This window comes from Halorubrum sp. CSM-61, assembly GCF_003781945.1.
Taxonomy (GTDB): domain Archaea; phylum Halobacteriota; class Halobacteria; order Halobacteriales; family Haloferacaceae; genus Halorubrum.
The window spans coordinates 57,139-169,459 of sequence record NZ_RJJW01000005.1 but is presented as its reverse complement, the minus strand read 5'-3'; the positions used below and the strand labels follow the sequence as shown (position 1 = coordinate 169,459).

105 protein-coding genes and 4 tRNA genes (1 of these 109 cut by a window edge) are annotated in these 112,321 nt (G+C 69.3%); 63 read left to right on the top strand and 46 right to left on the bottom strand.

What is annotated here, in order from left to right; all coding sequences use genetic code 11:
* Positions 1–20: 20 nt before the first annotated feature.
* Positions 21–2,273: an NADP-dependent malic enzyme gene (locus EDM04_RS10485; RefSeq protein WP_123621836.1), complete on the bottom strand. Its 2,253-nt coding sequence runs from the start codon at positions 2,271–2,273 to the stop codon at positions 21–23.
* A gap of 97 nt (positions 2,274–2,370) precedes the next feature.
* Positions 2,371–3,510 carry a hypothetical protein gene (locus EDM04_RS10480; RefSeq protein WP_123621834.1) on the bottom strand — a complete coding sequence of 380 codons (1,140 nt, stop codon included), beginning with the start codon at positions 3,508–3,510 and terminating at the stop codon, positions 2,371–2,373.
* Positions 3,511–3,652: 142 nt separating this feature from the next.
* On the opposite strand from EDM04_RS10480, the gene EDM04_RS10475 reads away from it, so the two are divergent.
* Positions 3,653–4,456: a hypothetical protein gene (locus EDM04_RS10475; RefSeq protein ID WP_123621832.1), complete on the top strand. Its 804-nt coding sequence runs from the start codon at positions 3,653–3,655 to the stop codon at positions 4,454–4,456.
* Between the two features lie 55 nt (positions 4,457–4,511).
* Complete coding sequence (locus EDM04_RS10470; RefSeq protein ID WP_123621830.1) at positions 4,512–4,739, top strand: flagella cluster protein; 228 nt, start codon at positions 4,512–4,514, stop codon at positions 4,737–4,739.
* 31 nt (positions 4,740–4,770) lie between these two features.
* Here the strand turns inward: EDM04_RS10470 and EDM04_RS10465 are convergent, their stop codons facing one another.
* The 3 genes from EDM04_RS10465 to fdhF all read right to left on the bottom strand — a co-directional run bounded on the left by EDM04_RS10465 (position 4,771) and on the right by fdhF (position 9,953).
* Positions 4,771–6,387 carry an MATE family efflux transporter gene (locus EDM04_RS10465; RefSeq protein WP_123622157.1) on the bottom strand — a complete coding sequence of 539 codons (1,617 nt, stop codon included), beginning with the start codon at positions 6,385–6,387 and terminating at the stop codon, positions 4,771–4,773.
* A 227-nt stretch (positions 6,388–6,614) separates the two neighbouring features.
* Complete coding sequence (locus EDM04_RS10460) at positions 6,615–7,715, bottom strand: mechanosensitive ion channel family protein (protein ID WP_394338980.1); 1,101 nt, start codon at positions 7,713–7,715, stop codon at positions 6,615–6,617.
* Between the two features lie 99 nt (positions 7,716–7,814).
* Positions 7,815–9,953: a formate dehydrogenase subunit alpha gene (gene fdhF / locus EDM04_RS10455; protein WP_123621826.1), complete on the bottom strand. Its 2,139-nt coding sequence runs from the start codon at positions 9,951–9,953 to the stop codon at positions 7,815–7,817.
* Between the two features lie 205 nt (positions 9,954–10,158).
* On the opposite strand from fdhF, the gene EDM04_RS10450 reads away from it, so the two are divergent.
* Entirely contained in the window at positions 10,159–11,328 is a 1,170-nt protein-coding gene (locus EDM04_RS10450; protein WP_123621824.1) for a glutathione-independent formaldehyde dehydrogenase, read from the top strand.
* Positions 11,329–11,385: 57 nt separating this feature from the next.
* Here EDM04_RS10450 and EDM04_RS18535 read toward each other — a convergent pair whose 3' ends face one another.
* Entirely contained in the window at positions 11,386–11,553 is a 168-nt protein-coding gene (locus EDM04_RS18535; protein ID WP_164471119.1) for a hypothetical protein, read from the bottom strand.
* A gap of 162 nt (positions 11,554–11,715) precedes the next feature.
* Between EDM04_RS18535 and EDM04_RS18530 the strand changes: the two genes are divergently transcribed.
* Positions 11,716–11,868, top strand: a complete 153-nt coding sequence (locus EDM04_RS18530) for a hypothetical protein (RefSeq protein WP_164471118.1) — start codon at positions 11,716–11,718, stop codon at positions 11,866–11,868.
* A 10-nt stretch (positions 11,869–11,878) separates the two neighbouring features.
* Here EDM04_RS18530 and EDM04_RS10445 read toward each other — a convergent pair whose 3' ends face one another.
* Positions 11,879–13,000, bottom strand: a complete 1,122-nt coding sequence (locus EDM04_RS10445) for a GTP-binding protein (protein WP_123621822.1) — start codon at positions 12,998–13,000, stop codon at positions 11,879–11,881.
* 90 nt (positions 13,001–13,090) lie between these two features.
* Between EDM04_RS10445 and EDM04_RS10440 the strand changes: the two genes are divergently transcribed.
* Positions 13,091–13,720 (top strand): hypothetical protein, encoded by a 630-nt coding sequence (locus EDM04_RS10440; protein WP_123621820.1) that lies wholly within the window; start codon positions 13,091–13,093, stop codon positions 13,718–13,720.
* On the opposite strand, the gene yqeC is transcribed toward EDM04_RS10440, so the two are convergent.
* Positions 13,717–14,448 (bottom strand): selenium cofactor biosynthesis protein YqeC, encoded by a 732-nt coding sequence (gene yqeC / locus EDM04_RS10435; protein WP_123621818.1) that lies wholly within the window; start codon positions 14,446–14,448, stop codon positions 13,717–13,719. The two genes, EDM04_RS10440 and yqeC, sit on opposite strands and share 4 nt — an antisense overlap.
* 105 nt (positions 14,449–14,553) lie before the next feature.
* Between yqeC and EDM04_RS10430 the strand changes: the two genes are divergently transcribed.
* From EDM04_RS10430 to EDM04_RS10405, 6 genes are all read left to right on the top strand, one after another.
* Complete coding sequence (locus EDM04_RS10430) at positions 14,554–16,470, top strand: aldehyde ferredoxin oxidoreductase family protein (RefSeq protein WP_123621816.1); 1,917 nt, start codon at positions 14,554–14,556, stop codon at positions 16,468–16,470.
* A 108-nt stretch (positions 16,471–16,578) separates the two neighbouring features.
* Positions 16,579–17,319, top strand: coding sequence for a proteasome assembly chaperone family protein (locus EDM04_RS10425; protein WP_123621814.1), 741 nt, complete (start codon positions 16,579–16,581; stop codon positions 17,317–17,319).
* Positions 17,320–17,392: 73 nt separating this feature from the next.
* Positions 17,393–18,445 carry an HTH-type sugar sensing transcriptional regulator TrmB gene (trmB, locus tag EDM04_RS10420; RefSeq protein ID WP_123621811.1) on the top strand — a complete coding sequence of 351 codons (1,053 nt, stop codon included), beginning with the start codon at positions 17,393–17,395 and terminating at the stop codon, positions 18,443–18,445.
* A gap of 53 nt (positions 18,446–18,498) precedes the next feature.
* A complete protein-coding gene (locus EDM04_RS10415) occupies positions 18,499–19,467 on the top strand; it encodes an aldo/keto reductase (RefSeq protein WP_123621809.1) in 969 nt (322 codons plus the stop codon).
* 105 nt (positions 19,468–19,572) lie between these two features.
* Positions 19,573–20,295 (top strand): hypothetical protein, encoded by a 723-nt coding sequence (locus EDM04_RS10410; protein ID WP_123621807.1) that lies wholly within the window; start codon positions 19,573–19,575, stop codon positions 20,293–20,295.
* 575 nt (positions 20,296–20,870) lie between these two features.
* The gene (locus EDM04_RS10405) at positions 20,871–22,778 is read left to right on the top strand and encodes a DEAD/DEAH box helicase (protein ID WP_123621805.1); all 1,908 of its coding nucleotides are present in this window, start codon (positions 20,871–20,873) and stop codon (positions 22,776–22,778) included.
* Positions 22,779–22,796: 18 nt separating this feature from the next.
* On the opposite strand, the gene EDM04_RS10400 is transcribed toward EDM04_RS10405, so the two are convergent.
* Complete coding sequence (locus EDM04_RS10400) at positions 22,797–23,537, bottom strand: sugar phosphate isomerase/epimerase (protein WP_123621803.1); 741 nt, start codon at positions 23,535–23,537, stop codon at positions 22,797–22,799.
* A 132-nt stretch (positions 23,538–23,669) separates the two neighbouring features.
* On the opposite strand from EDM04_RS10400, the gene EDM04_RS10395 reads away from it, so the two are divergent.
* The 4 genes from EDM04_RS10395 (at position 23,670) to EDM04_RS10380 (ending at position 28,413) form a co-directional block, all read left to right on the top strand.
* Positions 23,670–25,427 carry a thiamine pyrophosphate-binding protein gene (locus EDM04_RS10395; protein WP_123621801.1) on the top strand — a complete coding sequence of 586 codons (1,758 nt, stop codon included), beginning with the start codon at positions 23,670–23,672 and terminating at the stop codon, positions 25,425–25,427.
* A gap of 87 nt (positions 25,428–25,514) precedes the next feature.
* Complete coding sequence (locus EDM04_RS10390; RefSeq protein ID WP_123621799.1) at positions 25,515–25,955, top strand: hypothetical protein; 441 nt, start codon at positions 25,515–25,517, stop codon at positions 25,953–25,955.
* A gap of 85 nt (positions 25,956–26,040) precedes the next feature.
* Entirely contained in the window at positions 26,041–27,111 is a 1,071-nt protein-coding gene (locus EDM04_RS10385) for a Gfo/Idh/MocA family protein (protein ID WP_123621797.1), read from the top strand.
* Positions 27,112–27,192: 81 nt separating this feature from the next.
* A complete protein-coding gene (locus EDM04_RS10380) occupies positions 27,193–28,413 on the top strand; it encodes a DUF418 domain-containing protein (RefSeq protein WP_123621795.1) in 1,221 nt (406 codons plus the stop codon).
* Between the two features lie 445 nt (positions 28,414–28,858).
* Here the strand turns inward: EDM04_RS10380 and EDM04_RS10375 are convergent, their stop codons facing one another.
* From EDM04_RS10375 to EDM04_RS10350, 6 genes are all read right to left on the bottom strand, one after another.
* Positions 28,859–29,578, bottom strand: coding sequence for a fumarylacetoacetate hydrolase family protein (locus EDM04_RS10375; RefSeq protein ID WP_123621793.1), 720 nt, complete (start codon positions 29,576–29,578; stop codon positions 28,859–28,861).
* A gap of 54 nt (positions 29,579–29,632) precedes the next feature.
* Positions 29,633–30,061 carry a hypothetical protein gene (locus tag EDM04_RS10370; RefSeq protein WP_123621791.1) on the bottom strand — a complete coding sequence of 143 codons (429 nt, stop codon included), beginning with the start codon at positions 30,059–30,061 and terminating at the stop codon, positions 29,633–29,635.
* Positions 30,061–30,372, bottom strand: a complete 312-nt coding sequence (locus tag EDM04_RS10365; RefSeq protein WP_123621789.1) for a hypothetical protein — start codon at positions 30,370–30,372, stop codon at positions 30,061–30,063. Before EDM04_RS10365 ends, EDM04_RS10370 begins: the two co-directional genes overlap by 1 nt.
* Positions 30,369–30,656, bottom strand: coding sequence for a ubiquitin-like small modifier protein 1 (locus EDM04_RS10360; RefSeq protein ID WP_123621787.1), 288 nt, complete (start codon positions 30,654–30,656; stop codon positions 30,369–30,371). Before EDM04_RS10360 ends, EDM04_RS10365 begins: the two co-directional genes overlap by 4 nt.
* 85 nt (positions 30,657–30,741) lie before the next feature.
* On the bottom strand, positions 30,742–31,125 hold the full coding sequence (locus EDM04_RS10355) for a hypothetical protein (RefSeq protein ID WP_123621785.1): 384 nt from the start codon (positions 31,123–31,125) through the stop codon (positions 30,742–30,744).
* An 84-nt stretch (positions 31,126–31,209) separates the two neighbouring features.
* Positions 31,210–32,208, bottom strand: a complete 999-nt coding sequence (locus tag EDM04_RS10350; RefSeq protein WP_123621783.1) for a phosphate uptake regulator PhoU — start codon at positions 32,206–32,208, stop codon at positions 31,210–31,212.
* Positions 32,209–32,637: 429 nt separating this feature from the next.
* Here EDM04_RS10350 and EDM04_RS10345 point away from each other — a divergent pair.
* The 3 genes from EDM04_RS10345 (at position 32,638) to EDM04_RS10335 (ending at position 35,126) form a co-directional block, all read left to right on the top strand.
* Positions 32,638–32,748 (top strand) — tRNA-Glu (locus tag EDM04_RS10345).
* A 117-nt stretch (positions 32,749–32,865) separates the two neighbouring features.
* The gene (locus EDM04_RS10340) at positions 32,866–34,092 is read left to right on the top strand and encodes a cystathionine gamma-synthase (RefSeq protein ID WP_123621781.1); all 1,227 of its coding nucleotides are present in this window, start codon (positions 32,866–32,868) and stop codon (positions 34,090–34,092) included.
* 86 nt (positions 34,093–34,178) lie between these two features.
* Complete coding sequence (locus EDM04_RS10335) at positions 34,179–35,126, top strand: D-2-hydroxyacid dehydrogenase (protein ID WP_123621779.1); 948 nt, start codon at positions 34,179–34,181, stop codon at positions 35,124–35,126.
* A gap of 482 nt (positions 35,127–35,608) precedes the next feature.
* Here EDM04_RS10335 and EDM04_RS10325 read toward each other — a convergent pair whose 3' ends face one another.
* Positions 35,609–36,175, bottom strand: a complete 567-nt coding sequence (locus EDM04_RS10325) for a peptidylprolyl isomerase (RefSeq protein WP_123621777.1) — start codon at positions 36,173–36,175, stop codon at positions 35,609–35,611.
* A gap of 133 nt (positions 36,176–36,308) precedes the next feature.
* On the opposite strand from EDM04_RS10325, the gene EDM04_RS10320 reads away from it, so the two are divergent.
* From EDM04_RS10320 to truA, 3 genes are all read left to right on the top strand, one after another.
* Entirely contained in the window at positions 36,309–36,509 is a 201-nt protein-coding gene (locus tag EDM04_RS10320) for a XapX domain-containing protein (RefSeq protein WP_123621775.1), read from the top strand.
* A gap of 77 nt (positions 36,510–36,586) precedes the next feature.
* Positions 36,587–37,084, top strand: a complete 498-nt coding sequence (locus EDM04_RS10315) for a universal stress protein (RefSeq protein ID WP_123621773.1) — start codon at positions 36,587–36,589, stop codon at positions 37,082–37,084.
* On the top strand, positions 37,081–37,971 hold the full coding sequence (gene truA / locus EDM04_RS10310) for a tRNA pseudouridine(38-40) synthase TruA (protein WP_123621771.1): 891 nt from the start codon (positions 37,081–37,083) through the stop codon (positions 37,969–37,971). Before EDM04_RS10315 ends, truA begins: the two co-directional genes overlap by 4 nt.
* 14 nt (positions 37,972–37,985) lie before the next feature.
* Here truA and EDM04_RS10305 read toward each other — a convergent pair whose 3' ends face one another.
* Positions 37,986–38,519 (bottom strand): Rrf2 family transcriptional regulator, encoded by a 534-nt coding sequence (locus EDM04_RS10305; RefSeq protein ID WP_123621769.1) that lies wholly within the window; start codon positions 38,517–38,519, stop codon positions 37,986–37,988.
* A gap of 444 nt (positions 38,520–38,963) precedes the next feature.
* Between EDM04_RS10305 and EDM04_RS10300 the strand changes: the two genes are divergently transcribed.
* Positions 38,964–39,878 (top strand): NAD+ synthase, encoded by a 915-nt coding sequence (locus EDM04_RS10300; protein ID WP_123621767.1) that lies wholly within the window; start codon positions 38,964–38,966, stop codon positions 39,876–39,878.
* A 1-nt stretch (position 39,879) separates the two neighbouring features.
* On the opposite strand, the gene EDM04_RS10295 is transcribed toward EDM04_RS10300, so the two are convergent.
* Positions 39,880–41,328 carry a M28 family metallopeptidase gene (locus tag EDM04_RS10295; protein ID WP_123621765.1) on the bottom strand — a complete coding sequence of 483 codons (1,449 nt, stop codon included), beginning with the start codon at positions 41,326–41,328 and terminating at the stop codon, positions 39,880–39,882.
* Positions 41,329–41,419: 91 nt separating this feature from the next.
* Here EDM04_RS10295 and EDM04_RS10290 point away from each other — a divergent pair.
* Positions 41,420–41,490, top strand: a tRNA-Gly gene (locus EDM04_RS10290).
* Between the two features lie 179 nt (positions 41,491–41,669).
* Here the strand turns inward: EDM04_RS10290 and EDM04_RS10285 are convergent.
* Both EDM04_RS10285 and EDM04_RS10280 read right to left on the bottom strand, forming a co-directional pair.
* Positions 41,670–45,551, bottom strand: coding sequence for an Eco57I restriction-modification methylase domain-containing protein (locus EDM04_RS10285; RefSeq protein WP_123621763.1), 3,882 nt, complete (start codon positions 45,549–45,551; stop codon positions 41,670–41,672).
* Positions 45,552–45,639: 88 nt separating this feature from the next.
* On the bottom strand, positions 45,640–47,025 hold the full coding sequence (locus tag EDM04_RS10280; RefSeq protein ID WP_123621761.1) for a KaiC domain-containing protein: 1,386 nt from the start codon (positions 47,023–47,025) through the stop codon (positions 45,640–45,642).
* A gap of 121 nt (positions 47,026–47,146) precedes the next feature.
* Between EDM04_RS10280 and EDM04_RS10275 the strand changes: the two genes are divergently transcribed.
* The 3 genes from EDM04_RS10275 (at position 47,147) to EDM04_RS10265 (ending at position 49,325) form a co-directional block, all read left to right on the top strand.
* The gene (locus tag EDM04_RS10275; protein ID WP_123621759.1) at positions 47,147–47,974 is read left to right on the top strand and encodes an NAD(+)/NADH kinase; all 828 of its coding nucleotides are present in this window, start codon (positions 47,147–47,149) and stop codon (positions 47,972–47,974) included.
* 84 nt (positions 47,975–48,058) lie between these two features.
* On the top strand, positions 48,059–48,586 hold the full coding sequence (locus EDM04_RS10270; protein WP_123621757.1) for a hypothetical protein: 528 nt from the start codon (positions 48,059–48,061) through the stop codon (positions 48,584–48,586).
* A 61-nt stretch (positions 48,587–48,647) separates the two neighbouring features.
* The gene (locus EDM04_RS10265) at positions 48,648–49,325 is read left to right on the top strand and encodes a TVP38/TMEM64 family protein (protein ID WP_123621755.1); all 678 of its coding nucleotides are present in this window, start codon (positions 48,648–48,650) and stop codon (positions 49,323–49,325) included.
* A gap of 302 nt (positions 49,326–49,627) precedes the next feature.
* Here the strand turns inward: EDM04_RS10265 and EDM04_RS10260 are convergent, their stop codons facing one another.
* The 3 genes from EDM04_RS10260 to aspS all read right to left on the bottom strand — a co-directional run bounded on the left by EDM04_RS10260 (position 49,628) and on the right by aspS (position 52,138).
* The gene (locus EDM04_RS10260) at positions 49,628–50,362 is read right to left on the bottom strand and encodes a DUF4382 domain-containing protein (protein WP_123621753.1); all 735 of its coding nucleotides are present in this window, start codon (positions 50,360–50,362) and stop codon (positions 49,628–49,630) included.
* Between the two features lies 1 nt (position 50,363).
* Positions 50,364–50,633, bottom strand: a complete 270-nt coding sequence (locus EDM04_RS10255; RefSeq protein WP_123621751.1) for a hypothetical protein — start codon at positions 50,631–50,633, stop codon at positions 50,364–50,366.
* Between the two features lie 200 nt (positions 50,634–50,833).
* Complete coding sequence (gene aspS / locus EDM04_RS10250; protein ID WP_123621749.1) at positions 50,834–52,138, bottom strand: aspartate--tRNA(Asn) ligase; 1,305 nt, start codon at positions 52,136–52,138, stop codon at positions 50,834–50,836.
* A gap of 551 nt (positions 52,139–52,689) precedes the next feature.
* Between aspS and EDM04_RS10245 the strand changes: the two genes are divergently transcribed.
* Positions 52,690–53,001 carry a hypothetical protein gene (locus EDM04_RS10245; protein WP_123621746.1) on the top strand — a complete coding sequence of 104 codons (312 nt, stop codon included), beginning with the start codon at positions 52,690–52,692 and terminating at the stop codon, positions 52,999–53,001.
* A gap of 24 nt (positions 53,002–53,025) precedes the next feature.
* Here the strand turns inward: EDM04_RS10245 and larC are convergent, their stop codons facing one another.
* Positions 53,026–54,447, bottom strand: coding sequence for a nickel pincer cofactor biosynthesis protein LarC (larC, locus tag EDM04_RS10240; RefSeq protein WP_123621744.1), 1,422 nt, complete (start codon positions 54,445–54,447; stop codon positions 53,026–53,028).
* A 169-nt stretch (positions 54,448–54,616) separates the two neighbouring features.
* Between larC and EDM04_RS10235 the strand changes: the two genes are divergently transcribed.
* Positions 54,617–55,783: an inorganic phosphate transporter gene (locus EDM04_RS10235; protein ID WP_123621742.1), complete on the top strand. Its 1,167-nt coding sequence runs from the start codon at positions 54,617–54,619 to the stop codon at positions 55,781–55,783.
* A gap of 28 nt (positions 55,784–55,811) precedes the next feature.
* Here EDM04_RS10235 and EDM04_RS10230 read toward each other — a convergent pair whose 3' ends face one another.
* Positions 55,812–56,492, bottom strand: coding sequence for an undecaprenyl diphosphate synthase family protein (locus EDM04_RS10230; protein WP_123621740.1), 681 nt, complete (start codon positions 56,490–56,492; stop codon positions 55,812–55,814).
* 158 nt (positions 56,493–56,650) lie between these two features.
* Between EDM04_RS10230 and EDM04_RS10225 the strand changes: the two genes are divergently transcribed.
* From EDM04_RS10225 to EDM04_RS10205, 5 genes are all read left to right on the top strand, one after another.
* On the top strand, positions 56,651–57,184 hold the full coding sequence (locus EDM04_RS10225) for a hypothetical protein (RefSeq protein ID WP_123621738.1): 534 nt from the start codon (positions 56,651–56,653) through the stop codon (positions 57,182–57,184).
* A 26-nt stretch (positions 57,185–57,210) separates the two neighbouring features.
* Positions 57,211–57,294, top strand: a tRNA-Ser gene (locus EDM04_RS10220).
* A 318-nt stretch (positions 57,295–57,612) separates the two neighbouring features.
* Positions 57,613–58,212, top strand: a complete 600-nt coding sequence (sod, locus tag EDM04_RS10215; RefSeq protein WP_123621736.1) for a superoxide dismutase — start codon at positions 57,613–57,615, stop codon at positions 58,210–58,212.
* Positions 58,213–58,370: 158 nt separating this feature from the next.
* Positions 58,371–58,718 (top strand): DUF5827 family protein, encoded by a 348-nt coding sequence (locus EDM04_RS10210; protein WP_123621734.1) that lies wholly within the window; start codon positions 58,371–58,373, stop codon positions 58,716–58,718.
* Positions 58,715–59,647 carry an ATPase gene (locus tag EDM04_RS10205; RefSeq protein WP_123621733.1) on the top strand — a complete coding sequence of 311 codons (933 nt, stop codon included), beginning with the start codon at positions 58,715–58,717 and terminating at the stop codon, positions 59,645–59,647. The genes EDM04_RS10210 and EDM04_RS10205 overlap by 4 nt, the downstream gene beginning before the upstream one ends.
* A gap of 40 nt (positions 59,648–59,687) precedes the next feature.
* Here the strand turns inward: EDM04_RS10205 and EDM04_RS10200 are convergent, their stop codons facing one another.
* The 3 genes from EDM04_RS10200 to EDM04_RS10190 all read right to left on the bottom strand — a co-directional run bounded on the left by EDM04_RS10200 (position 59,688) and on the right by EDM04_RS10190 (position 60,807).
* The gene (locus EDM04_RS10200) at positions 59,688–60,170 is read right to left on the bottom strand and encodes a hypothetical protein (protein ID WP_123621731.1); all 483 of its coding nucleotides are present in this window, start codon (positions 60,168–60,170) and stop codon (positions 59,688–59,690) included.
* A gap of 97 nt (positions 60,171–60,267) precedes the next feature.
* Positions 60,268–60,615: a 4a-hydroxytetrahydrobiopterin dehydratase gene (locus EDM04_RS10195; protein ID WP_123621729.1), complete on the bottom strand. Its 348-nt coding sequence runs from the start codon at positions 60,613–60,615 to the stop codon at positions 60,268–60,270.
* Positions 60,616–60,732: 117 nt separating this feature from the next.
* Positions 60,733–60,807 (bottom strand) — tRNA-Val (locus EDM04_RS10190).
* Between the two features lie 171 nt (positions 60,808–60,978).
* On the opposite strand from EDM04_RS10190, the gene EDM04_RS10185 reads away from it, so the two are divergent.
* Both EDM04_RS10185 and EDM04_RS10180 read left to right on the top strand, forming a co-directional pair.
* Positions 60,979–62,394, top strand: coding sequence for a short-chain fatty acid transporter (locus tag EDM04_RS10185; protein WP_123621727.1), 1,416 nt, complete (start codon positions 60,979–60,981; stop codon positions 62,392–62,394).
* 106 nt (positions 62,395–62,500) lie between these two features.
* Positions 62,501–63,622, top strand: coding sequence for a Xaa-Pro peptidase family protein (locus EDM04_RS10180; protein ID WP_123621725.1), 1,122 nt, complete (start codon positions 62,501–62,503; stop codon positions 63,620–63,622).
* A 42-nt stretch (positions 63,623–63,664) separates the two neighbouring features.
* Here the strand turns inward: EDM04_RS10180 and EDM04_RS10175 are convergent, their stop codons facing one another.
* Entirely contained in the window at positions 63,665–65,053 is a 1,389-nt protein-coding gene (locus EDM04_RS10175; protein ID WP_123621723.1) for an NAD(P)/FAD-dependent oxidoreductase, read from the bottom strand.
* A gap of 192 nt (positions 65,054–65,245) precedes the next feature.
* Here EDM04_RS10175 and EDM04_RS10170 point away from each other — a divergent pair, with 192 nt between their 5' ends.
* Positions 65,246–66,601 (top strand): sodium-dependent transporter, encoded by a 1,356-nt coding sequence (locus tag EDM04_RS10170; RefSeq protein WP_123621721.1) that lies wholly within the window; start codon positions 65,246–65,248, stop codon positions 66,599–66,601.
* 577 nt (positions 66,602–67,178) lie between these two features.
* Here the strand turns inward: EDM04_RS10170 and EDM04_RS10165 are convergent.
* From EDM04_RS10165 to EDM04_RS10150, 4 genes are all read right to left on the bottom strand, one after another.
* Entirely contained in the window at positions 67,179–68,018 is an 840-nt protein-coding gene (locus EDM04_RS10165; RefSeq protein ID WP_123621719.1) for a glycerophosphodiester phosphodiesterase, read from the bottom strand.
* 83 nt (positions 68,019–68,101) lie between these two features.
* On the bottom strand, positions 68,102–68,767 hold the full coding sequence (locus tag EDM04_RS10160) for a cytochrome c biogenesis protein CcdA (protein ID WP_123621717.1): 666 nt from the start codon (positions 68,765–68,767) through the stop codon (positions 68,102–68,104).
* Positions 68,768–68,855: 88 nt separating this feature from the next.
* On the bottom strand, positions 68,856–69,401 hold the full coding sequence (locus EDM04_RS10155) for a TlpA disulfide reductase family protein (RefSeq protein ID WP_123621715.1): 546 nt from the start codon (positions 69,399–69,401) through the stop codon (positions 68,856–68,858).
* Entirely contained in the window at positions 69,398–70,090 is a 693-nt protein-coding gene (locus EDM04_RS10150; protein ID WP_123621713.1) for an SCO family protein, read from the bottom strand. The genes EDM04_RS10155 and EDM04_RS10150 overlap by 4 nt, the downstream gene beginning before the upstream one ends.
* 198 nt (positions 70,091–70,288) lie before the next feature.
* Here EDM04_RS10150 and EDM04_RS10145 point away from each other — a divergent pair, with 198 nt between their 5' ends.
* The 3 genes from EDM04_RS10145 to EDM04_RS10135 all read left to right on the top strand — a co-directional run bounded on the left by EDM04_RS10145 (position 70,289) and on the right by EDM04_RS10135 (position 75,179).
* A complete protein-coding gene (locus tag EDM04_RS10145; RefSeq protein WP_004046191.1) occupies positions 70,289–70,495 on the top strand; it encodes a cold-shock protein in 207 nt (68 codons plus the stop codon).
* 219 nt (positions 70,496–70,714) lie between these two features.
* Positions 70,715–71,422: a DNA repair and recombination protein RadB gene (gene radB / locus EDM04_RS10140; RefSeq protein ID WP_123621711.1), complete on the top strand. Its 708-nt coding sequence runs from the start codon at positions 70,715–70,717 to the stop codon at positions 71,420–71,422.
* A gap of 79 nt (positions 71,423–71,501) precedes the next feature.
* Positions 71,502–75,179 (top strand): S8 family serine peptidase, encoded by a 3,678-nt coding sequence (locus EDM04_RS10135; RefSeq protein ID WP_123621709.1) that lies wholly within the window; start codon positions 71,502–71,504, stop codon positions 75,177–75,179.
* Positions 75,180–75,284: 105 nt separating this feature from the next.
* Here EDM04_RS10135 and EDM04_RS10130 read toward each other — a convergent pair whose 3' ends face one another.
* On the bottom strand, positions 75,285–76,424 hold the full coding sequence (locus EDM04_RS10130; RefSeq protein ID WP_123621707.1) for a CBS domain-containing protein: 1,140 nt from the start codon (positions 76,422–76,424) through the stop codon (positions 75,285–75,287).
* Between the two features lie 193 nt (positions 76,425–76,617).
* Between EDM04_RS10130 and EDM04_RS10125 the strand changes: the two genes are divergently transcribed.
* Both EDM04_RS10125 and EDM04_RS10120 read left to right on the top strand, forming a co-directional pair.
* The gene (locus tag EDM04_RS10125; protein ID WP_123621705.1) at positions 76,618–78,555 is read left to right on the top strand and encodes an ABC transporter ATP-binding protein; all 1,938 of its coding nucleotides are present in this window, start codon (positions 76,618–76,620) and stop codon (positions 78,553–78,555) included.
* A 95-nt stretch (positions 78,556–78,650) separates the two neighbouring features.
* A complete protein-coding gene (locus EDM04_RS10120; RefSeq protein ID WP_123621703.1) occupies positions 78,651–79,334 on the top strand; it encodes an HAD family hydrolase in 684 nt (227 codons plus the stop codon).
* 21 nt (positions 79,335–79,355) lie between these two features.
* On the opposite strand, the gene EDM04_RS10115 is transcribed toward EDM04_RS10120, so the two are convergent.
* Positions 79,356–80,162: a hypothetical protein gene (locus EDM04_RS10115; RefSeq protein WP_123621701.1), complete on the bottom strand. Its 807-nt coding sequence runs from the start codon at positions 80,160–80,162 to the stop codon at positions 79,356–79,358.
* Positions 80,163–80,249: 87 nt separating this feature from the next.
* Between EDM04_RS10115 and EDM04_RS10110 the strand changes: the two genes are divergently transcribed.
* A complete protein-coding gene (locus tag EDM04_RS10110; protein ID WP_123621699.1) occupies positions 80,250–81,017 on the top strand; it encodes a hypothetical protein in 768 nt (255 codons plus the stop codon).
* Position 81,018: 1 nt separating this feature from the next.
* Here the strand turns inward: EDM04_RS10110 and EDM04_RS18525 are convergent, their stop codons facing one another.
* Entirely contained in the window at positions 81,019–81,615 is a 597-nt protein-coding gene (locus EDM04_RS18525) for a hypothetical protein (RefSeq protein ID WP_164471117.1), read from the bottom strand.
* Positions 81,616–81,802: 187 nt separating this feature from the next.
* On the opposite strand from EDM04_RS18525, the gene EDM04_RS10100 reads away from it, so the two are divergent.
* Both EDM04_RS10100 and EDM04_RS10095 read left to right on the top strand, forming a co-directional pair.
* Complete coding sequence (locus EDM04_RS10100; RefSeq protein WP_123621697.1) at positions 81,803–82,579, top strand: aldo/keto reductase; 777 nt, start codon at positions 81,803–81,805, stop codon at positions 82,577–82,579.
* Between the two features lie 107 nt (positions 82,580–82,686).
* Complete coding sequence (locus EDM04_RS10095; RefSeq protein ID WP_123621695.1) at positions 82,687–83,580, top strand: bifunctional methylenetetrahydrofolate dehydrogenase/methenyltetrahydrofolate cyclohydrolase; 894 nt, start codon at positions 82,687–82,689, stop codon at positions 83,578–83,580.
* A 110-nt stretch (positions 83,581–83,690) separates the two neighbouring features.
* Here the strand turns inward: EDM04_RS10095 and EDM04_RS10090 are convergent, their stop codons facing one another.
* A complete protein-coding gene (locus EDM04_RS10090) occupies positions 83,691–84,857 on the bottom strand; it encodes a hypothetical protein (RefSeq protein ID WP_123621693.1) in 1,167 nt (388 codons plus the stop codon).
* 726 nt (positions 84,858–85,583) lie between these two features.
* On the opposite strand from EDM04_RS10090, the gene EDM04_RS10085 reads away from it, so the two are divergent.
* The 3 genes from EDM04_RS10085 (at position 85,584) to EDM04_RS10075 (ending at position 88,266) form a co-directional block, all read left to right on the top strand.
* A complete protein-coding gene (locus EDM04_RS10085) occupies positions 85,584–85,991 on the top strand; it encodes a hypothetical protein (protein ID WP_206424448.1) in 408 nt (135 codons plus the stop codon).
* Between the two features lie 140 nt (positions 85,992–86,131).
* Positions 86,132–87,223, top strand: coding sequence for a DUF1611 domain-containing protein (locus tag EDM04_RS10080; protein ID WP_123621691.1), 1,092 nt, complete (start codon positions 86,132–86,134; stop codon positions 87,221–87,223).
* A complete protein-coding gene (locus EDM04_RS10075) occupies positions 87,220–88,266 on the top strand; it encodes a dipeptide epimerase (RefSeq protein WP_123621689.1) in 1,047 nt (348 codons plus the stop codon). The genes EDM04_RS10080 and EDM04_RS10075 overlap by 4 nt, the downstream gene beginning before the upstream one ends.
* Before the next feature lie 69 nt (positions 88,267–88,335).
* Here the strand turns inward: EDM04_RS10075 and EDM04_RS10070 are convergent, their stop codons facing one another.
* Positions 88,336–89,220, bottom strand: coding sequence for a PspA/IM30 family protein (locus EDM04_RS10070; RefSeq protein ID WP_123621688.1), 885 nt, complete (start codon positions 89,218–89,220; stop codon positions 88,336–88,338).
* 192 nt (positions 89,221–89,412) lie between these two features.
* Here EDM04_RS10070 and EDM04_RS10065 point away from each other — a divergent pair, with 192 nt between their 5' ends.
* Complete coding sequence (locus EDM04_RS10065; protein WP_123621686.1) at positions 89,413–90,384, top strand: sugar phosphate isomerase/epimerase; 972 nt, start codon at positions 89,413–89,415, stop codon at positions 90,382–90,384.
* On the opposite strand, the gene EDM04_RS10060 is transcribed toward EDM04_RS10065, so the two are convergent.
* The gene (locus EDM04_RS10060) at positions 90,369–90,818 is read right to left on the bottom strand and encodes an NUDIX domain-containing protein (protein WP_241154888.1); all 450 of its coding nucleotides are present in this window, start codon (positions 90,816–90,818) and stop codon (positions 90,369–90,371) included. The two genes, EDM04_RS10065 and EDM04_RS10060, sit on opposite strands and share 16 nt — an antisense overlap.
* 91 nt (positions 90,819–90,909) lie before the next feature.
* On the opposite strand from EDM04_RS10060, the gene EDM04_RS10055 reads away from it, so the two are divergent.
* Entirely contained in the window at positions 90,910–92,034 is a 1,125-nt protein-coding gene (locus EDM04_RS10055) for a Gfo/Idh/MocA family protein (protein ID WP_123621681.1), read from the top strand.
* Between the two features lie 65 nt (positions 92,035–92,099).
* Here EDM04_RS10055 and EDM04_RS10050 read toward each other — a convergent pair whose 3' ends face one another.
* Positions 92,100–92,555, bottom strand: a complete 456-nt coding sequence (locus EDM04_RS10050) for a type IV pilin (RefSeq protein WP_123621680.1) — start codon at positions 92,553–92,555, stop codon at positions 92,100–92,102.
* A 149-nt stretch (positions 92,556–92,704) separates the two neighbouring features.
* Here EDM04_RS10050 and EDM04_RS10045 point away from each other — a divergent pair, with 149 nt between their 5' ends.
* Complete coding sequence (locus EDM04_RS10045; RefSeq protein WP_123621678.1) at positions 92,705–93,319, top strand: YIP1 family protein; 615 nt, start codon at positions 92,705–92,707, stop codon at positions 93,317–93,319.
* A gap of 96 nt (positions 93,320–93,415) precedes the next feature.
* Entirely contained in the window at positions 93,416–95,554 is a 2,139-nt protein-coding gene (locus EDM04_RS10040) for a DHH family phosphoesterase (protein ID WP_123621676.1), read from the top strand.
* A 39-nt stretch (positions 95,555–95,593) separates the two neighbouring features.
* Here EDM04_RS10040 and fer read toward each other — a convergent pair whose 3' ends face one another.
* Positions 95,594–96,250 carry a ferredoxin Fer gene (fer, locus tag EDM04_RS10035; RefSeq protein WP_123621674.1) on the bottom strand — a complete coding sequence of 219 codons (657 nt, stop codon included), beginning with the start codon at positions 96,248–96,250 and terminating at the stop codon, positions 95,594–95,596.
* 98 nt (positions 96,251–96,348) lie between these two features.
* On the opposite strand from fer, the gene fen reads away from it, so the two are divergent.
* The 4 genes from fen to gcvPB all read left to right on the top strand — a co-directional run bounded on the left by fen (position 96,349) and on the right by gcvPB (position 100,757).
* The gene (fen, locus tag EDM04_RS10030) at positions 96,349–97,326 is read left to right on the top strand and encodes a flap endonuclease-1 (protein WP_123621672.1); all 978 of its coding nucleotides are present in this window, start codon (positions 96,349–96,351) and stop codon (positions 97,324–97,326) included.
* 151 nt (positions 97,327–97,477) lie between these two features.
* Complete coding sequence (gene gcvH / locus EDM04_RS10025) at positions 97,478–97,861, top strand: glycine cleavage system protein GcvH (RefSeq protein WP_123621670.1); 384 nt, start codon at positions 97,478–97,480, stop codon at positions 97,859–97,861.
* Positions 97,862–97,997: 136 nt separating this feature from the next.
* Positions 97,998–99,326, top strand: a complete 1,329-nt coding sequence (gcvPA, locus tag EDM04_RS10020; RefSeq protein ID WP_123621668.1) for an aminomethyl-transferring glycine dehydrogenase subunit GcvPA — start codon at positions 97,998–98,000, stop codon at positions 99,324–99,326.
* Positions 99,327–100,757 (top strand): aminomethyl-transferring glycine dehydrogenase subunit GcvPB, encoded by a 1,431-nt coding sequence (gene gcvPB / locus EDM04_RS10015; RefSeq protein WP_123621666.1) that lies wholly within the window; start codon positions 99,327–99,329, stop codon positions 100,755–100,757. It begins immediately after the preceding gene.
* Positions 100,758–100,760: 3 nt separating this feature from the next.
* Here gcvPB and EDM04_RS10010 read toward each other — a convergent pair whose 3' ends face one another.
* Positions 100,761–101,540, bottom strand: a complete 780-nt coding sequence (locus tag EDM04_RS10010; protein WP_123621664.1) for a helix-turn-helix domain-containing protein — start codon at positions 101,538–101,540, stop codon at positions 100,761–100,763.
* A 121-nt stretch (positions 101,541–101,661) separates the two neighbouring features.
* On the opposite strand from EDM04_RS10010, the gene gnd reads away from it, so the two are divergent.
* From gnd to EDM04_RS09990, 4 genes are all read left to right on the top strand, one after another.
* Positions 101,662–102,576, top strand: coding sequence for a phosphogluconate dehydrogenase (NAD(+)-dependent, decarboxylating) (gene gnd, locus EDM04_RS10005; RefSeq protein ID WP_123621662.1), 915 nt, complete (start codon positions 101,662–101,664; stop codon positions 102,574–102,576).
* A 128-nt stretch (positions 102,577–102,704) separates the two neighbouring features.
* Positions 102,705–103,049, top strand: coding sequence for a DUF5802 family protein (locus tag EDM04_RS10000; RefSeq protein WP_123621660.1), 345 nt, complete (start codon positions 102,705–102,707; stop codon positions 103,047–103,049).
* Between the two features lie 576 nt (positions 103,050–103,625).
* Entirely contained in the window at positions 103,626–104,549 is a 924-nt protein-coding gene (locus EDM04_RS09995) for a Vms1/Ankzf1 family peptidyl-tRNA hydrolase (protein ID WP_123621658.1), read from the top strand.
* Between the two features lie 233 nt (positions 104,550–104,782).
* On the top strand, positions 104,783–106,924 hold the full coding sequence (locus EDM04_RS09990; protein WP_123621656.1) for a hypothetical protein: 2,142 nt from the start codon (positions 104,783–104,785) through the stop codon (positions 106,922–106,924).
* Between the two features lie 19 nt (positions 106,925–106,943).
* Here the strand turns inward: EDM04_RS09990 and EDM04_RS09985 are convergent, their stop codons facing one another.
* The 3 genes from EDM04_RS09985 to EDM04_RS09975 all read right to left on the bottom strand — a co-directional run bounded on the left by EDM04_RS09985 (position 106,944) and on the right by EDM04_RS09975 (position 108,726).
* Complete coding sequence (locus tag EDM04_RS09985; protein ID WP_123621654.1) at positions 106,944–107,342, bottom strand: rhodanese-like domain-containing protein; 399 nt, start codon at positions 107,340–107,342, stop codon at positions 106,944–106,946.
* Complete coding sequence (locus EDM04_RS09980; RefSeq protein WP_123621652.1) at positions 107,342–107,668, bottom strand: cupin domain-containing protein; 327 nt, start codon at positions 107,666–107,668, stop codon at positions 107,342–107,344. Before EDM04_RS09980 ends, EDM04_RS09985 begins: the two co-directional genes overlap by 1 nt.
* A gap of 77 nt (positions 107,669–107,745) precedes the next feature.
* Entirely contained in the window at positions 107,746–108,726 is a 981-nt protein-coding gene (locus tag EDM04_RS09975; RefSeq protein WP_123621650.1) for an alpha/beta fold hydrolase, read from the bottom strand.
* 117 nt (positions 108,727–108,843) lie between these two features.
* Between EDM04_RS09975 and EDM04_RS19145 the strand changes: the two genes are divergently transcribed.
* The 3 genes from EDM04_RS19145 to EDM04_RS09960 are packed head-to-tail and all read left to right on the top strand — an operon-like array spanning position 108,844 to position 110,994.
* The gene (locus tag EDM04_RS19145) at positions 108,844–109,044 is read left to right on the top strand and encodes a pentapeptide repeat-containing protein (RefSeq protein ID WP_123621647.1); all 201 of its coding nucleotides are present in this window, start codon (positions 108,844–108,846) and stop codon (positions 109,042–109,044) included.
* A 25-nt stretch (positions 109,045–109,069) separates the two neighbouring features.
* Positions 109,070–110,572, top strand: a complete 1,503-nt coding sequence (locus tag EDM04_RS09965; RefSeq protein ID WP_123621645.1) for a sulfatase — start codon at positions 109,070–109,072, stop codon at positions 110,570–110,572.
* Entirely contained in the window at positions 110,572–110,994 is a 423-nt protein-coding gene (locus tag EDM04_RS09960; protein WP_123621643.1) for a GtrA family protein, read from the top strand. The genes EDM04_RS09965 and EDM04_RS09960 overlap by 1 nt, the downstream gene beginning before the upstream one ends.
* A gap of 27 nt (positions 110,995–111,021) precedes the next feature.
* Here EDM04_RS09960 and EDM04_RS09955 read toward each other — a convergent pair whose 3' ends face one another.
* Positions 111,022–111,723 (bottom strand): TVP38/TMEM64 family protein, encoded by a 702-nt coding sequence (locus EDM04_RS09955; RefSeq protein ID WP_123621641.1) that lies wholly within the window; start codon positions 111,721–111,723, stop codon positions 111,022–111,024.
* A gap of 119 nt (positions 111,724–111,842) precedes the next feature.
* Here EDM04_RS09955 and EDM04_RS09950 point away from each other — a divergent pair, with 119 nt between their 5' ends.
* On the top strand, positions 111,843–112,321 hold the 5' portion of the coding sequence (locus EDM04_RS09950; protein ID WP_123621639.1) for a phosphoribosyltransferase family protein. The gene runs 514 nt beyond the window's last position; 479 of the gene's 993 nt are visible here — the first part of the coding sequence; its start codon is at positions 111,843–111,845; its stop codon lies off the right edge, out of view.

Below are 112,321 nucleotides of genomic sequence, written 5' to 3'. Positions count from 1 at the left end.
CCGGACCGAAGTCCGGTTCGTTACTCCTGTGCGTCGACGACGGCCACGCTGGCCAGATTAACGATGTCTTTGACCTCGTCGCCTCGCTGAAGGACGTGGACCGGCTCGTCCATTCCGACCAGCATCGGGCCGATCGCTTCTGCGCCGCCGAGTCGCTGGAGCAGCTTGTAGCCGATGTTCCCGGCTTCGAGGTTCGGGAACACGAGGACGTTCGCGGCCTCGTCGAGCTGGGAGAACTCGTAGGTGTCGTTGAGGATGTCGTCGACGACCGCGGTGTCGGCCTGCATCTCACCGTCGACGGGGAAGTCGACGTTCTCGTCTTCGTGGAGTATCTCCACTGCTTCCCGGGGTTTCTGCGTCCCCTCGTTGTCCACGCTGCCGAAGTTGGAGTACGAGAGCATCGCGGCGCGCGGCTCGACGTTGAACCGACGGGCGAGGTCGGCGGTGTGACGCGTGATCTCCGCGAGCGTCTCCGCGTCCGGGTCCTGGTTCACCGTGGTGTCGGCACAGAAGATGACCCGATTTTTGAACGTGAGCATGTATACACCGGCGACGGTGTCGGTGTCGGCCGCGGAGCCGACGACCTGGAGCGGCGGTCGGAGCGCCGACGGGTAGTGATGCGTGAGTCCCGTGAGCATCGCGTCGACGTCTCCGGACTTCACCATGACGCTCGCGAGGTAGTTAGTGTCCCGCCGGACCAGCTCGGTCGCTTCGCGGCTCGTAATACCCTTCCGCTTGCGGAGTTGGTAGAGCTGATCCCCGTACGCGGACACGTCGCGGTCCTCGGGATCGACGATATCCGGGCGGAAGGAGAGCCCGAGCCGGTCGGCGGTCTGGGCGATCTCGTCGGCGTCACCGAGCAGCACGGGCTCGGCGATCCCCTGCTCGGAGAGCTGATAAGCCGCGCGGATCATCTTCTCGTCGGTCCCTTCCGCGAGCGCGATGCGCTTCGGATCGCTTTTCGCCTTATTCAACACGACGCGCATCATCTCGCGCGACTTCCCGAGCCGCGCCTCCAGCCGTTCCCGGTACTGTTCGAGGTCGATCTCGGTGCGCGCGGACCCCGACTCCATCGCCGCCTCCGCGACGCTTGGCGCGACCTCGAAGAGCACGCGCGGGTCGAGGGGCTTCGGAATCACGTAGTCAGGCCCGAACTGGAGCGGGTTGTCGCCGTACGCCTTCACGACCGCGTCCGGCACGTCCTTGCGGGCCAACTCCGCGAGCGCCTCCGCGGCGGCCCGCTTCATCTCTTCGTTGATCTCCGTCGCGCGCACGTCGAGCGCGCCGCGGAACAGGAACGGGAACCCGAGCACGTTGTTCACCATGTTCGGGTAGTCGGACCGCCCAGTCGCCATGATCACCGTGTCATCGCGCGCGTCCTTCGCGTCCTCATAGGTGATCTCCGGATCGGGGTTCGCCATCGCGAAGATGATCGGGTCCGACGCCATCGACCGGACCATCTCCTGTGAGACGATCCCGCCGACGGAGAGCCCGACGAACACGTCCGCGTCCTCCATCGCGTCGGCAAGGTCGCCGCCCGACCCCTCGCTGGCGAACTGGCTCTTGTACTCGTTGACGTCGCCGTCTCCGACGCGCTCCTCGGTGATGATACCGGAGGAGTCGCACATCGTGATGTTCTCCTTCTTCGCACCGAGCTCGACGTAGAAGCGAGCGGTCGCGATCGCGGACGCGCCCGCGCCCGAGAACACGATCTCGATCTCGGAGAGGTCCTTCCCGGAGATCTCCGTCGCGTTCATCAGCGCCGCTCCGGAGATGATCGCGGTCCCGTGCTGGTCGTCGTGGAACACGGGCACGTCCATCTCCTCGCGGAGGCGCTCTTCGATCTTGAAGCACTCGGGCGCTTTGATGTCCTCGAGATTTACCCCACCGAACGTGGGTTCCATCGCCTTCACCGCCTCGCAGAACGGGTCGACCTCGTCGATGTCGAGCTCGATGTCGAACACGTCGATGTCGGCGAAGCGTTTGAACAGCACGCCCTTCCCCTCCATGACGGGCTTCGACGCCGACGCCCCGATGTCGCCCAGCCCGAGCACGGCGGACCCGTTCGAGACGACCGCGACGAGGTTCCCCTTCGCCGTGTACTCGAACACCGACTCGGGGTCCGCGGCGATGTCGCGACACGGCGCCGCGACCCCCGGCGAGTACGCGAGCGAGAGGTCTCGCTGCGTGTTCGTCGGCTTCGTGGTCTCGATCGCGATCTTCCCCGGCGGCTCTTCTCGGTGATACTCCCTCGCGTCGTCGTCCAGTCCCATGTCTCCTCCAATTGGGTAACGGAGTAAAAAGGTACGTGAACCCGTCGAATACTGATTCGACATTCGACGATCCGCTGTGGCGACCCTCGGAAGCGACTCAGTCGCGATCGTTCGACACCTGATCGCGGTCAATCGACGTTAGATCGCGATCGTTCGAAGTCGGATCGATATCGGGATGAAGCAGCCGCAGATCCGAGTCGATCCCGCCGAGCGTGGCTACCTCGTACGCGATCAGATACGAACGGGTCACGACGCTGACGGGGAGCGTCACCGCCACCAGCGCCGCCACGGCGACGATCACGACGACCGCGACGGTCGCGATGCCGGCGGTCGTGCTCGCCAATGCCCCGAGTCCACCGAGGGGAACCGCCGCGAGCAGGAGCGTGCTCCCGGCGACGGCGACGACCGCCGAACCGGCGAGGACGAGCGCGATCCCCTCGACGACCGCGATTCCGATACCGACGAAGAAGTGGACCCCGAGGTAGACGAGGAGTTCCGCCCACTCCCCGCTCACCGTGCGCCAGACTCGGCGCCACCCGGCAGTCACACCGGTATCTTCGACCACCATCGCGGGAACGACGAACTCGTAGGTGAGCCGGAGCGCGAGCGTCGCGAGCAGGACGACCGCGATTCCGACAAGCACCAAGAAGACCGCCGGACCGATCGACAGCGACCCCACCGCCGCCGCGAACGAGTCGATCGGTCCCCACCCGATCGGCGCCTCTGCGGCGGCGGCCAGGAGCACCGCCAGCGCGATCGGCCCGGCGGCGAGCGACCAGAGGACCACGGAGGCGACGAACAGCCCGACCGCCTGCCGGAGTCGCCCGAGGAACGGCCGCCACAGGCTGACCTCGTTCGTCCGGAGCGCGTCGTAAAAGACCAGCCGAAGCGACAGCGAGGCCACCGAGAACGCGACCACACAGACGACCGCGACGATCGCGACGGCGGCGATCAGCCAATCGCCCGGCAGACCGCCGAGGAGGTCCGAGACGACGGTCTCGAACTCCACGACGCCGGATTCCGTCCCCGTCTCGGCCCATCCGACTCCAGGAACTCGCGAAACCCCTCCGATTCGGGCGTCGGGAGCCGCGGGAACGGACACGCCGGCGTTCGCTCCGCCGCCCATCAGGAGGACGAGGAGAGCGAGCTTCGCCCAGCGAACGAGGCTGAACGGGAACAGGAACCGACGAGTGGCCTCGACGGCGTCGTCAACGGCTTCGACGGCTTGCCAACCCATGCTTCCCGGTTCACCGGGACCGCATATATAATGTGACGGACGGAAGGCAGGTCCTCTGCCCATCCTCTTCCCTTCTGCTCCGCCGAATCGTCCCCAGCTACGACCCACAGCCCTTTACGCGGAACGCGACGAAGTGGCTCGCATGAAGGTCCGCGGCGAACGGGAGTGTCAGGAGTGCGGCGCGCGGTGGTCGTACTACGAGACGGGGTCCGTCGAGTGTCCCGACTGCGGCGCCCTCAGGAGCGTCGGCGTCGACGACAGGACCGCCCACACCGACGCGCCCGCGACCCTCGATCTGACCCCCCACCGCGCCCGGTTCGGGGACGCCCGCGGGACGCTCCCCGAGGAGGGCGTCGACGACCTCAAGGCCGACCTCCGCGAGTACGCCCGCAAGCGGGGGTTCATCCGCGGCGGCGAACTGCTCCCGCTCGACGACGCGTACCTCGCCGCCCGCGAGCTGCTGGAGGCGGTCGACCTCTACGATCGGCTGCGCGATCCCACCGACCGCGACCGCGAGTACCTCCTCGCGCTGCTCGCCGGCGCCGCCGACGGCGACCGGCCCGCGACCGAGGCGGTGCCCGACTCCCTCCGCGAGGCGCGGGGGATGGCCGCGGTCCGCGCAGTCGACGAGTACCGGAGCGACCTCCTCGCGTTCTTGGACGAACTCTCCGAGGCCGAAAGCGGTGAGCAGGGCGACGCCGACGCGTCCGCCCCCACGGTCTCCGTCGCAGGCGACGACCCGCACGCCCGGATCGACCCCACCAGAGAGCTTCTCGAACGCCTCCGCGACCGGGTGAAGCGCGTCGAGGCGCTCACGGGTGACGTACCGCCGGCCGACGCGGACGCCCTCGCCGACGCCGCGGGCGAGCTGGGTGAGTACGTCAGAACCGGCGACGAGACCGCTCTCGACCGCGCTCGCGACCTGCTCTCCGACTCCGAATCGTAATCACCGCTGATACTCGCGGGGTCACGTTCAACTTGCGGCCCGCGGACGTCCACCCATGCCGCGTTTCGACGTGCACGACCACCGCCACGCGCTGAAACAGCTCAAGGACACGGGTGCGACGAGCCTCTGGGAGAACCGAAAGGACGTGGCCTGTCCGGTGTGTGACGCCCCCTTCAACCGGTTGTTCACCACCCGAAAAACGGGCACGACCTTCCCGGAGAACGACGGCGCGCGGTTCTGTCTCCTCCGCGACGAGGACGCGATCCACCTGTTCCGACACTGATTCCCCCGCCGTCCACCCTCCGATCCCGATCTCAGTCGTCGCCGACGGGATCCACGTCGGGCGCCGGGTCGTCGATGTACCGCTCCGTCCACGTTCCGCGCGCGAACCACGCGACGCCGACCAAGGCACCGAGGACGTTCCCGAGCGCCATTCCGACCCAGATCCCCGTCTCGCCCCAGCCGGCGACGAAGACGAGGTAGGCCACGCTGGCGACCCGCCCGACCCACAGAGTGAGGATCGAGATCACCATCGCGGTCTTCGTGTTTCCGGCCCCGCGGAACGCGCCGAGGATCACCTGCGAGACGCCGATGAAGGCGAACTCGACCGACCGGATCTGCACGTACTCGACCGCGTACGCCACGGTCGCGGGCGCGTCGGGCACGTCGCCGAGGAAGGCGCCGACGATCGGCTCCGTGAACGTCACGGCGACGAGCGCGACGAGGAACATCACCCCGGCCCCGGTCGACGCCGCGAGCTTGACCGAGCGCGCCGCGCGGTCCGCCCGGTTCGCGCCGAGGTTCTGCCCGACCATCGTGTCGATCGCGCGCCCGAGCCCCATCGCCGGGAGGAACACCAGCGAGATGAGCCGGTTGCCCAGCCCGTAGGCCGCCACCACCGGCGGCGAGAACGTGACCACCATCGCCGTGAGGGTGATCATCGCGAGCGCGCTGGTCGTCTGCTCGACGCTGGAGGGGAGCCCGAGCCGGAAGATGTCCTCGATGAACCCGAGGTCCGGCCGGAGGTGACTCACGGAGACCGCGGGACCGAGCCCCGTGGCGAACAGCAGCCAGAGCCCGATCGCGGTGGCGACTCCGCGCGAGAAGATCGTCGCCATCGCGGCCCCCTCGATCCCGTAGCCGGTGAACCCGGTGGCCGCGAACAGGGACTCCTGGATCCCGACCGGATCGAGCGCCGCGACGAGCGGCACCGCCGCCAGCCACTCGAACAGCGGGTTCGCCGAGAACCCGAAGATGAGGAACGGGTCGAGGAGGACGTTCAGGAACACAGAGACGACCATCACCGCCATCGGCGTCCGGGTGTCGCCGTACCCGCGCATCAGCGCGGAGAACACGAAGAACCCGAACATCAGCGGGATGCCGAGGAAGATGATCTCCATGTAGTCGGCCGCGAGCGGGATCACCGTCGCCGCCGTGTCGGGGTCGCTCGGCAGGATCTCGAGCGCCGGACGCGTGTAGAAGTACCCCGCGACGCCGATGAGCACCGACAGCACGGAGACGCTGAAGATGGTCTGCCCCGCGACGAGCCCCGCGGACCGGTCCCCGTCCGCGCCCGTGTACTGCGCGACGAGGATCGCCCCCGCGGTCGTGAAGCCGCCGGCGACTGCGATGAGCAGGAAGATCAGGGGAAACGCGAGGCTGATCGCGCCGACCGCCTCGGCCGACAGCCGCCCGAGGTACAGCGTGTCGACGACGTTGTACATCACCTGCAGCAGCTGGATGACCACGATCGGCCACGCCAGGTGGAACAGCGGCCGGATCAGGCTCCCTTCGGTGATCGATTCCTCGGACACTCGATCCTCGGACGGGTCGTCGGGGCCGCCGTCGCCGGAGGCACCGCCGGCGGAGCCGCCGTCGGTCGCTCTTTCGGACGCGTCGTCGGCCGCGTCGCTACCGTTCGTCTCGTCGATCGGATCGCCGTCGTCACCGGTGTCTTCGGTGGGACCGGGGCCGGAATCGGAATCGGATTCGGTATGGGTATCGGATCCGGTATCCGAACCGGTACCGCCGACCTCCGAAGGCGACTCCGGTGAGTCCTTGGAGGGCTCGTCGCTCACTGATTTATAAGCGGGGGCCTCGGTCTATCAGCGTTCCGGTTCCGTGGGAGCGCGCCACAGGGCGTGTCGGACGGGAACAGTTATCGATCGCCGCCCGAGTCGGTGTCGCCGTCCGGGTCGATGCCCCCGCCCGAGTCGACGCCACCTGACGAGTCAGCCCCGCCGGCGGAGTCGACACTACGAGCGGGGTCCTCGGCGTTGCCCGCGCCTCGGGCTTCCGGATCGGGCTTGTCGCCGGCGCGCTCGCCCGCCGGCCGACCGTCCTCCGGACCGCCGACCCGCGCGATTCCGGAGGTGTCGTCGAAGACGAGGTGCCGGTGCGGGTACGCCATCTCCACGTCGGCGTCTCTGAGCCGCTCGCGGATCCGGGTGTTCACGTCGGACTGGACCTTCGCGAGCTTGTACGGCTTCTTCACCCAGTACCGGAGCCGGAGGAGCACGCCGTCGTCCCCGAACTCGTGGAGGCGGCAGTCCGGGCTCGCGGTGTAGCGCGCGACGCCGACCCGGATGTCGGGGCCGCCGTCGATCACCGCGTCGCAGTCCCGTGCCGCGCGCTCGATGAGGCGCCGGGCCTCCGAGACGTCGCTCTCGTAGGTGACGAGCACCTCGATCGTCCGCCGGGTGCGCTCGTCCTCGGCGGAGTAGTTGGTGACGTCGCGCTCGCGCATCGCCCCGTTCGGCACGACGAGGAACGTGTTGTCGAGCGTGAATATCTTGGTGTACCGGATCGTGATGTCCTCGACGAACCCGGTCGTGCCGTTCTCTAACTCGATCATGTCGCCGATCTCGAACGGCTGGTCCGCGAGGATGAACACGCCGTTGATGAAGTTCCCGACGAGCGGCGCGAGGATGATCCCGATCACGGCGGAGAAGACGGCGGTCCCCACGAGCAGATCGGTGAAGCGGAACCCGCCGGCCCAGAGCCCGACGAGCAGCGAGACCGTGATGGTCCCGACGCGGACCCCCCTGACGATCGTCTGCGCGACGCTCTGTCTCGACACGCGACGCGCGACGGGCCGCCCGATGAGGCGCACGAGGAACTTCGAGACGAGGACGCCGAGCGCGACCGACAGGATCACGAGTAACAGGCGCCCGCCCGCCGATCCGAAGACGCCGCGGAGCACGTCAGCGAACTGGGTGATCCAGTTCGCGACCGACGCGATCCCCCCGGACTGTGCCATAGCGAACCCGCCGTCGCCCACCCGAAAAAGCGTTTCTCCCGACGCCCGCTCGGCCAACCGCTACCGCCGGTCTACTTCTGAGTCGACTGGGCGCCTCGCTCAGTCGTCGGCGGACGCCGTGTCCTCGTTTTCGGGATCGATCCCGACCTCGATTTCGGCCGCAGCGGCCTTGTACTCCGGTATCTTTGCCCGGTCGTCCAGCACGTCGTTCGTGAGTCGGTTCGCGGAGGCGGCCGCGAAGTGCGGCGTCGTCCAGACGACGCCCTCCTTGATGTCCTCGGTCACCTGCGCTTTCACCTCTATCTCGCCGCGCCGCGACCGGAGCGTCACCGTCTCTCCGTCCTCGATCCCGTACTCCGCGGCGTCGTTCGGGTGGACGTCGACGAAGTTCTCGGGGTGCTGTCGCGAGAGCGTCGGCGAGCGTCGGCTCATCGTCCCGGTGTTGTAGTGCTCCTCGAGCCGGGCGGTGGTGAGGATCAGCGGGTACTCCTCGTCGGGAACCTCCTTCGGCGGCTGGTGGCGGACGCCCTCGATCTGACCGAGCCCGCTCTCCGTGTCGAACGAGTCCTCGTAGAGGAACTGATCGCCCTCGTCGCCCTCCTCGTAGCAGGGCCAGTGGAGCCCCCCCTCGCCGAGCCCGTCGTAGGTCATCCCGTGGTAGATCGGGCACACCTCCCGGAGCTCCTCGAAGACGGCCTCCACGTCGTCGAACCGGAATTCGTCCTCGCTGAACAGGCGACTGCCGACCTCCATCAGGATGTCGAGGTCGTGTTTGGTGTCCCCGTGGACCTTCTCGACCCCGCGCATCCGCTGGACGCGGCGGTCGGTGTTGGTGACGGTGCCGCCGCGTTCGGCCCACGTCGTCGCCGGAAGGACGACGTCCGCGAACTCGGCGGTCTCCGTCATGAAGATGTCCTGCGCGACCATGAACTCCAACGACTTCAGGCGCTCTTCGACCTCGTTGCCGTCGGGCTCGCTCATCACGGGGTTCTCGCCCATCACGTAGAGTCCCTTCACCGAGTGACCCGCCTCGTGGGAGATCTCGACGTTGGTGAGTCCGGGCTCCGCGGGGATATCGAAGCCCCACACCTCCTCGACCGACTCGCGGACCTCGTCGTCGTCGACGAGTTGGTAGCCCGGAAGCACGTTCGGCATCGCGCCCACGTCGCTGGTCCCCTGGACGTTGTTCTGCCCGCGGAGGGGGTTGACGCCGGTGCCGGGCTCCCCGAGATTCCCCGTGATCAGCGCGAGGTTGATCTCGTTTTGCACGTTGTCGACGCCGCAGGTGTGCTGGCTCATCCCCATCCCGGTGAAGATGGCGGCGTTGTTCGCCATCGCGTACTTCTCCGCGGCGAGCTCGATGTCCTCGAGGGGCACGCCGGCCTCCTCGGCGGCCGCCGCCTTGTCGAAGTCCGCGAGGGTCTCCTTCAGGTGTTCGAACCCCTCCGTGCGCTCGTCGATGAACGCCTCGTCGATCCAGCCCGCGTCCGGCTCCTCCTCGTGGCGTTCGAGGATCGTCTTCAGGACGACGTTGAGGAGGGGGATGTCGGCGCCGGGGTTGAGCTGGAGGTGCATGTGCCGGTCCGTCTCCTCGATCTCGAACGACCGGGTGGTCTTGTTGGCGTGGGGGTCGACCTGGATAACTGTGGCGCCTTCGAGGACCGCCTGCCGGAAGTACTGGCTGTTGGCGATCGGGTGCTGTTCGCCGGGGTTCGCCCCCTGGATCCAGAAGACGTCGGCCGCCTCCTCTAAGTCCGCCATGCTGTTCGTCATCGCGCCCGCGCCGAGGCTGGTCCGGAGCGCCCACACCGTCGAGGCGTGGCACATCCGCGTGCAGTTGTCGACGTTGTTGGTGCCGTACCGGCGCGCGAGCTTCTGGAGGAGGTAGTTCTCCTCGTTCATCGTCTTCGAGGAGCCGAAGAATCCCATCGCGTCGGGGCCGTAGTCGTCGCGGATCCGCTCCATCTCCGAGACGATCCGCGAGTAGGCCTCCTCCCACGTCGCCTCGCGGAACTCACCGTCTTCCTTTATCAGCGGTTCCGTGAGTCGCTCCTCGTGGTCGACGACCTGGGTCGCCGCGCCGCCCTTGATGCAGACGCGTCCCTCGTTGACGGGCGCCTCGCCCCACGGCATGAAGTTCACGTCGCCGGGGTCGTTCCCCTGCCGTACCTTGATCCCGCACCCGACGCCGCAGTACGGACAGATCGTTTTCACCGCGTCGTCCGCCTCACCGGACATCGGTCGCACCACCCCCGTATGAGCACATATCACACGATCTATCGTCCGCGTCAATGAGTGTACCGGTGGTCCCCCGACCGATCGGGAACGGTTCGACCCCCCGTGCACGTTCCTTGCTAACAATATAACAAGAAGAGTTGTTAAATATAAGATATAATGAAAAATGCTTACTACGGATTATTATAATAATATAGTTGCAATTACCATGAGAGCGGTTGTATACCAAGGCCCGTACGACGTGGCCGTCGAAGACGTAGACGAACCGGAGATCGAACACCCGAACGACGTCGTGGTCGACATCACGACCTCGTGTATCTGCGGCTCCGACCTGCACATGTACGAGGGACGGACCGCCGCCGAGGAGGGGATCGTGTTCGGTCACGAGAACATGGGAGTCGTCTCGGAGGTCGGCGAGGCCGTCTCGACGCTGGAGGAGGGCGACCGCGTCGTGATGCCCTTCAACGTCTCTTGCGGGTTCTGTCAGAACTGCGAGGAGGGGTACACCGGCTTCTGTACCAACGTCAACCCCGGCTTCGCGGGCGGGGCGTACGGCTACGTCGCGATGGGACCGTACCCGGGTGGACAGGCCGAGAAGCTGCGGGTCCCGTACGCGGACCACAACGCGCTGAAACTGCCCGAGGGGCGCGAACACGAGGACGCGTTCTCGCTGCTCGCGGACATCTTCCCGACCGGCTGGCACGGCACCGAACTGGCGAACCTGGAGTCCGGCGAGTCCGTCGCCATCTTCGGCGCCGGACCGGTGGGACTGATGGCCGCCTACAGCGCGAAAATCAAGGGCGCCGCCGAGATCTACGTCGTGGATCAGGTCCCGAGCCGGCTGGAGCTGGCCGAGGAGCACTGCGACGCCCATCCGATCGACTTCTCCGAGGGCGACCCGGTCGACCAGATCATCGAGGAACACGGCGGGATGGTCGACAAGGGCGTCGACGCGGTCGGGTATCAGGCGACCGACCCGGACGACGTCGACACCGAGACGGAGGACTACTCCTACCAGCCGGCCAAGGAGAACCCGGCGGTCGTGATCAACAACCTGATCCGCGTGGTCCGACCGACCGGCGAGCTCGGCATCCCCGGCCTCTACGTGCCGGAGGACCCGGGCGCGCCCGACGACATGGCCGCGCAGGGGCGGCTCGGAATCGACTTCGGGAAGTTCTTCGAGAAGGGGCTCAAGTGCGGCACGGGACAGTGTAACGTGAAGGAGTACAACCGGTACCTCCGCGACATGATCATCGAGGGGCGCGCCGACCCGAGCTGGGTCGTCTCCCACCGCGTCAACCTCGACGAGGCGCCGGAGATGTACGAGGCGTTCGACGCCCGCGAGGAGGGCGTCACGAAGGTCCTGCTCGAGCCCTGAACCGCCGAGGCGACGCCTCGCAGTCCCGCGTTCCAAATTTTTAACCCACGGCGACTCTCAGGCCCGGAGCCACGCCTTCGGGTGCTCGTCCCGGAGGTGCGACTGGTACCGCCCGACGAGTTCCGGGTAGCCGTCGGCGACGCAGTGCCAGCCGCAGTGCTCGCAGGTGCGTTCGACCGCGTCGTCACCGCTCTGTACGTGTCCGCCGCGCCTGTACGTGACCATGAGTGTCTCGTCGCGGTCCGTCCGCGCCGATAGGTACCGTACGTCACGAGCGGGGTTCACTCTGTCGGGGGTCACGGAACTCGTTCCCGTCGGTGGTGTCGGGACTACTCCCGCGCCCGGACCGCCGAAACCGGTATGTCGGTCCCGCGCGTTTCGGCGCGTATGTGTAAGTACTGCAACTGGGCGTTCCACGACGGCTGGGGGGAGCTGTTGAAGTACGACGACGTCTACCAGCAAGCAGTCGGCGCCGAGACCGAGTCCACCCACGGGTTCCACGAGGACTGGGACGACCTGCAGGCGGAGCTGGGGATCTGACCCGACGACCCTAGAGCGGGAAGGCGTTTGCTGCCGCCGACGCCGAGGAGTCGGTGTCGGTCGCCGCCAACTCGTCGAGCTCCCCCCGGATCCGGGCTTCGTCCATCTCGCTGCCGATGAACACGAGCCGCGTGCGTCGGTCGTCGTCGGGTCCCCACTCGCCGATCGGTCCCGCCTGCACCGAGGGGCCGGCCTGACTGACGCCGATGACCTCGTCGGTGCCCGCGACGTTGGCGACGCCCTTCGCCCGCACGACGGCGCCGTCCCAGTCGGCGAGCCAGTCGGCGAACGACTCGGGATCGAGGGCGTCAGTGGACCGGTAGACGAACGAGTCGACGCCGTGGGCCGCCGCGGCGCCCTCGGCGTGGTCGTGGCCCCGATGATCGCCGTGGCGCTCGTCCTCGCCTCCGTTCTCCGCGATCGCGCGCTTCCATCCCGGCGACCGCTTGGCCGTCTCGAAGTCGAACCGCCCCGTGTCGAGCACCTCGCCGGGATCGACTTCGGAGTAGCTCGTCCGGATCCGCCTCGCCCGCGGGCCGAGCCGCTCGGCGACCGACTCGATCTCGTCGAGCACGTCGTCGGGGACCACGTCCGTCTTGTTCAACACGAGCACGTCGCAGAACTCGATCCCCTCGACGAGCACGTCCGCGAGGGGGCGGTCCGCGGCGGGCTCCCCGTCCCCGGGGAGGCCCTCCCCCGCGTCGAACTCCTTCCAGAACCCGTAGGTGTCGAGGACGGTCACCATCGTGTCGAGCCGGAAGCGCTCGGTGGGGTCGATCGCCGACTCGTCGGTCCCCTCCGTGAACGCCCGCGCGATCGGGATCGGCTCGGAGATGCCCGACGACTCGACGAGGAGGTAGTCGAACTCGCGGGACGCCGCGAGCGCCGCGGCCTCGCTCAGCAGGTCGTCCTGCAGCCGACAGCAGATGCAGCCGTTCGAGAGGTCGACGATCCCCTCCTCGTCGTTCTCGCGGGCGACCAGCTCCGCGTCGACGTTCACCTCGCCCATGTCGTTCAGGATGACGGCGATCCGTCGGTCGCCGGGGTTCGCGAGCAGGTGGTTCACCAATGTCGTCTTCCCGGCGCCGAGGTAGCCGCTGAGGACGGTGACCGGGATCCGGTCGTCTGTCATACGTGTGATCAACACCCACGACATTGTGAAACGATCGATCGGGACGATAGGGACGAACGTTCATCCCTCTCACCACCCTACCGACGGGCGATGGATCTGAGCGAGTCGAGGATCAGGGACAGCGCCCGGGCGTACGCGGAGGCGGAACCGCTGTACGACGTGGAGCGCCAGCACGTCGAGACGGTTCCTAAGACGTTCGCCGGCGACGAGTACGGGCGACGCGACGCCCAGTGGATCGTCAGGTGGTACTTCCGGCGGTACCTCGGCGACTACCCGGACCGCGAGCGACGCGAGCGGGAGGAGGCGTTCCGCGACAACGACTTCGACGACGTGGTCGACGCCATCGGAACCGCGGCCGACGCGGTCGGCGCGGGGACCGACGAGAGTGAGGAACCGGACCGAGATCCGCCGGACGTCGACGCCGCCGTCGACGCCCTCACCGCGCTCGACGGGGTCGACGTCGCGGTCGCGTCCGGCTTCCTCCAGTTCCTCGCGCCGACGCGATTCGTCGCGATCGACCGCCGGACGTGGGCGGTGCTGGTCGCGGCCGGGGAGCTCGACGGCGAGTACCCGGACCCGCCGTCCGTCGCCGACTACCGGCGGTTCGACGAGGCCTGCCGGGTCGTGACGGAACGCGCGGGCGTCGACGCGTGGACGCTGTACCGGGCGCTGTGGCGGTCGTTTTCGGAGATCGGAGACGCGCCTCCGGAATCGGCCTAGTCGACGACCTCGACGACCGGGTCGTCCGCGGTCATACGCGTGAGGAGGACGCGCGGCACGTTCGCGCGGAGGCGGATCTCCCCCGCGATCTTCCGGGCCGCGGCCGCGTCCGCCTCGTCGTCGACCTTGTTCACGACCGGGATCGCGGTCGCGTCGCTCGGGACGCCTTTCAGCCCGCCCGCCGGGCTCGCGAGCACCGTCGCGACGTCCGCGGGGCGGATCTCCGACCCGATCTCGCGGCCGGTGATCGCGGCGACCTCCTCCGGCCGGTGGACGAGCTCCTCGGTGAGGGGTTCGCCGACGACGTGCGCGCTCGCGATCGGGACGACGACGTCCGCGTTCGACGGGATCTGCGGTTCGCGGTCGCCCGGCGCTTTGAACTCGCGGAGGCGCGCGCCGTCCGCCTTCACGAGCGTCGCGCCCGGCGCGGCGTCGGCGAGATCGGCGACGGTGTCCGCGTCGTACCCGAGGTACCGGTCGGATCGCTCCCGCTCGGGGACCAGCCCGAGCGGCCACTCCTCGGGTCCCGCCTCGGCGAGCGCGGCCGCCGGGTCCTCCGTCACGCGCACCGCGGCGACCCGGTCGTCGAAGATCGGTATCCGGACGCTCGCGGTCACTACCGCTCGGTCGAGCCGGTCGGCCAGCGCGAACAGCACCGATTTCTTACCGCCGGCGCCGACGACGCAGACGGTGGCGTCGCGGGCGTCGAGCGCGGTCGTCAGGTCCATACGCGGCGTTCGATCCCCGGCCGTCTCAGTCTGGCGGTCGGTGAGACCGGCGATCGGGTTCCGTGGCGAACAGATTGATACGTCTCCGCCGCGCAGAGCGTCTGAATGAGCCGGAGCCGCACCCACGTCCTCCGGGTCGACCTCTCGACGGGCGAGACCGCCCGCGAGCGCGTCCCGCGAGAGTGGCGACGCGACTACGTCGGCGGGAAGGGGCTCGGAGCGCGCTACCTCTACGAGGAGCTGTCGCCGGGAGCGGACCCGACGGGACCGGAGAATCTCCTCGCGTTTCTCGGCGGACCGCTCTCGGGGTTCCTCCCGGGCGAGACGCGGTACGCCGTAGTGACGAAGTCGCCGCTCACCGGCGGCTTTCTCGACTCCTACGCCGGCGGCGCGTTCGCCGACCGGCTCGCCGGATCGCTCGACGACTGCCTGGGGCTGCTCGTGACCGGCGCCGCCGACCGACCGGTTCGCGTCGAGATCGAGGGGGGTCGCGCGCGGATCGCGGCGAGCGACGCGTGGGGAGACGACGCCGCCGAGACGGCCGAGCGGTTCCCGGACGCGGGGGTCGCCTGCGTCGGCCCGGCCGGCGAGCGCGAGGCGGTGTACGCGACGGTCGCGAGCGACGGCGGCGATCACCACGCGGGCCGCGGCGGTGCCGGGGCCGTGATGGGTGCGAAGCGGCTGAAGGCGGTCGTCGCTCGCGATCCCCCACCGACGGTTCCGGACGACCTCGCCGCGCTTCGGGACCGCGACGCGGCGGCCTACGAACGGGACGCGACGGGCGAGTGGCAGGCGGCCGGCGAGACCATCGAAACGGTCGACTACGCGAACGAGGTCGGCCTCCTCGCGGCGGAGGGGTGGACGGAGACCGGGTTCGCCGGTACCGACGACATCGGCGTCGAGGCCGCGCTCGAACGCGCGACGGGTCGCGAGGGGACGGACGACGATGCCCGGGACACGGACCCGGCCGTCCCCGGCGGCTTCCGGATCGAAACGTCCGAGGGCGAGGTGGTCCCCCGCGGCGCGGCGCCGATCACGCTCGGAGCCGGTCTCGGCATCGGCGACTTCGATCGGGTCGTCGAACTCTGCGGGATCTGCGACCGGCTCGGTCTCGACGTGATCGGGGCGGGCAACGCGGTCGCGTGGGCGATCCGCGCCGGCGAGGCGGGGATCGTCGACTGTCCCGTCGGCTTCGGCGACGCGGACGGTGCCGAGCGCCTGCTGGAGGCGATCGCGGCTCGAGAGGCCGCGGACGACCTCGACGCGGACCCGGAACTCCCGGACGCGCTCGCCGACGGCATCGACGCCGCCGCGGCTCGGTTCGGAGGCCAGGCGCTCGTGCCCACCGTGAAGTCGATGGCCCTGCCGGGCTTCGACCCGCGAGCGGCGGTCGGCGTCGCGCTCGCCTACGCGACGAGCGATCGCGGGGCGTGCCACCGTCGCGCGCGACCGCAGGACACCGAACCCGTCGATCGGCCCGACCGAACCCCGGCCGATCGGGTCCGCGACGTGGTCGGCGAACAGAACGCCCGGTCCGTGTTGTGGAGCCTCGTCGTCGACGACTTCGTCGGCGAGACCGTCGGGACCGATCTCGGCGCGGAGTGGCTCTCGGCGATCGATCACCCGACCGTCGCCGACGCCGATCGCGACGGTACGGACCGCGGCGACCCGGCCCGTAGAGCCGATCCCGAGGCGCGGACCGACCCGGTCGCGACGCTCGCGACGACCGGCGAACGGATCTGGACGCTCACGCGGCTGTTCAACGCCCGTGAGGGGTTCGACCGCGCGGACGACCGCCTCCCCGACCCGCTCCGCTCGGCGGCGGAGGACGGAACCCCGGGCGTCGACGGCGACGCGTTCGACCGTCTGCTGGACAGGTATTACGTGCTGCGCGGCTGGGGCGAGCGCGGACTTCCGACGCCGGAAACGGTCGAGCGGCTCGGGCTCGCTGCCGTCGTCGACGGCGCGACACCGCTGGACGACGGTTCGATAGATCCCCCCGCGGCGACCCCGGAAGACTGAATCGCGTCGAAGTCGACCGCCGGACGTCGGGATGGTACAGGTCCGACGCGCGGTAGAGAACCGCGGAGAGCTACTCACTATTAACCCGCCGCCCGGAGAAGCGGGCGTATGCCGAACTCGCCACGCGACGGCCCGTCCTTCAGCGTCACACACGAATCAGCGCCGAGCGACGTGCTCGTCGCCGGATTCGCGTCGTTCGGACTCGCCGAACTGACTGCCGTTGACTACCTCATCAAGAACCTCGAGCTCGAACAGACGGGATTCGTCCGAGCCGAAGGGCTCCCGTCGATCACGCCCTTCGAGAAGGGGCGTCCGCGGCACCCGCTCCGACTGTACTCCGACGACGACCTCGACGTCACCGTGCTCGTGGCCGAGCAGTTCGTTCCGCCCGTGCTCGGCGAGCGGCTCGCGGCGGCCGTCCTCGACTGGACGGAGTCCGCGGGCGTCTCGGAGATCGCGGTGCTCTCCGGCGTTCCGATCCCGCACGGTCCGGACGCCCACCGCACCTTCTACGTCGCGACGGACGACTACCGCGAACGGCGTCTCGACGACGACCGGGTCCCGCCGATGGAGTCGGGGTTCCTCGACGGGACGAACGCGTCCCTGCTCGAACGGGGAATCGACTCCCCGCTCGGCGTCGGCGTGTTCATCACGCCGGTCCACGCGCAGGCGCCGGACGCCGACGCCGCGGTGCGGCTCGTGGACACGATCGACGAGACGTACGATCTGGGCGTCGACTCGGGGCCGCTGGCGTCGTTCGCGGCCGACGTGCGCCGCCACTACGAGGACCTGGCCGAGCGGATCGAGGAGCGCGAGCCCGACGGGACCTACGATCGAATGTACATGTAGGACGCGGCTCTGAAAACGCGTGCTACTCGGCTCATAGTAAAAAGCTATACCGGAGGACCGTCTCGACACCTCTATGACCGACGATCTCCGCGGCACGCTCGACCGCGTCGGGGACCGATTCAACCTCGGCGAGTACGAGATCGACGCGTACCTCGCCGTGTTAGAACACGGCGAGCTGACCGCGAGCGACATCGCCGACCGGACCGACATCCCGCAGCCGCGCGTGTACGACACGGTCCGAAGCCTCTCGGACCGGGGGCTCGTGGAGCTCCGCGAGTCCCGCCCGATGAAGATCGTCGCCGTCGACCCGGAGGACGCGTTCGGGGAGCTCCGGTCGTCGTTCGCCGAGATGGTCGACGAGCTGGAGGCCCGCTACACCGCGCCGACCCGCGAGACCGAGGCGGTGTCGCTGGTGAAGTCGCGATCGACGATCCTCCGATACCTCGAAGAGGTGATCGCCGGCGCCGAGTACGAGCTCGCGTTATCGCTCACGCCGGGGCTGCTCCGCCGCTTCCGCGACGAGCTCGCGGCGAAGGTCCAGGCGGGCGTCAGCGTCGAACTGCTCGTCACGCCCGCCTCGCGCGCGCCGGACCCCGACGAGTTCGACTACCTGGAGGTCGCGACCATCGCCCGCGCCCGCCGCGGGATCACCACCCCGATCCTGGCCGTGGGCGACGGCGAGTACTCGGTGTACGCCACGCAGGACGCGCTCCGCGACGACCGCGAGCGCTACGGCGTCATCTTCAACCGCTCCGCGCTCGGGTTCCTCGTCTCCGGCTTCTTCGGCACCGTGCTGTGGACGACCGCCGAGACGCTCGCCGCCGACGGGGCCGCCCGCCCGTTCCCGCGCCGCTACGCCTCGATCCGCCGCGCGGTCAAGGACGTCCGCGAGTTCGAGGGCGAGGAGTTCTACGCGACCGTGGAGGGGCGCGACATCGAGACGGGCGACTCGGTGACCGTCCGGGGGCGCGTCGTCGACCTCGCGTTCGAGGACACCGAGGAAGTCGCGTCGCTCACCGTCGAGACCGAGACCGGCCGGGTCGCCATCGGCGGTCGCGTCGCCGCCCTCGAGGACGTCGAGGGACAGGAGATCGTCATCGGACGCGGCGAGCCGCCCGCGCTGTGATCGGGGCGTCGCTCGCGCTGTGATTTTTTAAGTCCCGGGCCCGCTCGATCCGTATGGAGTACACGACGCTGGGCGACACCGGCGCGAGCGTCAGCCGGCTCGCGCTCGGCTGTATGAGCTTCGGGAGCGAGCACGAGTGGATGCTCGACGAGGAGGAGGGACGGGAGCTGATCGAGCGCGCGATCGACCTCGGTATCACCTTTTTCGACACGGCCAACGTCTACTCGAACGGCGAGAGCGAGGAGGTCCTCGGCGACGTGCTCGCCGAGTACGACCGCGACCGGTTCACCGTCGCCACCAAGGTGTACGGCGAGATGGACGAGTCGAACCCCAACTCGGGCGGGCTCTCGCGGAAGGCGATCGAACAGGAGCTTGAGAACAGCCTCGACCGGCTGGGAATGGACACGGTCGACCTCTATCAGATCCACCGGTGGGACTACGACACGCCGATCGAGGAGACGCTGTCGACGCTCGACGACGCCGTGCGACGCGGGAAGGTGCGGTATATCGGCGCCTCCTCGATGTGGGCTCACCAGTTCGCCGAGGCGTTGCACACCAGCGACCGGGAGGGGTACGAGCGGTTCGTTACGATGCAGAACCTCTACAACCTCGCGTACCGCGAGGAGGAGCGCGAGATGGTCCCGCTCTGCGAGAAGGAGGGGATCGGAATGATCCCGTGGAGTCCCGTCGGCGCCGGCTACCTCGCGCGCCCGTACGAGCAGGACGACGCGACGACCCGCGGGGGACACGAGACGGCGCTCGGACGCCCGTACCGCGAGGGCGGCGGCGAGGAGATCAACCGTCGGGTCGAGGAGCTGGCCGACGAGAAGGGCGTGCGGATGGCCCAGATCGCGCTCCGCTGGGTCGCCGGGCAGGAGGTCGTCGACGCCCCCATCGTCGGCACATCCAGTGTCGAGCACCTCGAGGACGCCGTCGAGGCGCTCGACGTCGACCTCTCCGAGTCGGACGTGGAGTGGTTAGAGGAGCCGTACGAGCCGGTCCGCGTCTCCGGCCACGAGTAGCGCGCGACCGCCGTGCGGAGACTTCCGGGATCTCGGAACCGATCCGCAGACCGCACCCCTGTGCCGCCGTAACACACTTAAGAGCACACTCTGTACCAACACTCAGTGGCATCCCGACAGGGCGGGCCGGGAGACGCCGAGTCATCCCGTCCCGGATCGACGGAGCGTCGGACCGCGTCCTCGACCGCGCCGGCGGGGTCTCGCCGGCGAACGACGACGAGATCCGGTACCCTCCCGCACGGGCCGGACGCGGACGCCCCCCGCTCTCGGCGACCGAGAGCGGGCAAGCGTCACTCCGCGGGCAGAACGCCCGAGGACCCGCCCGTCCGCGACCCCGGGCGCTACGCCCTCACCGATCACTTCCGCGAGCGGCTGGAACAGCCCGGCCGATACGTCTCGACCCGGACCGTCAGCGACGCGATCCGGGACGGTCAGCTCCGCTGGAACCGGACCGACGGCTGGCGGTTCGCCCTCGTCGACGGCGGGATCCGGTTCGTCGTCGTCGTGAGCGACACGGAGACGAACTCCCCGGTCGTCGTCACCGGCTGGACCGAGGTGGCCGACCGCGAGGCGGCCCTCGACGCCCCCCGCTGGGATCCCGTCGACGTCGACACCATCGCCGTGCGGGCGGCGTTGAGCGAGTCCGCCGCCACGCCGATCCCCGACCGGATCCGACCCCGGACGGTGACGCGCCCCTTCGTCGTCGGCGAGCACCGGCTCGAAACGGAGCCCGGCGAGCCGTTCGTCCGCTGTACCGCCTGCGGGTGCCGGTTCCGGTCGAAGGACGCGATCACCGGCCGCGGCTGTCACGGTCCATCCGGTCGATAGCGGGAGTACGTCTCGCACGTTAGTTGATCGAGGTTTTATACGTGATCGGGTGACGTTGCTAGCGGCTGTTTATAAGTGATCGACGGTATTGCGGTGAACACCTCCAAAGCCCCAGTCGCTGTGGGCGGCGCACGCTCGCTGCGCTCCTCGCTCGCGGTGCTCGCTGCGGTGCTTACGTCGCCTGCGCCGCCCACAGCGACTGCCCCTTTGAATCCCACCCGCACAGCACCGCAACCGCGCCTCACGCCTCCCCAGCCTCGTCGCTGGCGGCGATAGCCGCCAGCGACTCCCTCGCACCGTCGGTTCGCGGCCCTACGGGCCGCTCACCGGGGCGCGCCACCGCGTTGTTCTTTATAAGCGATCGTCGCCATCGCTCACGGATCCTTTAAGTACTGATTCGCCACCACCGATCTGCAATACTTACTCCCGCAATCAATCAGGAAGCACCCCTCAGCGACCGGTCGTTTCGGGTGAGCATATCTCCGAACGGTAGGGTTTTAGCGGAGCCCCTTCGCCCCACTCCGCCCCCGGCCGCGGACGCTATCCATTTCCCCCTCGCGACCGAACCGGGGGCAATGACCGACGACTCCGGCGACTCCGAGCCCACCGCCGGTGACGCCGACGATTCCGACGACACCGCAGAGGAGCTCTCGCTCGATCGTTTCCACGAGGCGTTAGAGGCCGAGGAGCGACCGGTCGCGACCGCGAGCGAGGTCGCGAGACGGCTCGGCACCTCGCAGGCGGCCGCGCGCGACGCCCTCGCCGCGCTCGTCGACCGCGGCGACGTGGACCGGCTCGACGTCGAGAGCGACCCCGTCGTCTTCTACCCGACCGACTGGGGCCGGCTGGCGACCCGCGAGCGCGTCGTCGCGTTCCCCGACCGCCGGGAGATCGTGGTCGACCGCCCGACGCAGTTCACCCGCGCGCGGCTCTCGCAGTTCGCGCACCTCGTCGACACCACCGGCACCGAGCCCGACACGCGCGGGTACCTCTACCGCATCCGGCAGGAGGACGTGTGGGCCGCGCCGTTCGAGGACGCCGACGGCCTCATCGCGGGCCTCCGGTCGGTGCTCCCGCGCCGGTTCGACCACCTCGAAGACTGGATACGCGACCAGTGGCGCCGCGCGCACCGCTTTCGACTGTATACCCACGAGGACGGCTACGTCGTCCTCCAGGCCGCAAGCGAGAGCCTGATGGGGAACGTCGCGGACCAGCACCTCGACGCCGATCACCTCCGCGCGCCCATCTCCGAGACGGAGGCGTGGGTGAACGAGGACGCCGTCGCCGCGGTCAAACGCGCCCTCTACGACGCCGGCTACCCGGTCGAAGACGACCGCGACCTCGACGTGGGCGACCCCGTCGACATCGACCTGACGACCGACCTCCGCGACTACCAGGAGACGTGGGTCGAGACGTTCCTCGACGCGCGCTCCGGGGTGTACGTCGGCCCGCCGGGCTCCGGCAAGACCGTCGCCGCCATCGCGACCATCGCGGCGGTCGGCGGCGAGACGCTCATTCTGGTCCCCTCCCGCGAGCTCGCCGGGCAGTGGCGCGAGGAACTGCTCGACCACTCCACGATCGATCCCGCCGACATCGGACTGTACCACGGCGGTCAAAAGGAGATCCGGCCGGTCACGATCGCGACCTACCAGATCGCCGGGATGGACCGCCACCGGGCCCTGTTCGACTCCCGGAAGTGGGGGCTGATCTGTTTCGACGAGGCGCATCACATCACAGCCCCTATATTTTCACGGTCTGCAGAGTTGCAAGCAAAACACCGCCTCGGCCTCTCGGCCACGCCCGTTCGCGAGACCGGCAGCGAGGAGGAGATCTACACCCTGATCGGGCGACCGATCGGCGCCGACTGGGACGAGCTGTTCGAGGCCGGCTTCGTCCAGGAGCCGGAAGTGGAGATCCGGTACGTCCCGTGGCGCGACGAGATGGCGCGCAACGAGTACGCCAGCGCCGACGGCCGAGAGCGACGCCGGCTCGCGGCCGAGAACCCCGCGAAGATCGAGGAGATTCGGTACCTGCTGGCCGCCCACCGCGACAAGAAGGCGCTCGTGTTCATCGAGTACCTCGATCAGGGCGAGGCGATCGCCGACGCGCTCGGCGTCCCCTTCGTCAGCGGCGAGACGCCCCACTACGAGCGCGCGGAGCTGTTCCGGCGGTTCCGGAAGGAGGACGAGGGGAGAGACGGCGACGACCGCGACCGCGACGAGGTCGACGCCCTCGTGGTCTCCCGCGTCGGCGACGAGGGGATCGACCTCCCGAACGCCGAGCTCGCGGTCGTCGCCAGCGGTCTCGGCGGCTCGCGGCGACAGGGGTCACAGCGCGCAGGCCGGACCATGCGGCCGACCGGCTCCGCGCTCGTGTACGTGCTCGCGACCCGCGGGTCGAGCGAGGAGGAGTTCGCCCAGCGACAGATGCGGCACCTCGCGCGCAAGGGGATCCGGGTGCGGGAGACGAACGTCGCCGAGTAGGCGGCGAGACGCGCCGGACTACTCCAGCGCGTCCCGCAGGACCCGCGCGCCCTGTTCGACCGACGCGATCGCGTCGGTGGGGTCGTCGTCCTCGTAGACGAGCCACTCGCAGTCGGCGTTTCGCGCGCTCGCGACGACCGCGTCGAGGTCCACGTCGCCGTCGCCGAGCGCGACCGGCTCGCCGCCGTCGACGTCGACGTCGGTGGCGTGAACGTGCGTGATCCGGTCGGCGTGTCGGTCGATGAAGGCGGCGGGGTCCGCCCCGCCGACGAGCGCCCAGCCCACGTCGATCTCGAAGCCGACGAGGTCGTCGGTCCGGTCGATTAGCCGCTCGATCGCGGGCTCGCCGTCCACGGTCGCGAACTCCTCGTGGTGGTTGTGGTACGCGAACCGGACGCCCACCGCCTCGAGGGCGTCCGCGATGTCGTCGAGCCGCGCCGCGACCTCGTCGACGGCGGCCGCGTCCTCGAACTCCTCCCCGTCGATCCCCGGGACGACGAAGGTGTCGACGCCGAGCCGGTCGTACAGGTCGACGGTCTCGTCGAACTCGTCTTCCAGCGCCTCGATCTGCACGTGCGCGGACGCGGCGGCGAGTCCGTTCCGGTCGAGCGCCGCCAGCACGTCCTCGACCGGCGACTCGCGGACCCGGTAGGCGAACTCCACCCCGTCGTAGCCGGCCGCTCCCACCCGATCGAGCAGTTCCGGGAGCGACGCGTCGAGCGAGCGTAACGTGTACAACTGGACCGCGATGTCTACCATACCGCCACTCTCTCGGCCAGCGACGTAGCCGTTCGGGTGGTTCTCGGCCGCGGGGCCGGCGACGCTCCGGCGGCGCCCGCCGGAATCCTCGGCCGTCGAAGGTTTCAACACCCGGTCCGTCGACCTCGCGGTATGGACACGGACGAGTCCCCGAGCGGTACGAACCCCGACGATCCTCGGACCGGCACGGGTCCGAACGCGGGCGACGCTCCGACGGTCGCCGAGGCGGTCGTCGACTGCATGCTCGGTCGCGGGATCGACGTCGCGTTCGGGATCCCCGGCAAGCAGACCCTCCCGCTGAACCGAGCGCTCGGCGAGCGCGACGCCCGGTTCGTCGTCGCGCGCCACGAGACGGCGGTGACCCATCAGGCGTGGGGGTACGCGGAGACGAGCGAGCCCGGAGCGATGGCGGCGTCGATCGTCGTCCCGGGCCCCGGCGACATGAACGCGATGAACGGGCTGAAGAACGCCCTGAACGACTGCGTCCCCCTCCTCCACCTCGCGGTCGAGACCGAACGCGAGGTCCGCGGGGGCGACGGCATCCACGAGACGCCGCCCGAGACGTACGACGCGGTGGTCAAGGAGAACGTCCTCGTGGACTCGCCCGCCGGCGCGGTCCCGGCCGTCGCCGAGGCGATCCGGGTCGCCCGCGAGCACCCCCAAGGTCCCGTCCGCGTCGGGATCCCGAAGGACGTGCTCGCGAGCCGGACGCCCCAGCCGGCGGTCGGAGAGCGCGAGCCGGCCGCGCCTCCCGCCCCGCCCGCGGACGCCGTCGATCGGGCCGCCGACCTGCTCGCCGGGGCCGACGCGCCGGTGCTCCTCGCGGGCGGCGGCGTCAGGCGCGCCGGCGCGAGCGACTCCCTCCGCGCCGTCGCCGAGCGCCTCGACGCCCCGGTCGTCACGACCTACAAGGGGAAGGGGACGCTCCCCGAGACGCACCGCCTCTCCGCGGGCGTGCTCTGTGGCGGGTCGAGCGTCGAACTCCGCGAGCTCCTCGCCGACGCCGACCGCGGGCTCGTCGTCGGCTCCGACCTCGACGCGGTCGCGACCGCCTCGTGGTCGGTGTCGCTGCCCGAGTCGCTGGTCCACGTCACGCTCGACGGCGACGACATCGGGTTCGGCTACGACGCCGACCTCGGCGTCGTCGCGGACGCCGACCGGTTCCTGCGAGCGCTGGCGGCTCGGCTGGACGGGCGGTCCGCCGACGAGCCGGCCGGCTCGTCGGGGTCGCCGACCGGCGCCGCGCGGGCCGAGGCGGTTCGCTCCGCGGACCGAGAGCGGTTCGACGCGGTCGCCGACGAGCGCGCCCCCGACAACCCCCTCAGCTCGGTCGAGGCCCTCCGCGAGGTCCGCGAGGCGCTCCCGTCGGAGGCCGCGGTCACCGCGGACGCGGGCGGGTCCCGGCTGTGGACGCTCGTCTCGTTCCCCGCGGCCGGCCCCTCGCGGTACGTGAACCCGGGATCGTGGGCGACGATGGGGACCGCGCTTCCGTCGGCGATCGGGGCGAAGCTCGCGGGCCCCGACCGCGACGCGGTTGCGCTCGTCGGCGACGGCGGTCTCATGATGTGCGTTCACGAGCTGCACACGCTGGCCGCGGAGGGACTCGACGTGACCGTCGTCGCGTTCAACAACGACGACTACGCGATCATCAGCGAGGAGGCGTCGCGGTCGTACGACCTTCCGCCGGGCGCGTACGGCTGGGCCGAGGCGGGGCTGGACCTCGTCGCCGTCGCCGAGGGGATGGGCGTCGGCGCCGAGCGAGTGACCGATCGGGACGGGGTCGGCGAGGCGGTCGCCTCCGCGCTGGACCGGGACGGGCCCGCGCTGATCGAGGTCGTCACCGACCCGGACGAGCCGCAGGCGAGCGAGTGGATGACGCGGGAGCGGTGAGCCGGTCGCGTTTCCCCCGTTCCCTTCACCGCTCGCGTTTCGGGTATCTGAAGCGAGGTATATGCCGGTGGAGACGCGAGGCCGACCATGCGCAATCCCTGGGTCCACGACGACGTGCCGGCGGACGCCGGCTCCGGGTACGACGGCCACGTGCGACTCTTCGCGACGGTCGTTTGGGGCGTGCTCGCCGTCGCCGTCGGCGGGTTCGTCCTCCTCTCGGGGACGGGGACCGTCGATCCCGGACTCGGCGAGTCGGCGGCGTCGATCGTCACCCTCGTCGTCGGCGCGCTGGCCGCGGTACTGCTGTGTCCGCTCCTCCTGCGGCTCCTCCTCGTCTCGCGGCTCTTGGCGACGCTCGCGTTCCTCGGGAGCGGCTGGCTCCTCGCGCGGTTCGTGTGGGCCCGGGAGTCGGAACGGATCGAGGAGTTCCTGACAGGCGGCGAGCGCCTCGGCGCCGGCGCGGAGTCGATCGATCGGCTGATCGAACTGCTCGACGTGCTTTTCGCCGCGTTCGCGGTGGTCTCGTAACTCTCCTCGGCATCCGGCGTCTCGACGGGTCCTCCACTGCTGCCCGGAGCGTGAGCCTTAACAACATCCGTTGTGAATTCGGCGTATGACTCACGCGAACGACGTGGCCGTCGGGATCGTCGGCCTCGGCGGGATCGGGAACCACCACGCGACGAGGCTCGTGGAGCGCGGCGCGAACCTCGTCGGCGGGATGGACATCGACGCGGACGCGCGCCGGCGGTTCCACGAGGAGTTCGACGTTCACGCCTACGAGGACGACACGGACCTCTACGAGGAGTGCGACGCCGTCCTCGTCACGACGCCGAACCGGTTCCACGAGCAGTACGCGGTCTCGGCGCTCGAAGCCGGCCTCGACGTGCTCTTAGAGAAGCCGCTGGCCCACAACATCGAGAGCGCGGAGCGCATCGCCGAGGCCGCCCGCGAGGCCGAGGGGTTCTGTATGGTCGGGTTCAACAACCGCTTCGCGGAGCCGGTGCAGGTGCTGAAGGAGTACCAAAAGGAGGGGCGGTTCGGCGAGACGACCCACGTCGAGGCCAACTACGTCCGCCGACGCGGCGTCCCCGGCCGCGGCTCGTGGTTCACGTCCAACGAGATCGCCGGCGGCGGCGCGCTCATCGACATCGGCGTCCACGCGATCGATCTGTCGCTCTACTTCCTCGATCACCCCGAGGTCGTCGAGGTCTCCGGCGAGACGCGCTCGGAGTTCGGGGCCCGCGACGACTACGCGTACGTCAACATGTGGGGCGGCGACGACGGCCCCGAGGGGTTCGACGTCGACGACTCCGCGTCGGCGTTCATCCGCGACGCCCACGGCAACACCGTCTCGCTGGAGGTCGCGTGGGCGACGAACCGCCCGACGAACGACGAGTTCGTGATCCGGGGCACGGAGGCGGGCGCGACGTTCGACCGCGGAAGCAACGAGCTCACGATCCACGAGGCGACCGCGTTCGACGGCGAGAACCACCACTTCTCCGACGCCGAGATCGAGACGCGGGAGGGCGACAGCCACGCCGCCGAGCAGGCGGCGTTCCTCGAGGCGGTCGCCGCGGGCGAGGCGCCCGACATCAACACGGTCGAGGAGGCGCTGTCCGTTCAGCGCGTCATCGACGCGATCTACCGGTCCTCGGAGCGCGGCGAGGCGATCAGGCTGGACTGACCGGGGCATCCGGCCGAACTACCGCTCTCTACCCGCTATCCGAACCTATTCGGTCCTGCGTTCCCTTTTGCGAGCCAACTCGTGACCCGCGATTCCGGCCCGACGCCGCCCTCTGACCGAATCGTTTCCCTCGACGCGCTCAGGGGGCTCGCCCTGCTCGGCATCCTCCTGATCAACGTCTGGTCGTTCTCGATGCCCGAGCAGACGCTGTTGAACCCCACCGTCTACGCCGACGGGGCCGTGTACGGTGACTTCACCGGCGCGAACTACTGGGCGTGGGCGTTCAGCCACGTGTTCGCCCAGAACAAGTTCATCACGCTGTTCTCGGCGCTGTTCGGCGCGGGGATCCTGCTGTTCGTCGACAGCAAGAACGCGAAGGGGCAGGACGCGGTGCGGCTCCATTACCGGCGGACCGCTATCCTCATCGCCATCGGGCTCGTGCACGCGTACCTGCTGTGGTACGGCGACATCCTCGTCGCGTACGGGGTGACCGCGCTGGTGGTCGTCGCGTTCCGGAACCTCGACGCGCGACAGCTCGCGGGACTCAGCGCCGTCTTCCTGCTTTTCATCCCCGTGACGGAGCTGCTCGCGGCGATCAGCCTCGGCGGCGACGCGGTCGCGGCCCAGTGGGCGCCGTCCGAGGCCGCGATCCGACAGCAGGTCGCGGCGTACCGCGGCGGGTGGCTCGAACAGCTCGACCACCGCGTCGCCTCCTCGTTCGACCGACAGACGACCGGCTATATCGGCGGGAGCTTCTGGCAGGTCGGCGGCACCATGCTCCTCGGGATGGCGCTGTACCGCTGGGACGTGCTGACCGGCGAGCGGTCGGCGGCCTTCTACCGCCGCCTCGTCGCGCTCGGCGTCGTCGGCCTCGCGATCACCGTCGCCGGCGTCGCCTACATCGAGGCCAACGACTGGAGCGCCGACGCCGCGCTGTACTGGCGACAGTTCGTCTACGTCGGCAGCTTCCCCCTCGCCGGCGGCTACCTCGGGCTCGTAATGTTGTACGCCCGGCGTCGCCCGGACGGCCCCGTGACCCGCGGGCTCGCCGCGGTCGGCCGGACCGCGTTCACGAACTACCTGCTCCAGACGGTGATCGCCACCTCCGTCTTCTACGGCCACGGGCTCGGCCTGTTCGGCTCCGTCAGCCGCGTCGAACAGCTCGGGTTCGTCGCCGCCGTCTGGGCGGTGCAGATCGTGTTGTCGGTGGTGTGGCTGCGGCGCTTCCGGTTTGGTCCAGTAGAGTGGGTGTGGCGGACGCTGACGTACGGGGAGCGGCAGCCGATGCGAAATCCGGACTGAGTGGAGATCGGGCGCGGTGGAGGGCTCGACGGGAACCGTGTCGGGATTCGTTTCTGCGCTCCGATCAGTCGTTTATCAGTGTTTGACAGCTGCACGACGGTGAACACCGCCAAAACCCCAGCCGCTCGCTTATACGTCGTTGACGCCGGAGAGTCAGTGAACACCGCCAAAGCCCCAGCCGCGAGGACTCGATGCGCTCGCTGCGGTCCTCGTCGTTCACTGCGTTCACTCCTGCGGTCCTTGCATCACGCGTCTTCGTCCTCGCGACTGCCCCTTTGAGTCCCACCCCGCACCGCGACCGCCCCCCACCTCACACCTCCCCAGCCTCGTCAGTCGCCGTCGCTTCGCTCCGGCGACTGACTCCCTCGCGCGCGCTGACTCGCGGCCGCCAAGGGCGGCCGCTCGCAGGCGCACGCCACCGCACACCCTTTAAAAGCGTTCTCGGTCACTCCCCCTCGACGACGGGGTTCGACAGCGTCCCGACGCCCTCGTAGGTGATCTCCACGCGCTCGCCAGGCTCGACGAGCCCCGGGTTCGCCGGGCTCCCGAAGGCGACGCAGTCGCCGGGCTCGAAGGTGAACCGCTTCGAGAGGTACGAGACGATCTCGCGGGGACCGAACAACATTAGCTCGGTGTTGGCGTCCTGCCGCTGTTCCCCGCCGACCGTCGTCGAGATGTCGAGGTTCGTCGGGTCCACGTCGGTCTCGATCCACGGCCCGAGCGGCGCGGAGCCGTCGAACGCCTTGCGCGCGGTCCGGCCCTGCTGGTCCAACGCGTCCACGTCGTTCATGACGGTGTACCCGCGGACGACATCGGGCACGTCCTCGGGGTCGACGTCGCGGCACCGCTCGTCGATGACGGCGACCAGCTCGCCGGCGTAGGTCAGCTCGTCGGTCCACTCGGGATACCGGATCGACTCGCCGTGCGCGAGCAGGCTCGCGGGCGGCTTGATGAAGAAGTCCGGCTCCTCCGGTCGTTCGTACTCCATCTGGTCGAGCGTCTCCGCGTAGTTCCGGCCGACGCAGTAGAGCGCGCTCGGGTCGCAGGGCGGGAGGAGCCGCCCGTCGCGGCCGACCTCGTACCGGCCGTCCTCGGCGACGATGACCCCGTCCTCGTAGCGCCCCGAAACCGGTCCCTCCGGCGTGAGCAGGCGAGCGAGTCGCATGTCGGCACGTCTGCGCGGGGCGCCGAAAAGGCGTCGGTGGCCGCAATCCGGCCGTCACTCCCCGTCGCGGTCGCCGGCCTCACCGCTCTCGTCGGAGACGCCGATCACGACGCCGGACCGGATCTCCAGTGCGGTCTCGAACTCCGCCCGTCGGTCGCCGTCGCCGGCGCGCTCGACGGCGGCCTCGTGGGCGCGAGCGACCGCGTCGCGCTCGCGGTCCGAGAGCTCGAGCCGGTCGGCGAACCCCTCCCAATGGTCGGGCTCGACGAGGAACGTCTCGCGGTCCGGTTCCGCCGCAATCTGCTCGTACCGCCGGCGGTACTCGCCCAGCCGCGGGCCGAGGTCGGCCTGCACCCGCGCGAGCAGTTCGGGGAGGCGCTCGGCGGGGACGCTCGCGAGCGCCGCCGCCTTCACGAGGGCCGCCCCCTCGATCGGATACGGGCCGGGCGATCGGGAGTCGTCGGGGTCGTCGCCGTCGGCCATCACCCGCCGGCGCGCATCGCTTTCTGCCGGTACCTCGGGAGCAACGCGGCGAGCGCTTCGGGATCGCCTACGAACGACGCGGTCACCTCGGTGAGCGAGATTGCGCCGGCGGCGGTCACCTTCTCGGCGCTGAGCGCGACGCGCCACCCGTCGCCGTCCACGCGGGTCGCCTCCGCGGGGTCGTCGGTCCCGACGAGCTCGCCGCCGAGGTTGACGAGGTAGTGGGCCGCGAGGCGCCGCGAGATGCCTCGGTACTTGATCTCCTTCCGCTCCCAGCCGTCTTCGGCCGGCGGGAGCTCCGCGTCGCTCACGGCTCACCACCGCCCGCGACCGGCGGGAACACGGAGACGCGGTCGCCGTCGTCGAGAGCGGTGTCGAGCCCGTCGAGGTGCAGCACCTCGCGGCCGTTCTTCAGGACGTTGATCTGCGGAGCGAGGTCGCCGTCGACGATGAGGCGGCCGTTCATCCCCTCGTACTCCGCCTCCAGCTCTCGCAACACGTCGCCGACGGTCGACCCGTCCGCGAACTCCGCGGTGACGGTCTTCCCTCCGGCGGCCTCGCGGAACGTCGCGAAGAACCGCAGTTCGAGTTCCATACCTACCGATCGAACCCCGACGGCTTAAAAACGGGCGACGCCGGGGATCCGGCGGCGCCGTCGGCGGCGACGCCCGACTCGCCCCCTAGAGGTCCGACAGCCGGATCCCGTCTTCCACGAGCCGGAAGTTGCGCTCGCGGTCGAGCTCGTCGCCGAGCCACTCGTGTTCGTACAGCTGCCCGATGAGCTCCAGGTAGAGGTTCCGCCACGCGATGGCGTAGATCGGCGACTGACCCCACGCGCGCAGCTCCGGGACGAACTCGTGGTACGTGCTCGCCTGCGCCTCCATGCGCTCGACCGCGTCGGCGACGACCTCGGCCGCCTCCGCCGGCTCCGCGCCCGCGATCTCGTCGTTCAGTCGGGACTGGATCCCGGCGATCGCGCGTCGCATGTCCTGCTCGGCCGTGCCGCCCTCCTCCGGCAGCGACTCGACGACACCCTTCGGCACGCCGAGTTCGATCTCTGGCATACCGACCCGTCCGACTGCGACGCCCAAAAAACCCGCTTCTCCGGCGATCCGACCGGCGGTCGTGGTCGTTCGGAGAACCTCAGCTCACGGCGTCGGCGCGGCCTTCTGTAGCGCCGTCTCCGCGACGTTACCGCCGTAGTCGGCCGACCGGAGCACGGAGTCGACGACCAGCCCGAGCAGCTGCGCGCGGGTCGGGTCCAGCTCGCGGAGCAGCTCGTCGATCGCGCGCACCCGCTCGTCGATCGCCCGGACGCCGGTGCGCGCCTCGTTCGCGAGGGCGGTCGCCTCCTCGCTGTCGTCCGCGAACAGCGCGTCCATCGACGTGTCGATCACCTCGACCGCGTCGCCGTAGAGGTCGTTGACCGCCTCGACCACGTCGTCGGGCAGCGGTTCCTCGATGCTCAGCGTCAGATGGGCGATCTTCGTCGCGTGGTCGCCGATCCGCTCCAGTTGGCGGGCGCTGGAGTGGTAGTCGAAACACTCCTCGCGCGGGAGCCCGAGCTCCTCGGCCGCCTTCGGCGTCCGGAGGGTCGCCCGGAAGATCCGCGAGACGACGAGCCAGAGCCGGTCGAGGTCGTCGTCCCGTCCGATCACGTCGCGCGCGAGGTCGTGGTCGCGTTCGGAGAGCGCCGCGATGGCGTCCTCGAGCATCGACAGCGAGATCAGCCGCATCCGCGTGACCGCGTTGTGGATCGACAGCTCAGAGGAGTCGAGGAGGTCCTGGACGACCACTCGGTCGCGGGTCTCCTCTAACACCTCCAGTCCGACGAGGCTCTGGACCGCCTCGCGGACCGTCGACCGCTGCTCGGTGGTGATCTCGGCTCCTTCGAGTTCGATCACGTCGAACCCGCTGACGTACATCGTCGTCACGGCGCGGGTGAGCGCCTGTCCCGACAGATCCGAGATATCGAGCGTCCCGCGGGTGCGCTCCTCCTCGGAGCGCGGCGTGAGGAACAGCGAGTCACCGTCGGGATGGAACTCGATCTCCGTTCCCGCCTCGACGTCGTTGTCGGTCGCCCACGTCTTCGGAATCGAGACCGTGTACGTCGAACCGCCGGTGACTTGCACCTTCCTCGTCTCCATACCACGATATCACATCCCATATACCTTAAATCTGTTCGAAATATATACCGGGGTACTACGGCCTCTACCCGTCGATATATCGGTACTTAAATGAGCGTTCGAACATCGTCCGGCAGAAATATCGGTCGGTGATTATCCCACTATGTTTTATATAGGACTATATACTTTCCCCCGGAATTGGATCGAGACACCGGCGTTCACAGCAAATTCGGGGTCGGAACCGTCAATTCCCGCTCCGGGACTCACGTCGGCCGCGACGTCGGCGATGGTCGAGCCCACCGCGGGCGCGACGACCAGGACCCGAACCGAAACGAGGACTGACAGCGGGCCGGGGCCCGGGCCGAACCGGACGACGTGACCCTGCCGACGCCTCCCACGGTGCGGCGAGTTAAGAAGAGTTAAATTGGATGGGGCACAAGCCGAAATTGCGCTCGGTTGGTGTAGTCCGGCCAATCATGTTGGCCTTTCGGCAGACGCGGCGCGACGGCGCGCCGGTTTGGAAGACAGCCGACGACCAGGGTTCAAATCCCTGACCGAGCACTTCTCACGGTCTCACGCCGCCAGCGGCCGCGCTGTGGCTCGCGGATTCCATCTCTCCCTCGCCTCTGACCGCCCCGGAAGGGGAAGAATCACTTCCCTCGGCGACGACCGTCGGGTATGAGCGACCGATCCGACGACGTCGAGGGCGACGACTCCCGCGAGGGGGGCGGATCCCGCGAGAGCGACGCCGACGACTACCGCTTCGAGACCCGGGCGATCCACGCCGGCCAGGAGCCCGACCCGGAGACCGGCGCGCTGATGACGCCGATCCACGCGAACTCCACGTATAAACAGGACGGACCGGGCGAACACCGCGGGTACGAGTACAGCCGGACCGGGAACCCGACCCGGACCGACCTCGAGGCCAACCTCGCCTCGCTGGAGTCGGGGAGCCACGCGCGCTGTTTCGCCTCCGGGATGGCCGCGATAAACACCGTTCTCAACCTGCTGGAGGCGGGCGACCACGTCGTCGCCGGCGACGACGTGTACGGCGGGACCCACCGCATCCTCACGCAGGTGTACGAGCAGTACGACTTAGAGACCTCCTTCGTCGACACGACCGACCACGACGCGGTCCGGGCGGCGTTGCGCGAGGAGACGGAGCTCGTGTGGGTCGAGACGCCGACGAACCCCCTGATGAACGTCAACGACATCGGCGCGCTCGCCGAGATCGCTCACGAGGCGGACGCGCTCTGTGCGGTCGACAACACGTTCGCGACCCCGTACCTCCAGCGCCCGCTCGAACACGGTGCCGACATCGTCTCCCAGTCGCTGACGAAGTACCTCGGCGGTCACTCCGACACCATCGGCGGCGCGCTGATCGTCGACGACGCCGACCTCGACGAGCGGCTCGGCTTCTACCAGAACTCGGTGGGCGCGACGCCGGGCCCGTTCGACTCCTTTCTCGTGTTGCGCGGGACGAAGACGCTCTCCGTCCGGATGGACCGCCACTGCGAGAACGCGATGGAACTGGCGCGGTGGCTGGAGGACCACGAGGACGTGAGCCGCGTCTACTACCCCGGACTGGAGAGCCACCCGGACCACGAGCTCGCGGCGGAGCAGATGGACGCGTTCGGGGGCATGCTCTCGTTCGAGTTCGACGGCACCCTCGATCAGGCGTCGGCCGTGGTCAGCGAGACCGAGGTGTTCACGCTCGCGGAGTCGCTCGGCGGCGTCGAGAGCCTGATCGAGCAGCCGGCCGCGATGACCCACGCGGCGATCCCCCGTGAAGAGCGGCTCGCGGCCGGGCTCACCGACGGGCTCATCCGCGTCTCGGTGGGGATCGAGCACGTCGACGACATGAAGGCGGACCTCCGGCGGGCGTTCGACGCGGCGCTGAAGTAGGCGGACACCGCCGGACACGCCCGACGGATCCGGCACCGGTCGCCGGACGGCCACCCTTTTTATCCGTTGCGTCGAGTTTCTCCCCCATGAGCGACCCAGACATCGTCGTGTTGCGACAGACGATCCACGGCTCCGGCGGCGAGGAGCTGGCAGCGGCGATCCGCGAGCGGCTCCCGGACCGATCGGTCGCGCTGGCTCGGACGCCGGCGGAGGAGCGCGAGCTGCTCGAAACCGCGCGGATCGCGGTCGGGCTCGACGTCGACGAGGAGCTGCTGGCCGCCGCCGAGAACCTGGAGCTGTTCGCGTGCGTGTTCGCCGGGACCGGCCACCTCCCCCGAGACGCGCTCGAGGACCACGGCGTCGCCCTGACGAACGCCTCGGGCGTCCACGGGCCGAACATCGCCGAGCACGTCCTCGGGTCGATGATCACCCACGCCCGCCAATGGGCGCGCGCGCACCGCCAGCAGGAGCGCCGGGAGTGGCGGAGCTACGAGACGACCGAGGTGTACGGCTCGACCGTCGCGATCGTCGGGCTCGGCGCGATCGGCGAGGCGGTCGTGGACCGGTTGGAGCCCTTCGACGTGGACACGACCGGCGTCCGGTACTCGCCCGAGAAGGGCGGCCCGACAGACGAGGTGTACGGGTTCGACGAGTTCCACGACGCGATCGCGGACGCCGAGTACGTGGTGCTCGCGTGCCCGCTCACGGAGGCGACCCGGGGGCTCGTCGACGCCGACGCGCTCCGGACAATGCGAGCCGACGCGGTCCTCGTCAACATCGCCCGCGGTCCGGTCGTCGACACCGACGCGCTCGTCTCGGCGCTCCGGAACAGCCGCATCCGCGGGGCCGCGCTCGACGTGACCGACCCCGAGCCGCTCCCCGAGGACCACCCGCTGTGGGGGCTCGGCAACGTCACGATCACCCCGCACAACGCCGGCCACACCCCGCACTACTACGAGCGCGTCGCCGACATCCTCGCCGAGAACGTCGGTCGACTCGACGGCGGCGAGGAACTGGAGAATCGGGTCGTTTGAGCTGACTACTGGGTAGATCGCGATTACTTATAAATAGCTGTGCGGTGGCGCGTCCCGGTGAGCGGCCCGAAGGGCCGCGAAACCGCCGGTGCGAGGGAGTCGGGCGGCCGGCGCGAAGCGGAGGCCGGCCGACGAGGCTGGGGAGGCGTGAGGTGCTGTGCGGTACGGCGGGCGGGACTCAAAGGGGCAGCCGCGAGGAGCGCGCACGCTCGCTGCGCTCCTCAGTCGCTCGTTTCACTCGCTCCTTGCGGTGCTTACATCGCCTCCGCGCTCCTCGCGGCTGGGGCTTTGGAGGTGTTCGCCGCCGATCCGCAGTCAAACACGTATAGCCGAGCGGCTGGGGCTTTGGAGGTGTTCGCCGCCGATCCGCAGTCAAACACGTATAGCCGAGCGGCTGGGGCTTTGGAGGTGTTCACCACAGAGAAGCCGATCGCTATCGGATCAACGCCAACCGCTTAAAAGGAATATCCCGGATCGCCGTCTTACTCGTCGACCGTGACCTGCTCGATCTCGACCGTGTCGCGGGGCTCGTCGCGGCGGTCGGTCGGGACGGAGCCGATATCCTCGACCACGTCCATCCCGTCGATGACCTGCCCGAAGACGGCGTGCTTGCCGTCGAGGTGGGGCGTGGCGTCCAGCGTGATGAAGAACTGCGAGCCGTTCGTGTTCGGGCCGGAGTTCGCCATCGAGAGGATTCCCGGGCCGTCGTGGGTGAGGTCGTCGTGGAACTCGTCGTCGAACTGGTAGCCGGGGCCGCCGCGACCGGACTCCTGCGGGTCGCCGCCCTGGATCATGAAGTCTTCGATGACGCGGTGGAAGACGTTGCCCTCGTACAGCGAGTCGCCGCGGACCTCACCGCTCTCGGGGTCCTCCCACGTGTTCGTGTCGCGGGCGGGGTCGGCGTCGGCCGCGGGGTCGTGACGCGCCAGTCCGAGGAAGTTCTCGACCGTCTTCGGCGCGCGGTCGGCGAACAGCTCGACGACGACGTCGCCGTGATTCGTCTGCAGCGTCACCTGCGGGTTGTCGGGGTTGGAAACCTCTCGTGCCATGTCCCCGTGGAGGGGCGCCCGTCTGAAAACCCTGCCCATCCGCGGCGTAGCCGGGGATCGGCCGGCCCCCACAGATCGCACCGCATCGGTCGGGAACGCCGCCCTTATGAGTCGACGCCGCCGAACCGACGACATGAGTTCCACGCCCGTGATGACGGCCGCGGCCCTGATCGTCGGCCTCACGGTCGGCGCGCTGTTCGCCTTCCTCCGCGTCCCGATCCCCGCCCCGCCCGAACTGCCGGGGGTGGTGGCGATCGTCGGGATCTACCTCGGGTTCAAGCTCGTCGGCTACGCCGGCGTCGGCTTCGACCTGCTCGACTCGCTCGGGCTGTAGCGCCGCGTCTCCAGGTCCTCGCGTCCCGTTTCGCGACGGCCGGTACCGTTTTCCACTCGGCGGGCGGACCCTCACGTATGTACGACGACATCCTCCTCCCCGTGGCGCCGGGCGGGAAGGCGAACGACGCGATCCCGCACGCGAAGAGCCTCGCGGAGCGGTACGACGCGACCGTCCACGTCGTCTCCGCGATCGACACGGTCGCCCAGACGCTGCGCGGGCCTCAGGCCGGCGCGTTCGCGGAGCGCGTCGAGGACGCGGCCGAGGAGCGGGTCGAGACGGTGACGGCGGAGCTGGAGTCGGCCGGCGTCGACGTGGTCGGTAACGTGATTCGCGGCGAGCCCCTCGAGGTCATCGAGAACGCGATCGGCGACGTGGGCGCCGACATGGTCGTGATGCCGAGCCACGCGCGCTCCGGGATCCGGCGCGTCCTCCTCGGGAGCGTCACCGAAAAGGTGGTGCGCGTCTCCCCCGTCCCGGTCGTCACGGTGCCGATGGCCGACCGCGATAAGGGGGATGAGGGTGCAGTCGCGGGCGAGGACGCCGACGCGGACGACGTCTCCGACGCGGAGTGACCGACGCCTCGCGCTCGGCGACCCGCGCGTTCCGGGTCGCGTACGACGGCCGCGAGTACGCCGGCTTCCAGCGCCAGCCCCACGCGACGACCGTCGAGGGGACCCTGCTGCGGGCGCTCGCCGAACACGGGGTCCTCGACCGCGGCGACGGGCCGACGCACGCGACGCCGCCTGGGTACGCCGCCGCGGGGCGGACCGACGCCGGCGTCTCCGCGGTCGCGCAGACGGTCGCGTTCGCGGCGCCGGACTGGCTCACGCCGCGGGCGTTCAACGGGCACCTCCCGGGCTCGGTACGCGTGTGGGCGGCCGCCGACGCGCCGGACGGGCTCCACGCCACCCACGACGCCGTCCGGCGGACCTACCGGTATCACCTGTTTGCGCCCGCTCGCGGCGAGGAGGGTACGAACTGCGACCACGCCGTCGACGACGACCGCGTCCGCGACGCGCTCGCTCGTCTCTCGGGCGAGCACGACTTCCAGAACCTGACGAGCGACGAGACCGGAACGGTCCGGGATCTAACCGCGAGCGCGACCCGAGAGGGCGACCTCCTCGTCGTCGAGGTGAGCGCCGGTGGGTTCCCGCGGGCGCTCGTGCGCCGGCTGGTCGCCACGGTTCGGGCGGTCGGGCGCGGCGCGGCCGACCTCACCCTGATCGACCGGCTGCTGGCTCCCGAACCCGTCCCAGGAGAGCTTGGGATCGGCCCCGCGCCTCCGGAGCCGCTGGTCCTTTGGGACGTGTCCTACGACGGCGTCTCCTTCGCGGTCGACCCCGAGGCGGCCGAGAGCGCGCGCGTCGCCCTCGGAGAGCGCTACCGCGACGCACGACACGCCGCCGCGGCGACGGGCGCGATCCGAGACCGGATCGCGGAGACCGATGCGACCCGATAGGCCGGCTGCCTGCGCTACGCCGCCCGTTCCGTGCCCGGCGTCTCCATGCCCTCGACGCGGACCAATAGGGTGTTTCCGTCGACGTGGGTCGCGTCGACCACCCCCGAGAGCCGGAGCCCACCGCCCGGCGTCGGACCGACGGTCACGCGATCGCCGGCGTCGAAGGAGCCGACCGGGCCGCGGATCACGAGTTCCGCCCGACACAACTCGGGATTGGCGACGCTGGAGAGGTCGATCTCCTCGACGTTCACCTCCTCTACCGGGTCGCCTTCGCGTTCGACGGGCGTGCGGGCGGCGTCGTTCATCCGTGCGACGCCGAGGGTCTCGTAGGCGGCGTCGGTGGGGACATAGCCGCCCTCGGGGCCGGCGACTCCCTCGACGAGCCCGATATCGCGCAGGCTCTGCATCCGGTTTCGGACCGTCCCCGCGTTTCGATCGATCGACTCGGCGATCCGCGAACCGGACACCGGTCGGTCCGCGTTCTCCGCGAGGTTCACGAGGGCCGTGAGCACCCGTTTCTGACTGCTCGTGAGCTGTATCGTCGACATGGACGCACCAATCGCATTTTGGTGTATAAACGTTTGGCTAAATCTCCCTTATACTGTTGAATAGATATTTCTCGCGGAGATACGGTTTTGTTCGTCACAAAATATCGGATTTACAATCTAGGCGTGGTATAACACCACCACGGAGACGCGCGCCCTTCCTATCTCTCGTATTTTCTGGGTATTATTTGACATACAGTGTAGAAGTACGAACAGAGTAGATCTTATACGTCGTAATTCGGGTAATACCTTAAACAAGTCTCACCGTGAGTATTTACCCGTCCGTTCGGAAGCGACTGGCGAACATGAGCTTTCGACCCGACGCCTCCACGCGTCCGCGGTACACACGCGAACCGGGTGCCGCTCGAACCGTCCGAAGATCGCGCGTTTCGAGCGGACCGTCCACAGACGGTTCTACCCCGAAACCGCCGTCCGGGGGGCGAATCGATGGGTAACTCGAAGCCGACCGCGTTCGAGTCGGACGCCGTCCCCGACCGCTCCGCGGCCGCCGCGTCGAGCGGCGATGACTCACCGGCCCGAAAGGACCTCGACGACGCTGACCCGTTGGACCCGCCCGATCCGGCCGCGGAGCGCGACCGGATCCGGACGTTCGTCGACGACCGGGTCGCGGCCGCGAACGCGGACGGGGCGGTCGTCAACATGAGCGGCGGCCTCGACTCCACGGTCACGGCGGCGCTGGCGGTCGAGGCGCTCGGCGCCGACCGGGTGTACGGACTCATCCTCCCCTGTAACAAGATCGGGGCGCCTCACGCCCGCGACGCCGAGGCGCTCGCGGACGCGCTCGGGATCGAGCACGACACGGTCCACCTCCAGCCGCTGTTCGCGCAGTTCGGCGCGATCGCCCCCGACCGGTTCGACCTCCACGACGAGCCGGTCCGCTCGGGGAACGCGATCGCTCGGCTCCGGATGTCGATGGCGTACCTCGCCGCCAACGCGACGAACCGCCTCGTCTGCGGCACGACCAATCGGAGCGAACACCTGCTCGGCTACGTCACGAAACACGGGGACGGCGCCGCCGACCTGCTGCCGCTCGGCCACCTGTACAAGACCGACGTTCGCGCGCTCGCCGCCGAGCTCGACGTGCCCGAGTTCGTCGTCGAGAAGCCGCCGACCGCGGGGTTCCTCCCCGGACAGCGCGACGCCGACGACCTCGGTGCCCCCTACGACGTGATCGACGCGGTGTTGCGGCTCGGTGTCGACCGCGGGCTCGACGCCGAGACGATCGCCGACCGGTCGGCTACCGAGGTCGACGAGGAGACGGTGGCGGATCTGCTCGCTCGCCACCGCGCCTCGGCGCACAAGCGCACGACGGCGCCGATGCCGACGAGAGGGAAAAACTAACTCACTCCCAGCCGGCGGGCCAGAGGTCGGCCGCGCGCATTCCCGTCTCGAAGTCGGCCTCGCGGAGCGCCGAGATTAGGTCGTCGCGGTCGAGCCGGGGTGCGTCGCGCTCGGGGGCCGCGAAGTCGGCGACGAGCAGGGCGACGAGCATCGCGTGCTCCCGGACGTTCCGGTCGTCGACCTTGTCGCGAGTGTCCGCGTGGGTGTGTCCCCACCCCCGTCCGCGGTCACCGGAGTCGCTGTGGAGCTGGAGGGCGGGCACCCCGCGCCGGACGAACGGCCACTGGTCGGAGAAGGGGTGCGGCTCCGCGTCCACCGCGATCGGCTGGCCCGTCGCCGTCGCCACCGCCTCGGCGACCGACGCCGCAGTCTCGGAGGCGTGCGCGAGCGCCACGAGGTCGCGGAACCGCCCCGCTCCGTCGACGTTGACCGCGCCCTTGACCCGGTCGAGATCGAGCCGCTCGGCCAACCGCTCCGCGCCGAGGAGTCCGACCTCCTCGGAGCCGACGCCGACCACGTCGACGCCGATCGGGAGGGCCGCCTCGGTCAGGATCCCCGCGGCGGTCGCGACGGTCGCGATCCCGCAGCCGTTGTCGAGCGCGCCCTCCGCGATGTCGTGGGCGTCGTAGTGCGCGAGCAGGAGGAGCCGCTCGTCGGTGTCCGGGCCCGCGCGCCCGATCACGTTCCGGCTCTCGCCCGGCTCGGTCGTCGCCGCGACCGACAGCTCGGCGGTCGCCGCGGGGGCGTCGCCGTCCGTCCCCATCCCTCTCTCGTCGCTCCCGTCGACCGCGTACTCCCGGAGCCACGCGCCGGTCTCCTTCGAGACGCCGACGGCGACCGCGTCGGCCTCCTCGCCGAACGTCAGCGACCCCGTCGGCGGGAGCTGGCCGTCGAGGTGGTTGACGAAGACGAAGCCGACCGCGCCCGCCTCGATCGCGTAGCCGAACTTCTCCATCCGGTGGACGAACCGCCCGCCCTCCGGGGTCGTCGTCGACGCGACCGCGATACGGCCCTCCACGTCCCGCTCGTCGATCTCGGCGGGCGTGCCGTACCCCACGTCCACGAGTTCGCCGGTGACGCTCCCCGAAGGAGAGTACGGCAGCGCCAGCGCCTCGAACTCCCGAGTCGCCGTCGCGCCGTCGCGTCCCGGCGCCGTCACTCGGAGCGTCGCGTCCCCGCGCTCCCACGCGTCCATCTCGAACGGTCTCGTCTCCACGTTGGAGAGCCCCGCCCGCTCGAACGCGTCGGCGACGATCGCGGCGGCCCGGCGCTCCCCCTCGCTGCCCGCCATCCGGCTCCCGATCGCGGTGAGGTCGGTGAGGAAGCGTCGCGGTTCGCCGTCGGTCCACGTCCGACCGAGCGCCGGCGCGAGTTCGGCGCGTCGCTCGCGAACGCGCTCGACGGCCGCCGGATCGACCGTCACGTCCGTCTGGTTCGGCTGCGAGTGCATGGGGACGACTCCGTCGGCGGCGGGTTAAGGGTGTGGCTCCCGGCACCGGAAGCGCTACGTTGAAGTGGGAAGGTCGGATACTCCCGAGTGAGCACCGTTGGTCCAGTGGTAGGACATTAGCTTCCCAAGCTAATAGCCCGGGTTCAATTCCCGGACGGTGCATTTCTCGAACGTAGTGAGAGAAATGCACCGTCCGGGAATTGAACCCTGGAAGCCGCAGCCCGGAACGGCCGAGCGAAGCGAGGCCGCACGCCCGGACCGTCTTCCTCTGGTTCGATTCCCGGACGGTACATACCTGCGGCGAGCAACACCGCGAGCCGTAGGTACGACGACAAAAAACGTCAGAACACTTCGAGATAGTCTTCGACAACGTCACGCTCGTCCGAAGTCAGGTCGAACAGGTCGTACACGATCTCGTCGATCTCCGCTTCGAGGGCTTCGATGCTCGTCTCGTCGACGGTCTGTCGATCGGACTCCAGTGCCTCGATGAGCTGTTTCACGCCATCACGAGACCTCGGGATCGGAATCGTTTGCTCTTCTCCCTTCTTCATATTTCTCCCGTCTACAGCGGTATGGACATACTGCGCTCGAAGCTTCCGCTCCTCACGATCTCCTCGATCCATGAGCGGATCGGTGATCTCGTCGGAGCGACCAGCGGTAACAGCAAAACGTCCCTCTGTCCCTTTCTCCTGAATGTCTGCGTTCACCGGATACCGTCGGGTCTGCCACTCGTAATCAATGTATCCGAGATCGCCGTCGAAGTCTCCGAGGTAGGCTTCGGGGAAGCGCTCCGTCTTGTTACTCATGTCGACGATTTGTATGATATTTTCGACTTTCGACGAAATGTTATTGGATTCATCAGTCTGATTGGGCATCAGATAAGGTAACTTTTCGACAAACTGTGCGCGGTATTCATACGCTCCGCTGATCTTGAGCGCAGCGATATGTTTGAAATAGAAGTTGAGGGCTTTTGAGTTAAGTTGGGCTGCTAACACTGATGTTTGCTCTTCGAAGCGAGGTTCGGCCTGAATACCGTATCCGGTTTTGAAGTACCAACTCCCAGTTTCATCGAACATGAACCGGGAATCCATGGAGATTGCCGGTGCTATTAATTTCAGTCGCTCGAACCGCTCATGACTCTTCGGATACGTAAATCCGTACCAATCTTCTCGTCCGCGCATACGACCACCCTCTCTCGCCTCAAGTGCATCACGATGCTCCTCAAAGTAATCCCATGTGAGAGGATAATTATCGCGCATCTCATCAGGATCGTATAGCTGTGCGTTGCGCTGATCTCCTTCTCCTTCGATATAATAGGGCAGAATAACGTGTTGGCCAGACCAATCACCGCGCCACCGCCGAATATCGTTCCCTTGGAGCCAAGGGCGAAGCAGATCCGTCTCAACCTCGTAAGTCTGTTCCTCTCCGGATGGTTTGACGGTGACAGTGCGACCCCCATCTGAACTATCGATCCGATCAGCATCAACGAGAGTAACGACATAGACCTTATTTGCCCCCGTCTGTGTCCCGGCAAACACCGAATCAACGACATCGGATATTCTCTGATCAGCTTTTTGTTCAAGTTTCTCAAATATTTCTAGCTCATGAGGCGGCATGAGCGCCCAATAATCATCTGCTGTGAGACGATTCTGTGGGTAATCAAAAGCATCCAGATACTGATCGCTATATCCAGAACTACCTCGTTTCTCACTTACCAAGTCGATAACTTTTTTGTCAACTGCGCGGCCGGATTTTTGATCGATATTTGACTTTACTCGGATACTGCGAATATCATTCTCACTTCTCACGTCCGCGTCGTCTTCCTCTTCCAGAATGAAAATGGCAGGACAATTCATAGCGTCCTCAAAGACACCCGAATTACGGAAGTCGTACATCTCCTCGATTGATGTACGATTCAGTATCTCGGACCTCATTCCCGCACCGTAGTCCGTATGCATGAACTGGTTCGGGACAATGTATCCAAGTCGGCCCCCATCGTCCAGAAGGTCGATCCCTCGTTCAGTGAACAGACAATATAAATCATAATTCCCGATCGCAGAGTCATAGAGCTGATCGAGGTACTCCTTCTGTCGGTTTGGAAGGTTTTGAACGCGAACGTAAGGGGGATTTCCGACGACATAATCATAGTCCATGTAGTTCTTCACAACGAGCGCGAGGACGGTGTCCTCGAACATCTTGAACAGCCGTCCATCACCGTGATCCTCCTGCAGATAACGCACTGTCGCGAGAATGTCGTTGACGTACGGCTCGAAGAACTCCTCAACGCCCTCGTACTCGCGAGTCGTGTAGCGGTGGATTCCTTCTTCGAGGCCGCCGCCGTACTCCCACCAACCTTCCTGCATGTGGAACTTCACCACGTCGAGGACGCCCTGTAGAGCCGCGTAATACTCTCCGAAGTTCCGAACCCCGGCGTTCACTTTTGCCGTATCGTACTTCGGCATCCGCACCCGCTGGACGAGGAAGCCGTCCTCCAGTTCGGAGTCGGCCACCTCGTCCTCGTCGACCTCGATGGGAAGGGGCACGGGGATCTTCACGTCCTGACTGTCCTCCGTGATCGAGTCCAGCGTCATCTGCGTCTGCCCGTCGTCGCCGATATCGATCCCCGTCAGTTCGCGCTCGTTCCGCAGGGAGTCGGTTCGGAAGATCGGGAGTCGCCGGATGGTGAAGCTCTCACTCTCTCGCTTCGCCTCCCGGTACTCGGGGAGGATCGCGACCATAAAGCGAATCTGCGCCATCAACACCGCGAACGGGTGAATGTCGAGTCCGACGATGTGCGGCGTCGTACACAGTTCGGTGAGGTGTTCCGACCAATCGGGATCGTCGTTGTACCGGCGCACGTCGTCGAGGTAGCGATCGACCGCCTCGACGAGGAACGTCCCGGACCCGCACGACGGGTCGATGATGCGTTCCTCCGAGACGCCGACGTCGTAGTCCACGCCGTCCATGATGTAGTCGATGACCGGCTGTGGGGTGTAGAACTCCCCGAGTGCCTTCCGTGTCTCCGGGTCGAAGTACCGCTGGTAGAGATCTCCGAGCGGGTCGCCCTCGATCTCCGCGAAGTCGAACTTGAGGACCGCGAAAGAGACGTGCGCGATAGCGCGACTGAACCGCTCGCGAGTCGCCGGACTCACACGGCTCACCTCGCTCCCCTCCTTCGCCACGTCGCGGAAGCGGGTGTACGGGTTGTCGTGTTGGCTCGCCGTCTGTTCGCCGTAGCCATCCGTCCACCAGATGAAGATGTCGTCCTCGAACAGGCTCTGGACGAGCTGGTTCCGCATGTCCTCGATCATCCCGTTCGCCGCGACCGGGTAGGCGTCAAGTTCGATATTCCCGCTGAAACCACCGAGTTCGTCGAAGTACCGACGAAGCCCCTTGCTGTTGGGGAAGAAGTCGTGATCGTCGGTCGCCTTTGCCAAGAGAAGCCGCGCGAGAAGCGCGTGACCGGACTCCAGACAGAACATGAAGTCCCGGAGGGACTGCCCGCCCTCGATGAACGGCTCCCACGAGTCGGGCGTCTCGTCCGGTTCGCTGGCGTAGCTCGCCTCCCAGAAGTCGTACGCCCCTTTGACGAACTTCGCTTCCTGTTCGTCCCTCAGTTCGACGAGCAGGTCCATCATCGCCGTCACGAGGTTGGCGAAGGGGCTGTCCTCCTCCAAGCGGAACGTTTCGAAGAAGTGTTCCTGTCCGAGCTGGCCGTCGAGTTCCACCTCGTCGAGGCCGTCGAGGAAGGCGGTGACGCTCTCGGGATCGGTGATGTCCCACTCTGGCTTTCGGAGGGCCGCTTCCAGGTCGGCGGCGTCGCTCTCCGTCGCATCTCCGAGCGAGACGGTCAGCAGCCGCGACTGTTCCTCCCGCCGATAGAGTCGCAGCTCCTCTCCGTTAGTGAGGACGCCGTAGTCGGCCTTGAGTTCGTCTACGTAGTGGAACAGTTGATCCTCGTGGGGGCCGAGTTCGCGGCCACTCGTTTTGAACTCGTAGACCGCCGTGACCGACTCGTTACTGTCGAGCGTGACGTAATCCGGACGCCGGTTATCGGGCAGTGTCCACTCGCTTCGGAGGTCGTGTCCGGCTCCCTCGTATCCGAGGAGGGTGTAGAAGTCTTCGTTGAGAAAGGTGTTCTCCACGTCCTTTTCGCTCATATCCCCGTTCAGACGAGAGGAAATTCCGTGGAGGGCGTCGAGAATTCCCGAGGTAGCAGTCATATCACAGCCGATACATTCAGCAGGGAAAAATGTTCACGACGAGCTGTGAGAGCGATTGCGAAACCACTCGCCGCGCGCGAAGCCGCCGTCAGAAGATGTTCGCCTGTCCGTACACCGAGATGCCGGTGTCGGTGATCTCGTACGGCTTCGACTGCCGGGAGTGGTTGGCGTCGCGGATCTTCTGGATCTCGACGGCGAGGCGCGTCTCCCGGAAGTCGGTGCCGCGGATGTACTGGAGCACGAACACCGCGTCGGTGAGGTACTCGACGATCCCGTGCCGGGAGGCGTAGGGGTTCCGCTCGCTCGCCTCCGAGGTGAGCAGGGTCGTGACGCCGGCCGCCTTCAGCGACCGGGTGAACCCGAACACCTCCGAGCGCCGCTTCGCCGGGTCGTCGTACATCATCTCCAACAGCGAGACAGAGTCTAACACCAGCCGGTCGGCGTCGAACTCGGCGATGAGCCGGACGAGGTCGTTCCGGATCGACGCCAGCGAGTTCGCCATCTCGATCGGGTCGATGGCGACCACCGCGAGCCGGTCCTCGTCGGCGTGCTCGCGGAACGACCACCCCTTCTCCTCGGCCGTCGAGAGGATCGACTCCCGGGTCTGTTCGAGCGTGATGTAGATCCCCTTCCGGTCGGACTCGAGCGCCTCGTTGAGGAACTGGAGCGCGAACGTCGTCTTTCCGGTCCCCGCGCCGCCGATGACCGACAGCAGCGAGCGGCACGGGACGCCGCCGAGGATCATCTCGTCGAGCCCCTCGATCCCGACGTCGGTGCGCTCGATCGACGACTCGAACTCGTCGGGGTCGGCGTCGAACCCCGACGACGGGTCGCCGCCTTCCCCGCCGTCGAACTCGCCGAATCCGACGTCGTTCGGGCCGCCCGAGTCGCCCGCGGCGCTCCCGCGGTACCCGCCGAAGGGGTCCGCCGATCCGCCGGCCGGTCCGCCGCCGGTCCGTCCGCCGCTGGGCGGTCCGCCGTCCCCGTCATCCCCACCGCCCTCATCGCCCTCACCGCCGCCGAAGGGGTCGTCCTCGCCGAACGACCCGCCGCCGAATCCCCCTTCGGAGCCGGCCGGGTCCTCGGTGTCGCCTCCCGCCGATCCGCCGCCGAAGGGGTCGTCCTCGCCGAACGACCCGCCGCCGAACGGATCGTCGTCGGGGGCCTCACCGCCGAAGTCGTCATCGCCGAAATCGCCTTCGTCGAGGTCGCCGCCGACTCCTCGCGACGGGTCCCGCTCCCCCTCGCGGATCCCGCCGAACGGGTCCCTCCCCCGCTCGGCATCGCGCTCGGCGTCGCGGTTGTCGTCTCCCTCGTGTTCGGCCGCCTCTTGAGGTTCGTCTCCCTCGTGCGCCTCGGCGTCCGCTTCGGCTCGGTCGTCGCCGGCTCCGTCCTCATCCCCGTCGTCCGCCGCACCGCTGTCCGCGTCGGCGTCTCGCAACGCGCGCTCGAACCAGTCGTCGTCTTCGCTCATGGTTCCAGTCGGCCGTCGGGGCTCGACATGGTTCTGGCAAGGCGGGGGGGCGGCTTGAAACTTTCCGGAACCGCGGTCCGATGTCCGCATCCTTTTGTCCGGCGGCGAGAATCGGTGGCGCATGGAGGTCGGAATCGTGGCGCGGAAGGGGAGCGATCGCGCGGTCGCCGTCGCCGACGAGCTGCGCGACGCGGTCGTCGGCGCCGGCGCGTCCGTCTGGCTCGACGCCGAGACCGCCGACGCGCTCGGCGAGCCGGACGCCGGCCGCGCGGTCGGCGCGCTCGCGGACTGCGATCTCGCGGTCGCGGTCGGCGGCGACGGGACGTTTCTCTTCGTCGCACGCAACGCCGAGGACACCCCGATCGTCGGCGTCAACCTCGGAGAGGTCGGCTTCCTCAACGCGGTCTCCCCGGAGGACGCCGAGGAGGCCGTCCTCTCGGAGGTCGATGCGTTCGACCGCGGCGAGATGGACGTGCGGGAGGCGCCGCGGCTCGTCGCCCGGACCGACTGCTGGACCTCCGTCCCCGCGGCCAACGAGATCGTGATCCAAGGCGATCGACGAGGTCCCGGCGCCGGGATCGACTACGAGGTCCGCGTGGACGGGAGCCGGTACGCAAGCGGTCACGCCGACGGGGTCCTCGTCGCGACGCCCACGGGCTCGACCGCGTACAACCTCTCCGAGCGCGGCCCGCTCGTCCATCCGGGAGTGAGCGGGCTCGTCGTCAACGAGATGGTCGCCGACGAGGGGATGCCCCCGCTCGTGGTCGACGCCGACGCGACCGTGACCGTGGCGGTCGAGGGCGTCGAGGAGGTCGTCGTCGCCAGCGACGGGCGGAACGTGGCGACCCTCCCCGCCCCGACCGAGGTGACCGTCGAGCGGACGACCCCGCCGATGCGGATCGCCGGGCCTCCCTCCGACTTCTTCGAGGCGCTCGGAAAGCTGTCGTAACACGGGCTTCCCCGTGCCGTCGCTCGCCGGAACCCGGAGAGCGACTCGCAAGCTTCAACCGCCGAGCGACTCCATCTCTCGCCGATGTCGCTTCCGATCGGTCTGGCCCCGTTCGCGAACCAGTCGCGGGCCGCCCACGCCGGCGTCCTCGTCGGCGGCGCGCTCGCCTGCCTGATCGGCTACGTCGGCGCCGCCGGGCTCCTGTTCGAGCTCGGCGCCCTCGATCACGGCGCGCCTGACGGTCCTCGGCGGGTCGCCTCCGCGGTCGCGTCGCTGGCCTGCTGGGGGTTCTACGCCGCTGCGTTCGCGCGCGGCAGAGGTGGGCCGGTGACGGACGCCTCACTCTACCCGGTCACGACCGTTGCGCTCGTCCCGACCGCGTTCCGGTGGGTCGCGTTCGGGCCGGCGTGGGACGCGTACCGAGACCGGATCGCCCTCTTTCTCTTTCGCCCGGAGCTGTTCGTCGACGCCGCCGCGCTGATCCTTCCCGGCGTCGCCTTCGCCGTCGGTCTGCTCGCGGTCTGGGCGGCCCGTCTCGACGAGTCCGCGATCGACGCGTGGCAGCGCGAGCACCTCTCGGCCGAGTTCCGTCGGGAGTTCGTCGAGGAGTGAGAGCCGCCTCCGAGACCGGCGCTCCACAAAGCGTTTATCGCCCGAGGGAGCACGGCCGCTCGTGAACCGCCGAACCGGCGCCGTCGGGTACGCGCTCGCGGGGGTCGCGGTGGCCGCGTTCGCGGCGCTCGCGTGGATCGTCTCCCCCGACGCCGTGCTCGGGCCGCTGACGTGGCTCGCCGACGATCCGGTCCGGTTCGGCGTCGCGTTGGTCGCGCTGACGGCGATCCGCCCCTTCCTCGCGTGGCCGACGACGCTGCTCGCCGTCGTCGCCGGCTTCGGGTACGGGTGGGCCGGGCTCCCGGTCGGCGTCGCCGCGATGGTGGCGACCGCGCTCCCCCCGTACTGGCTCGCGCGCGCCGGTCGGGTCCGGGCCCGCGAGGGATCGCAGCTGGCCGACCGGCTCTGCGGCGCGGGGGAGCGGCTGGCCGAAACAACGGGCGGCGTTCGGGCCGTCACCGCGACGCGGCTGCTGCCGGTTCCCTCGGACGCCGTCTCGGTCGCCGCCGGCGGGTCCGGGATCCGCCTCCGTTCGCTTCTCGTCGGCACGGCGCTCGGAGAGCTCCCGTGGGCGGTCGTCGGCGTCGCGATCGGCGTCTCCGTCACTCGGCTCGCGGCCGGCGACGCGGCCTCGATCGATCCGACCGCGCTGGTCGCGATGGCCGGTCTCGGAGCGCTGCTGCTCGCCGGTCCGCTGTATCGAACGTTTATAAGAGACCGCGCGTCGCCGACCGCGTGATCGCGTGGGTACGGCGCAGGTCGCTCGCGCCGTCTCGCGTCGTCTCGCTGCGTTTCGTCGAACGAACCCCGACCGTCCCGCCGCGGTTCGCCGCGTCGGGACGATCGAACGGGTCGTGTGCCTCCGACGGGGGACCGATTCCGCCGTGCACTCCCCTGGTCCCCGAATCCCGGGACCGCTCCCAACCCTGACCCCGAAGCCGCGGTCGGCAACGGCCGGACGACCGTCGTCGGCCGGTGCGACCGAACCGCGACTTCAACGGGGGACCGTCGGGGAACGCGGCGAGACGCCGGCTCCCCCGCCTACTCGTCGCTCTCGTCGGTTCCGTCGGTCTCGTTGCCGTCTCCGGAGCCGCCGTCCGTCTCCTCGTAGTCGACCTCGATCCCGCTCGGAACCGGGCGCAGGAGGTACCGCCCGTTCCCGCGCCGGACCGGAGCGAAGTCGGCCGTGAACACCGTTCGGGTGTTCTCGCGGACCTCGAACTCCGCGTTGAACGTCAGCGGCGCGTTCCCCGGGCGGTCGACCTGCGCCTCGTCGCCGTCCTCCAGGGTGCCCTCGACGTTCGAGACGTCCAACTGGAGGAACCGGTACGTGCCGAGCGAGAGCTCGCGCTCGTCGATCAGCTGCGTCTCCCCGTTCTGGAGCCGGACGAGGTCGGCCTCCTGCGGCTCGTCGAACTCGTGGTACTCGCGGCCGGAGGGCTCGCCGCCGTCCTCCTCATCGTCCACGTCGCTCCCGTCGTCGGTCTCGTTGCCGTCGGCGCCGTCGCCGGCTCCGTCCGCATCCCCGTCGTCCGTCTCGTTCCCCTCAGCGCCGCTCTCGGCGCCCTCGGGACCGAGCCAGATCCCCTCGACGGTGACCACGAGCGACTCGAAGTCGCCGATGTCGGCGGGCTGGTCGGTGACGGCGGTCGCGAGCGTCCCGGTCGCGCGACCGACGCAGCCGGCGAGGCCGGACACGCCGAGCGCGGCGGCGCCGGCCGCCTGCAGGTACGTCCGCCGGTCGAGCGCGACGCGGTCGGGCGTTCGGTCCGTCACGTTACGCCTCCTCCTCGTCTGCGCTCTCGTCCGCACCGTCGCCGGCGTCGTCGCTCACGTTCTCACCGAGGTCGTCGACGCCGCCGCCGAGGAAGTCGTTCACGCTACTCAAGATGTCGCCGACGAAGTCCGGCACCGGGCCCGGTAGGTCGCTCGGCGGCCCCGCGCCGCCCGAGGCGTTGTCCGGTCCGGGGGTCGCCGCGACGGCGCCGGTCCCGATCAGTACCACCGCGGCGAGCGCCACGATCAGTGTCGTTCGGATCGCGTTCATGACGACTCCCGCTCGGGCCGCTGTCACCTTTAATACCACAAGCCGTTCAGCCGAATTGCGCCCGATTTTACTCGGTTTAATCGACGGAAGGCGGCTTGAAAGCGGGAATTAGATAACTTCGACGACTGCTTATAAAAGATACGTCGGACGCCCGCTGGCGACACCGCGGCCGCGGACGGCGTCGGCGGACTCCGACCGCGTTACGGTTCGAGCCGGTTCGGGTCGCGCGGGAACATGATCGCCTCCTTGATGTTGTCGAGGTCGGCGACCTTCTGGACGAGCCGGTCGATGCCGAGCCCGTAGCCGCCGTGGGGCGGAGTGCCGAAGCTGAGCGCCTCGATGTAGAACTCGAAGTTGGCGGTCTCGACGCCCTCCTCCTCCATGACCTCGACCATGCGCTCGACGTCGTGCTCGCGCTGGCCGCCCGAGGAGAGCTCCTGGCCCTTGTAGATGAGGTCGAACTTCCGCGAGGCGATGTCGTCGCCCTCGACGTCCTGCATGTAGTAGAACTTCTCGTCGGGGTAGCCGACGACGAAGAACGCGGGGTGACCCCGCTCCTCGAAGTGCTCGCCGAGCAGCTTCTCGCCCTTCGTGTCGAGGTCGGTCGGGTCGTCCGGGAAGTGGCCGAACTCGGTCTCTAAGACGTCGAGCGCCTCGTCGAAGGTGATCCGCGGGAAGTCGTCCTCGGGCACGTCGAGGTCGACGTCGAGCAGGTCGAGCTCGCGCTCGGCGTTCTCGGCGACCTCGCGGAGCGCGTGGCGCAGCGACTCCTCTTGGACGTCCATCACGTCGTCGTGGTCGTCGATGTACGCGAGCTCGACGTCGAACATCGCGATCTCGGAGACGTGGCGGGAGGTCGCGAAGTCCTCGGCGCGGAACGCGGTCCCCGTCTCGTAGACGGCCTCGTAGCCGGACGCCATCAGCATCTGCTTGTACAGCTGCGGGCTCTGCGACAGGAACGCGTCCTGGTTGTAGTAGAGGATCGGGAACAGCTCGGCGCCGCCCTCGGCGCCGCCCTTCGAGATGAGCGGCGTCTTGATGTCGACGAACCCCTCGCCGTCGAACCACTCCTCCATCGCCGTCATCAGCTTCGAGCGAAGCGTGAACACGGCGAGCGTCTCCGGCTTGCGGAGGTCGAGCGCGCGGTTGTCGAGCCGGGTCGAGAGGTCGACCTCGATGTCCTTCGAGATCTCGAGCGGGAGCGGGGAGTCCGCCTCGTCGATGACCTCGTACTCGGTCGGCGCGATCTCGACGCCCCCGGGCGCCTGATCGCTCTCCAGCGGCTCGCCGACGACCCGGACCACGTCCTCGGCGCCCACGTCCTGGACGGCCTCGAACAGCTCCGGCTCGCGCTCCTCCTTGAAGACGATCTGGATGAGCCCCTCGCGGTCGCGCACGATGAGGAAGACGAGGCCTCCCAGGTCGCGGATCTCGTGGACGTGGCCGGCGATGGCGACCTCGTCCGCGTCCGGTTCGACGTCCGACGTGTGGATTCGCTCGATCATGACGGTGGCTGCTTACGCGCAACTGGTCGGGCGTTCGTCATAGGCCTGTCGTCTCGCCCTCGCCGGAACCGGCCGATACGGGTCATCTGTGCGGGATTCGCGGTCGCGATCGGACCGGTCGACAACCACTTATAAGTGATCTGTTACCAATTCACACGTCCGCCATAGATTTAATAACCACCCGACATATCGAATCGGTAACGGCGCTTTCGCGCCGCCGGAGTCCACGTATGACCCGCTTCCGTTCCGCCGCCTCGGCGTCCGCCGCTCTCGTCAGCGGCGCGCTCCTCGGCTGGAACGGCTACGGGATTCCGGAGACACGGTCCGTCCGCCCGACCGCGTGACGCGCGTCGGCTGGGGGAGTTCCCCGCGGGACGGACCGCATCCCGACTTCTCCAGCCGTCGCTGTGTCGTCCGGTGAGCGTTGGCACCGATCCCCGACCGCCGGACGCGACCGTGCACCCCTCGCGAGCGCCGGGTCCGTCGAAGCGGGACCCGCGTTCGAGGCCGCGGACCGATCCGCGCCGCGTTCGACTCGCGGCGAGGGACTCATGGCAGCAGCCATCCACTCGGAGACCGTGGAAGCGACCGTAAGGGTTCGAGTCTCGCAGGCCGCCGCCGGCGACCTCGCCGCCGGCGCCCGCGCGCAGCTGGAGCGAGTCGACGGCGTCGACGTCGAGGACCTGTCGATCGCCGGCCTCCAGCCCGGGCTCAACGACACGACCGTCGAGGCGGTCGCGACCCTCTCGGTCCCGGAGGCGGACCGGTCCGCCGAGCGCGTCGCGGACCGCGTCGCCGACCGACTGGCGAACGGGTTCGGCGTCGAACCGGGGCGGGTCGAACGGGTCGAACCGCCGGGGTGACCGGGGAGTCCAATCAGCGCTCCGCTACTCCTCACCGAGCCTATCGCGCACATCTCGCTCAGCCCGGCGGAGCACGTCCCGAGTCGGCAGGCCGGTCGCCTCCGCGACCGCGGCGGCGTCGTCGTACTCGGCGCTCACGTCGTAGGCGTCGCCGTCGGCGGTCGAGGCGACCTTCACCGCCACCTCGTGCTCCTCCCCGTCGATCGACAGCACCGCCGTTTCGAACGCTCGCTCGGCGATCCACCGGTGGCTCGCGCCGGACTGGCGGACCCCGAGCGTCCCGGTCTCGCGGGCGAGCCGCTCCGCGACCGCCTCGGCGTCCTCGGGCTTGCAGATGACCTTCACGAGGTGACCCGGTCGCGACTTCTTCATCGTGGTCGGGACGATCGTCACGTCGCGCGCGCCGGCCTCCGTGAGCGTCTCCTGGAGTCCGCCGAGCACCTCGGGGGCGGCGTCGTCAAGGTTCGTTTCGAGGACCGCGATGTCGTCGTGGACGAGGGCATGGCCGTGGTCTTCGGTGCGTTCGGCCGCGTCGTCGTGTCCGTGAGCGTGGCCGTGAGCACCGTTCTCAGCCTCCGGATCGCGTCCCTCGCCGACCAGCGCCCGGAGCACGTTCGGGTGGTCCGGGAAGGTCGCGTCGCCGGCCCCATAACCGGCGGCGTCGATAGCGAGGTCGGGGATCGCGTCGACGCCCTCGGCGACCGCGGCGAGGATCGCGGCGCCCGTGGGCGTGAGCAGCTCGCGGTCGACAGGCCCGCCGACCACCGAGAAGTCGGCGCCGGCCGCGATCTCGGTCGTCGCCGGCGCGGGGACCGGGTAGACGCCGTGGCTCATCTCGACCTCGCCGCCGCCGGTCGCGACCGGGGTGGTCACGACTCGGTCGGGGTCGAGGTCGTCGACCAGCAGCGCCGCGCCGACCACGTCGGCGATCGCGTCGTCGGCGCCGACCTCGTGGAAGTGCGTCTCGTCGAGGTCGGTGCCGTGGACCGACGCTTCCGCGCGGCCGAGGCGTTCGAAGGCGTCGAGCGCGACCGACTCGACGGACTCGGGGAGACCCATCGACTCGACGAGCGCGACGACCTCGAGGTAGGTGCGGTGGACGCCGGCCCCCTCGGCGTGTTCGGGGTCGTCGTGAGTGTGGGCGCGCTCGGAGCCGTCGTGAGTGTGGCCGTGTTCGGGGTCGTCGTGGGAGTGTTCGTGCGAGTGGCCCTCCCCGTCGCCATCGCCGCCGTCACTGCTTCCGCCGCTGCCGTCGTCGCCGTCGAGGAGCACGTCGACGGTCGTCGCTCGGATCCCGTTTTTCGTCGTCTCGCCCACCTCGTACCGGACCGGGAGCCGGTCGGCCACGGGCGCGAGGGCGTCGGGATCGGCGCCGGCCGCGATCAGCGCGGCGCAGATCATGTCGCCGGCGGCACCGGTCCGACCGTCGAAGACGAGCGTTCGCATGCCTGACCGGAGGCCGCCGCGGGACAAATACCTCCGGTATCCGCCTCGCCGGCGACGCGCTCGGGTCGGATCTCCGAGCGATCGCCCCGCAGCCACTCGGTCTCGGTCGCTTCTGTCGGGACGCGGAAACCTGTTCGCTTAACCCGCCGTGTGTCGTTGTAACGAGTATATGGTTGAGGCCTTACTTCTCGTCGGGTTCGTGGTCGCGGCGTTCGTCGGATACAACATCGGCGGCGCGACGACCGGGCCGGCGTTCGGGCCGGCGGTCGGCGCGGACGTGATATCGAAGTCGGGCGCCGCGGCGCTAATGTCGGTGTTCTTCTTCATCGGCGCGGGGACGCTGGGACAGCGCGTCGTGACGACGCTCGGCGAGGACCTGGTCACCGGAGGCAACGTGTTCACGCTGGAGACGAGCATCGTGGTTCTCTTTTTCATCGGCGGCGCGCTGTTCGTGGGCAACTTCGCCGGCGTCCCGGCGTCGACGTCGATGACGGCGGTCGGCGCCATCGCCGGGCTCGGGCTGGCGACGGGCACCCTCGACCGGGCCGTGATGGGCGAGATCGCCATCTGGTGGCTCGTCGCGCCGATCATCGGATTCTGGGTCTCGGGCGTCGTCGGGCGGTACTTCTACCCCGCGATAGACAGCTGGGTGGCGATCGAGAGCACCGAGGGCGCGCTGTTCGAGTTCGACCGGTCGGGGATCGTCCCGAAGCCGGTCCCGGGGCCGAACACGACGCGCCGCGAGCTGATCGGCGGCTTCGTCGTCATCGCGATCGGCTGTCTGATGGCCTTCTCCTCGGGCACGTCGAACATCGCGAACGCGATCGCGCCGCTCGTCGCGCTCGACAACGTCGAGATGACGCCGATGATCCTCCTCGGAAGCGCCTCCGTCGCGGTCGGGGCGTTCACGATCGCGCGCCGGACGCTCGACACGCTCGGCAACGACATCACCGACCTCCCGCTGACCGCGGCGATCGTCGTCGCCTGCGTCTCTTCCGGGATCGTCATCAGCCTCTCGGCGGTGGGGATCCCGGCGTCGTTCGTCATCATCGCGACGATGTCGATCGTCGGCCTCGGGTGGGGACGCGCGACCCGAACCGTGACGGTCAAACAGGGGATCCGCGGCGAGAAGGAGCCGAAAGTGTCCGTGGGCGCGCTGAAAGCGGACGAGACGGGGCCGATCGGCGAGGGAGACCCGTCGGACATCCCCTCCGCGTCGGACCTGTTCAACCCGACCACGAGCGCACGCGTCGTGCTGATGCAGAACGTCGTCCCGATCCTCTCGACGGTCGGGGCGCTCGTGACGTTCACGCTCCTGTTCCGGTTCGTCTGGTGAAGTTCCGGACGTCTCCCTTCCCGCCCGCCTACCGCCCGAACCGCCGTTGTCGGTCCTGGAAGTCGAGCACCGCCCGGAGGTAGTCTCGCTTCCTGAAGTCCCGCCAGTTCACGTCGGTGAAGTAGAGCTCGGCGTACACCGACTGCCAGATGGCGAAGTCCGAGAGCCGCTCGGCGCCGGTCTTGATCACGAGGTCGGGCTCCTCGGGGAACACCAGCCGGTCCGAGACGTCGGCGGCGTCGATCGACGCCGGATCGAGGTCGCCGGCGTCCACGTCGGCCGCGATCTCCCGGACCGCGGCCGCGAACTCGGCCTTCCCGCCGAGCCCGACGGTGATCCGGATCGGCGCGTCGTCCGGTCGCTCGCCGCGCGCGTTCTGTCCCGGGTCGCTTCCGGTACCGCTTTCCGAGCCGACCGCTCCCCCGTCGAGCGCCGCGTCCTCCGGTCCTCGGACGACGAACCGCCGAGGGGCGTCGACCTGACGGAGTTCGCGGACGAGCGTCGGGACGACGGCCTCGTCGAGCACGGACACCGAGACGGTGACGCGCTCTGCACCGTACTCGACGGCCCACCCGAGCGCCGCCGAGAGGGTGTCGAACGCGCCGTCGGCGAGGAGGTCGCGCTCGGTGATGACGATCGCGACGTGTTCCGGCGGGTCGCCGTCGTGGAGACGGTGGCGAACGGCGAGATACGTGTCGTACAGGCCCACGTGGGATGGTGCCACCGCGGGGTATAAAAGATCACGTCACCCGGAACGGCGCGACTCTCGTAGGGGGAACGTCGATCGCAGTACTCGGGTGAGTCACAGCCGGGATGGTCGCGCCCGCCGACGAGGGGTTTAATTCTCCCTCGGCCGTAGCGGCGTCGATGGCAGACAGCTACCGCGGGGTGTTCGGCGCGATCCCCTACGCGATCCGCGAGACGGAGTCGTGGACCATGCGCGTGTACGGCGTGATCGGGGCGCTCGCGGCCGGGCTGATCGCGACGGTGGTGACCCTCGCGCTCGTCGTCTGGATGGCCGAGACCGCGGAGGTACAGGGCGGGACGTTCCTGTTCTCCCGGTCGCTGTACGTGATCGCCGGGTTCGCCGCGGTCGCGCCGCTGCTCGCGCCCCTGCTGTTCGTCGCCCGGCGGCACCGTCGCGGCGATCCCGTGAAGCCGGGGTACGACCGGAAACTGGCGTACGGCGGATTCCTGTTCCTCGTCTCGCTGTACGTCGGGATGGTCGTCTCCGCGCCGGCGGAGCTCCGCGAGCCGACCGAGTCGGCCGTCGTCGTCGCCCTCTACGGGCTCCCGCAGATCGCCGGCGTCGCGCCGCCGATCCTCGCCGCGCTCGTCGTGTTCGCGATCCACTACCGGCTTCGGGGGAGCGACGGATCGGCCGACACCGACACCCCTTAGTCACACGCCCCCGACGGACCGGGTGCGGTGGGATGGCAGAGCGGCCCATTGCGCCGGTCTTGAAAACCGGTAGCCTCACGGCTTCCTGGGTTCGAATCCCAGTCCCACCGTCAGCGCGCGGCGCACTCCGCGCCGCGCGCGTCTCGTGCGGGATTCGAATCAGAGAGCGACCGATCGGGAGCGACCGTGGTTCGAATCCCAGTCCCACCGTCAGCGCGCGGGAGTCAGAGAAACTTCTTTCAGTTACATTGAAACGAGGCGGATACCGATCGGCTCACTCCCATTCGATCTCGACTCAGCCTGAACCGCGAGTCCAGCGCTCCCGATCCGCGACATTCGACGCCGGCCGAGTCTAATGACGCGTGGTACCGTGTACCGCATTATCTTTAACAGGTTTCCGAGCCATGTTGCTGACAGGTGATACAACGATGAGCTACGAACTCGATCCGTTACCGTACGAGTACGACGCGCTGGAGCCGCACCTTTCCGAGCAGGTGCTGGAATGGCATCACGACACGCACCATCAGGGGTACGTGAACGGGTGGAACTCGGCCGAGGAGACGCTCGAAGAGAACCGCGAGTCGGGCGACTTCTCGTCGTCCGGTGGAGCGATACGGAACGTGACCCACAACTCGTCGGGGCACATCCTCCACGACCTGTTCTGGCAGAACATGGGCCCGGAGGGCGGCGCTGAGCCCGAGGGCGCGCTGGCGGACCGGATCGAGGAGGACTTCGGCTCGTACGACGCCTGGAAGGGCGAGTTCGAGGCGGCGGCGTCCGAGGCCAGTGGCTGGGCGCTTCTCGTGTACGACACGTTCTCGAACCGGCTTCGCAACGTCGTGGTCGACAAACACGACCAGGGCGCGATCTGGGGCGGTCACCCAATCTTAGCGCTGGACGTGTGGGAGCACTCCTACTACCACGACTACGGCCCGGCCCGCGGCGAGTTCGTCGACAACTTCTTCGAGGTCGTCGACTGGGACGAGCCCTCGACCCGCTACGAGCAGGCCGTCGAACTCTTCGAGTAACGTTCCACTCGAACGCGCCGCGACGCGCGTCGAAATCCCGAATTTTTTCGCACCCCGATCGCAGAGCGTCGGCGTCGTCGCTTGGTGAGAGAGGCACGGGGCGACTCGGTGCCGCCCGTATCGGCAGCGTTTACGGACGTGACGCCGTAGCGACCCCCATGCCTCAGCCCAAGTCGGCGTTCGACGCGACCTACCCGTGTGACTTCTACGAGCCCGCGGAGCTGTTCGAGCCGGACCAAATGTACACAGTCCCCGAGATCGCTCGGCTCCTGCAGGAGCTAGAGCCGGACGCCGAGATCGACCCCGACACCGAGGCCGTGCTGATCGACTGGGCGATCCCGTGGGTGATGACCCACGCCGAGGACCTCGTGATCGCGGAGCCGCTGGAAGAGGACGGCCCGGGCTACTACGGGGTCGCGCCCCACGCGGTCGAGGGTGAAGCGGGAGAAGACGAAGCGGGAGAGGGCGAAGAGACCGGAGACGCCGACCCCCAAGACGGAGCGTGAGCCGAGAGCGCTCCGACGCGCCGGTGGTCCTCGTCGCCGGCGGCGCCCGCGTCGACGCCGGGAAGACGACGTTCTCGACCGGGCTGGTGGCGAGCCTCGCCGCCCGCGCCGACGACGCGGTCGGCGTCAAGCCCCGCGCCGGCAACGACTACTGGTACGACCACGACGACTACCGGATCGCGAGCGACGCGGGCCGGCTCTACGGGAAGGACGCGAGGCGCCTCGCGGCCGCGAGCACGCGACCGCTTCCGAGCATCGGCGATCGGGGGCGGGGCGGAGACGGCCCCGAGGCGAGCACTCCCGAGGCGATCACGCCGGAGTCGATCAACCCCGTCCACCGGCTCTGGCGGCCGACCCCCGGTCGGACCGGTATGTTGGGCGACGCGGACCGGACGTTCCTCTGCGATCGGGTGACGACCGAGGACGGCTCCCGGTTCGTCGTCAACGGAGCGGCCGAGGCGGCGGGACTGCTCCCCGACAGTCTCGCCGACCGACTCCCGCTCGCGGAGGCGACCCGCGTCGACGACGTGGCGGCGTTCAACGACGTGATGGCGGCCGACTACCTCCCGGCGTTCGACCGGGTCGCGGCGCGGGTCGCGGCAGCGTCGGTGCCGGTCGTCGTCGAGTCGTACGCGGACATCGCCGGGCCGCTTCCGCGGGACGGCCCGGTCGAGCCCGACGCGGCGGCGGTCGTCGAACCCGGCCGCGCGCGGATCTACGCCGGCGACCGCTACGCGAAGGCGCGCGCGGTGGCCTCGGGGAGCCCGCGCGAGGGGACGATGGAGGAGCACACCGGAACCGTGACCGAGATGATCGAACCGCTGGCGACCGTGGATCTCCCGGCCCTCTCGGGCGACGAACGCGGCGATCCGGAGCGCGTCGCGGAGCGCTACGGCGCCGCCTACGAGACGCTTCTCGACGCGGTTTAGGGGAAAATCGACAACTGGAAGAGAAGAACCGGCGGCGCGCTCAGGCGTTCCGCTTCGTGTAGTGCTCGATCGCGGACTCGATCGAGGAGAGCTCGGCGTTCACCCGGTCGTCGGCGACGCGCATGAAGCCGGGAGTGTACGACTCGGAGTAGTCGAAGATGGCGTTGACAGCGCGCTTCGGGGCGGAGACGGCCGCGAAGTCGGTGACCGTGTACACGCGCGTCGTCGGGAACGCGGTCCAGAACGTGCTGGAGACCCAGCGGTCCTCGTCCTCGAAGGTCGTCCCGACCCGACCGGTGGCGAGGTACTCGTCGTCGTGGTAGAAGAGGAGGAGGTCGCCCTCCTCCATCCGCTCGAACGTCGAGCCGTTTCCGCTGTCGTCGTCGACGGCCCACAGACGGGTCTCGTCGAGGTCGTCGAGGGGGTCCGGGCGGTCGTCGTACTCGGTGAGGTCGACCGCGGACCGGACCGTTCGATCGAAGTTCTCCGGGTCGATCGGGACCAGGAAGACGTTCGCGCTCATTATCCCCATTTCCGTCGGGAGGGGTTTAAAGCCGTTCGTTACCTCGTCGGCCCCTCCGAGACCGCTCGACGGGAGTCCGGTTTCGACTGCCCCCGGCTCAATCGTCGTACCCGTCGTAGATGCGGTCCATCCGCGCGGCCATCACGAAGTCTGACTCGTGGAGCCCGCCGATCTCGTGGCTCCACATCTCGACGCCGACCTCTCCCCACGAGAGGTGGATGTCGGGGTGGTGCCACTCCTCCTCGGCGAGCTCGCCGATCTCGTTCGTGAACGCCAGCGCGTCCGCGAAGTCGCCGAACTCGTAGGTCGCTTCGAGGTGGTGGTCGTCGACGACCTCCCACTCCGAGCCGAGGTCGGCGAGGTACCGGTCGTACTCGTCGTCCGTCAGCGGGTCGGCGTCCTCGTCGGCCGGCTCGACCGGCTCGTCGGCGAGCGATGGTGACATACCGCACCGTTGGGGGACGAGCGGCTTGTAGCTTGCGCGGGTCGGCTCCGGAGAACGAACGCCTCACGACGATCGACGCGAATATCGACGACTAACGAATTCAGTCTGAAACAGAAGTGGGTTGGGGCAGATTTGAACTGCCGGCCTCCTCCATGTCAAGGAGGTGTCATAACCGGACTAGACTACCAACCCGCAGGGGCTTACTGACGCATCTCCTCGTATCCCGGGGATACAATTGAACCTTTCGAAACGAATGCGTTTTCGCGTTCCCGTCGCCCGAATCCGCGAACGCGCACCCGCGATCAGGCGGATCGAACGCTACCATGCCAACGTTTATCATAAATGGTGATGATATCCGGCCCGATGGCAACCAAATCGACTGACGCGACCGCGGTAGAACGTCTCGGTGACGGTCTCGCCGGGGTCGTGGAACGATTCATGCCCAGCCCGTTCCTCTTCGCGATCATTCTCACGTACGTCGCGTACGTGGCGGCGATCGTCGTCGAGGGGACCGGCGTGTTCGAGACGGTCGGGTTCTGGTACGACGGGTTCTGGCTCTTCCTGACGTTCGCGATGCAGATGGTGCTCATCCTGATGACCGGGTTCGTGGTGGCGTATCACCCGCGCGTCAACGGCGCGCTCAGGTCGCTCACCCGACTGCCGAGCGACGGGAAACAGGCCGTCGTGCTCGTCGGCTTCGTCGCGATGGCGCTCGCGTGGGTCCACTGGGGATTCAGTCTCATCATCGGCGCTATCTTCGCCCGCGAGATGGGAAAGACCGCCCACGAGAACGGGATCGACGTCCACTACCCCATCTTGTGCGTGGCCGGCTACATGGGGCTCGGGCTCACGTGGCACTGGGGGCTCTCCGGCTCCGCGCCGCTGCTCATCGCGACCCCGGGCAACGAGTTCATCGAGCTCGGCGTGCTCGACGGCGTCGTCCCCACCTCGGCCACCGTCTTCAGCGCCTACGGGCTGGCGCTCACCGCGCTGTCCATCCTGTTCGCGTCGCTCATGCTGTACCTGCTCGCGCCGACCGGCGACCGCGCGCAGGGGATCACCGAGTACGTCGCCGAGGAACGCCTCTTCGATTCCGCCGAGGCGGACGGCGGCATCGACGATCCCCGCGCCGAGCCCAGCGGTTCGCCGACGCCCGCGGAGCGGATCGACAACAGCCGCCTCCTCGGCGGTCTCATCGCGCTGACCGGCGTCGCCTACGTCGGGTACCTCTTCGCCACGCAGGGGCTCGACGCGCTGACGCTGAACGTCGTCAACTTCGGCTTCCTGTTCGTCGGGCTGCTCGTCTACACCCGGCCCGCCCTGTACCGCGAGAAGTTCGGCGAGGCCGCGGAGGCCGCCGCGGGGATCATTCTCCTGTTCCCCTTCTTCGCCGGGATCCAGGGGATCATGAACTTCTCCGGGCTCTCGGAGACGATCGCCGAGGGGCTCTTCGCGGTCTCGACGCCGGAGACGTTCCCCGTGATCGCGTGGATCACCGCCTCGATCGTCAACCTGTTCGTCCCGTCCGGCGGCGGCGAGTGGATCGTCCTCGGTCCCTCCGTGCTGGAGGCCGCGGGGAACCTCGGCGTCCCCGCCGGGCAGGCGACGATGGCGTACGCCGTCGGCGACGCCCACACGAACCTGTTGAACCCGTTCTGGGCGCTGCCGCTGCTCGCGATCACCGGGATCAAGGCGCGGGAGATGTTCGGCTACGCGATCGCGATGCTGCTGTTGTTGACGCCGTTCCTCGCGGTCGTGCTGTACGCGCTGCCGTACTGAGTCGGGCGCTGACCCGCGCGCCGGCCGACGCCACCGGCGCGCCGGTCCGCAAGCCGACCGTCGCCGCTTTCGACCCCTTTTAGTCCCGCACCGGCTACCGTCCGGCATGGTCGATCTCGCCGCCCGTACCGAGAGGCTCGACGCGTACCTCGACGAGCGCGGGCTCGAAGCGGTCTGGTTCGCCAAGCCGAACGGGTTCGCGTGGCTCACCGGCGGCGACAACGTCGTCGACGCCGACGCCGACCTCGGGGTCGCCGCCGCCGGCTACGACGGCGAGCTCCGGGTGATCACCGACGACATCGAGGCGAATCGGCTCGCCGACGAGGAGCTCCCCGAGGCCGTCGCCGTCGAGTCGTTCCCGTGGCACGCGAGCTCGCTGGCCGAGGCCGTCGCGGAGCGCTCGCCCGCGCCCGCGGCCGCCGACTTCGACGCGCCGGGCTTCGAGCGCGTCGACGGGAGCCGCCTCCGCCAGCCGCTCACCGACGACGACGTCGAGCGCTACCGCGAGCTCGGCCGCGAGACGGCCGCCGCCCTCGAAACGGTCTGCCGCAACCTCGAACCGGAGGACCCGGAGTACGAGGTCGCCGCCGGCATCGACATCTCCCTCGCGTCTCGCGACGTCGACACCCCGGTCGTGCTCGTCGGCGGCGCGGAGCGCGCGCAGCGGTACCGCCACTACACCCCGAGCGACGCGACGCTCGGCGACTACGCGCTCGTGTCGGTCACCGCCGAGCGCGCCGGGCTGTACGCCTCGCTCACCCGCACCGTCGCGTTCGACGCCCCCGAATGGCTGGAGGACCGTCACCGCGCGGCCGCCCGCGTGGAGGCGACCGCGCTCGCGGCGACCGAGGCCGCCGCGGCCGGAGACCTCACCGACTCGGACGACCCGGACACCGCCGGCGACGTGTTCGACGCGATCCGCGAGGCGTACGACGCCGTCGGCTTCGCGGAGGAGTGGCGCGAACACCACCAAGGCGGCGCGGCGGGCTTCGCGGGCCGCGAGTGGATCGCGACCCCCGAGAGCGACGAGCCGGTCCGGTGGCCGATGGCCTACGCGTGGAACCCCACCGTACGGGGGGCCAAAAGCGAGGACACCCACCTCGTCGCGCCCGACCGGACCGAGACGCTAACGAAGACAGGCCAGTGGCCGACACACGAGGTCGAGCCGGTCGACGTCGACAGGATCGCGACCGACCCGCGGGAGCTGACCGCGCCGGTCATTCGGTAGCCGGGCCGAGCGACCGCGGAAAGCGACTGCGCCTGCGCCGCGTCAGTAGACGTACTCGCTCTCGTCGATACCGACGTAGTCCTTCTTCACGCGGCGCTTGTTCCACTTGTAGCCGAGCAGCAGCTTCACCGACTCCCAGCCGGAGCGGTACGGCTGCGAGAGGAGCCCGCCGCTCGCGTCGGCCGCGAGCATCGCGTCGGCCGCGCCGATGATTCGGTTCCAGTCGTCGGGGTCGTAGTCGGCGACCATGTCGGCCATCGTCACGTTCCGGACGATCTCGTCGCCGATCGCCTCCTTCCACCGCCGGTTGTAGGGGGCCATGTCGCCCGCGGCGGCGAGCTCGCCCGCGATCGCGCCGGTGCGGACCGCGACGTGGTCGCCGCCCTCGTGGAAGGCGGAGGTGGTCCCCATCGCGCCGCCGGCGACCGCGATCCCGGCCTCGGTCGGCGAGTCGATGGGGCGCGTCGAGGAGATCGGGTACGTCTCGGTGCCGTTCCGCTTGCCCGCGTCCTCGACGAGCGGGAAGTCATCCTCGACGTCGTACTCGTCGCCGTACTGCCACTCCAGGAGGCGGCGGACGTACTCGCCGCCCTGCGGGATCGACTCGTCGTCGGCGTCGAGCAACGCGTACGCGTCGCGATCGAACTCGTCGATGTCGAGTCCGATCGGCATCGTGAGCCCGATCCGGCAGACGCGGTCGGCGTTCGGGAAGATCCACGGGTACGCGGTCTCGCCGGGCATCACGCCCCACCAGAAGACGATGGCGTCGTTCACCTCCTCGTACACCTCCTCGGGAACGCGGCGGTACTCCTGGTACGCGATGTGGTTGGCCGTCCGGGAGGCGAGCCGGTCGGAGGCGGCCGCGTCCGCGGGGAGGTACTCGTCGAGCACCTTGTTCGTCACCGTGCGCTGGGGGCCGTCCGCGAGCACGACGAACTCCGCGCCGACCGTCTCGCCGGAGGCGAGTTCGACGCGGTGTCGAGGGTCGTCGCTCCCGGGTGAGACGTCGGGGTCGGTGTCGACGCCGCGGACCGACACGCCGGCGCGGTACTCGGCGCCGGCGTCCTCGGCGCGGTCGCGGAGCCAGTCGTCGAAGCGCGCGCGGTGGAAGGTGTAGCCGAACTCGTCGTACGAGGAGTCGATCCCGGTGCTCGTGAGCGTCGCCGACTCGTCCGGGCCGCGGAACTCCGCGCGGTTCAGTTCGCGCTGGACCACCCCGTCGTCGAACTCGTCGGGGTGGATCCCCATGATGTCGACCCAGTAGTCGAGGATGCCCGCGGCGTCGGTCGAGTCCGGACCGAGCCGGTCGCGGTCGGCGCGGGGAACCCCCTTTTCGAGCACGAGCGCGTCGGCGCCGCCGGTCGCGGCCGCGTGCGCTGCGGAGGACCCGGCCGGACCGCCACCCACGATCGCGACGTCTACGCGTTCCATATCCCGTGAGGTCGCCGTCCGGCTATTAAATTCACGGTCCCCGACGGGGGTCGAACGCGGCTTCATCTCGACACGCCACGCCGGACCGTCTCCGCTACCGATCGGTGACCGATTGATCATGTTTGATGATCGCGGTTAGAGCGGCGGAGAGACACGCTTTTAGGCGGTCCGAGGTTTCGATCCTGCACACCAATGGCACGCGAGACATGGGCGACACGGGCGGGGTTCATCCTCGCCGCGGTCGGCAGCGCGGTCGGGTTAGGGAACATCTGGCGGTTCCCCTTCATCACCGGACAGGAGGGAGGCGGCGCGTTCCTCTTCGTCTACCTGCTCTTCGTCGCGCTGATCGGCTTCCCGGCGATCCTCGTCGAGTTCGTGATCGGGCGGTACACCAACCTCAACCCGGTCGGCGCGATACGGGAGCTCGGCAGCGGGGCGTGGCACTACCTCGGCTGGCTGTTCGTCGCCATCGGCTTCGTCATCCTCTCGTACTACAGCGTGGTCGCCGGCTGGTTCCTCCGATACACCCTGATCGGCGTCACCGACGGGTACGCGCTCGCGGGGCCGGAAGAGGCCGGACAGCTGTTCGGTACCGTCACCACCGGGATCGACTCCCTCCTCTTCCACGCCGTGTTCATGGCGCTCGTCATCGCGATCATCGCCGCCGGCGTGCGGAAGGGCATCGAGGTCGGCGTGAAGGTGATGGTGCCGGCGATCATCGTCCTGCTCCTCGGGCTCGCGGCGTACGCGTTCACCTTAGACGCGTCCGGGGCGGCGTACAGCTACTACCTCTCCCCCGACTTCGGCTACCTCGTCGCGAACTGGACGAGCATCCTGCCGGCCGCCGCCGGACAGGCCTTCTTCACCCTCTCGCTCGGGATGGGCGTGATGATCACCTACGCCTCCTACCTCGGCGAGGACCGCAACCTCGCGTCCGACGCCGGCGTGATCGTCGCGCTCGACACGCTCATCGCCGTGATCGTCGGCTTCGTCGTCTTCCCGTTCCTCTTCGCCGCCGGGATCGAGCCCGGCGGTCCCGGCGCCAGCGCGATCTTCGTGAGCCTCACGTCGGCGTTCTCCACCGTCCCCGGCGGTCGGATCCTCGGGATCGTGTTCTTCGCGATGGTCGGAATCGCGGCGCTCTCCTCTGCGATCAGCATCCTCGAAGTGCTCGTCTCGTACCTGATCGACGAGGTCGGCGTCGGGCGCGTCCCCGCCGCGATCGCCATCGGCGTCGCCGTCTTCCTGCTCGGCGTCCCGGTCACGGTCGACCTGATCTTCCTCGACCTGTACGACGGGCTCGCGGACGGGGTCCTGCTCGTGCTCGGCTCGCTGCTGCTCGCGCTGTTCGTCGGGTGGGTGATCCCCGACGTCGCCCGTGAGGAACTACAGAAGGGGATCGGCGACCTCGGCGGGCTCGGGACCGCGTGGATCTGGATCGTCCGGATCCCGATCGTGATCGTCGTCGTCGTCTCGCTGTACCTCGGGATCGTCGACTACGCCGACTTCCTCACCGGGAACTTCGCCGAGTGGCTGGCGGCGCGATAACAGCGCGACACTTCGGCTTTGTCGAAATCCTCATTCGGCGAGTGATTGCGGGAGTGAGTGTCTCAGATCGGTGGTGGCGAGACCGTATTTAAACGGACTGTGAGCGATAGCGGCGATTGCTTATAAAGAACTGTGCGGTGGCGCGCGCCTGCGAGCGGCCGCCGGGGGCGGCCGCGAGTCAGCGCGTGCGAGGGAGTCGGCTCGGCGCTTATAAGCGCCGAGCCGACGAGGCTGGGGAGGTGTGAGGCGCGGTGCTGTGCGGGGTGGGACTCAAAGGGGCAGCCGTGAGGGCAGCGCAGGCGACGCGAGCACCGCAGAGAGTGRGCAACGCGAACGACCGAGGAGCGCGGCGAGCGTGCGCTGCTCTCACGGCTGGGGCTTTGGAGSTCTTCACCGCAGAGTCTTCGATCGCTTATAAACAGCCGACAGCAACACCACTCGATCACTAATAAAGACCTAATAAACCAATCTGCGAGACTCACTCCCGCTATCGATCAAGAGGCCCCGTTCAGCGACCAGCCGTTTCAGGTGAACCATCTCCGAAGAAGTGACTTCAACAGCTCCGATTTCTCCGTTCTCACCGCGTTCCGACGGTCGAGTAGTCGGCGATCACGCCGTCGACGCCGGCCGCCGCGAGCCGATCGGTCTGGTGCCACGTCTCGACCGTCCAGGCGTTCACCGCGCGCCCCGCGTCGCGCGCGGCCGCGACCACGTCGACGTCGCCGAATCGCGACGCGTCGAAGAACGGGGTCCCCCGGACCGCGTCGATCGGGGGATGTACCGCAGTCGCGTCGTACCGTCGGGCGATCTCCAGCGCGTCCTCGACCGACTCCGAGCACAGCGGCGCCACCGGGACCGCGGACGCCTCCCGCGTCGCGGCGAGCGCGGCCTCGTGGAACGACGAGATCAGCAGGTCGTTCGCCCGCCCCTCGGCGACCTCCAGCACGCGCTCGACGAACGGGAGCCAGACCGCCTTCCGCTCCGCCAGCGCGTCCGGATCGAGCGCCTCGTCGGGCCGGAGCGCGGAGGGGGCTCGTCCCGGGTTCTTGAGTTCGACGTTCGCGCCGATCCCCGGCGGAATCGCGTCCAGCGCTTCCCCGAGGAGCGGCACGGTCTCCCCGCTGTCGAGGACCTCGGCGTCGGTGACGGTCGCGGTGTCGGTCTCCCGGACGACCCCGGTCGCGTCGGTGAGTCCGCGGTCGTCGGGGGCGCCGGGAGGGCCGCCGCGTCCGGAGAGCGCCGCGTCGTGGAACACGACCGGGTCGCCGTCGGCGGTGGGCATCGCGTCGATCTCGATCCGGTCGGTCGCCTCGACAGCCGACGCAGACTCGATCGCGCCGACGGTGTTCTCGGGGTTCTCGCCGGCGAACCCGCGGTGGGCGAACAGGAGCGGCTCGCCGTCGGTGGGACGGGTCACGGTGTGCCGTCGAGTCCGGTGCGCTCGGTCATCGCTCGCCGACTCGGAGCCCCGGAGTAAATACCCGTCGGCGCGGGGGCGACTCAGTACACGACCAGCGAGAGGTACAGCTGTCCGACTCCCGCGACGACCATCACCGCGCCCGCGATCCGCTTCAGCAGGCCGGCGTGGGTCATCACCCGGTTGGCGTTGCTGACGAGCCCGACCCCCGTCGCGACGGTCGTCGCGGCCATCAGCACCGCGACGACGCCGGCGTACACCGAGAGAACGAGGATCGCGGCGTCGCTCGGAAGCGCGATCGCGCGGGCGACCACGGCGAGGAAGATGGGCGCGACGCAGCCGGCGCCCGCGAGCGCGTACCCCGCACCGAACAGCCCGAACCCGAACACGCTCGACCGTCGTTTCGGCAGCGAGACGGACAGGGAGGGCGCCCGCCCGAAGACGACGAGCAGTCCGAAGACGACGAGCAGTCCGCCGACGAGCGTCTCGAAGACGCCGATGTTCGACAGCGTCGACTGCCCGACGCGGACCGTCGCGCCCGCGAGCAGCGCGAACGTCGTCAGCACGCCGATCGCGGCCGCGATCCCCCGGACTCCGGCCCCGGTCACCGACGCCTCGTCCGCGTCGACCGAGTTCACGTAGAAGCCGACGTAGCCCGGCAACAGCGGGTACGCGCACGGAGAGAAGAACGTCGCGACCCCCGCGGTCACGGCGAACGGGACGTTGGTCGCGAGCGAGACGTCGGTCATCGGTCGACTCGCCGCGTCACCAGTCGATCGGTTCGCCGCGTCACCAGTCGATCGGTTCGCCGCGTCACCAGTCGATCGGTTCGCCGCCTCATCGGTCGATGGCCCTCTCGATGCCGGCGACGAACTCCTCCGTGGTGTGGGTCCCGGAGGTGGCCCAGCGGACGCGTCCGGTCGCGTCGACGGCGCGCGCGCTCGGGTAGCCGCCGACGTTGAGCCGGGCCGCGAGCTCGGCGGTCGCGTCGGCCGCCACCAGCCAGTCGCCGTCGTTCTCGCGCCACCAGTCGGCGACCGTCTCCTCGCTGACCGAGCCGCCGACGTCTTCCGTCGTCACCGAGACGAACAGGGCCTCGTCGCCGAGCCGGTCGTGCGCCTCGACGAGATCGGGCATCTGCTCGACGCAGGGGTCACACCACGTCGCGAAGAAGTCGACGAACGTCGGCCGATCAGGGGCGGGAAGGGTCACCTCGCCGTCGCGGCTTCCGGGGGCGTCGACCGTGTCGAGCGTCACTGGCTCGACCGGCTCGGGAGCGTCCCCGCCGCCGAGCGCGGCGGGCACGTTTCCCGTCGCCACGGCCCCGGCACCGCCCAGCGCCCCGCCGCTCGCCAGCCCGGCCAGCAGATGTCGGCGCCTCACGCGGTGACCACCCGCTCGAAGTCGTTCACCAACTGTTCGATGTCCGTCCGCGACCCCCTCGGGTACGCGCGCTCGACGATCCCCCCCTTGTTGACGAGCAGGATGAGGCCGTAGTGCGGGAACGCGTACTCCAGGTTCTCGTACTGCTCCCCGTCGGTCTTCTCGATCTCCAACCCGAAGTGCTCGTCGTGTAACTCCTGACCGGCCTCGTAGCTCTCGGGGCGGAGGAAGTGCCAGTTGCCGGCGTCCAGATTCACGCCCTGCTGACCGGCGTACTCGCGAAGGACCTCGGCCGTGTCGCGCTCGGGATCGAACGTGAGCGGGAGGAACGCCGCCTCGTCGCCGAACCCCTGCTCTGTGGCGTACTCCTGTGCGCGACGGAGCCGGAGGATCAGCGCCGGGCAGACGCCGTCGGGACAGCTCGTGTAGAAGGAGGTCCACAGCACGGCTCGATCGCCTTCGAAGTCGGAGACGGAGACCTCCTCACCCGCGATCGGATCGGGAACGGTGAAGTCGGGCATCTCGTCGCCGTGGATCGGGTGGACCGGGTCACCGCGGGTCTGTTCCGGTGGCCCGAGGATCGTCCCATCGTCGGAGCCGCCGAGGACACCGGCACAGCCGGCCGTGGCGGTCGTTCCGGCGGCGGCGCCGGTGGCGGCGAGCGAGCGGAGGAAGTGGCGGCGGTCCATGTGTATGCGCGTACCTACGTGGACGCTCGTAAATGAACCTCGCGGCTGATTGCATGCGCTGAGTACGGGCGGGGCCGCGGAATACGGTCCGCTAAGCGGTTCGGGCCCCCATATCTCTCGGATTGCAGCGATCGCAACGGTCATGGTACCGTGACCCTCGCAAGGGTTATCCCCGAACGGGCAGTACGTTTGTTTGCAATGGCAAACGGTAAGGTTGACTTCTTCAACGACACTGGCGGCTACGGTTTCATCTCGACTGACGACGGCGACCTCGACGACGACGAAGACGTGTTCTTCCACATGGAAGACGTCGGCGGCCCGGACCTCGAGGAGGGTCAGGAAGTGGAATTCGACATCGAATCGTCCCCCAAGGGACCGCGCGCGACGAACCTGACGCGCAACTAACCCTCAAGTCGCGGACGGCGCGTCCGCACGCAACACCGGATCTCGGCTGTCGCTCGACGTGATCGACGCCATCTCCGTTTCTTTCACACTTATAATACTCCGACGAGCGGCGGCGCTCTCGCCCGCGGACGACGTCGGCATTCCCCGCGAGCGACGCGTATCGACCGGTCCGAGCTGCGATCGACCGTTTAAATACGAACGCGAGCGAACCACCAGCTAGTGAGCGATTCGATCCCGACCGGCTGTCGGCCGGTCGACGACCTGTTGGGCGGCGGGTTCGAGCGCGGGGTCGTCACGCAAGTGTACGGCCCGCCCGCGGCCGGCAAGACGAACCTCGCGCTCGCCGCGGCCGTCGAGGTCGCCGCCGGCGGCGACCGCGCCCTCTACATCGACACCGAAGGGCTCTCCATCGACCGGTTCGAGCAGATGGCCGCGGGGCGGGCCGGCCGTTCCGAGTCCGACGAGACGGTCGAGGAGATCGCCTCGCGGCTGGTGATCTCCGAGGCGTACGACTTCGACGACCAGCGCGAGGCCGTCCGCGACGCCGAGGAGCTCGCCGAGGAGGTGGAGCTGATCGTGTTGGACTCCGCGACCGGCTTCTACCGTCTTGAGCGCGCGGGCGACACCGAGGGCGGGCAGTCGCTCCGGAAGGTCGCCAAACAGGTGACCCACCTCCTCTCTTTGGCCCGCAGACACGACGTCGCCGTCGTCATCACGAACCAGGTGTTCACCGACCCCGACAGCGACCGAGACCGCGCGCTCGGCGGCAACACCCTCAATCACTGGACCGGCGCGATCCTTCGCGTCGACCGGTTCCGCGGCGGGAACCGCCGGGCGACGCTCGAGAAGCACCGCTCGAAGCCCGCGGGCGACACCGCAACGTTCCGGATCGTCGCCGACGGGCTCGCCGAGGGTTCGGACGCGTAAGCGCCCGACGGGGCGCGAGAGTATCAGCGGTGACACGCGGGGCGGGGGAGTTATCCGCGTCGCGCCGACGTAACCGGTAGTGAGCGATACGTCGCATTTTTCATATGTAAATGCGGTAGCGATCACTCTCGCGGCGTGCCTGCTCATCGCGGCCGTCGCGCCGGGGGTGGTCGCGGGCGGCTTCGCCGTTGACGGTGCCGGATCGGGTGACACGGAAGCGGTCGCTTCCGTCGGGGACGAACCCGTGCCGACCGGCCCCGCCGCGGTCGGTTCCGGCTTCGCCCCGGAGAGCGACGCCGTTCCGCCCGGCCTCCGCTCGGCGAACGGTACCGTCGAGATCGTGGTCCGGTTCGCGGACGACGCGGGTCCCGGGTCCGGCGGCGGAGGCGGCGGAGATGGCGGAGGCGTCGGACCGGAGAGTTCGAGGGGCTCGGCGACGTCCTCCGCGAACGACCTCAAGACGAACGCCGCGAACGCGCAGGCCGGCTTCGAGGCGTTCGCCGAGCGGAAGCCCGGCGTCACGGTCGAGCGGAGATTCTGGCTCGCGAACGCGATGCTCGTCACGGTCGACACCGAGAGCGTTGCGGCGCAGCGACTCCTCGACGTGCGGGGCGTCGATCGCGTCCACGAGAACTTCCGGGTCGAACTCGACTCGGCGGCCGCGGGGGGCGCCGACACCGCGCTCGCCGGTGCGACGCCGACTCCCACGCCGAAGAGCGTCTCTACCGCCTCGACCGACGCGACCTACGGCGTCGAGATGGTTCGCGCGCCCGAAGTCTGGGAGACGTTCGGAACCCGCGGGGACGGGGCGACGGTCGCGGTGATCGATACGGGAATCGACCCCGACCACCCGGACCTGAACGTGAGCGGGTGGGCGGAGTACGACGCCGAGGGGAACCTGGTGAGCGACGACGTGTCCGACGCGTCGGACGGGGACGGGCACGGAACTCACGTCGCCGGCACCGTGGCGGGCGGAAACGCGAGCGGGACCGCGATCGGCGTCGCGCCGACCGCGTCGCTCCACGGGATCAAGGTGTTCGACGACGACAGGACAAACGCGACGTTCGCCCGGGTCATCGCGGGAATGGAACACGCGACGCAGGATTCCGACGTCGACGTGCTTCAGATGAGCCTCGGTGCGGACGGGTATTACGCGGATTTCGTCGAGCCGGTTCGGAACGCCCGCGGCGCCGGGAAGATCGTCGTCGTGTCCTCGGGGAACAGCGGCCACGGAACGTCGAGCTCGCCCGGTAACGTCTACGACTCCCTCGCGGTCGGCGCGGTTGACGACGGCCGTGGCGTCGCCGACTTCTCCAGCGGAGAGACGATCGACACGTCGAACGCGTGGGGGAGCGACGCCCCCGCAGATTGGCCCGACGAGTACGTGGTCCCGGACGTGTCCGCGCCGGGCGTGAACGTGTACTCGTCGGTCCCTGGCGGCGGGTACGACGGCACGTACTCGGGCACCTCCATGGCCGCCCCGCACGTCTCCGGCGTCGCCGCGCTGATGCTCTCGGCGAGCGCGCGGGACCTCTCCGACGACGAGCTGTACGACGCGCTCCGTGACACAGCGAACCACCCCGACGACGCCACCGAGCCGGACGACCGCTACGGAACCGGCGTCGTCGACGGCTACGCGGCGGTCGAAAGGGTGACCGAGGACCGCTCGAACCTCACGGTGACCGCGTTCGACGCGCCGGACGAGACCGCGCCGGGAGCCACGGTCGAGGCGACGGCGACGGTCAACAACACCGGCGAGGACCCCGGATCGGGGACGGTCGAGTACCGGTTCAACGGGAGCGACGGCGACGAGGCGAACGTCTCGCTCCGGCCCGGCGAGGAGACGACCGTCTCGTTCTCGTACGTCGTGCCCGCGGACACGGAGACCGGTCGGACCTACGACCACGGCGCGTACACCGACGACTCGAATCTGACGAGCGAGATATCGGTGGTCGACGGGCCGTTCTACGAGGTGACGAACCCCACCGCGCCGTCGATCGTCGAGCGCAACGCGACGCTCGACGCGGCCGCGAACGTGACGAATCACGGCGGCACCGCGGGAGACAACCGCACCGTCGAACTCCGACTCGCGGACCCCGAAAACGCGAGCGACGTGCGCGTGCTGAACGCGGCGAACGTCTCGCTCGGGGCCGGAAACGCGACGACCCTGTCGCTTTCCGGAACCGTTCCCGACGACCTGACGACCGGATCGACGACGCTCGCGGTCGCCACGCCGGACGACGACGAGGCGGCGTCGATCCGGGTCGCCGAGGCGGTCGGAACGGTCGACGGGACCGTCACGGACGCGGAAACGGCGGCGGCGCTTCCGGGGATCGACGTGGTCGTCCGGAACGGCACCGAGGTCGTCGGCGAGACGGCGACCGGGGCGGACGGAACCTACGCGGTCGACGTGCCGGCCGCCGACCTGACCGTCACCGGGAGCAACGCGACCTACGCCCCGGCGACCGCGAGCGCGACGCTGGGCGGGTCGGGCGACACGGCGACAGTGAACCTCTCGCTCGCGCTGCGGAACGGGACGCTCTCGGGGGTCGTGGGCGCGACCGACGCGCTCGACGCCCCCGGCAACGCGACCGTCACCGTGGCGAACGCGACCGGCGATCGGGTCGCGACGGTCGACGCGAACTCGGACGGCGCCTACGAAGCGGCGCTCCGACCCGGGACCTACGACGTGACGGCGGACGCGCCGGACTTCGATCCGACGACGGTGAGCGACGTCGAGATCGGTCCGAACGCGACGACCGACCTGACTCTCGCCCTCGACCCGAAGCCCGCGACGCTGTCGGGAACCGTCACCGCGGACGCGACCGGCGACCCGGTCGACGGGGCGACGGTGACCGTCGGATCGCGATCGGACGCGACCGGCGCCGACGGCGACTACTCGCTTACGCTCCCGCGGGGCGAATACGACGCCACGGCCTCCGCAGACGGGTACGCGGACGCGAGCGAGACGCTCTCGCTCCCGGCCAACGGGAGCGTCGACGTCGACTTCGCGCTGTCGCTGCCGCCCGCGTTCACCGTCACCGACCTCTCCGGACCGACCGAGATCGAGCGGGGGACGACCGGCGACTTCTCGGCGACGGTCCGGAACGACGGCGGCGCCGCCGGCGGCGTGACGGTGACGTTCGCCGACACGGCGACCGGGGTCCGGCACTCGGCGACGTACTCCGGCGTCGATCCGGGGGAGACGCGCACCGCGACGTTCACGGTCTCCGTCGACGACGACACCGCGACCGGGGAGTACGCCGCGACCGGCTCGACGCCGGACGGTTCGCGGACCGTCTCGTTCGAAGTCGTGGAGGGCGAGAGCGACGAGACGACGAGTAGCCCGTCGCCGTCTCCATCTCCGTCCCCGTCTCCACCTCCATCCGACGATGGTTCCTCCGACGCTGACGAGGAACCGCCCGGAGATGACTCCGAAAACGAGACCGACGGCGGAGGTGACGACACGATCGACGAGCCCGAAAACGGCACCGACGACGAGCCGATCCAAGACGACCCCGTCGAGGAACCGTCCGACGGGGAAGGGGAGACCGACGGGAGCGACGACGACACCGACGGCACGGATGCGGGAGACGCAGCGGACGGCGACACGGGCGGAGGCGGCGGAGCGGACGACGGCGACACGGAGGACGGCGGACCCGAGGACGAAACGCCCGGATTCGGCGCCCTCGCCGCCGTCCTCGCGCTGGTCACGCTCGCGATGCTGGGGCGGCGGCTCGGCGGAGACCGATCGTAGCGGCTTCGAGGACGGGGCGCGCGGTCCGCGGGCGGAGGGCGAAAAAGCGAGAGTCGCATACGGAGTCGGTCGAAACGTCGACGGCGGACGACCGGGCGAGTCGCGTTACAGCTCGCCGAGCTTGCGGAGGAGCTGACCCCGGTACTCCTCGTCGGCGTTGACGCCCTTGATCTCTAAGACGTTGCGCTCCAGCTTGTCGAGCGCGACGTGGAAGGCGTGCTCGGCGCCGTACCCCTCGCCGGAGCCGCCGACCTGCCCCTCGTTGGTGCGGAGGCGGATCTGACACTGGATCAGGGGGGTGCCGCGGAGCTTCTCCTTGTGGGCGTGGAGCCGGACGTGCGCGTGGATGACGTGCATGTCCGCGTACTTGTTCGCGACCTGCTCGATGGACTCGACGATGTGCTCGCGGGAGGTCGTGTCCAGCAGCTCGACGTTGGTGATCTGCACGTCCATCGAGTCCTGCTCGGTGAACGTGAGCGCGCGCAACACGTCGGTCTTCGTCACCATGCCGGCGACGGTGTCGGCGCCGTTCGGCGTGACGACCAGCCCGGAGACGTCGTTGTCGAACATGCGCTGCACGACGGCCTCCGCGGTCTCGTCGGCGGTCGCGGTGACGACGGGGCTCGACATGATGTCGTAGACGGGGATGTCGAGCATCCGGTCGATGTCGCCCGCGCGGTCGCCGCTGCCCTGCCGCTCTTGGTCGCGGACGACGAACTCGACGATGTCGTTGGTGGTGACGACGCCGACGAGCTGGCCGTCCTCGTCGAGCGCGGGGAGCCGAGAGATCCCGTTCTCGCGGAGGCGGTTGATCGCGCTCCCGACGCTGTCCTTCTCGTTGATCCCGATCACGTCCTCGGTCGCGATCTGGCCGACGGTGATCGCGTCGAGGCTGTCGAGGACGGCCTCGAGGATCTGGTCGACCGTGACGATCCCGTAGAGCTTCTCGCCCTCGTAGACGGGCGCGATCTTCACGTCGCCCTCGACGAGGAGGCGAGCGGTCTCGCGGAGGTCCTCGTGGCGGTCGACCGACGGGGCCGACTTCATCACGGCCGACACCTTGGTGTCGTCCTCCATCCGGGAGCGCATGAGCTGTTTCTCGCCCACGACGCCCGCGTACTCGCCGTCCTCCGTGACGACGATCCCCTTCGGATTCTCGCGCTCGAAGATGGACCGGACCTTGGCGAGTCGTTCGCTGACGTCGACCTCGACGTACTCCGGCTCCGCGATATCAACAATATTCATGGTCCAATCCGAGGGTTGGACGCGCCGGGTATTGAAAGTGCGGGAGGCGTGTCCGTCGGTGAGATCGGCTCCTGTGGCCGGCCGTACCCGACACATTTCCGTCCAATCGACGATCCGAGGGCGTCGAGCCCGCCTCGCCCGGAAGAAGCGTCTCGCCCGGAGGCTCTTAACCCACGCGGGGCGGTGTAGCGGTATGGAGACGGACCCCGACTCGCTCGCCGATCCCTCGGAGACGCCCGGATCGTGGTCGGAGAACCCCGTCTGGCGACTGTACACCGAGTACGCCACCGGCCACCGGTACGCCGCCCTCGGGGCCGTCGCCACGGTCGTCGGCCGGGCGTTCGCGCTGGTCCCCGCCTTCGTCATCGGGCTGGCGGTCGACGCCGTCTTCCTCGCCGAGCGCCCGTACGCGCTCCCGCTGGTGCCGGCGGGGCTCGTTCCGGACACCGACGTCGGGAAGCTGTACTTCTCGATCGCGATCCTCGTGGGGGCGACCGTCGCCGGCGCGGTCGCCTCCTGGATCGAGGACTGGGGGTGGAGCGTCTTCGCCCAGCGCGTTCAACGGAACCTCCGCGTCGACGCCTACGAACGCCTGCAGGACCTCGAGCTCGCCTACTTCACCGGCAACCGCACGGGCGACCTGATGAGCATCCTCAACAACGACGTGAACGCCCTGGAGACGTTCCTCGAGGACGGGCTGAGCGCGACGCTGTGGATCCTCGCCACCGTCGGCGGCATCGGGCTGATACTCGTCGGGCTGAACCTCTCGCTGACGGCGGTGACCCTGTTTCCGATCCCGCTTCTCGCGGCGTTCACGCTTCTCTTCACCCGCCTCATCGAGCCGCGGTACCTCTCGATCCGCGAGGAGATCGGAGACCTCAACTCCCGGCTGGAGAACAACGTCAGCGGGATCGAGGTAATCAAAAGCGAGGGGGCAGAGCGGTTCGAGAGCGAGCGGGTGGCCGAGGCCTCGGACGAGTACCTCTCCGCCAACTTATCGGCAGTCAAGGTCCGGATCACGTACTTTCCGGGGCTGACCGTCATCTCCGGCGTCGGCTTCGCGGTCACGTTCCTCGTCGGCGGGCTGTGGGTGCTCGGACGCCCCGTGTTCGGCGTGACGAGCGCGCTCACGCCGGGGGCGTTCGTCACCTTCGTCATCTACGCCCAGCAGTTCCTCTGGCCGATCATCAGGCTGGGCGACGTCGTCGACGACTACGAGCGGGCCAAGGCCGCTGGGAGCAGGGTGCAGGGCGTGCTCTCGCGGGAGCCCGCGGTTCGGGACTCCCCCGACGCTCGGCCGCTCGAGGTCGACCGGGGGGACGTGACCTACGACGGGGTTCGGTTCGCGTATTCGGGGGAGACCGTGCTCACCGACGTCGACTTCGCGGCCGAGGGCGGGACGACCGTCGGGGTGGTCGGACCGACCGGCGCGGGCAAGTCGACGCTTCTGAAGCTGCTGCCGCGGCTGTACGACGTCGACGACGGCGCCGTCCGGATCGACGGCCAGGACGTTCGCGACGTGACGTTGCGGAGCCTCCGGCGGTCGATCGGCTACGTCAGCCAGGAGCCGTTCCTCTTCTACGGGACGGTCGCGGAGAACGTCCGGTACGGCACGTTCGACGCGAGCGACGGCGACGTCGAACGCGCCGCGCGGCGGGCGCAGGCCCACGAATTCATCGATAACCTGCCGGAGGGGTACGACACCCTCGTCGGCGAACGCGGGGTGAAGCTCTCCGGCGGCCAGCGCCAGCGGCTGGCGCTCGCGCGAACGATGCTCAAAGATCCCGCGATCTTGGTGTTAGACGAGGCGACCTCCGCGGTGGACACTGAGACGGAAGCGATAATTCAGGACCGGATCGCCGAGTTCGCCGCCGACCGGACGACGTTCGTCATCGCGCACCGGCTGTCGACCGTCCGGACGGCGGACCGGATCCTCGTCCTCGACGACGGGAGAGTGGTAGAAGACGGCACGCACGAGGGGCTCCTCGGGACCGACGGGCTGTACGCGAACTTCTGGCGCGTACAGACCGGCGACATCGCGTCGCTCCCGCGGGCGTTCCTCGAACGCGCGCTCCGGCGACAGGCGGTCGTCGATCTCGCCGACGACGGAAGCGAGGAGCGGTCGGACTGACCGCCTCGCGCGACGGGACAGCCCCCTCGGGAGGCGCCCGGTCGCCCGAACCGACCGGTGAAAGCTTTTTGCCGGTTACCGACGGAGAGGAGGTCGTGTACGACGCCGTCGTCCTCGATAAGGACGGGGTCCTCGTCGGTCGGACCCCCTTCGACACCCTCCGGGAGGCCGCTTGGGACGCCTTCGTGAGCCTCGGCGTCGAAGACCCGGACCTGGCCCACGTCGACGACGTCGCGGTCGGCGTCGACCCCGCCACCCTGACGGACATCTGCGAGCGCTACGGGCTCGACCCGGTCGAGTTCTGGCGGGTCCGCGACGAGACTGCCGCGAGCGCGCAGGTCGACGCGGCGCGGAGCGGGCAGAAGACCCCCTACGACGACGTCGACGCGCTCCGTTACCTCGATGCCGCGCTCGGGATCGTCTCCTCGAACCAACAGGCCACCGTCGACGCGGTCCTCGACCACTTCGGGCTCGCCGGGCGGTTCGACGTCGCGTACGGCCGCGAGCCCTCCGTCGCCAGCCTCTCGCGGAAGAAACCGTCGCCGTACTACATCGAGCGCGCCCTCGAGGACCTCGACGCCGACACCGCGGTCTTCGTCGGCGACAACGAGTCCGACATCCGGGCCGCCGACAACGCCGGCATCGACTCCGCGTTCATTCGGCGCCCGCACCGCCGATCGACCGAACTCTCCTGTCAGCCGACCTACGAGATCGACGACCTCCACGACCTCGTGAGCATCTGCGGGCGGGCGCCGGTCGAGACGCGCGACTCGATCTGACGGTGACGGCCCGGCCGGTGATCACCCCACCGACTCCGCCGGCGCCCGGTCCAGCCGCCGTCGAAGCCAGCGCTCGACGAGTCCGACCGCCGCGAGCGCGAGCGCCGCCGGTCCCAGAAACAGCAGGAGGACGGGACCGCCCTCTCCCCCCGTGAGCACGCCGCGCGCGAGCGGGGGAACGAGCAGCGCGAAACAGACCGCCGGGGAGACGAGCCCGAGCGCCGCCGCGGCGACCGGGACCGCGGCGGCGACCGTGGTCGTCGCGGCCATCACCGGGACGGCGGTTTCCGGGGAGACGCCGAACGCGGCGATCCGCGCGGTCGCGGCGACGCCGAAGACCCCGCCGAGGGCGACGCCGACGAGGGCGACGTCGCGGACTCGCGACGGCGCGGGCGGGAGGTTCCGCAGCCGATCGCCGCCGATCCCGTGCCGGCGCCGAAGCCCGAACTCGACGCCCGCCGCGACCGCGAGCAGGCCGACGACGACGGTCCATCCGCCCGCGTACGCCGAGAGGAACACGGTTCGGTCGACCACGAGGAAGCCCCCGACCTCGGACCACTCGGGCGGCGGGGGCAGCGCGTCCCGGAGCGTCGCCCATGCGAGCGCGAGGCCGAGCCCGCCGGCGGGCGAGAGCAGCCGAGTGTGCGCGACGACGAGCGCGACGAGGAACCCGGCGGCGAAGAGGCCGGTGGCGCGGCCGAGATCGGCCGAGGGCCACCGCTCGGGGGGCGCGTGGTTCAGGGCGCGGAACAGCAGTTCGACGACCGCGAGGTGGACCGCTCCGCCGCCGAATCCGGCGAGGAGGGTCCCGGCGGAGGGCCGGGGCATGGTCGGTGCGTCTCGCGGTCGGATTGTAGGCGTTTCGCCGCGAGGCGCGACCGAAATCCTGATTTCCCGCCTCGATGAGGTCCGCCCGTGTCCGACCCCTCCACTTCCACCGGTTCCAACGCTTCCGGCTCCGAACCCCCCGTCGATCCCGACGGATCCGACGGGGGCTCCGCGGTCGCAGACCGGTATCACCGCGTCGAGCGCGCCGCCAGCTGGGCGCTCGCGCTGCTCGTCGCTGGCGCCTTTCTCGCCGCCGTCGCCGCCGTCTCGTTTTGGGCGGGCGTGGTCGTCGCCGCCGTCCTCGCGGTCGCGCTCCGGGTACCGGTGTACCGGCGACGCGGCTCGGTCCGACTCCGGACGGAGGCGCCTCCGGACGCGGTGGTTCGAGAGTTCGCGTCGGCGCGGCCGCCGATCCTCGCGCTCCAGTGGGGCGTCGCGGACGAGGTGCGCGACGCCGGCGGCGAGGACGCGACCGCCGCGGACCGCCCGACCGGCACCCGAGCGGCCTACGAGTTCTCGTACCTGTTGGGGCTCCGAAGCGCCGATATCGACCTCGAAACCGACGTGCGGGTGGACGCGACGACGGCCGGAGGCGCACGCGAGGGGTCCGACGGTGACACCGTCGCGACCGTCTCGGTCGACGGGACGGCCGGAGACAGTCCCTGGGGCTCGTACGCGGTAACGGTCCGGGAGCCCGAAGACGGCGGGACGATCGTCGATGTCGAACTGCGACCGACCCGCCGGTTCGACCTCCGTCGGCTCCCGCAGGGATGGATCGCCGAGCGGTACTACGCCGAGGCGCTCGCGGCGCAGGGGTACGAGGTCGTCGAGCGGACGGTGTCGCTGACGGGGTGACTCACTCCAGCAGCTCGGTCTTCGGCGCGTCGATGGCCGTCCGAGTGACTCCCTCGTCCGCCTCCGCGCCGCGGAGGTCGACGCCGCGGAGCCGGAACGCGAGCGCCGCGCCGCTGCGCTCCACGGCGTCGAGCGGGCGGATTCGGGTCTCAGTGCGGTCGGCGTCACCGCCGGACTCGCCGCGTCCCCACCGCTTCCCGAACCAGCCGTCGTCGGCCTCCTCGTGGACCACGACGACCTCGTCGCCGTCGAACTCGACGCGCTCGACCGCACGCAGCGGGATCGTCGTGCGGCGGCCTTGGAGGACCGTCGCGGCGAGGGTCCCGGCGACGGTGAGCGCCGCGAGCGCCGTCAGCCAGACGGTCCCGCTCCCGTCCCCGACGGAGAGGAGCCGGGGAAGTGCGCCGAGAACCGTGAGCGCTGCTCCGACACCGGACCAGCCGACCGCGTCGACGACGGGGGCGACGCGGCCCCGCGAGAGGGCTCGCCCGGCGTGAACGGAGGCGGTCCGGAGTCGCCTCCGGACCCGGACCTCGTCCGGAGCGACCGTGACGGTTCCCGTGGCCGTCGTGAACGACCACGCTCCGGACTCCCTCATCCGTGCCGACGGACGGGGGAGGGGCGGTCGCGAGGCGGGGAGCGGGGCGGAAACGGCTCGGTCGGCGCGCCGGGGAACGCGCGACGTGGAGGGGACGTTCGCATTGACGGGTGAGGATCCCGCGGCCGGCGACGTAAATCTCCCGGCGACGCGGGGGACTTTTGTCCGCGACGCTCGGATCCCGCCCATGCACCTTCCGCCCGTCGGCCTCGGAACCATGGGGATCGACGATCCCGCCCCGATCGAGACCGCGCTCGCGCTCGGCTACCGCCACCTCGACACCGCCCGGATCTACGGCAACGAGGCGGTCGTCGGCGAGGGGCTGGCCGCCGGGATCGCCGCCGGCGACGTCGACCGCGAGGACGTAACGGTCGCCACGAAGCTGTGGATCGACGACCTCGCGGCCGAGGACGTCGGGCCGACCGCCCGCGAGAGCGCCGACCTGCTCGGCGTGGAGACGCTCGACCTGCTGTACGTCCATCGCCCGCGCGGAGCGTACGACCCCGAGACCACCCTCCCCGCGCTCGACCGACTGGTCGACGAGGGGCTCGTGCGCACCGTCGGCGTCTCGAACTTCGAGACCGACCAGCTCGACCGCGCGCTCGGCGTTCTCGACGCGCCGCTTGCGGCCCACCAGACGGAGCTGCACCCCCTGTTCTACCGCCCCGAACTGCTGGAACACGCCCGTGAGAACGGGTACACCGTGGTCGCCTACTCGCCGCTGGCAGGGGGGCGAGCGGGCGAGATCGACCCCGTGGCCGAGGTCGCCGAGGCCCACGGGACGACGCCCGAGGCGGTCGCGATCGCGTGGGCGACCGCGAAGGACCCGGTGGTGACGATCCCGAAGGCGTCGAGCGAGGAGCACCTCCGGACGAACCTGGCGGCCGCCGATCTCGAGTTGACTGACGCCGAGGTCGCCGCCATCGACGCCGTCGAGCGGGAGGAGGAACTGTTCCCGGAGTAGCCCCCTCGACGAAATCGATCCATAAATGAGGATCGAATACGAGATGAGATACCTTCGATGACCACGATCCCGCGTCATTTTTACGTCACCGCCGCCGACGGGCGGGTATGACCGAGATCATCGACGGAGAGGCGGTCGCCGCCGACGTGCGCGACGAGGTGGCCGCACACGTCGAGACGCTCGAAGAGGAGGGCGTGACGCCGGGACTCGCCACCGTGTTGATGAGCGACGACCCCGCGAGCGAGACGTACGTCTCGATGAAACAGCGCGACTGCGAGGAGGTCGGCATCGAGAGCGTCCACGTCGAGATCGACGCCGACGCTCCCGCCGAGGAGCTGTACGAGACCATCGACGACCTCAACGAGCGCGAGGACGTGCACGGGATTCTGGTCCAGCTTCCGGTCCCCGACCACGTCGACAAGCGGACCGTCCTCCGGCGGATCGCCCCCGAGAAGGACGTGGACGGCTTCCACCCGGAGAACGTCGGGCGGCTCGTCGCCGGCGACGCCCGGTTTAAACCCTGTACGCCCCACGGCGTCCAGAAGCTCCTCGACGCCTACGACGTGGAGACCGAGGGCGCCGACGCGGTCGTCGTCGGGCGGTCCGACATCGTCGGGAAGCCGATGGCGAATCTCCTGATTCAAAAGGGGCCGGTCGGGAACGCGACCACGACCGTCTGTCACTCGCGGACGGAGGACTTGGAGGGGAAGCTGGCGACCGCGGACATCGTGATCGCCGCGGTCGGGATCCCGGAGTTCGTCGACGGCTCGACGCTCAAGGAGGGCGCGACCGTGATCGACGTGGGGATCAACCGCGTCGACGCGGACACCGAGAAGGGGTACGAGCTCGTCGGCGACGTGGAGTACGAGTCGGCGACGGAGACCGCGGGCGCGATCACGCCCGTCCCCGGCGGCGTGGGACCGATGACGCGCGCGATGCTCCTTTATAATACGGTGAAGGCGGCCGGCCTCCAGTCGGACGTGTCGATCGACCTCGACTGAGGCGGAGCGGTGGCGTCAGACCGGTGCGCAGAGCCCCGCCGTCGCGCGGCGATCGTGGGCCACCGGCTGTCGACGCCGCGGTCTGCGCCCGGTCTCAACTGATCCGGTCGCTAGTCCCGCCTGTTCGGGACTCCGACGTCGTCGACGTCGGATCGGAGATCAACGACGTTCTCGCGACCGATCCTGGCCCGGTCGATGACTTCCTTTTCCTCCAGATCCGACAGCACGCGGCTCACTTTCGCCTTCGACCACTCCGTCGACTCGATGATCTGACTCTGTCGCATTCGCCCCTCGTTTTCGTCGAGAAGCCGGTAAACGACTTCCTCGTTCGTCAGGATCGACTCGTCGATCGGCGACCGATTCGCCTCGCTCGTTCCGCCCGCCGCGTTCCGATCCGTTTCGGTGCCATCGGTGCCCGACGCGGCGGAGCGGTCGCTCGCATTCACGTCCTCGTCCCCGCGTCTACGAACCATCAACACGCCCGTCCCGGCGATCGCGATCAGCCCGGCGATCGCCCCGGCCAGATACCGGTGGAGAAGGTAGGGCTCGGTCGGATCGAGTCCTAACCGAACGAGCGTCGCGTCGTTGACACCGTCTCCCGTCGTGTCGAGTGCCAGCGGGTTCGTTCCGTATTTTTTCACCTCCTCCCAGTCGGTCAGTCCGTTCCCCGACGTGTCGGGAGTCGTGATGTCCGTCCCGTGCTCGAACTCCTCCTCGTTCGTGAGTCCGTCTCCGGTGAGATCGCCCTCTCGTTCGATCACCCTCACCTGAACCGTCTTTTCGTCCACGATCTCATCGTCGCTCAGGCTCCGTTCGGACAGCTCCAGCAGGATCGTGTGGTTCCCGGTCGCGTTACTCGGCCATGTATCGATAGAGAGCGGAATGTTCTGAGTAGAGTCCGCGGACAGTCGGAGTTCCCCGCAGTCGAACGACACCGACGAGTCTCCCTCCTCGCTAAATCCCCGTCCACAGAGGTCGAACGACCCGTCCTCTCCCCGGGACTCGACGGTGACGTTCACGTGGAGCTCCCCCTCCTGCCAGACGAACGGGGGCCCGGGATGGTCGCCGATCGTCTCGTACTGTGACTCGTCGTACCCGTCGCCCTCGAGCGTCACGTTCTGTATCGCGACGCCGTCCGAGTTCGTTTGGGCAGTCTCGGGACTCTCGCTGCTCGCCGGCGACGCTTCACCGGGAGCGGCCACCGCGCCCGAAAGCACTACGACGACGAGAACGAGACAGATGACGCAGACGCGTCCGAACTCGCCGAATCTGTACATGATCTCAGACCCCACTCGTCGCCGCGGACGAGCGATACCGTTTCTTCCGCGCTCGGCGTGTGAACGGTGGTCTTAGCCACGATGCTCTCGAAAGCGGTGTGAGTCGTGGACGGAGTAGCGGTGACGCGTATTCACGTGTGGCCATTGAGATCTGTTAGAGGGTGATGCAGAACCCGCGTTCCTACCCCTGAAACACACCGTTGTGCCTAAATTAACTTTTCGTTCAGTAGGATCTCACGGTGCTGCTCGCACGAACGAGGAACTGTTCCGCCCTCGACGCGGGGTCCGTCCAAACGCCGATTCCCGCTTCGGAGTAGCGGAGGACGTTTCGCCGTCGCTCGTCGGCCGAGACCCGAAACACACCGCCCGTTTTGACGGGTACCGCGCCGAAATCGAGGTTCTCGATACCCGAAAGCGAGTCGACGGGAACGTCGCCGGTCGCTGTGTCTGGTTCCGAACGCGCCGGTTTGTCGGACCATCTGATCGCCCGATTTCGCCCAGTTTCGCCGAATTCGCTCTCAAGACGCGGTCCGTCCTCGACGCGTCCGCGGATATCTCCGCTGGTCGAAAGTCGCACGCCCGTACCCAGAGAAATGGCGTCTCAGTGACTGTATCTCTCAGTTTCATCCGATTCCACGCCATCGTTTCGTCTTAACGATCCAGCTGTTTCCTTACCTGACTCATTACGATAGACGACTGGCAGAGTGGGGGTAACGGGGGCAACCCATGGCACGAAAAGAGCTCGACCGTCGAAAGTTCGTTAGTATCGTCGGTGCGGCCGGAATAGTCGGCCTCGCCGGCTGTGGAGACGATCCGGAAGCGCCTTCGAACGGCACCGATGACGGAACAGACGGCACCGACGACGGAACCGACGGCACCGACGACGGCACCGACGGCACCGACGACGGAACCGACGGCACCGACGACGGCACCGACGGCACCGACGGGACGGACGACGGTACCGACGGGACGGACGACGGAACAGACGAGACGGACGACGGCACGGACGACGATACGAACGGCACGGACGACGATACGAACGCCACGGACGACGATACGAACGCCACGGACGACGATACGAACGCCACGGACGACGAGTCGGGCAACGAGACGGACAACGAAACAGACGTGTAACCGACGCGCCAGCGAGGACCGCGCTGGAACCATCGGTGTTTTTCGAGGAGAGGATCTCGATCCTGAGAGACGGCCCGTCGACGTGCCGGTCGTCCGGCCACCCCGACCCTTTTAAGCCCGATCGGATCGACCGCCCGAACATGAGCGACGACCGGATCGTCATCCTCGCCCACGAGAAGTTCCCGGACCGCGCGAAGACCGCCCTCGGAGTGATGCGGTACGGCGACCAGGACGTGCGCGCCGTGCTCGACCGCGACCGCGCCGGCGACCGCGTCAACGACCACGTCCCCGACATCCGGGACGCGCCGATCGTGGAGTCGTTCGAGGACGCGTACGCGGCCGCCGACGGCGACCTGGACGCCTTATATATCGGGATCGCGCCGATCGGCGGCGGCTTCGACGAGTCGTGGCGCTCCGACGTGGAGGCCGCGATCGAGGCCGGCTGCGACGTGGTGAGCGGCCTCCACTACTTCTTAAACGAGGACGAGGAGATCGCCGCGCTGGCCGCCGAGCACGGCGTCGACCTCGTCGACGTGCGCGAGCCCGACGACGACCTCACCGTCGCCACCGGGGGCTCCGGCGATATCGACGCCGACGTGGTGTGTACGGTCGGCACCGACTGCTCGGTCGGGAAGATGACCGCCTCGCTGGAGATCGTCGCGGCCGCCCGCGAGCGCGGGATCGACGCCGCGTTCGTCCCGACCGGCCAGACCGGGATCATGATCGCCGGGTGGGGGAACCCGATCGACCGCGTCGTCTCCGACTTCACGGCGGGCGCGGTCGAGGAGATGCTCGTCGAGGTCGGCGGCGACCACGACCTCCTCGTCGTCGAGGGGCAGGGGAGCATCGTCCACCCCGCCTACTCGGCGGTCACCTGCGGCATCCTCCACGGGTCGATGGCCGACGGGCTCGTGCTCTGTCACGCCACGGGCCGCGAGGCGGTCCACGGCTACGAGTCGTTCTCGCTCCCGCCGCTCGCCGACTACGTCGACCTCTACGAGGGGCTCGCGGCGCCCGTCAACGAGGCGAGCGTCGTCGCCGGCGCGCTCAACACGAAAGACGTCGACGAGGACGCGGCCGCCGCCGACATGGTCGACGACTTCGGTGACGAGATCGGTACCCCGGCCGCCGACCCGGTCCGCGACGGGGCCGATCGGATCGTGGACGGGATCGTCGACGCGGGGCTCGGCGAGGGGGCCGCGACGACCGACGGCGGGGCCGCCGAGCGATGAGCCTCGACGCGACCTTCGAGCGGGTCTCGCTCCCCCTGGAGGACCCGTTCACTATCTCTCGGGGCACCCAGACCGACGCCGAGAACGTGATCGTGCAGATCACGGACGAGGCCGGGATGACCGGCGTCGGCGGCGCGGCGCCCTCGGCCCACTACGGCGAGACCGCGGACACCGTCGAGGCCGTGCTCCCGGACCTGCTCGCCGCGGTCGAGCGCGTCGGCGACCCGCACGCCCTCCACGAGATCGAGACCGAACTGGCGACCGTCGTCAACGACAACCCCGCGGCCCGCGCCGCCGTCTCGATCGCGGTCCACGACCTCGCCGCGAAGCGGCTCGGCGTCCCCCTCCACCGCCTCTGGGGGCTCGACCCGTCGGCCGCGCCGGCGACCTCGTACACGATCGGGCTCGACGAGACGGAGCGCGTCCGGGAGAAGGCCGAGGCCGCGGTCGAGGCCGGCTACCCCGTCCTCAAGATCAAGCTCGGCACCGACCGGGACCGCGAGCTGATCGACGCGGTCCGCGAGGCCGCGCCCGACGCCCGGCTCCGCGTCGACGCCAACGAGGCGTGGACGCCGAAGGAGGCGGTCCGGAAGTGCGAGTGGCTCGCCGACCGCGACATCGAGTTCGTCGAGCAGCCGGTCCCCGCCGAGGACCCGGAGGGGCTCCGGTTCGTCTACGAGCGCTCCGCGCTCCCGATCGCCGCCGACGAGTCCTGCGTGACGCTCTCAGACGTGCCGGAGATCGCGGACCGCTGCGACATCGCGAACCTGAAGCTGATGAAGACCGGCGGGCTGCTGGAGGCGAGGCGGCTGATCGCCGCCGCGCGTGCCCACGGCCTCGAGGTGATGTGCGGCTGCATGATCGAGTCGAACGCGTCGATCGCGGCGGCGGCCCAGCTCGCGCCCCTGCTCGACTACGCCGACCTCGACGGCTCGCTTTTGCTCGCCGAGGACCCGTACGACGGCGTTGACCTCTCCGGCGGCGAGATCCGGCTCGGCGACCTCGACCGCGCGGGGACCGGGGCGCGGCTGCGGTCGGAGTAAGCGGCGGGAGCGGGAACCGAAGCGAAAACGAAACGAAAGCGGGGACCGACCGCGCCTCGCGCGCCGCCGTCAGTTCCGTTGTTCGTCGGCGTCGGCCTCGGACTCCTCTAGCTCCACGTCGACTTCCTCGTCTGTGTCGGTGTTTCCGTCAAGATCGGCCTCGAGGTCGTCCGAGTCGATCTCTGACTCGATGTCGGCAAGCTCGTCGTCGATCTCCTCGTCGGTGCTCGCCTCGCCGTCGTCGCTCGCGGGCTCGCCCTTTCCGAGCTCGCCTTTCAGCGTCTCCAGCTCGGCGTCGACCTCCCGGTTCGACGAGAGCCCCTCCAGCTCGCGGTCGATCTCGTCTTTGTCGGAGAGCGCGTCCTCGAAGGCCCCCGACTCCTCGAGCTCGTTCATCGCCTCCGACCGCGCCTCCATCTCCTCGGTGCGCTCCTCGGCGCGCTCGATCGAACGGCTCACGTCCTCCATCTCGTCGCCGACGCCCGTCATCGCCTCCGAGACGCGCGAGGACGCCTCCGCGGCCTGATAGCGGGCCTTCATCGTCTCCTTCTTCGTGCGGAACTCCTCGATGCGGTTCTGGAGCTTGTTCTTCTTCTCGACGAGCTGGTCTTGCGTGTCGTTCAGATCCGCGATCTGTCCCTCCAGCTCCTCGATCTGGCTCATCTTCGACTTCTTCTTCTCGAGGGCCTTCCGCGCGAGGTCGTCGCGGTCCTGCTGGACCGCCTCGCGAGCCTGTCGGTTGTGCTTCTCGACGTTCTCCTCCAGCTTGCGCTTTTGAATCTCCAGTCGCTTCTTCTGGGTCGTGAGGTCGGCGATCCCCTGTTTCACGTCCTGGAGCTCGTCGCGCATCTGTTCGTACGAGTAGTCGAGCGTCTCCGACGGGTCCTCCGTCCGATTCAGGAGGGCGTTCAGCTTCGAGCGGATGACGTAGGAGGCGCGCGAGAGGATTCCCATACCCGTCATACGCGCTCCACCCGTTAAAACCTCATGTGGTTCACAGTCTCGCTCGACGGCCGAGACGGGGCGACGAGCCGGCGTCCGGCCGTCGCGGGGTTCCGCGGTTCCGGCTCGCCTGCGATCCGACTCCCTCTCGGTCCGAGTGACGCTTCCTGAAGATTTATTCGGGGTGTTGTACTATCTCTTCGCATGGACATCGGTGTGCTAACCGTTCCCTTGGGCGGCGAATCGATCGACGACGCGGCCGCGTACCTCGACGAGATCGGCGTCGACGCCGTCGAGCTCGGCGTCGGCGGGTGGCCCGGCGAGGACCACGTCGACCGCGAGGCGGTCCTCGACGACGACGCGGCGCAGGCGGAGCTCCGAGAGGTGCTCGACGAACACGGGCTCCGGATCTCCGCGCTCGCGACCCACAACAACCCGCTCCATCCCGACGACGAGCGGGCCGCGGAGGCCGACCGGGAGCTCCGCGAGGCGATCGAGCTGGCGGACCAGCTGGACGTCGGCACGGTCACCTGCTTCTCCGGGCTCCCCGGCGGCGCGCCGGGCGACTCCACGCCGAACTGGGTCACGGCGCCGTGGCCGACCGAGCACGCCGACGCGCTCGACTACCAGTGGGACGAGGTCGCCATTCCCTACTGGGAGGACCTGGCGGAACACGCCGAGTACCACGGCGTCGACGTCGCCATCGAGATGCACCCGAACATGCTGGTGTACGAGCCGACCGGGATGCTCGCGCTGCGGGAGGCGACGAACGAGCGGATCGGCGCCAACTTCGACCCCTCGCACCTCTACTGGCAGGGGATCGACGTCACCGAGGCCATCCGCTTTTTGGGCGACCACGGCGCGATCCATCACTTCCACGCGAAGGACACCAAAGTGTACGACGCGAACGCACGCGTGAAAGGCGTCCTCGACACGACCGGCTACACCGAGGAGCCCGACCGCTCGTGGCTGTTCCGTTCGATCGGCTACGGTCACGACGAGGGCCACTGGAAGGACGTGGTCTCGACGCTCCGAATGGTCGGCTACGAGGGCGCGCTCTCGATCGAGCACGAGGACTCGCTCACGTCGAGCCGCGAAGGGTTAGAGAAGGCGGTCGACGTGCTCGACCGCGCCGTCTTCGAGACGCGGCCGGGCGACGCCTACTGGGCCGAGTGAGGCTCGGACGCGAGCTCGTCGAGGAGCGTCTCGCCGTAGAAGCGGTCCGGTCCCGATCGGAGGTCTCGGGGGCGTTTCCACGTCGCGCGTAGCTCGACGCCGAGGTCGGGCTCGACGAACGAGAACTCCGCTCGGTCGTACGGCCACTCTTCGACGATGGCCGCCTCGTAGACGCGCCAGACCTCGTGGTGACGGTCGTCGTCGTGGTCGAAGACCCGCTCGTAGGTCCCCACCGGCGAGACGCCGTCGAGGGTCACCCCGAGCTCCTCGTCGAACTCGCGGTGTAGCGCCTCGCGGCTGTGCTCGCCGAACTCCACGCCCCCGCCGAGGAGCCGGTAGTTCCGCCCCTCCGTCTCGTCGGGGTCGATCTCTTGGACCAACAGCTCTTCGCCTCGTCGGATCGCACCCAGGGTGACGACGCGTATGCCGCTCACGAACGGGGGTCGCGGCGTCGGCTCAAAACCGCACCGATCCGGACTCAGAAAACCACCCACACTCAATACCCGTTGTAGAGTACACGGAGCCATGACGCTCAACATCGGCGTGCTTGGGTATCGGTTCATGGGCAAGGCGCACTCGAACGCGCTGGCGCGGCTCCCGATGTTCTTCCCGGACGCGCCCGACATCGAGCGACACACCCTCGTCGGGCGCGACGAGGCGGCGCTCGCGGACGCCGCGGAGCGGTTCGGCTTCTCCCACACCGCGACCGACTGGGAGGACGCGCTCGACGAGGTGGACGTCTTCTACAACCTCGGGCCGAATCACGTCCACGCGGAGCCGTCGATCGCGGCCCTCGACGCGGGCGTCCCGGTCCTCTGTGAGAAGCCGCTCGCGCCGACCCTCGACGAGGCCGAGGCGATGCGCGACGCCGCGGCCGACGCCGACGTGCCGACGGCCACCGCGTTCAACTACCGGTTCGTCCCCGCGATCCGGTACGCGAAGGGGCTGATCGAGGACGGCGAGCTCGGCGAGATCCGGCAGGTGCGCGGGCGGTACCTACAGGACTGGCTCGTCGACCCCGAGGCGCCGTGGGCGTGGCGGCTCGACGGCGACATGGCGGGATCGGGCGCGCTCGGCGACCTCGGCGCGCACACGCTCGACCTCGCGGACTTCCTCGTGGGCGACGCGGTCGGCGGGGTCGACCGCGTCTCCGGCCACCTGCAGACGTTCGTCGACGAGCGACCCGTCTACGACGACGACGGGAGCGTCGAGGAGTACCGCGACGTGACCGTCGACGACGCCTACACCGCGCAGGTCGCCTACGAGTCGGGCGCGATCGGGAACTTCGAGGCGAGCCGGTTCGCGGAGGGCCACAAGAACGACCACGCGATCGAGGTACACGGCTCGAAGGGGAGCCTGAAGTTCTCCCTCGAGCGGCTCAACGAGCTGGAGGTGCTCCGCGAGGGCGACCGCGGGTACCAGACCGTGCTGATCACCGACGAGACCGACCCGTACGTCGACCACTGGTGGCCGCCGGGCCACGTGATCGGGTGGGAGCACACGTTCGTCCACGAGAACTACGAGTTCCTCTCCGCGGTCGCCGAGGGCGGCGAGTTCGAGCCGTCGTTCGAACAGGGGTACGCGGTTCAGAAGCTCCTCGACGCGGTCGTCCGCGCCGACGACCGCGGCGAGTGGGTGTCAGTGGAGTAACGGCGGCGGTAGAGTAGCGGCGGCCGAGTGACTCCGAGACGACCTCAGACGCCGACCGGTCCGAATCAGGCTCCGGTCGCGCCGAGCGGGTCCCGCCCGGCGCTGCCCTCGATCGCCGAGTCCTCCCCTTCGTAGGTGCCGAGCGTCTCGTAGGTGTCGAAGGCGACCGGCTCCCAGACGATCTCGACGTCCTCGTTCCCGGTCGCGTTGGGCACGGTCACCCGGTCGCCCGGCCGCACGACCCCCCCGCCCGGCCACGCGCCGAACTGAACCTCCTCGTCGGGGTCCTCGCCGCGGACGTACAGCTCCTCGGCCGGGACCGGTTCGGGGCCGATCGCGACGACGACGAGGTCGGCCCCGTCTTTCTCGACTTGGAACTCCGCGTCCGGAGGCGCGACGCCGTCGATCAGGCCGAAGACCGCGGCGCCGACGAGCGCCAGGAGAACCACGACGATGCCGACGAGCATCCCCGAGCCGGCTATCGGGGTGAACCCCCGTTCGTCGCTCCGGAACGCACTCATTCGCGTGCTGCTCCGCGAGGGGCGGTATAAGGCTTTTCGCGCCGGCTATCAGACGAGATAACGCGGAGGCGATCCGGACGCGGGTCGTCCCGTCCCGCGGCGCAGACCGGAACCGGAACCCCGTTATTCCACCCGTCCGAAGGGCGACCGTGACATCGTGGATCGAGGAGCGGGAGGGCGGTCGGGCCCGCGGACCGCGCGCGATCGCTCGGGCGTGGGTCGAAGCGCTGATCCGGCCGCGTCGCCTCTTCGCCAACGGCGTGGCGCCCGGCGATCAGGCCCCGGCGCTGACGTTCGCCGTCGCGGTCGCCGCCGCCTACGCGCTCGGCTGGATCGTCTCGGACCCGGGCGCCGTCCCCGGGATCGTCGCGTCACCGCTCGTCTCGGCGGCGATCCTGTTCCTCCTCGTGGTCGTGTTGGCCGCGCCGGTGGGGCTCCACCTGACCGCGGCGGTCGCGACGCTGTCGGTGATCCTCGCCAGCGTCGAGTACGACGGCGGGCTCACGCTGCGCGACCGGGGCGGGGTCAGCGAGACGGTGCAGGTGGTCGCGTACGCCAGCTCGCCGATGGCGCTGGCCGGTCCGCCGATCCCGGTTCTGCGGGTCGTCTGCGGCGCGTATGCGGCAGCGCTACTGCTGATCGGCTTCCGTACCGTTCACGGGACCACCCCGCTCCGCACGCTCGTCGCGGGGGTTCCCCCCGCTCTCCTCGGGTACGGCGTCGGCTACCGCGTCGTCGCCGCGGCCCGGTCGCTGATCGGATGACATCCGGCGGGCGACCGTCGGACCCCCGTATTCGGCCGTTCGCTCCCGCGAGGCTTTCGACAACCGTTTTAAGCCCGAGACTCTCGGTGTACTCAAATGGGATCCTGTATCATTTGTGGCGTCGACGTCGACGGAGGCGGTCGCATCTGCGATCCGCACCAAGAGGACGTCGTGTTCGACTTCCGAGGCGACTCTCCGGACGAGCTCGTTCCGAGCCGATTCTACCGCGGCGTCGTCGACGGCTACGCCGAGTTCGGCGTGTTCGTCGACCTCGCGCCGGGCGTGACCGGTCTCCTCCACCGGTCGGAGCTCGACCGACGGCTCGACAGCCTCCACTGGGAGCCGGGCGACGAGGTGTTCGTGCAGGTGAAGGGCGTCCGTGACAACGGGAACGTCGACCTCGCGTGGTCGATCCGGCAGGCCGACCGCGAGTTCCGCGGCGTGCTCGTGCAGGACGGCGACGACGAGTTCCTCCCCGAGGAGGACGGCGAGGAAGACGACGCGGAGGCGGACGAATCCGACGCGAACGACGACGACATCGCGGCCGAGGGCGACGACGAACCCTCCGAGACTCACGACGCCGACGAGCCGGGCGAGGGCGACGAGACCGACGAGAGCGAAGCGGAGTCGGCCGACGAGGAGGACGAAGTCGTCGAAACGACCGACGCCGACGAGGCCGCTGAAACTGACGAGGCCGCTGAAACTGACGAGGCCACCGAGGACGACCTCGACGACGACCGAGAGCGCGTCGGGATCGGCACCCTCGCGGACGCGGTCGGCGACGCGGTGCGGATCGACGGCGAGGTCGTCAGCGTTCGACAGACCGGCGGCCCGACGGTCTTCGAGGTCCGAGACGAGACGGGCGTCGTCGACGTGGCCGCGTTCGTCGAGCCGGGCGTCCGCGCGTACCCGGACGTCGAGGTCGGCGACGCGGTGCGGATCGACGGCGAGGTCGAGAGCCACCGCGGCGACGTGCAGGTCGAGTCCGAGGCGCTCGTCCTCCTGGAGGGCGAGGAGGCCGAGGCCGTCCGCCGCCGGCTCGCCGAGGCGCTCACCGCCGAGGCCCGCCCGGAGGGGCTCCAGCCGCTCGCGGGCGACGAGACGGTCGCGGAGCTCGCCGACGGGCTCCTCGACGCCGCGGAGGCGATCCGCCGCGCGGTCCTCGAGTCGCGCCCGATCGTCGTGCGTCACCCGGCCACCGCCGACGGCTACGTCGCCGGCGCCGCGGTCGAGCGCGCCGTGCTCCCGCTGATCCGCGAGGAGCACGCGAAGAGCGACGCGGAGTACCACTACTTCACCCGTCGCCCGCTCGACGACCCCGTCTACGGGATGGACGCGGCGACCAACGACGCGACCCGCATGCTGCAGGACCGCGACCGCCACGACGAGCAGCTCCCTCTCTTCCTGCTCGTCGGCACCGGCTCCACGGTCGAGTCCGCCGACGGCATCGACCTGCTGTCCGTCTACGGGGTCGACGCGGTCGTCGTCGACGCCGAGGTCGCCGACTCCGAGACGCGCGACGCGGTCGACACGCTCGTCTCGCCCGAGATCGACGGCGTCGACGCCGACCTCTCGACGGGCGCGCTCGTCGCCTCGATGGCCTCCGCGGTCAACGACGAGGTCCGCGACGACCTCCGGCACCTGCCGGCGGTGAGCTACTGGGCGGAGACCCCCGACCGCTACGTCGAGCTCGCCCGCGACGCCGGCTACGACGCCGAGCGCGTCGCGGAGCTCCGCGAGGCGGTCGCCCTGGAGGCGTACTACCAGTCGTATCAGGACAAGCGCGAGCTCGTCGCCGACCTCCTCTTCGAGGACGGCGGCAACCTCGCGGCCCACGTCTCCGAGCAGTTCCGCGAGAAGCTGGAGACGGAGGTCCAGACCGCGACCGAGAACGTCGTCACCGAGGCGGTCGACGGCGTCGAGTTCGCCGTGCTCGACACCGACGGCTACACCCACCGCTACGACTTCCCGCCGACGCCGCTCCTGCTCGACGACCTCCACCGCCGGAACGCCGACGGCGAGGCGTACGCGACGGTCGGTATCGGCACCGACGAGCTGTTCATTCGGACGACCGCGGACGTGTCGGTCCGCGCCGTGGCCGAGCGCGCGGCCGAGCTGGCGCCGAACGCCGACGTCGCCACCGCCGGCCTCCGAGAAGGGAAGATCGAGTTCCTCTCCGGCGAGCGCGACGCGGTCGAGGACGCGGTCGTCGCGGCGGTCGCCGAGGCGTTCTGAGGAGTTCTACGAAAATCCGCGGGGCCGTCCGCCCCGAAATTATCGCCGAGTGAACGGTCCCGGCGGCAGAATCAGGTCGTCGAGCTCGGCGAGCCGTTTGACGTTGAACACGATTTTCAGCTCGTCGCTCACCGGGTAGCCGTTACACGAGAGCCGGAACCCGCGCTCCGCCAGCTCGTCGGGCATGATGTGGTTCGCCGGCTGCGAGAGCTCGCCCTCGACGAGGTACACCGCGCAGTTCGCGCAGGCCCCGCCGCGACAGGAGAACGGCCAGCCGAATCCGCGGTTCTCGGCCGCTTCCAAGAGGCTCTCGTCGGGATGGACCAACAGCCGGCCGTGCGCCGATTCGTCGAGGTCGGCGTGCGACGCCTTCCGGAACAGGTCGTCGTCGTCGAGCGACCAGCCGTAGTCGGCGAGAGCGTCGTAGTCGAGGAACTCGACGCGCACCGGCTTCACCTCGGCGGCCTCGCCCCCGTCGTCGGTCAGGTCGACGTCGGCGGCGTCGGCCGCGTCGGTCCCGTTTCCGTTTCGGCTCCGCTCGTCGATCTCGCGGTAGGCGCGCCTGACGAGCTGGAACTCCTCGACGGTTCCACCCTGGTCGGGATGGGCCTCCTTCACGCGGTCGCGGTAGGCCCGCTCGATGGCGTCGTCGTCGGCGTCCTCGTCGACGTTCAGCACATCGAACGGCGAGACCATTCGGTACCGAACGTAGTCGGCTCAGACACATAAACGCCCCACAAGCCGGCAGGCGGGTGAATCGATCCTTTAAGAGTGGCGACGACGAACGATCGGTGATGGGTAACGCGGACTTACGCGATCTCGCGGCGATCCGCGACGTGACCTTCGCGGAGATCGAGGGGAGCGTCGTCGCCGTCGACGCGCACAACTGGCTGTACCGGTACCTCACGACGACGGTGAAGTGGACGAGCGACGAGGCGTACACCACCGCCGACGGCGTCGAGGTCGCCAACCTGATCGGCGTCGTGCAGGGGCTCCCGAAGTTCTTCGAACACGACCTGATCCCCGTGATGGTGTTCGACGGGGCGGTGACCGACCTAAAGGCCGACGAGGTCGCCGACCGCCGCGAGAAGCGCGAGCGGGCCGAGGAGCGCCGGACGGCCGCCGCGGACCGCGGGGACGCGATCGAGGCCGCGCGGCTTGAGGCCCGAACGCAGCGGCTCACCGACGCGATTCACGAGACGACCCGGGAGCTGCTCCGCCTGCTCGACGTGCCGATCGTCGAGGCGCCGGCCGAGGGCGAGGCGCAGTGCGCGCACATGGCCGCGACGGGGACGGTCGACCACGCCGGCAGCGAGGACTACGACACGCTGCTTTTCGGCGCGCCGACCACCCTCCGCCAGCTCACGAGCAAGGGCGACCCGGAGCTGATGGATCTCGCGGCGACGCTCGACGACCTCGGCTTCGACCGACAGGCGCTCGTCGACGCCGCGATGCTCTGCGGCACCGACTTCAACGAGGGCGTCCGCGGGGTCGGCCCGAAGACGGCGGTGAAGGCGGTCCGGGAGCACGGCGACCTGTGGGGCGTCCTCGACGCGCGCGGCGCCGAGATTCCGAACGCCGAGGCGATCCGCGAGCTGTTCATGGATCCGCCGGCGACGGACGTGGACGTGGACCTCGCGGTGGACCCCGACGTCGAGGCCGCCCGCGAGTACGTCGTCGACGAGTGGGGCGTCGCCCCCGACGAGGTGGAGCGCGGGTTCGAGCGCATCGCGGAGTCGCAGGTCCAGACCGGGCTCGACCGGTGGACGTGAGGCGGTCGGAAGACCGCCGCGAACACACCTTTTATTTCCTCGTCGTCAGAAGGGTGACGTACACGTGTCGCGGACCGCGTTTCGACCCCGAATCTCGGATCTAACGGGTCGAGGGACCGATCCCGGAGGCGGACCGCGCCGACCCTGACCAATGAGCTTCGAAGTACCCGACGACAGGCGGTACCTGGAATCGCACGAGTGGGCGACGACCGGCGGCGACACCGTTCGGATCGGCGTCTCCGACTTCGCGCAGGACGAACTGGGCGACGTGGTGTTCGTCGAGCTTCCCGAGGCCGGCGACGAGATCGCCGCCGGCGAGGCGTTCGGCGTCGTCGAATCGATCAAGGCCGTCTCTGACCTCTATGCGCCGATCTCCGGCGAGGTCGTCGCCGTCAACGAGGAGCTGTTCGACCGCCCGGAGCTCGTCAACGAGGACCCCTACGGGGACGGGTGGATGCTCGAGGTCGACCCCGTCGAGGGCGGCGACGCCGAAGGGCTGCTCGACCCCGACGAGTACGACGACCAGATCGCGTGACCACGCCGGTAGCGACCGCGCGACCAGACTGCGGACACACGACCATGACAACGCCACCCTTCGATCCCACCCCATCCTTCGACGGACGACCCGGCACCGGACGACAGAGCGACGGCGGACGCGCGGGAGCGATCAGATGAGCGGGACCGGCGGCACGCCGTACGCTCCCCACACCGAAAGCGAGACGGCGGCGATGCTCTCGGCGATCGGCGTCGACGACGAGGAGGCGCTGTTCGACATCCCCGAGGCCGTCGCCTTCGACGGCGAGTTCGGGATCGAGCCGCGCTCGGAGCGGGAGATCCGCGCCGAGTGCTCGCGGATCTTCGCGCGCAACGACGACCTGACCGAGTTCCTCGGGCGGGGCCACTACGGCCACTACGTGCCGAGCGTCGTCGACCACCTCGCGGACCGCGCCGAGTTCCTCACGAGCTACACCCAGTACCAACCCGAGATCTCACAGGGGTTCCTGCAGGCGCTGTTCGAGTACCAGTCGATGCTCGTGGAGCTGACGGGGCTCCCGGTCGCGAACTGCTCGATGTACGACGCCGCGACCGCGCTCGGCGAGGCGGCGACCCTCGCGGATCGGGTCCGCTCGACCTCCGGCGACACCGTCCTCGTCCCCGGACACCTCCGCGAGGGGAAAGGGGAGGTGCTTTCGAACTACTGTGCGGGCGCCGACCTGCGCGTCGAGTCGTACCCGATGGACGACGGCAACGTCGACGTCGACGCCCTCGCCGAGCGCGTCGGCGACGACACCGTCATGGTGTACGCCGAGAACCCCACCGTCCGCGGCTGCGTCGAGGAGCGGCTCGCGGAAATCGGCGACCTCGCGGCCGACGCCGACGCGCTGTTCGCGCTGGGGTCCGACCCGGTGTCGCTGGCGGTGCTCGAAGAACCCGCGGGCGTCGGCGCCGACGTCGTCGTCGGCGAGGCGGGCGCGCTCGGGCTCCCCACCGCCGACGGGATGGGGCTCGGCCTCTTCGCCTGCCGCGACGACTTCCTCCGACAGGTGCCGGGGCGGCTGGTCGGCGCCGGCGAGGACGCGGCGGGCGACCGCGCGTTCACGCTCACGCTCCAGACGCGCGAACAGCACATCCGGAAGGAGCGCGCGACCTCGAACATCTGCACGAACCAGGCGTGGGTCGCGCTCCGCGCGGCGATCCACGCGGCGGCGCTCGGCCCCGACGGGCTCGTCGACCTCGCGAACGACTGCGTCCGCGAGGCCGCCGCGCTCGCCGACCGGATCGACGAGCTGAAGGGAGCTATCGCGCCGGTCCACGACCGGCACCACGTCCGGGAGTTCGCCGTCCGCGTCGACCAGCCCGCCGCGGCCATCGCCGCGGACCTGGAGGCCGAGGGGTTCGCGGTCCACGCGATCGGCGAACACCTGCTGCAGGTGTGCGTGACCGACCTGAACGCGGGCCGGACCGACGGGCTCGTCGCCGCCTTCGAGGAGGTGATCTGAGTGATCCACGACCAGGCCGACTACGCTCGCGAGGGAGAGGACGTCCACGAGCCGCTGCTCTCGGAGAAGGACGAGACGACGGTCGACGTGCGCGAGGAGTCGCCCCTGCCGGACGACCTGACGCGTGACGAACTCACGCTGCCGGCGCCCTCGGAGCCGGAGATCGCCCGCCACTACACCCGGCTCTCGCAGATGAACTGGGCGATCGACTCCGGGCCGTACCCGCTCGGGAGCTGCACGATGAAGTACAACCCGAAGTTCACGGAGGACGTGGCCGCCGACCCGAACGCGGCGATCCACCCGGACCGCTCGGCGCGAGCCTCCCAAGGGAACCTCGAACTCCGGTACCGGCTCCAGGAGTTCCTCGGCGAGATCGGCGGGATGGACGCGGTCACGCTCCAGCCGCCCGCGGGCGCCGCCGGCGAGTTCACCGGTATCGCGGTCGCGAAGGCGTACCACGAGCACCACGGCAACGACCGGTCCGAGGTCGTGATCCCCGCCTCCGCGCACGGGACGAACTTCGCGACCGCCGCGATGGCGGGCTACGACGTGGTCGAGCTCCCCTCCGGCGAGGACGGGCGGGTCGACGTGGAGGCGCTTGAGGCGGCCGTCGGCGACGACACCGCCGCGCTCATGTTAACGAACCCGAACACGGTCGGGCTCTTCGAGCGCGACATCACCGAGATCGCCGACATCGTCCACGACGCGGGCGGGCTGCTCTACTACGACGGGGCGAACCTCAACGCCCTGCTCGGGCGGGGCCGCCCCGGCGACATGGGGTTCGACGTGATGCACTACAACGTCCACAAGACGTTCGCGACCCCGCACGGCGGCGGGGGGCCGGGGGCCGGTCCCGTCGGCGTCGTCGACGAGCTCGCCGAGTTCCTCCCCGCCCCGCAGGTCCGCGAGCGGGAGGGCGGGAACGGCTACGAGACGTTCGAGCCCGAGGAGACGATCGGGAAGGTCCACGGGTTCGGCGGCAACTGGCTCGTCCTCGTCAAGACGTACGCGTACATCGCTCGCCTCGGCGACGACGGGCTCGCCGACGCGGCCGCGAAGGCGGTGCTCAACGCGAACTACCTCGCCGAGCGGATCGATCTCGACGTGCCGTACGGCCCCTTCCACCACGAGTTCGCGGCGACGGCGGGCGACCGCGACGCCGCCGACGTCGCCAAGCGCATGCTCGACTTCGGCGTCCACCCGCCGACGACGAAGTGGCCGGAGATGGTGCCCGAGGCGATGCTAACGGAGCCGACCGAGATCGAGGGCCAGTCGTCGCTCGACGACCTCGCGGAGGCCTTTAACCTCGCGTACGCCGACTCCGACGAGGCGCTCGACGCGGCCCCGAACCGCACAACTGCGGCCCGGATCGATCAGGTCGCCGCCGCGCGGAACCCGCGGCTCTCGTGGCAGGCGCTGGACGGGGAGTAGCCGTCACGGCTCCGAGGCGGCCATCCCGGCGGGCTCCGCTCGGTCGCCCTCGCGTTCCGGGTCGGATCCGCCGCCGATCGAATTCTCGCCGTTCTTTCTCTCGTCCTCTCTCCTCTCACCGCTCCTCTCCTCGCCGCCCTCCCTGCGGTCCGCGACGTCGAACTCGCCGTTCACGAACCGGCGTAACACCCGTCCCTCCGCGCGGTGGAGCGTCTCGCTACACGTCGACTTCGCGAGGTCGCGCGCCTCGGCGAGCTCCGTGAGCGTGCACTCCCGCGGGGTGTCGTAGTAGCCGGCCGCGACGGCGTCGAGGACGAGGGCCCGCTGAGCGTCGGTGAGGACGGGCTCCCTGTCGGCGTCGCTCCCCCGGATCCCAACGGTGACCCCCTCGCCCGTGAGCCGTCGGCTGAAGGCGGTGAGACGGGAGCGCTCGCCGACGACGTCGGCGGTCGCGCGCCCGTTCGTCACCGCGATCGACTCCTCGATCGGGAGGCCGACCTCTCGCGCGGTCGCGACGTGAGGCGGCGGCGCGGGCGCGACGACTCGGAGCCGCGTCGCCGGTCCGGCCCTGTCGACGACGTCGACCCGGTGGACGCGGTCGTGCTCGCGGATCGACTCCACCGTCGCCGCGCGGTCGGTGCCCGCGACGGCGAGCGCGGTCACCTCGCCCTCCTCGGCGGCGACCGTCTCCCTCGCGCGGATCGTCGCGTCGGGGTGGGCCCGCGACACGTCGCCGATCCACGAACCGATCGGGAAGTCGAGCCGGAGTGTCAGTCGGGTCATGTACCGAACCAGAACGCGGCGGACCCTCTCGTTACCCCTTCATCCGTTTCGGTGTTTAAAACGAGTCGCCGTCGGCTCCCGAACCGGAACCACTACGGCGGCCGGTCGCCACCCCTCGCGCATGGAACTCGGCGTCATCGGACTCGGGCGGATGGGGCAGATCGTGGTGAATCGCTCGCTCGACGCGGGCCACGAGGTGGTCGCGTTCGACCTCTCGGCGGAGGCGACCGCGGAGGCGGCGGAGGCGGGCGCGACGGCCGCGGACTCGGTCGCGGACCTGTGTGACCGGCTCGACGGCGAGGGAGTCGGCAAGCGCGTCTGGCTCATGGTCCCCGCGGGCGACGCGGTCGACGCCACGCTCGCGGACTTAGAGCCCCACCTCGACGCCGACGACGTGGTCGTCGACGGCGGGAACTCGCAGTTCCAGGCGTCGGTCCGGCGCGCCCAGGAGACGGACGCCGCCTACCTCGACTGCGGCACGTCGGGCGGTCCCGCCAGCGCGGAGGCGGGCTTCTCGCTGATGATCGGCGGCCCGGAGTGGGCCTACGAGGCGTTGGTGCCCGTCTTCGACGCGGTGGCGACCGGGCCGGACGGCCACGACCGCATGGGTGCGTCGGGGTCGGGCCACTACGTGAAGATGGTCCACAACGGCGTCGAGTACGCGCTGATGCAGGCGTACGGCGAGGGGTTCGAGCTGTTGACGGAGGGCCGGTACGACCTCGACATGGAGTCGGTCGCGCGCACGTGGAACAACGGGGCCGTGATCCGGTCGTGGCTCCTCGAGCTCTGCGAGGAGGCGTTCCGCGAGGAGGGCTCCGATCTGGGCGACGTGGCGGACCACGTCGCGGGCGGCTCGACGGGCACGTGGACGGTCCGGGAGGCGCTCGAACAGGAGGTCCCCGTCCCGCTCATCTACCAGGCGCTCGCCGAGCGGTTCGACTCCCGCAACGAGGGGCGCTTCTCCCGCCGGCTCGCCAACCGACTCCGGTACGGGTTCGGCCGCCACGAGGTCGCGCGGCGGTCTAGCGGGGAGTAAGTCCGAGCGGGGAGTGAGATCGGGCGGGAGTAAGATCGGTCGGGGACGCGGTCGGCCCCCGATTATCACGATCGATCAGGGCCGAGAAACACTTATGTCTGGTCGTGCCAGAGGTTATCACGCACAGAATGTTCGAGCGATTCTCAAGCGGCTACTACTTGGGGGAACTGTACGTGGAACCCCACGACGGCGAGCGCGCCGTCATCCAGCGGGTCGACCACGAGCACGTCAACGAGCAGCTGTACGCCGACGGCGAGGGGGTAGAGCGGCTCGACGCCCCCCTCGTGATGAAGGTCGGCGGCGGCCACATCCCGGTCGCCGGCGACGAGGACGTGCCGAGCGGGACGCTCGCGATCCCGCGAGAGATCGCCGATGACACCCTTCCGGACCGGAAAAACGTCCTGCTCGCGGACGCGGACCGCGCCGAGACCCTGTTGCGTTGGGAGGGCTGGGAGCCGCACGTGAACGCGTAGTACTCGGGTGTTGACTTGGGTGTGTTCGGCGTCGACGTTCTTGACGATCGCTTATACGTGGCTGCTGACTCGGCGAACACCTCCAAAGCCCCAGTCGCTCGCTTATAAGCGGYTACCGACGGATCAACGGTGAACACCTCCAAAGCCCCAGTCGCTCGCTTATAAGCGGTTACTGACGGATCAACGGTGAACACCTCCAAAGCCCCAGYCGCTCGCTTATAAGCGGTTACCGACGGATCAACGGTGAACACCTCCAAAGCCCCAGCCGTGAGGAGCGCGCACGCTCGCTGCGCTCCTCAGTCGCTCACTTCGTTCGCTCCCTGCGGTGCTTGCGTCGCCTCCGCGCTCCTCACGGCTGCCCCTTTGAGTCCCACCCACCCGCCACAGCACCGCACCTCACGCCTCCCCAGCCTCGTCGGCTCGGCGCTTATAAGCGCCGAGCCGACTCCCTCGCGCGTGCTCCTCGGCCGCGAGGCGGCCTCGGAGGCACGCGCCACCGCCCGTCATTTATAAGCAAATTCGGTAGCGGGCAACTACAGACGCACCTTTTAGGTGGCGGGGAGTCGCCGTTCGGGTATGATCGACAGGCTGCTCGGGCGCGCCGAGCTGAAAGACCGGATCGAGGAGTTGGAGGAGGAGAAGCGCCACCTCGAACGACGCGCCGAGGCCGAGGAGGAGCGCCGATCCGACGCGGTCGCCGACCGACAGCGCGCCGAGGAGCGCGTCAACGAGCTCGAACACCGGATCGAGTCGCTGGAGGAGCGCCTGGGTCGGACCGAGAGCGAGGAGGAGTCGGTCGAGTTCCGCCGCGTCAGCGACCTCCGCGGCCCGCGACTGGCCGACGCGCTCGGGCGCTTCCGGGCGGTCGCAAGCGACGACCCCGAGGGGCTCCTCACCGCGTTCGTTCCGGACGAGGACGCGGTGCCGTCGAGCGTCGCGGAGTGGTTCGGCGACCGCACTCGGCTCGTCCGCCGGGCCGCCCCCGCGGTGGTCGTCGCCGACGACACGGGCGCGGTGAGCGCGGCGCTTTCGCCCCCGATCGAGCCGGCTCCGTTCGACCGGTGGGACGACGAGTTCCGGCTCGACGAGTCGTGGTTCCGACCGACCGGACGGGTCGCCTTCGCGCTCGTCCGGTCCGACACCTTCGCGCTCGGCGTCTACGAGGGCGACGAGCGGGTCGACTTCGAGGGGTTCTCCTCCGACGTGAAGGAGGCCCACTCGAAGGGCGGCTTCTCGCAGGGCCGGTTCGAGCGCCGGCGCGAGGGGCAGATCGACGACCACCTGAAGAAGGCGACCGCGGCGCTGGCGGATCTGGACGACCGCGACTCCACCGCCGACGCCCGGATAGACCGGACGATCGTCGTCGGCGAGCGGAGCGTGCTCGGCGAGGTCCGGGAGCACGCCGACGTCACCGACGTCTCCGACGCGACCGGGAAGCCGCGGGAGGCGCTCGACGACGCGTTCCGGGACTTCTGGACGACGCGGCTCCGCGCGGTCTGAGACTCGGCACCGCGAACGAGCCGATAAGTCGGTGATAGAGACATTCAGGGACTCTATAACTAACCTCTCCCTCCGACACGTGTCGCACGGAGGGACGCCACACGCTCCCTCCTCCCCCCCCTACTTTTTCGAAGCGTTCGGCGCCGCGTCGAGCTCCCGACGTGACGCCGACTCCGAATCGTGTCAACACGTCCACGATCAGTCCTATATCCGACGGGTCCGGTACGACACGCATGACCCGGCCCGAATCGTTCGGCGGCGTTCGAGCCGCCGTCGCGCTCTCGCTCGTCGCGCTCCTGCTGGTCTCGCTCTCGCTCGTCTCGTTGACGGCGGCCGGGGGCGCTCACGTCTCCGCCGACGACGTGACCCCCGGCGTCGATACGAACCCCGGCGTCGAGTCGTTCTCGGGGAGCACCGACGCGGATCGAGTAGCGCGGACCGACGACGACGCCGACGCGATCCGACTGCGAAACGAGATGGCCCGGACCGACGAGCGAGGGACGGTCGGCGTCGCGACGCGGGCGGAGATACCCGATCGCGTCACGGAGCTCGAAGTGACGCTGCTCAGCGTCGATACCGAGGCTGAGGTCGAGGCCGACGGGTTCGTCCCGGCCGACGGCGCGAGCGACGAGTCCGTCTGGGAGTGGGACGGCGAGACCGCGAACCCCTCGCTCACCTACGCGATCGACGCTAACGACACGGTCGAGGGAGATGGCCCGCTCGCCGCCGACGGGACCTACCGCTTCGTCGACGCGGGCGAGTGGGCGCTCGTCAGGACCCCCCGCGTCGGCGCCGCGTGGTCGTACACCGGACAGTACGAGGGGCAGGTCCGGCTGGAGCGCGAGACGGTCGTCGCCGGCGAGGGCGTCGCCTCGCAGACGATGGCGTTCCTCGGGGCACACGAGGAGCACGTCCGCGAGGCCGCCGGACAGCGCTACCGGCTGATCGTCCCCGCGGCCGCGGACCCGGTCGCCACGCCCGAGGAGGTGTTCGGGGTCTTCGCGGACGCGTCGACCGCACTGCAGGTCGGCGCCCGCGACGGGGAAGTGGTCGCGTTCGCCGCTCCCACGGGCGAGGTGTCGTGGGCGGTCCGCGGGCTCCAGACGGGCGACGCGGACCTGTGGGTCAGAGACGAAGAGTCCGTCGGCACGGCGGCGGACGTGTGGACCCACGAGTACGTCCACACCCGGCAGGCGTACCGCACCGAGCCGAGCGGTCGGTGGATCACGGAGGCGAGCGCGACCCACTACGCCGCGCTGTTCGCGCTCGAGCGCGGCGCCGCCGACTTCGACGAGTTCGAGACCACGTTAGCGCGCGGCGAGCGCGAGCCCGACGCCTCCGCGGTGCTCTCCGACCCGACGACGTGGGAGGGGAACGCGGACTACACGAAGGGGGCGCTCGTCGCCGGCGAGATCGACCGCCGGCTCCGCGCCGAGACCGACGGCGCCGCGTCGCTGGCGACGGTCCTCCGCGAGCTCAACGAGGCCGACGGGCCGATCACCAACGAGGACGTCCTCGACGCCGTCGAGGCCGCGGCCGCGGAGGGAGCGGACGCCGCGACCGCGGCCGAGGTCCGCGCCGACACCGAGCGGCTGACGACGACGGAGGCGAACGCCGAGACGTGGGACAGAGACGACCACGCGGCCGCGTTCGGCGAGACCCCCGCGCAGGTGGGGTACGAGCTCGCCGAGGACGGGATCCGAGCGACCGGCGAGTACCGGAACCGGACCGTCGCCCGCGACCCCGTCGAGCTCGTCGTCGGCGAGTCGCTCGAGGCGTCGGTGGTCGCGTCCAACACGGGCGGCGCGGCCGGGAGCTACGACCTCTCGCTCTCGGTCGACGGCGAGCCGGTCGCGAACCGGTCGGGGACGCTCGACGCCGGCGCCGAGACGGTCGAGCGCTTCGAGCACCGCTTCGACTCCCCCGGGGAGTACGAGGTCGGAATCGGTAGCGAACGCCTAACGGTCGCCGTCTCCGAGCCCGCTCGCCCCCGCGTCCGCGGCGTCTCGACAGACCGCGACCGGGTCACGGACGGCGAGTCGGTCGTCGCGACGGCGACCGTCGGCAACGACGCGAGCGTGCCCGCGGGCGGAGAGATCGAGTTCCGCGTCGACGGCGAGACGGTCGCGACCGAACCGGTGCGACTGGACGCCGGCGAGGAGGCGTCGATCGACCGAGAAGTCACGGTCAGCGGGGCCGGAGACGTGACCGTGAGCGCCGCTGGCCCGGTCGACGAGGCGTCGACGACGGTGACCGTCGAGGGCGACGGGCCGATGTCGGCCGACGACACGCCCGGGTTCGGTCCGGCGGTCGCTCTCGTCTCGACGGTCGTCGCCGGCGCGGCGCTCGCGAGGCGCGGTCGGCGGGGAGCGTAGCGGGCGAAGGCGGGTCCGTTTAAAAGGGCGCGTCCGGTCCCTCGTCGGGCTCCGCGGTCGGGTTCGCGGTCTCTTCAGGGTCCGGCTGGACCAACTCTCCTGTGTCGCGCTCCCAGGCCTCGATGCCGCCGCGGAGGCTCTCGACGCGCGCGTCCTCGATCCCCGCGTAGCTCCCGATCAGCTGGGCCGCCTGCCGGCTGGCGACCCCGTGCGGACAGACGGTAACGATCCGCGCCGCACCCTCCAGTTCCGCGACGCGGGTCGTCAGCTCCGGGAAGGGGATGCACTCGCTGCCGGGGACGTGCCCGCGGTCGAAGGCGCGGCGGTCGCGGATGTCGACGATCCGGAGGGCGGAATCGCTCCCCTCGTCGCCCGCGATCAGGCCAGCCAGCTCCTCGGGGTCGATCTCGCCGTCCATCAGGGGAGCGGGCAGAGGCTCGCGGTGATGACGGCGCGCTCGTCGGTGTCGTTCCGGGCGCCGTGGACGGTCCCGCGCTCGTTCAGGACGACCGCGGGCGCCGCGAGCGACTCCCCCTCGTCCTCGCGAATGACGGTCGGCTCGCCCTCGAGGACGTGGAAGACGTTGGTCGCGTCGTCGTGCTCGTGCGCGTCGAGGGTCGCTCCCGGGCCGAGCGCGAACGCCTTGACGAGCACGTCGTCGGTGACGGCCAGTTCCGCGGTCTCGACCTCCCCGTGGCCGGGCGAGAGGCCGTCGACGGCGTCGGCGTATCGATCGATCGTCATGCCCTATCGTCGCCGCCGTCGGTACAAAAGGCGTTTGGCACCTGAAACCGCCGGGCGGCCGGACGCGCCCCGGCGGGCTACTCCCGCGCGCCCGGCGGCAGCGGGTCGGCGTGGTCGGCGATCGCCTCGGCGACGCGGTGGGGCTCCTCGTGGACGACCCAGTGAGTCGCCGTGTCGAGGACGAGGAGCCGGCCGTCGGTACAGTGTTCCACGCTCTCGCCGGCCAGTCGCCTCGCGAGGAACGGGTCCTTCGCGCCCCAGATCACGAGCGTCGGGACCTCGACGGTCTCCCTCGTCGGCGTCGGGCGGTCGCGGACGATCGCCCGGTACCAGTTCACCATCGCCTCGAACGCGCCCTCGCGGTTCCACGCCCGGCGGTAGCGTCTGAAGTCCTCGTCGCCGAACGTCCCCGGATCGCTCGTCTCCCGGAGCCCCCGCACGGCGAGGCGCCAGTTCCCGGCGCCGGCGACCGTCTCGGGGAGCTTGGGGAGCTGGAACGGGAGCATATACCAGCTCTTGAGCCGCTGGCTCCACGAGCCCCGAAGGGCGCGCTCGAAGACCGTCGGGTGCGGCACGTTGACCGCGACGAGCTCCGAGACCCGGTCGGCGTGGTGGAGCGCGAGCCACCACCCCACCGCGGCGCCCCAGTCGTGACCCGCGACGGCGGCGGTCTCGCGGTCGTAGGCGTCGATGAGGCCGACCACGTCCCGCGTCAGCGCGTCGATCCGGTAGTCGCGCACGGCGGACGGCTTCTCGGAGCAGTTGTAGCCCCGCTGGTCGGGAACGACGACGCGGTAGCCCGCGTTGGCCAGCGGCGCGATCGCGTCGTTCCAGCCGTACCAGAACTCCGGGAACCCGTGGAGCAAGACCAGTAGCTTCCCGTCTTCGGGACCGGCCTCGACCACGTGGAGCCGAACGTCGCCGGTGTCGATCGCCCGCGACTCGCCCGGCACCCCTTCGGGGATCTCGTCCGGCGGAACGGGCTCGTCGAGCGCCTCGATCCCGAGGCGTCGGTCGCCCGCCGGCTCTCTCCCGCCCTCGCTCGACGCGTCTCTCATGCGTCTCTCTCCGGCCCCGAACGCCAAATAGCTACGTTCGGCGGGGCGGTCCTGGCCGCACCGTCGCCTCCGCGATCGAAATCCTCAAGCCGTTGGCAGACCGCCCTCGGGTAACTAGTGACGCTGACGTTCGGCCCGACGCGACCGATCGGGCCGGCCCGCGGTTCGGCGGCGGTAGACCTCACTCACGCACACTATGGTACCGGACACGTCGACCTCGGACACAGCGGAACCGACCTCAGCGGAACCGACCTCAGCGGAACCGACCTCAGCGGCGTCGGATTCGGACGGATCGGACTCGAACGGATCGGACACTGACGAACCGGACTCTGACGACCCGGGTTTGAGCGGAGCAGACGCGACCGACTCGGCTTCCGCTGACTCGCCCTCGTCGGCGGACGGAGGGGTATCGAACGTCCTCCTCGTCACGATCGACTCGCTTCGAGCGGACGCGATCGCCCCCTACGACGACGATCGGCACTCGCCGGTGCTCTCGGAGCTGGCCGCCGACGGGACCGTCTTCGACCACTCGTTCGCGACCGGCAACTGGACCCCCTTCTCGTTTCCCTCGATCCTCGCCTCCGAGCCCGTCTTCGCCCGGAACGGCGATATCGGCGTGAAGGAGTCCCGGACGCTCGCGTCGGTGCTCTCCGAGGCCGGCGTCGCGACCGGCGGCTTCAACGCCGCGAACGGCTTCCTCACCTCCCACTGGGGGTATCCGGAGGGGTTCGACGAGTTCGAGCCGTTCGTCACGAGCGTCGGGTCGAGCCGCTACAGCCGGTACCTCGCGGCCCACCCGACGGTCGAGGCGTGGATACAGCTCGTCACGTCGCCGTTCCGCCGCCTCGGCTCCAAGGTCCGAGGCGACAGCGACGACCGACCGTTCCTCGACGCGTCGCGGATGTTCGACGTCGAGGACGCCGCGACCGACTTCGTCGACGACGCCGACGACCCGTTCTTCCTGTGGGTCCACTACATGGACACCCACACCCCGTACGTCCCCGCGCCGCGGTACATCCGCGAGGTCTCGGACGGGCTGGTCGGCACCCACCGGATGCTCCACGCCCACACGCGCACGAGCCTCGGGCTGGAGGTCGGCGAGCGGACCCTCCGCGACCTCCGGACCCTGTATCAGGCGACGGTGCGGCAAGTCGACGACAGCGTCGGCCGGCTGCTGGACGAACTCGAGGCGGAGGGAATTGCAGACGAGACCGCGATCGTCGTCGCCGGCGACCACGGCGAGGAGTTCCAGGAGCACGGTCACCTCGCGCACTACCCGAAGCTGTACGACGAGCTGATCCGGGTGCCGCTCATCGTGAACGTCCCCGGCGAGGACGGCGGTCGCCGCGTCTCCGAACACGTCGGGCTCGACGCGATCCCCCCGACCGTCGCCGACCTGCTCGACGTCGATGCCCCCTCCGAGTGGCGCGGCGAGTCGCTCGCGCCGGCGGTCACCGACGGCGAGTCGCCGGATCAGGAGCCGGTCGTCTCCGTCACCGTCCGGGGCGAGGAGGTGACCGAACAGCCGATCCCGCGGTCCCTGTCCGACGGCGACCTGCTCGTGAGCGTCCGCGACGACGAGTGGACGTACATCGAGAACGCCGACACCGGAGAGACGGAGCTGTACCACCGACCGTCGGACCCGACCCAACAGGAGGACCGCTCCGCGGACCCGTCCGACGAGGCGCTCGCGGTCGTCGAACGGTTCGCGCCGATCGCCGCCGAGCACGTGGCCGAGCTCCGCGACAGACAGGCGGACGCGGAGACGGCCGCCGGCGAGGACGGCCAGGACGAAGAGGTCGACGAGGACCTCGAGGCCCGCCTCGAAGCGCTCGGCTACCGGTGATGATCCGCGCCGTTCTGCGGAACCTCACGACCGGACCGATCGCGGTTCAGATGCGTCGGTTCGTCGTCGTCGGCGCGACCACCGCGGCGATCCAGATGGGGCTGCTGTGGCTGTTCGTCGACACGGCTGGGCTGAACTACCTGATCGGCGCGACGATCGCCATCGAGATCACGATCGTCCTCTCGTACGTGCTCAACAACGCGTGGACGTTCCGGGGGAGTCAGAACACGGGCACCGCCGAGTACCTCGGCGGCCTGTTCAAGACGAACCTCGTCCGCGGGACGGCGATCCCGATCCAGCTCGGCGTCCTCTACGCGCTCGTGGAGTGGGCGAGCGTCATGTACCTCGTCGCCAACGCGGTCGCCATCTTCCTCAGCGGGCTCTACCGGTTCGTCCTCGACCGGCACTGGACCTGGGGATGACCGCGGGATCACTGAGCCCCAAATCGTTCAGAAGGGGAGTCGCGGCTCGACGCCCGCGACGAAGTCCCGCACCGCCTCCTGTTTGTAGTAACCGACGACCGACGCGACGACGACGAGTGCGATGAGCGCTATCGCCGAGCGGAACTGCCCGCTCGCCAGTTCGCCGCCGGCGTAGACCGTGAACACGTACGCCGGCAGCCGACCGACGCTGATCACGGCGATGAAGGTCGGGAGCGACCACTTCGTGAGCCCGCTCAGAAAGCAGACGGCGTCGTCGGGCAGTCCGGGGATGATCACGAACGCGAACAGTCCCGGGACGCCGACCGTCTCGACGAACCCGTCGAAACGCGCGATCACGTCCTCATGGAGCACGTCCTCGACGAACGACCGGCCGTACCGCTTCGCGAGCGAGAAGGCGACCGCGCTACCGATCAGCACGCCCGTGAGGCTGTAGACGGTGCCAGCGACCGGGCCGAAGAGATAGCCCGCGACGAGGGCGACGACCTGTCCGGGGATCGGAGCGACGACGACCTGGAGGGCCTGCAGGGCGATGAACACGAGCGGGGCGAGGACGCCGAACTGTCGGAGCCACGCCCGCAGGGCTTCGACGTCCGTGATGAATCCCACGTACTCGTGCACGAGGAGGTAGAGAGCGACGAACGCGAGCGCCACGGCGACGACGGCGAGGATCCCCCGCCGCCGGTCCGACGCCGAGGCGAAGAGTTTCATTCGTGTTACACCGGGCCACCGGCGGACTTGAAAGTTGGCAAAGTCGCAGTTTGGGATCGCGGTCGAGAGCCCCGTTATAAACCGAATAATAATACTTGAGTTTCCCTTACCGTGTTCAAATGAACTACCGGACCGTCGAGGATCTCAACGCGGACACGCGCCGCTTAGCGCGAAACATCTCACGCGATATCGATCTGATCGCCGGGATCCCCAGAAGCGGACTCTTAGCCGCGAATCTCCTCTGTCTCCACCTCGACGTTCCGATGGTAGACATCGACGGCCTCTGTGCGGGGCGAACCTTCGACACCGGGTCGCGATACGAACACGGCAACGGCCTCGACGACGTCGATTCGGTACTCGTCGTCGACGACTCCGTGTTGACGGGCGGGCAGATGACGGAGACCCGCGAGCGGCTGGCGAAACAGGACTTCCCGTTCGACGTCACGTACGGTGCGGTGTACATCTCTCCGGAGGGGCACAAACACGTCGACTGTTGGGGCGAGGTCGTACCCGCGCCGCGCATCTTCGAGTGGAACATTCTCCATCACACGAGGCTCAGCGACTTCTGCGTGGACATCGACGGCGTGCTCTGTCGGGA

Excerpts from the sequence above, each read along its gene's own strand:
- EDM04_RS10145 (WP_004046191.1), top strand. The coding sequence starts at position 70,289 with ATGGCAAACGGTAAGGTTGACTTCTTCAACGACACTGGCGGCTACGGT.
- EDM04_RS10430 (WP_123621816.1), top strand. The coding sequence starts at position 14,554 with ATGAGCCGGAGCCGCACCCACGTCCTCCGGGTCGACCTCTCGACGGGC.
- EDM04_RS10440 (WP_123621820.1), top strand. The coding sequence starts at position 13,091 with ATGGATCTGAGCGAGTCGAGGATCAGGGACAGCGCCCGGGCGTACGCG.
- EDM04_RS10010 (WP_123621664.1), bottom strand. The coding sequence starts at position 101,540 with ATGACCCGACTGACACTCCGGCTCGACTTCCCGATCGGTTCGTGGATC.
- EDM04_RS10085 (WP_206424448.1), top strand. The coding sequence starts at position 85,584 with ATGGCACGAAAAGAGCTCGACCGTCGAAAGTTCGTTAGTATCGTCGGT.
- EDM04_RS10375 (WP_123621793.1), bottom strand. The coding sequence starts at position 29,578 with ATGCGACTCGCTCGCCTGCTCACGCCGGAGGGACCGGTTTCGGGGCGC.
- EDM04_RS10405 (WP_123621805.1), top strand. The coding sequence starts at position 20,871 with ATGACCGACGACTCCGGCGACTCCGAGCCCACCGCCGGTGACGCCGAC.
- EDM04_RS09985 (WP_123621654.1), bottom strand. The coding sequence starts at position 107,342 with ATGGACGGCGAGATCGACCCCGAGGAGCTGGCTGGCCTGATCGCGGGC.
- EDM04_RS10040 (WP_123621676.1), top strand. The coding sequence starts at position 93,416 with ATGGGATCCTGTATCATTTGTGGCGTCGACGTCGACGGAGGCGGTCGC.
- EDM04_RS10460 (WP_394338980.1), bottom strand. The coding sequence starts at position 7,715 with ATGGCACAGTCCGGGGGGATCGCGTCGGTCGCGAACTGGATCACCCAG.
- EDM04_RS09975 (WP_123621650.1), bottom strand. The coding sequence starts at position 108,726 with ATGAGAGACGCGTCGAGCGAGGGCGGGAGAGAGCCGGCGGGCGACCGA.
- EDM04_RS10125 (WP_123621705.1), top strand. The coding sequence starts at position 76,618 with ATGGAGACGGACCCCGACTCGCTCGCCGATCCCTCGGAGACGCCCGGA.
- EDM04_RS10255 (WP_123621751.1), bottom strand. The coding sequence starts at position 50,633 with ATGAACGCGATCCGAACGACACTGATCGTGGCGCTCGCCGCGGTGGTA.
- EDM04_RS10130 (WP_123621707.1), bottom strand. The coding sequence starts at position 76,424 with ATGAATATTGTTGATATCGCGGAGCCGGAGTACGTCGAGGTCGACGTC.
- EDM04_RS10415 (WP_123621809.1), top strand. The coding sequence starts at position 18,499 with ATGGAGTACACGACGCTGGGCGACACCGGCGCGAGCGTCAGCCGGCTC.
- EDM04_RS10115 (WP_123621701.1), bottom strand. The coding sequence starts at position 80,162 with ATGCCCCGGCCCTCCGCCGGGACCCTCCTCGCCGGATTCGGCGGCGGA.
- EDM04_RS10175 (WP_123621723.1), bottom strand. The coding sequence starts at position 65,053 with ATGGAACGCGTAGACGTCGCGATCGTGGGTGGCGGTCCGGCCGGGTCC.
- fdhF (WP_123621826.1), bottom strand. The coding sequence starts at position 9,953 with ATGTCCGGTGAGGCGGACGACGCGGTGAAAACGATCTGTCCGTACTGC.
- EDM04_RS10355 (WP_123621785.1), bottom strand. The coding sequence starts at position 31,125 with ATGCCAGAGATCGAACTCGGCGTGCCGAAGGGTGTCGTCGAGTCGCTG.
- EDM04_RS10300 (WP_123621767.1), top strand. The coding sequence starts at position 38,964 with ATGGGTAACTCGAAGCCGACCGCGTTCGAGTCGGACGCCGTCCCCGAC.
- EDM04_RS18535 (WP_164471119.1), bottom strand. The coding sequence starts at position 11,553 with ATGGTCACGTACAGGCGCGGCGGACACGTACAGAGCGGTGACGACGCG.
- EDM04_RS10395 (WP_123621801.1), top strand. The coding sequence starts at position 23,670 with ATGGACACGGACGAGTCCCCGAGCGGTACGAACCCCGACGATCCTCGG.
- gnd (WP_123621662.1), top strand. The coding sequence starts at position 101,662 with ATGGAACTCGGCGTCATCGGACTCGGGCGGATGGGGCAGATCGTGGTG.
- EDM04_RS10400 (WP_123621803.1), bottom strand. The coding sequence starts at position 23,537 with ATGGTAGACATCGCGGTCCAGTTGTACACGTTACGCTCGCTCGACGCG.
- EDM04_RS10150 (WP_123621713.1), bottom strand. The coding sequence starts at position 70,090 with ATGGACCGCCGCCACTTCCTCCGCTCGCTCGCCGCCACCGGCGCCGCC.
- EDM04_RS10385 (WP_123621797.1), top strand. The coding sequence starts at position 26,041 with ATGACTCACGCGAACGACGTGGCCGTCGGGATCGTCGGCCTCGGCGGG.
- aspS (WP_123621749.1), bottom strand. The coding sequence starts at position 52,138 with ATGATCGAGCGAATCCACACGTCGGACGTCGAACCGGACGCGGACGAG.
- EDM04_RS10075 (WP_123621689.1), top strand. The coding sequence starts at position 87,220 with ATGAGCCTCGACGCGACCTTCGAGCGGGTCTCGCTCCCCCTGGAGGAC.
- larC (WP_123621744.1), bottom strand. The coding sequence starts at position 54,447 with ATGCGAACGCTCGTCTTCGACGGTCGGACCGGTGCCGCCGGCGACATG.
- sod (WP_123621736.1), top strand. The coding sequence starts at position 57,613 with ATGAGCTACGAACTCGATCCGTTACCGTACGAGTACGACGCGCTGGAG.
- EDM04_RS10170 (WP_123621721.1), top strand. The coding sequence starts at position 65,246 with ATGGCACGCGAGACATGGGCGACACGGGCGGGGTTCATCCTCGCCGCG.
- EDM04_RS10360 (WP_123621787.1), bottom strand. The coding sequence starts at position 30,656 with ATGGAACTCGAACTGCGGTTCTTCGCGACGTTCCGCGAGGCCGCCGGA.
- fen (WP_123621672.1), top strand. The coding sequence starts at position 96,349 with ATGGGTAACGCGGACTTACGCGATCTCGCGGCGATCCGCGACGTGACC.
- EDM04_RS10335 (WP_123621779.1), top strand. The coding sequence starts at position 34,179 with ATGAGCGACCCAGACATCGTCGTGTTGCGACAGACGATCCACGGCTCC.
- fer (WP_123621674.1), bottom strand. The coding sequence starts at position 96,250 with ATGGTCTCGCCGTTCGATGTGCTGAACGTCGACGAGGACGCCGACGAC.
- EDM04_RS10100 (WP_123621697.1), top strand. The coding sequence starts at position 81,803 with ATGCACCTTCCGCCCGTCGGCCTCGGAACCATGGGGATCGACGATCCC.
- EDM04_RS10090 (WP_123621693.1), bottom strand. The coding sequence starts at position 84,857 with ATGTACAGATTCGGCGAGTTCGGACGCGTCTGCGTCATCTGTCTCGTT.
- EDM04_RS10055 (WP_123621681.1), top strand. The coding sequence starts at position 90,910 with ATGACGCTCAACATCGGCGTGCTTGGGTATCGGTTCATGGGCAAGGCG.
- EDM04_RS10320 (WP_123621775.1), top strand. The coding sequence starts at position 36,309 with ATGAGTTCCACGCCCGTGATGACGGCCGCGGCCCTGATCGTCGGCCTC.
- EDM04_RS10210 (WP_123621734.1), top strand. The coding sequence starts at position 58,371 with ATGCCTCAGCCCAAGTCGGCGTTCGACGCGACCTACCCGTGTGACTTC.
- EDM04_RS10065 (WP_123621686.1), top strand. The coding sequence starts at position 89,413 with ATGGACATCGGTGTGCTAACCGTTCCCTTGGGCGGCGAATCGATCGAC.
- EDM04_RS10275 (WP_123621759.1), top strand. The coding sequence starts at position 47,147 with ATGGAGGTCGGAATCGTGGCGCGGAAGGGGAGCGATCGCGCGGTCGCC.
- trmB (WP_123621811.1), top strand. The coding sequence starts at position 17,393 with ATGACCGACGATCTCCGCGGCACGCTCGACCGCGTCGGGGACCGATTC.
- EDM04_RS10390 (WP_123621799.1), top strand. The coding sequence starts at position 25,515 with ATGCGCAATCCCTGGGTCCACGACGACGTGCCGGCGGACGCCGGCTCC.
- EDM04_RS10450 (WP_123621824.1), top strand. The coding sequence starts at position 10,159 with ATGAGAGCGGTTGTATACCAAGGCCCGTACGACGTGGCCGTCGAAGAC.
- EDM04_RS09980 (WP_123621652.1), bottom strand. The coding sequence starts at position 107,668 with ATGACGATCGATCGATACGCCGACGCCGTCGACGGCCTCTCGCCCGGC.
- EDM04_RS10080 (WP_123621691.1), top strand. The coding sequence starts at position 86,132 with ATGAGCGACGACCGGATCGTCATCCTCGCCCACGAGAAGTTCCCGGAC.
- EDM04_RS10050 (WP_123621680.1), bottom strand. The coding sequence starts at position 92,555 with ATGAGTGCGTTCCGGAGCGACGAACGGGGGTTCACCCCGATAGCCGGC.
- EDM04_RS18530 (WP_164471118.1), top strand. The coding sequence starts at position 11,716 with ATGTGTAAGTACTGCAACTGGGCGTTCCACGACGGCTGGGGGGAGCTG.
- EDM04_RS10000 (WP_123621660.1), top strand. The coding sequence starts at position 102,705 with ATGTTCGAGCGATTCTCAAGCGGCTACTACTTGGGGGAACTGTACGTG.
- gcvH (WP_123621670.1), top strand. The coding sequence starts at position 97,478 with ATGAGCTTCGAAGTACCCGACGACAGGCGGTACCTGGAATCGCACGAG.
- EDM04_RS10245 (WP_123621746.1), top strand. The coding sequence starts at position 52,690 with ATGGCAGCAGCCATCCACTCGGAGACCGTGGAAGCGACCGTAAGGGTT.
- EDM04_RS10485 (WP_123621836.1), bottom strand. The coding sequence starts at position 2,273 with ATGGGACTGGACGACGACGCGAGGGAGTATCACCGAGAAGAGCCGCCG.
- EDM04_RS10285 (WP_123621763.1), bottom strand. The coding sequence starts at position 45,551 with ATGACTGCTACCTCGGGAATTCTCGACGCCCTCCACGGAATTTCCTCT.
- yqeC (WP_123621818.1), bottom strand. The coding sequence starts at position 14,448 with ATGGACCTGACGACCGCGCTCGACGCCCGCGACGCCACCGTCTGCGTC.
- EDM04_RS09955 (WP_123621641.1), bottom strand. The coding sequence starts at position 111,723 with ATGAAACTCTTCGCCTCGGCGTCGGACCGGCGGCGGGGGATCCTCGCC.
- EDM04_RS10340 (WP_123621781.1), top strand. The coding sequence starts at position 32,866 with ATGAGCGACCGATCCGACGACGTCGAGGGCGACGACTCCCGCGAGGGG.
- EDM04_RS10070 (WP_123621688.1), bottom strand. The coding sequence starts at position 89,220 with ATGGGAATCCTCTCGCGCGCCTCCTACGTCATCCGCTCGAAGCTGAAC.
- EDM04_RS10480 (WP_123621834.1), bottom strand. The coding sequence starts at position 3,510 with ATGGGTTGGCAAGCCGTCGAAGCCGTTGACGACGCCGTCGAGGCCACT.
- EDM04_RS09995 (WP_123621658.1), top strand. The coding sequence starts at position 103,626 with ATGATCGACAGGCTGCTCGGGCGCGCCGAGCTGAAAGACCGGATCGAG.
- EDM04_RS10305 (WP_123621769.1), bottom strand. The coding sequence starts at position 38,519 with ATGTCGACGATACAGCTCACGAGCAGTCAGAAACGGGTGCTCACGGCC.
- EDM04_RS10425 (WP_123621814.1), top strand. The coding sequence starts at position 16,579 with ATGCCGAACTCGCCACGCGACGGCCCGTCCTTCAGCGTCACACACGAA.
- EDM04_RS10200 (WP_123621731.1), bottom strand. The coding sequence starts at position 60,170 with ATGAGCGCGAACGTCTTCCTGGTCCCGATCGACCCGGAGAACTTCGAT.
- EDM04_RS10270 (WP_123621757.1), top strand. The coding sequence starts at position 48,059 with ATGTCGCTTCCGATCGGTCTGGCCCCGTTCGCGAACCAGTCGCGGGCC.
- EDM04_RS10225 (WP_123621738.1), top strand. The coding sequence starts at position 56,651 with ATGGCAGACAGCTACCGCGGGGTGTTCGGCGCGATCCCCTACGCGATC.
- gcvPA (WP_123621668.1), top strand. The coding sequence starts at position 97,998 with ATGAGCGGGACCGGCGGCACGCCGTACGCTCCCCACACCGAAAGCGAG.
- EDM04_RS10445 (WP_123621822.1), bottom strand. The coding sequence starts at position 13,000 with ATGACAGACGACCGGATCCCGGTCACCGTCCTCAGCGGCTACCTCGGC.
- EDM04_RS10235 (WP_123621742.1), top strand. The coding sequence starts at position 54,617 with ATGGTTGAGGCCTTACTTCTCGTCGGGTTCGTGGTCGCGGCGTTCGTC.
- EDM04_RS10160 (WP_123621717.1), bottom strand. The coding sequence starts at position 68,767 with ATGACCGACGTCTCGCTCGCGACCAACGTCCCGTTCGCCGTGACCGCG.
- EDM04_RS10185 (WP_123621727.1), top strand. The coding sequence starts at position 60,979 with ATGGCAACCAAATCGACTGACGCGACCGCGGTAGAACGTCTCGGTGAC.
- EDM04_RS10280 (WP_123621761.1), bottom strand. The coding sequence starts at position 47,025 with ATGAGCGAAGACGACGACTGGTTCGAGCGCGCGTTGCGAGACGCCGAC.
- EDM04_RS10470 (WP_123621830.1), top strand. The coding sequence starts at position 4,512 with ATGCCGCGTTTCGACGTGCACGACCACCGCCACGCGCTGAAACAGCTC.
- EDM04_RS10475 (WP_123621832.1), top strand. The coding sequence starts at position 3,653 with ATGAAGGTCCGCGGCGAACGGGAGTGTCAGGAGTGCGGCGCGCGGTGG.
- EDM04_RS10370 (WP_123621791.1), bottom strand. The coding sequence starts at position 30,061 with ATGGCCGACGGCGACGACCCCGACGACTCCCGATCGCCCGGCCCGTAT.
- EDM04_RS18525 (WP_164471117.1), bottom strand. The coding sequence starts at position 81,615 with ATGAGGGAGTCCGGAGCGTGGTCGTTCACGACGGCCACGGGAACCGTC.
- EDM04_RS10095 (WP_123621695.1), top strand. The coding sequence starts at position 82,687 with ATGACCGAGATCATCGACGGAGAGGCGGTCGCCGCCGACGTGCGCGAC.
- EDM04_RS10295 (WP_123621765.1), bottom strand. The coding sequence starts at position 41,328 with ATGCACTCGCAGCCGAACCAGACGGACGTGACGGTCGATCCGGCGGCC.
- EDM04_RS10315 (WP_123621773.1), top strand. The coding sequence starts at position 36,587 with ATGTACGACGACATCCTCCTCCCCGTGGCGCCGGGCGGGAAGGCGAAC.
- EDM04_RS10325 (WP_123621777.1), bottom strand. The coding sequence starts at position 36,175 with ATGGCACGAGAGGTTTCCAACCCCGACAACCCGCAGGTGACGCTGCAG.
- EDM04_RS10180 (WP_123621725.1), top strand. The coding sequence starts at position 62,501 with ATGGTCGATCTCGCCGCCCGTACCGAGAGGCTCGACGCGTACCTCGAC.
- EDM04_RS09990 (WP_123621656.1), top strand. The coding sequence starts at position 104,783 with ATGACCCGGCCCGAATCGTTCGGCGGCGTTCGAGCCGCCGTCGCGCTC.
- EDM04_RS10350 (WP_123621783.1), bottom strand. The coding sequence starts at position 32,208 with ATGGAGACGAGGAAGGTGCAAGTCACCGGCGGTTCGACGTACACGGTC.
- EDM04_RS09960 (WP_123621643.1), top strand. The coding sequence starts at position 110,572 with ATGATCCGCGCCGTTCTGCGGAACCTCACGACCGGACCGATCGCGGTT.
- EDM04_RS10195 (WP_123621729.1), bottom strand. The coding sequence starts at position 60,615 with ATGTCACCATCGCTCGCCGACGAGCCGGTCGAGCCGGCCGACGAGGAC.